98 protein-coding genes, 1 tRNA gene and 1 pseudogene (2 of these 100 running past the window's edge) are annotated in these 114,128 nt (G+C 72.7%); 48 read left to right on the top strand and 52 right to left on the bottom strand.

What is annotated here, in order from left to right:
- Positions 1 to 417: the 3' portion of an AraC family transcriptional regulator gene (locus tag OG435_RS35555; RefSeq protein ID WP_266883333.1), read on the top strand. It extends 639 nt beyond the left edge of the window; only the last 417 of its 1,056 coding nucleotides appear in the window; its start codon lies beyond the left edge, outside the window; the stop codon is at positions 415 to 417.
- On the opposite strand, the gene OG435_RS35560 is transcribed toward OG435_RS35555, so the two are convergent.
- A complete protein-coding gene (locus OG435_RS35560; protein WP_266883335.1) occupies positions 402 to 1,367 on the bottom strand; it encodes a LysR substrate-binding domain-containing protein in 966 nt (321 codons plus the stop codon). The genes OG435_RS35555 and OG435_RS35560 overlap by 16 nt on opposite strands.
- A gap of 123 nt (positions 1,368 to 1,490) precedes the next feature.
- Between OG435_RS35560 and OG435_RS35565 the strand changes: the two genes are divergently transcribed.
- Positions 1,491 to 2,090: a carbonic anhydrase gene (locus tag OG435_RS35565; protein ID WP_266883337.1), complete on the top strand. Its 600-nt coding sequence runs from the start codon at positions 1,491 to 1,493 to the stop codon at positions 2,088 to 2,090.
- A gap of 97 nt (positions 2,091 to 2,187) precedes the next feature.
- Positions 2,188 to 2,658, top strand: a complete 471-nt coding sequence (cynS, locus tag OG435_RS35570; protein WP_266883339.1) for a cyanase — start codon at positions 2,188 to 2,190, stop codon at positions 2,656 to 2,658.
- Here cynS and OG435_RS35575 read toward each other — a convergent pair whose 3' ends face one another.
- From OG435_RS35575 to OG435_RS35585, 3 genes are read right to left on the bottom strand one after another with little or no spacing between them, the layout of a single operon-like run.
- The gene (locus OG435_RS35575) at positions 2,659 to 3,012 is read right to left on the bottom strand and encodes a UBP-type zinc finger domain-containing protein (protein ID WP_266883341.1); all 354 of its coding nucleotides are present in this window, start codon (positions 3,010 to 3,012) and stop codon (positions 2,659 to 2,661) included.
- Entirely contained in the window at positions 3,009 to 4,463 is a 1,455-nt protein-coding gene (locus tag OG435_RS35580; protein ID WP_430625840.1) for an ATP-binding protein, read from the bottom strand. The genes OG435_RS35575 and OG435_RS35580 overlap by 4 nt, the downstream gene beginning before the upstream one ends.
- Positions 4,464 to 4,474: 11 nt before the next feature.
- Positions 4,475 to 6,151 (bottom strand): FAD-dependent oxidoreductase, encoded by a 1,677-nt coding sequence (locus OG435_RS35585; protein ID WP_266883345.1) that lies wholly within the window; start codon positions 6,149 to 6,151, stop codon positions 4,475 to 4,477.
- 211 nt (positions 6,152 to 6,362) lie between these two features.
- On the opposite strand from OG435_RS35585, the gene OG435_RS35590 reads away from it, so the two are divergent.
- Entirely contained in the window at positions 6,363 to 7,016 is a 654-nt protein-coding gene (locus tag OG435_RS35590; protein ID WP_266883347.1) for a TOPRIM nucleotidyl transferase/hydrolase domain-containing protein, read from the top strand.
- Between the two features lie 149 nt (positions 7,017 to 7,165).
- Here OG435_RS35590 and OG435_RS35595 read toward each other — a convergent pair whose 3' ends face one another.
- The gene (locus tag OG435_RS35595) at positions 7,166 to 8,377 is read right to left on the bottom strand and encodes a serine hydrolase domain-containing protein (protein ID WP_266883349.1); all 1,212 of its coding nucleotides are present in this window, start codon (positions 8,375 to 8,377) and stop codon (positions 7,166 to 7,168) included.
- Between the two features lie 122 nt (positions 8,378 to 8,499).
- On the opposite strand from OG435_RS35595, the gene OG435_RS35600 reads away from it, so the two are divergent.
- Positions 8,500 to 9,078, top strand: coding sequence for an SDR family oxidoreductase (locus tag OG435_RS35600; protein ID WP_266883351.1), 579 nt, complete (start codon positions 8,500 to 8,502; stop codon positions 9,076 to 9,078).
- Positions 9,079 to 9,682: 604 nt separating this feature from the next.
- Positions 9,683 to 12,589 (top strand): collagenase, encoded by a 2,907-nt coding sequence (locus tag OG435_RS35605; protein ID WP_266883353.1) that lies wholly within the window; start codon positions 9,683 to 9,685, stop codon positions 12,587 to 12,589.
- A gap of 66 nt (positions 12,590 to 12,655) precedes the next feature.
- On the opposite strand, the gene OG435_RS35610 is transcribed toward OG435_RS35605, so the two are convergent.
- A complete protein-coding gene (locus tag OG435_RS35610; RefSeq protein ID WP_266886376.1) occupies positions 12,656 to 14,371 on the bottom strand; it encodes a discoidin domain-containing protein in 1,716 nt (571 codons plus the stop codon).
- Here OG435_RS35610 and OG435_RS35615 point away from each other — a divergent pair.
- Positions 14,304 to 14,465, top strand: coding sequence for a hypothetical protein (locus OG435_RS35615; protein ID WP_266886599.1), 162 nt, complete (start codon positions 14,304 to 14,306; stop codon positions 14,463 to 14,465). The genes OG435_RS35610 and OG435_RS35615 overlap by 68 nt on opposite strands.
- A 4-nt stretch (positions 14,466 to 14,469) precedes the next feature.
- On the opposite strand, the gene OG435_RS35620 is transcribed toward OG435_RS35615, so the two are convergent.
- The 3 genes from OG435_RS35620 to OG435_RS35630 form a co-directional block, all read right to left on the bottom strand.
- On the bottom strand, positions 14,470 to 16,053 hold the full coding sequence (locus OG435_RS35620; RefSeq protein WP_266883355.1) for an endo-alpha-N-acetylgalactosaminidase family protein: 1,584 nt from the start codon (positions 16,051 to 16,053) through the stop codon (positions 14,470 to 14,472).
- A 141-nt stretch (positions 16,054 to 16,194) separates the two neighbouring features.
- A complete protein-coding gene (locus OG435_RS35625; RefSeq protein ID WP_266883357.1) occupies positions 16,195 to 16,809 on the bottom strand; it encodes a hypothetical protein in 615 nt (204 codons plus the stop codon).
- Between the two features lie 14 nt (positions 16,810 to 16,823).
- Positions 16,824 to 17,582 carry a hypothetical protein gene (locus OG435_RS35630; RefSeq protein WP_266883359.1) on the bottom strand — a complete coding sequence of 253 codons (759 nt, stop codon included), beginning with the start codon at positions 17,580 to 17,582 and terminating at the stop codon, positions 16,824 to 16,826.
- 346 nt (positions 17,583 to 17,928) lie between these two features.
- Here OG435_RS35630 and OG435_RS35635 point away from each other — a divergent pair, with 346 nt between their 5' ends.
- Complete coding sequence (locus tag OG435_RS35635; RefSeq protein WP_266883361.1) at positions 17,929 to 18,276, top strand: hypothetical protein; 348 nt, start codon at positions 17,929 to 17,931, stop codon at positions 18,274 to 18,276.
- A 163-nt stretch (positions 18,277 to 18,439) separates the two neighbouring features.
- On the top strand, positions 18,440 to 19,774 hold the full coding sequence (locus OG435_RS35640) for an ROK family transcriptional regulator (RefSeq protein WP_266883363.1): 1,335 nt from the start codon (positions 18,440 to 18,442) through the stop codon (positions 19,772 to 19,774).
- Positions 19,775 to 19,897: 123 nt separating this feature from the next.
- Here the strand turns inward: OG435_RS35640 and OG435_RS35645 are convergent, their stop codons facing one another.
- Entirely contained in the window at positions 19,898 to 20,476 is a 579-nt protein-coding gene (locus tag OG435_RS35645) for a hypothetical protein (protein WP_266883365.1), read from the bottom strand.
- Between the two features lie 310 nt (positions 20,477 to 20,786).
- On the opposite strand from OG435_RS35645, the gene OG435_RS35650 reads away from it, so the two are divergent.
- Positions 20,787 to 22,511: a glycosyltransferase family 2 protein gene (locus OG435_RS35650; RefSeq protein ID WP_266883367.1), complete on the top strand. Its 1,725-nt coding sequence runs from the start codon at positions 20,787 to 20,789 to the stop codon at positions 22,509 to 22,511.
- A 17-nt stretch (positions 22,512 to 22,528) separates the two neighbouring features.
- The gene (locus OG435_RS35655) at positions 22,529 to 25,537 is read left to right on the top strand and encodes an SGNH hydrolase domain-containing protein (RefSeq protein ID WP_266886378.1); all 3,009 of its coding nucleotides are present in this window, start codon (positions 22,529 to 22,531) and stop codon (positions 25,535 to 25,537) included.
- 41 nt (positions 25,538 to 25,578) lie between these two features.
- Here the strand turns inward: OG435_RS35655 and OG435_RS50820 are convergent, their stop codons facing one another.
- Complete coding sequence (locus OG435_RS50820; protein ID WP_430625800.1) at positions 25,579 to 25,815, bottom strand: DUF6924 domain-containing protein; 237 nt, start codon at positions 25,813 to 25,815, stop codon at positions 25,579 to 25,581.
- A 30-nt stretch (positions 25,816 to 25,845) separates the two neighbouring features.
- Here OG435_RS50820 and OG435_RS35660 point away from each other — a divergent pair, with 30 nt between their 5' ends.
- The 3 genes from OG435_RS35660 to OG435_RS35670 all read left to right on the top strand — a co-directional run bounded on the left by OG435_RS35660 (position 25,846) and on the right by OG435_RS35670 (position 29,999).
- The gene (locus OG435_RS35660; RefSeq protein ID WP_266883369.1) at positions 25,846 to 26,574 is read left to right on the top strand and encodes an SOS response-associated peptidase; all 729 of its coding nucleotides are present in this window, start codon (positions 25,846 to 25,848) and stop codon (positions 26,572 to 26,574) included.
- A gap of 386 nt (positions 26,575 to 26,960) precedes the next feature.
- Complete coding sequence (locus OG435_RS35665; protein WP_266883371.1) at positions 26,961 to 28,730, top strand: IPT/TIG domain-containing protein; 1,770 nt, start codon at positions 26,961 to 26,963, stop codon at positions 28,728 to 28,730.
- Positions 28,731 to 29,135: 405 nt separating this feature from the next.
- Positions 29,136 to 29,999: an aminoglycoside phosphotransferase family protein gene (locus OG435_RS35670; protein ID WP_266886380.1), complete on the top strand. Its 864-nt coding sequence runs from the start codon at positions 29,136 to 29,138 to the stop codon at positions 29,997 to 29,999.
- A gap of 4 nt (positions 30,000 to 30,003) precedes the next feature.
- On the opposite strand, the gene OG435_RS35675 is transcribed toward OG435_RS35670, so the two are convergent.
- From OG435_RS35675 to OG435_RS35685, 3 genes are read right to left on the bottom strand one after another with little or no spacing between them, the layout of a single operon-like run.
- Complete coding sequence (locus tag OG435_RS35675) at positions 30,004 to 30,756, bottom strand: amino acid ABC transporter ATP-binding protein (protein WP_266886382.1); 753 nt, start codon at positions 30,754 to 30,756, stop codon at positions 30,004 to 30,006.
- 23 nt (positions 30,757 to 30,779) lie between these two features.
- Positions 30,780 to 31,742, bottom strand: a complete 963-nt coding sequence (locus OG435_RS35680) for an ABC transporter substrate-binding protein (RefSeq protein WP_266883373.1) — start codon at positions 31,740 to 31,742, stop codon at positions 30,780 to 30,782.
- Positions 31,739 to 32,932: an LLM class flavin-dependent oxidoreductase gene (locus tag OG435_RS35685; protein ID WP_266883375.1), complete on the bottom strand. Its 1,194-nt coding sequence runs from the start codon at positions 32,930 to 32,932 to the stop codon at positions 31,739 to 31,741. The genes OG435_RS35680 and OG435_RS35685 overlap by 4 nt, the downstream gene beginning before the upstream one ends.
- A gap of 646 nt (positions 32,933 to 33,578) precedes the next feature.
- On the opposite strand from OG435_RS35685, the gene OG435_RS35690 reads away from it, so the two are divergent.
- The 10 genes from OG435_RS35690 to OG435_RS35735 all read left to right on the top strand — a co-directional run bounded on the left by OG435_RS35690 (position 33,579) and on the right by OG435_RS35735 (position 45,429).
- Positions 33,579 to 34,565: an amino acid ABC transporter permease gene (locus OG435_RS35690; RefSeq protein WP_266883377.1), complete on the top strand. Its 987-nt coding sequence runs from the start codon at positions 33,579 to 33,581 to the stop codon at positions 34,563 to 34,565.
- A 200-nt stretch (positions 34,566 to 34,765) separates the two neighbouring features.
- Positions 34,766 to 35,728 (top strand): amino acid ABC transporter permease, encoded by a 963-nt coding sequence (locus tag OG435_RS35695; RefSeq protein WP_266883379.1) that lies wholly within the window; start codon positions 34,766 to 34,768, stop codon positions 35,726 to 35,728.
- Positions 35,725 to 36,519, top strand: a complete 795-nt coding sequence (locus OG435_RS35700) for an amino acid ABC transporter ATP-binding protein (RefSeq protein ID WP_266883381.1) — start codon at positions 35,725 to 35,727, stop codon at positions 36,517 to 36,519. The genes OG435_RS35695 and OG435_RS35700 overlap by 4 nt, the downstream gene beginning before the upstream one ends.
- 83 nt (positions 36,520 to 36,602) lie before the next feature.
- A complete protein-coding gene (locus OG435_RS35705) occupies positions 36,603 to 37,631 on the top strand; it encodes a transporter substrate-binding domain-containing protein (RefSeq protein ID WP_266883383.1) in 1,029 nt (342 codons plus the stop codon).
- 61 nt (positions 37,632 to 37,692) lie between these two features.
- On the top strand, positions 37,693 to 38,475 hold the full coding sequence (locus tag OG435_RS35710) for a GNAT family N-acetyltransferase (protein ID WP_266883385.1): 783 nt from the start codon (positions 37,693 to 37,695) through the stop codon (positions 38,473 to 38,475).
- A 79-nt stretch (positions 38,476 to 38,554) separates the two neighbouring features.
- Positions 38,555 to 39,595 carry an LLM class flavin-dependent oxidoreductase gene (locus OG435_RS35715; RefSeq protein WP_266883387.1) on the top strand — a complete coding sequence of 347 codons (1,041 nt, stop codon included), beginning with the start codon at positions 38,555 to 38,557 and terminating at the stop codon, positions 39,593 to 39,595.
- A gap of 78 nt (positions 39,596 to 39,673) precedes the next feature.
- Positions 39,674 to 40,063, top strand: coding sequence for a GntR family transcriptional regulator (locus OG435_RS35720; protein ID WP_266883389.1), 390 nt, complete (start codon positions 39,674 to 39,676; stop codon positions 40,061 to 40,063).
- Entirely contained in the window at positions 40,060 to 40,944 is an 885-nt protein-coding gene (locus tag OG435_RS35725; protein ID WP_266883391.1) for an ABC transporter ATP-binding protein, read from the top strand. Before OG435_RS35720 ends, OG435_RS35725 begins: the two co-directional genes overlap by 4 nt.
- On the top strand, positions 40,941 to 41,870 hold the full coding sequence (locus OG435_RS35730) for an ABC transporter permease (RefSeq protein WP_266883393.1): 930 nt from the start codon (positions 40,941 to 40,943) through the stop codon (positions 41,868 to 41,870). Before OG435_RS35725 ends, OG435_RS35730 begins: the two co-directional genes overlap by 4 nt.
- A gap of 142 nt (positions 41,871 to 42,012) precedes the next feature.
- On the top strand, positions 42,013 to 45,429 hold the full coding sequence (locus OG435_RS35735) for a molybdopterin-dependent oxidoreductase (protein ID WP_266883395.1): 3,417 nt from the start codon (positions 42,013 to 42,015) through the stop codon (positions 45,427 to 45,429).
- A gap of 22 nt (positions 45,430 to 45,451) precedes the next feature.
- Here OG435_RS35735 and OG435_RS35740 read toward each other — a convergent pair whose 3' ends face one another.
- The 6 genes and pseudogenes from OG435_RS35740 to OG435_RS35765 form a co-directional block, all read right to left on the bottom strand.
- Positions 45,452 to 46,795 (bottom strand): radical SAM protein, encoded by a 1,344-nt coding sequence (locus tag OG435_RS35740; RefSeq protein WP_266883397.1) that lies wholly within the window; start codon positions 46,793 to 46,795, stop codon positions 45,452 to 45,454.
- Positions 46,796 to 46,966: 171 nt separating this feature from the next.
- Positions 46,967 to 48,486 (bottom strand): annotated as a pseudogene (locus tag OG435_RS35745) (aldehyde dehydrogenase family protein).
- Between the two features lie 242 nt (positions 48,487 to 48,728).
- The gene (locus OG435_RS35750; protein ID WP_266883399.1) at positions 48,729 to 49,205 is read right to left on the bottom strand and encodes a hypothetical protein; all 477 of its coding nucleotides are present in this window, start codon (positions 49,203 to 49,205) and stop codon (positions 48,729 to 48,731) included.
- Between the two features lie 6 nt (positions 49,206 to 49,211).
- A complete protein-coding gene (locus tag OG435_RS35755; RefSeq protein WP_266883401.1) occupies positions 49,212 to 50,240 on the bottom strand; it encodes an SCO0930 family lipoprotein in 1,029 nt (342 codons plus the stop codon).
- Positions 50,241 to 50,354: 114 nt separating this feature from the next.
- Positions 50,355 to 51,806: an NADH-quinone oxidoreductase subunit NuoF family protein gene (locus tag OG435_RS35760; protein WP_266883403.1), complete on the bottom strand. Its 1,452-nt coding sequence runs from the start codon at positions 51,804 to 51,806 to the stop codon at positions 50,355 to 50,357.
- Positions 51,803 to 52,804, bottom strand: coding sequence for a hypothetical protein (locus tag OG435_RS35765; protein ID WP_266883405.1), 1,002 nt, complete (start codon positions 52,802 to 52,804; stop codon positions 51,803 to 51,805). Before OG435_RS35765 ends, OG435_RS35760 begins: the two co-directional genes overlap by 4 nt.
- A 548-nt stretch (positions 52,805 to 53,352) precedes the next feature.
- Here OG435_RS35765 and OG435_RS35770 point away from each other — a divergent pair.
- Positions 53,353 to 54,639 (top strand): PucR family transcriptional regulator, encoded by a 1,287-nt coding sequence (locus OG435_RS35770; RefSeq protein WP_266883407.1) that lies wholly within the window; start codon positions 53,353 to 53,355, stop codon positions 54,637 to 54,639.
- Positions 54,640 to 54,714: 75 nt separating this feature from the next.
- On the opposite strand, the gene OG435_RS35775 is transcribed toward OG435_RS35770, so the two are convergent.
- Together OG435_RS35775 and OG435_RS35780 are read right to left on the bottom strand one after the other, a co-directional pair.
- The gene (locus OG435_RS35775; RefSeq protein WP_266883409.1) at positions 54,715 to 56,109 is read right to left on the bottom strand and encodes a DUF1996 domain-containing protein; all 1,395 of its coding nucleotides are present in this window, start codon (positions 56,107 to 56,109) and stop codon (positions 54,715 to 54,717) included.
- Positions 56,110 to 56,118: 9 nt separating this feature from the next.
- Positions 56,119 to 56,910 carry a DUF4142 domain-containing protein gene (locus tag OG435_RS35780; protein ID WP_266883411.1) on the bottom strand — a complete coding sequence of 264 codons (792 nt, stop codon included), beginning with the start codon at positions 56,908 to 56,910 and terminating at the stop codon, positions 56,119 to 56,121.
- A gap of 323 nt (positions 56,911 to 57,233) precedes the next feature.
- Between OG435_RS35780 and OG435_RS35785 the strand changes: the two genes are divergently transcribed.
- Positions 57,234 to 58,853, top strand: a complete 1,620-nt coding sequence (locus OG435_RS35785) for an alpha/beta hydrolase (RefSeq protein ID WP_266883413.1) — start codon at positions 57,234 to 57,236, stop codon at positions 58,851 to 58,853.
- A 64-nt stretch (positions 58,854 to 58,917) separates the two neighbouring features.
- Here the strand turns inward: OG435_RS35785 and OG435_RS35790 are convergent, their stop codons facing one another.
- Both OG435_RS35790 and OG435_RS35795 read right to left on the bottom strand, forming a co-directional pair.
- On the bottom strand, positions 58,918 to 59,373 hold the full coding sequence (locus OG435_RS35790; RefSeq protein WP_266883415.1) for an SRPBCC family protein: 456 nt from the start codon (positions 59,371 to 59,373) through the stop codon (positions 58,918 to 58,920).
- A 90-nt stretch (positions 59,374 to 59,463) separates the two neighbouring features.
- On the bottom strand, positions 59,464 to 61,620 hold the full coding sequence (locus tag OG435_RS35795) for an FUSC family protein (RefSeq protein WP_266883417.1): 2,157 nt from the start codon (positions 61,618 to 61,620) through the stop codon (positions 59,464 to 59,466).
- A gap of 182 nt (positions 61,621 to 61,802) precedes the next feature.
- Between OG435_RS35795 and OG435_RS35800 the strand changes: the two genes are divergently transcribed.
- The 3 genes from OG435_RS35800 (at position 61,803) to OG435_RS35810 (ending at position 64,692) form a co-directional block, all read left to right on the top strand.
- Positions 61,803 to 62,465 (top strand): TetR/AcrR family transcriptional regulator, encoded by a 663-nt coding sequence (locus tag OG435_RS35800; RefSeq protein WP_266883419.1) that lies wholly within the window; start codon positions 61,803 to 61,805, stop codon positions 62,463 to 62,465.
- A gap of 102 nt (positions 62,466 to 62,567) precedes the next feature.
- The gene (locus OG435_RS35805; protein ID WP_266883421.1) at positions 62,568 to 63,785 is read left to right on the top strand and encodes a cytochrome P450; all 1,218 of its coding nucleotides are present in this window, start codon (positions 62,568 to 62,570) and stop codon (positions 63,783 to 63,785) included.
- Positions 63,786 to 64,107: 322 nt separating this feature from the next.
- Positions 64,108 to 64,692 carry a TMEM165/GDT1 family protein gene (locus OG435_RS35810; RefSeq protein WP_266883423.1) on the top strand — a complete coding sequence of 195 codons (585 nt, stop codon included), beginning with the start codon at positions 64,108 to 64,110 and terminating at the stop codon, positions 64,690 to 64,692.
- A gap of 21 nt (positions 64,693 to 64,713) precedes the next feature.
- Here OG435_RS35810 and OG435_RS35815 read toward each other — a convergent pair whose 3' ends face one another.
- From OG435_RS35815 to OG435_RS35830, 4 genes are all read right to left on the bottom strand, one after another.
- A complete protein-coding gene (locus OG435_RS35815; RefSeq protein WP_266883425.1) occupies positions 64,714 to 65,493 on the bottom strand; it encodes a VOC family protein in 780 nt (259 codons plus the stop codon).
- Positions 65,494 to 65,659: 166 nt separating this feature from the next.
- A complete protein-coding gene (locus OG435_RS35820) occupies positions 65,660 to 66,298 on the bottom strand; it encodes a hypothetical protein (RefSeq protein ID WP_266883427.1) in 639 nt (212 codons plus the stop codon).
- A gap of 50 nt (positions 66,299 to 66,348) precedes the next feature.
- Positions 66,349 to 67,260, bottom strand: a complete 912-nt coding sequence (locus OG435_RS35825) for an RNA polymerase sigma-70 factor (RefSeq protein ID WP_266883429.1) — start codon at positions 67,258 to 67,260, stop codon at positions 66,349 to 66,351.
- Between the two features lie 118 nt (positions 67,261 to 67,378).
- A complete protein-coding gene (locus tag OG435_RS35830) occupies positions 67,379 to 67,744 on the bottom strand; it encodes an iron chaperone (protein ID WP_266883430.1) in 366 nt (121 codons plus the stop codon).
- A gap of 126 nt (positions 67,745 to 67,870) precedes the next feature.
- Here OG435_RS35830 and OG435_RS35835 point away from each other — a divergent pair, with 126 nt between their 5' ends.
- The 3 genes from OG435_RS35835 to OG435_RS35845 are packed head-to-tail and all read left to right on the top strand — an operon-like array spanning position 67,871 to position 69,526.
- Complete coding sequence (locus OG435_RS35835) at positions 67,871 to 68,317, top strand: SRPBCC domain-containing protein (RefSeq protein ID WP_266883432.1); 447 nt, start codon at positions 67,871 to 67,873, stop codon at positions 68,315 to 68,317.
- Entirely contained in the window at positions 68,314 to 68,667 is a 354-nt protein-coding gene (locus OG435_RS35840) for an ArsR/SmtB family transcription factor (protein ID WP_266883434.1), read from the top strand. Before OG435_RS35835 ends, OG435_RS35840 begins: the two co-directional genes overlap by 4 nt.
- A 16-nt stretch (positions 68,668 to 68,683) precedes the next feature.
- Positions 68,684 to 69,526, top strand: coding sequence for a class I SAM-dependent methyltransferase (locus OG435_RS35845; RefSeq protein WP_266883436.1), 843 nt, complete (start codon positions 68,684 to 68,686; stop codon positions 69,524 to 69,526).
- 45 nt (positions 69,527 to 69,571) lie between these two features.
- On the opposite strand, the gene OG435_RS35850 is transcribed toward OG435_RS35845, so the two are convergent.
- Both OG435_RS35850 and OG435_RS35855 read right to left on the bottom strand, forming a co-directional pair.
- On the bottom strand, positions 69,572 to 70,096 hold the full coding sequence (locus OG435_RS35850; RefSeq protein WP_266883438.1) for a rhodanese-like domain-containing protein: 525 nt from the start codon (positions 70,094 to 70,096) through the stop codon (positions 69,572 to 69,574).
- 122 nt (positions 70,097 to 70,218) lie between these two features.
- Positions 70,219 to 71,250: a helix-turn-helix domain-containing protein gene (locus OG435_RS35855; protein WP_266883440.1), complete on the bottom strand. Its 1,032-nt coding sequence runs from the start codon at positions 71,248 to 71,250 to the stop codon at positions 70,219 to 70,221.
- A 243-nt stretch (positions 71,251 to 71,493) separates the two neighbouring features.
- Here OG435_RS35855 and helR point away from each other — a divergent pair, with 243 nt between their 5' ends.
- Entirely contained in the window at positions 71,494 to 73,695 is a 2,202-nt protein-coding gene (gene helR / locus OG435_RS35860) for an RNA polymerase recycling motor ATPase HelR (RefSeq protein WP_430625801.1), read from the top strand.
- A gap of 110 nt (positions 73,696 to 73,805) precedes the next feature.
- Here the strand turns inward: helR and OG435_RS35865 are convergent, their stop codons facing one another.
- Complete coding sequence (locus OG435_RS35865) at positions 73,806 to 74,372, bottom strand: cellulose binding domain-containing protein (protein WP_430625802.1); 567 nt, start codon at positions 74,370 to 74,372, stop codon at positions 73,806 to 73,808.
- Positions 74,373 to 74,665: 293 nt separating this feature from the next.
- On the opposite strand from OG435_RS35865, the gene OG435_RS35870 reads away from it, so the two are divergent.
- The 7 genes from OG435_RS35870 (at position 74,666) to OG435_RS35900 (ending at position 82,420) form a co-directional block, all read left to right on the top strand.
- Positions 74,666 to 75,265 (top strand): acyltransferase, encoded by a 600-nt coding sequence (locus tag OG435_RS35870; protein WP_266883444.1) that lies wholly within the window; start codon positions 74,666 to 74,668, stop codon positions 75,263 to 75,265.
- A gap of 438 nt (positions 75,266 to 75,703) precedes the next feature.
- The gene (locus OG435_RS35875; protein ID WP_266883446.1) at positions 75,704 to 76,873 is read left to right on the top strand and encodes a hypothetical protein; all 1,170 of its coding nucleotides are present in this window, start codon (positions 75,704 to 75,706) and stop codon (positions 76,871 to 76,873) included.
- Positions 76,870 to 77,649 carry a WecB/TagA/CpsF family glycosyltransferase gene (locus tag OG435_RS35880; protein ID WP_266883448.1) on the top strand — a complete coding sequence of 260 codons (780 nt, stop codon included), beginning with the start codon at positions 76,870 to 76,872 and terminating at the stop codon, positions 77,647 to 77,649. The genes OG435_RS35875 and OG435_RS35880 overlap by 4 nt, the downstream gene beginning before the upstream one ends.
- A complete protein-coding gene (locus tag OG435_RS35885; protein WP_266883450.1) occupies positions 77,649 to 78,905 on the top strand; it encodes a nucleotide sugar dehydrogenase in 1,257 nt (418 codons plus the stop codon). The genes OG435_RS35880 and OG435_RS35885 overlap by 1 nt, the downstream gene beginning before the upstream one ends.
- Positions 78,906 to 78,909: 4 nt before the next feature.
- Complete coding sequence (gene wecB / locus OG435_RS35890) at positions 78,910 to 80,037, top strand: non-hydrolyzing UDP-N-acetylglucosamine 2-epimerase (RefSeq protein ID WP_266883452.1); 1,128 nt, start codon at positions 78,910 to 78,912, stop codon at positions 80,035 to 80,037.
- 92 nt (positions 80,038 to 80,129) lie between these two features.
- A complete protein-coding gene (locus OG435_RS35895) occupies positions 80,130 to 80,885 on the top strand; it encodes a chain length determinant protein (RefSeq protein WP_266883454.1) in 756 nt (251 codons plus the stop codon).
- A complete protein-coding gene (locus tag OG435_RS35900) occupies positions 80,882 to 82,420 on the top strand; it encodes an oligosaccharide flippase family protein (RefSeq protein WP_266883456.1) in 1,539 nt (512 codons plus the stop codon). Before OG435_RS35895 ends, OG435_RS35900 begins: the two co-directional genes overlap by 4 nt.
- Positions 82,421 to 82,496: 76 nt before the next feature.
- Here the strand turns inward: OG435_RS35900 and OG435_RS35905 are convergent, their stop codons facing one another.
- Positions 82,497 to 82,817 carry a hypothetical protein gene (locus OG435_RS35905; protein WP_266883458.1) on the bottom strand — a complete coding sequence of 107 codons (321 nt, stop codon included), beginning with the start codon at positions 82,815 to 82,817 and terminating at the stop codon, positions 82,497 to 82,499.
- On the opposite strand from OG435_RS35905, the gene OG435_RS35910 reads away from it, so the two are divergent.
- A complete protein-coding gene (locus tag OG435_RS35910) occupies positions 82,816 to 83,550 on the top strand; it encodes a hypothetical protein (protein WP_266883460.1) in 735 nt (244 codons plus the stop codon). The two genes, OG435_RS35905 and OG435_RS35910, sit on opposite strands and share 2 nt — an antisense overlap.
- 18 nt (positions 83,551 to 83,568) lie before the next feature.
- Entirely contained in the window at positions 83,569 to 84,390 is an 822-nt protein-coding gene (locus OG435_RS35915; RefSeq protein ID WP_266883462.1) for a glycosyltransferase family 2 protein, read from the top strand.
- 10 nt (positions 84,391 to 84,400) lie between these two features.
- On the opposite strand, the gene OG435_RS35920 is transcribed toward OG435_RS35915, so the two are convergent.
- Both OG435_RS35920 and OG435_RS35925 read right to left on the bottom strand, forming a co-directional pair.
- Entirely contained in the window at positions 84,401 to 85,393 is a 993-nt protein-coding gene (locus OG435_RS35920) for a glycosyltransferase (RefSeq protein ID WP_266883464.1), read from the bottom strand.
- Entirely contained in the window at positions 85,318 to 87,372 is a 2,055-nt protein-coding gene (locus tag OG435_RS35925; protein WP_266883466.1) for an O-antigen ligase family protein, read from the bottom strand. Before OG435_RS35925 ends, OG435_RS35920 begins: the two co-directional genes overlap by 76 nt.
- An 82-nt stretch (positions 87,373 to 87,454) precedes the next feature.
- On the opposite strand from OG435_RS35925, the gene OG435_RS35930 reads away from it, so the two are divergent.
- The gene (locus tag OG435_RS35930; RefSeq protein WP_266883468.1) at positions 87,455 to 88,150 is read left to right on the top strand and encodes a hypothetical protein; all 696 of its coding nucleotides are present in this window, start codon (positions 87,455 to 87,457) and stop codon (positions 88,148 to 88,150) included.
- A gap of 56 nt (positions 88,151 to 88,206) precedes the next feature.
- Here OG435_RS35930 and OG435_RS35935 read toward each other — a convergent pair whose 3' ends face one another.
- From OG435_RS35935 to OG435_RS35965, 7 genes are all read right to left on the bottom strand, one after another.
- Positions 88,207 to 89,253: a glycosyltransferase family 2 protein gene (locus OG435_RS35935; protein ID WP_266883470.1), complete on the bottom strand. Its 1,047-nt coding sequence runs from the start codon at positions 89,251 to 89,253 to the stop codon at positions 88,207 to 88,209.
- Positions 89,250 to 92,549 carry a DUF4082 domain-containing protein gene (locus OG435_RS35940; protein ID WP_266883472.1) on the bottom strand — a complete coding sequence of 1,100 codons (3,300 nt, stop codon included), beginning with the start codon at positions 92,547 to 92,549 and terminating at the stop codon, positions 89,250 to 89,252. The genes OG435_RS35935 and OG435_RS35940 overlap by 4 nt, the downstream gene beginning before the upstream one ends.
- Before the next feature lie 44 nt (positions 92,550 to 92,593).
- Positions 92,594 to 93,709 (bottom strand): DegT/DnrJ/EryC1/StrS family aminotransferase, encoded by a 1,116-nt coding sequence (locus tag OG435_RS35945; protein ID WP_266883474.1) that lies wholly within the window; start codon positions 93,707 to 93,709, stop codon positions 92,594 to 92,596.
- A complete protein-coding gene (locus OG435_RS35950; protein ID WP_266883476.1) occupies positions 93,706 to 94,485 on the bottom strand; it encodes a NeuD/PglB/VioB family sugar acetyltransferase in 780 nt (259 codons plus the stop codon). The genes OG435_RS35945 and OG435_RS35950 overlap by 4 nt, the downstream gene beginning before the upstream one ends.
- Entirely contained in the window at positions 94,482 to 95,657 is a 1,176-nt protein-coding gene (locus OG435_RS35955) for a DegT/DnrJ/EryC1/StrS family aminotransferase (RefSeq protein ID WP_266883478.1), read from the bottom strand. The genes OG435_RS35950 and OG435_RS35955 overlap by 4 nt, the downstream gene beginning before the upstream one ends.
- Entirely contained in the window at positions 95,654 to 96,658 is a 1,005-nt protein-coding gene (locus OG435_RS35960; RefSeq protein ID WP_266883480.1) for an NAD-dependent epimerase/dehydratase family protein, read from the bottom strand. The genes OG435_RS35955 and OG435_RS35960 overlap by 4 nt, the downstream gene beginning before the upstream one ends.
- 82 nt (positions 96,659 to 96,740) lie before the next feature.
- A complete protein-coding gene (locus OG435_RS35965) occupies positions 96,741 to 97,847 on the bottom strand; it encodes a Gfo/Idh/MocA family protein (RefSeq protein WP_266883482.1) in 1,107 nt (368 codons plus the stop codon).
- Between the two features lie 418 nt (positions 97,848 to 98,265).
- On the opposite strand from OG435_RS35965, the gene OG435_RS35970 reads away from it, so the two are divergent.
- The 4 genes from OG435_RS35970 to OG435_RS35985 all read left to right on the top strand — a co-directional run bounded on the left by OG435_RS35970 (position 98,266) and on the right by OG435_RS35985 (position 102,021).
- Positions 98,266 to 99,141, top strand: coding sequence for a glycosyltransferase (locus tag OG435_RS35970; protein ID WP_266883484.1), 876 nt, complete (start codon positions 98,266 to 98,268; stop codon positions 99,139 to 99,141).
- Positions 99,142 to 99,268: 127 nt separating this feature from the next.
- Complete coding sequence (locus tag OG435_RS35975) at positions 99,269 to 100,633, top strand: MFS transporter (protein ID WP_266883486.1); 1,365 nt, start codon at positions 99,269 to 99,271, stop codon at positions 100,631 to 100,633.
- Positions 100,630 to 101,643 carry a TolB family protein gene (locus OG435_RS35980; RefSeq protein ID WP_266883488.1) on the top strand — a complete coding sequence of 338 codons (1,014 nt, stop codon included), beginning with the start codon at positions 100,630 to 100,632 and terminating at the stop codon, positions 101,641 to 101,643. The genes OG435_RS35975 and OG435_RS35980 overlap by 4 nt, the downstream gene beginning before the upstream one ends.
- Before the next feature lie 48 nt (positions 101,644 to 101,691).
- A complete protein-coding gene (locus OG435_RS35985) occupies positions 101,692 to 102,021 on the top strand; it encodes a hypothetical protein (protein WP_266883490.1) in 330 nt (109 codons plus the stop codon).
- Positions 102,022 to 102,132: 111 nt separating this feature from the next.
- Here OG435_RS35985 and OG435_RS35990 read toward each other — a convergent pair whose 3' ends face one another.
- The 3 genes from OG435_RS35990 to OG435_RS36000 all read right to left on the bottom strand — a co-directional run bounded on the left by OG435_RS35990 (position 102,133) and on the right by OG435_RS36000 (position 104,626).
- Entirely contained in the window at positions 102,133 to 102,444 is a 312-nt protein-coding gene (locus OG435_RS35990; RefSeq protein ID WP_266883492.1) for an SCO5918 family protein, read from the bottom strand.
- 62 nt (positions 102,445 to 102,506) lie between these two features.
- Positions 102,507 to 104,078: a DEAD/DEAH box helicase gene (locus OG435_RS35995; RefSeq protein WP_266883494.1), complete on the bottom strand. Its 1,572-nt coding sequence runs from the start codon at positions 104,076 to 104,078 to the stop codon at positions 102,507 to 102,509.
- Positions 104,079 to 104,422: 344 nt separating this feature from the next.
- Positions 104,423 to 104,626 carry a cold-shock protein gene (locus OG435_RS36000; RefSeq protein ID WP_053678014.1) on the bottom strand — a complete coding sequence of 68 codons (204 nt, stop codon included), beginning with the start codon at positions 104,624 to 104,626 and terminating at the stop codon, positions 104,423 to 104,425.
- Between the two features lie 337 nt (positions 104,627 to 104,963).
- Between OG435_RS36000 and OG435_RS36005 the strand changes: the two genes are divergently transcribed.
- Positions 104,964 to 105,037: transfer RNA gene (locus tag OG435_RS36005), tRNA-Met, on the top strand.
- A gap of 58 nt (positions 105,038 to 105,095) precedes the next feature.
- Here the strand turns inward: OG435_RS36005 and OG435_RS36010 are convergent.
- The 8 genes from OG435_RS36010 to OG435_RS36045 form a co-directional block, all read right to left on the bottom strand.
- The gene (locus OG435_RS36010) at positions 105,096 to 105,860 is read right to left on the bottom strand and encodes an SDR family NAD(P)-dependent oxidoreductase (protein WP_266883498.1); all 765 of its coding nucleotides are present in this window, start codon (positions 105,858 to 105,860) and stop codon (positions 105,096 to 105,098) included.
- 36 nt (positions 105,861 to 105,896) lie between these two features.
- The gene (locus OG435_RS36015; RefSeq protein WP_266883500.1) at positions 105,897 to 107,276 is read right to left on the bottom strand and encodes an MFS transporter; all 1,380 of its coding nucleotides are present in this window, start codon (positions 107,274 to 107,276) and stop codon (positions 105,897 to 105,899) included.
- Positions 107,277 to 107,366: 90 nt separating this feature from the next.
- On the bottom strand, positions 107,367 to 107,951 hold the full coding sequence (locus OG435_RS36020; protein WP_266883502.1) for a TetR/AcrR family transcriptional regulator: 585 nt from the start codon (positions 107,949 to 107,951) through the stop codon (positions 107,367 to 107,369).
- A 54-nt stretch (positions 107,952 to 108,005) separates the two neighbouring features.
- Complete coding sequence (locus tag OG435_RS36025) at positions 108,006 to 108,305, bottom strand: hypothetical protein (RefSeq protein ID WP_266883504.1); 300 nt, start codon at positions 108,303 to 108,305, stop codon at positions 108,006 to 108,008.
- Between the two features lie 244 nt (positions 108,306 to 108,549).
- Positions 108,550 to 110,247 carry a glycoside hydrolase family 13 protein gene (locus tag OG435_RS36030; protein WP_266883506.1) on the bottom strand — a complete coding sequence of 566 codons (1,698 nt, stop codon included), beginning with the start codon at positions 110,245 to 110,247 and terminating at the stop codon, positions 108,550 to 108,552.
- Between the two features lie 168 nt (positions 110,248 to 110,415).
- Positions 110,416 to 112,941: a right-handed parallel beta-helix repeat-containing protein gene (locus OG435_RS36035; RefSeq protein WP_266883508.1), complete on the bottom strand. Its 2,526-nt coding sequence runs from the start codon at positions 112,939 to 112,941 to the stop codon at positions 110,416 to 110,418.
- Between the two features lie 109 nt (positions 112,942 to 113,050).
- The gene (locus OG435_RS36040) at positions 113,051 to 113,941 is read right to left on the bottom strand and encodes a carbohydrate ABC transporter permease (protein WP_266883510.1); all 891 of its coding nucleotides are present in this window, start codon (positions 113,939 to 113,941) and stop codon (positions 113,051 to 113,053) included.
- 10 nt (positions 113,942 to 113,951) lie between these two features.
- Positions 113,952 to 114,128 carry the final stretch of a carbohydrate ABC transporter permease gene (locus OG435_RS36045; protein WP_266883512.1) on the bottom strand. It continues 879 nt past the right edge of the window, so the window shows 177 of its 1,056 coding nt (coding positions 880-1,056); its start codon lies beyond the right edge, outside the window — the gene reads right to left on this strand; its stop codon occupies positions 113,952 to 113,954.

A 114,128-nucleotide genomic window follows, 5' to 3' on the forward strand; every position in this document is an offset into this window, starting at 1 on the left:
CCGCACGCCCAGCCCGGGCTGTCGGCCGTACTCCGCCGGCACGCCGAGCAGAGCCTCGCGAGCGCGGTCCCGCTGCACGACTGGCCGGCCCTCTTCCGTACCGCCCTGGGCTCCGCCCACGACGAGGGGGCGCCGACGCTGTCCTCGGTCGCCCGGCGGATGAGCATCAGCGCGCGCACCCTCCAGCGCCGCCTCGAGGAGCACGGCACGACCTGGAGCGAGGAGGTCGAAACCGTACGGCGGGACCTCATCGCCCGACTGCTCCACGACACCGACCTCAGTGTCGACTCGGTCGCCGCCCGGAGCGGTTACGCGGACGCCCGTGCCCTGCGCCGGGCCGTCAGGCGCTGGTACGGCACGACGCCCGCCGCCCTGCGCCGCGCCGGGCGCGGCGCCAACACTCAGGCCGGGGTGTAGCCGCGGGCCAGGACGTGGTCGTGCGCGAGCCGGATGAAGGCGCGTCCGGCGGCGCTCCGGTAGGCGTTCTCGCGCCCGAGGAGGGCGACGGTGCGAGTGGGCAGGGGCGGTTCGAGGGGGATCCGGGCGAGGTGGGGGTGGTCCTCGGTCACCGCGTCGGGCAGGACGGTCGCGAGGTCGGTGCGCCGGACGATCTCGGTGAGGGTCTGGACCGAGTTGGCCTCCACCACGATGCGCGGCCGTACCCGGTGGGCGGCCAGGTAGCTGTCGATGTGGCCGCGGGTGGCGAAATCGCCACTGAGCAGCGCCAGCTGGCGTTCCGCCAGATCTTCGACGGAGACGACGGGCACGACGACCGGCACGACCGGCACGACGACCGGCACGACGGGCAAGGGCCGGGCCGCCCGTGACCCCTCGGGGACGGGGTGGGCGGCCGTAACGAGACCGAGGGTCTCGGCGTACAGCGGGGTCGCGGTGATGCCGGGCAGGTGCGGGCCGTCGAAGCCGATCCCCAGGTCGAGTTCGTCGGCGAGCAGGGCGGCTTCGATGCGGTCCTGGGCCATGTCCTTGACGTCCAGGGTGATGCCGGGGTGGCGGGCGTGGAGCTCCGCCGCCAGCGGCCCGACGAGGTAGGCGGTGAACGTCGGCGTCACGGCCAGCCGGAGGTGCCCCCGGGAAAGATCGGCGACGTCGTGGACGGCACGTTCGGCGGCGGCGAGGTCGCGCAGGGCCCGGCGGGCGTGGTGGACGTAGGTTTCGCCGGCGTCGGTGAGGCGGACGCCGCCGCGGCCGGTGCGGTCCAGGAGCTGCACGCCGATGGTGCTTTCGAGCTGCTTGACCTGCTGGGACAGGGTCGGCTGGGAGATCCGCAGCTCTTCGGCGGCGCGGGTGAAGCTGGCGTGTTCGGCGACGGCGAGCAGGTAGCGCAGATGACGGAGTTCCAGGGCCATGAGATCGAGTATAGATCGCATCTATAGGAGACATGGGTCATGCGTCTTGGACGCTATAGGTGCAGCTCGTGCATGGTGGATCTCGTCGGCCCCACGGGTCGGCAGTCATCGAAGGGAGTGACCATGCACGACCTCATCGAGGGCGTCGCCCAGTTCCGGCGTGAGGTCTACCCGGGCAAGGCGGAGCTCTTCGCCCGGCTCGCGACGGACCACCGCCCGCGCACCCTGTTCATCAGCTGCTCCGATGCCCGTGTGGTGCCGGAGCTGATCACCCAGAGCGAGCCGGGCGAGCTGTTCGTCATCCGCACCGCGGGCAACCTCGTCCCCGCCCACGCCCCCGGCACGGACGGGGTGGCGGCCAGCATCGAGTACGCCGTCACGGTCCTGGGCGTGAGCGACATCGTGGTGTGCGGGCACTCCGCCTGCGGCGCGATGACCGCCCTGGCCGAACGCCACGATCTCAGCGCCGCACCCGCGGTCGCCGGCTGGCTGCGCCACGCGGACGCCTCGCTCGCCCGTACCGGCGACGGGGAGGACCCGCGAAGGGTCGAGGCCCTGGTACGGGAGAACGTGCGCGCACAGCTGGCGAACCTGGCCACCCATCCCTCGGTGGCCCGCGCCCTGGCCGCGGGGTCGGTGACCCTGCGCGGCTGGGTCTACGACATCCGGGCCGGAGGGGTCGAGGAACTCGGCTCCTCCCGGCCGGCCTCCCCCACGGTCTGACCGCCGCCACCGCTCGGGTCCCCGACCCTCATCCCCCACCCCATGCGCCGCTCACCCCTCCCCCCGGTGAGCGGTACACCCGAAAGGAAGCCCTCTCATGGTGCACGCCCAGTTCGACAACACCGCCCGGCAGGCCCTGGCCGTCAAGGCCGTGGACGCCAAGATCCGCGAGGACCTGACCTGGCAGCGGATCGCCGACGCCGCGGGCCTCTCGGTCGCCTTCGTCACCGCGGCCGTGCTCGGCCAGCACCCGCTGCCCCGGGCCTCGGCCGAGGCCGTGGCCGCCCTGCTGGGCCTGGACGCCGACGACGCGGTGCTGCTGCAGACCATCCCGACCCGCGGCTCGGTGCCCGGCGGCGCCCCCACCGACCCGACGATCTACCGCTTCTACGAGATGCTCCAGGTCTACGGCACCACACTGAAGGCCCTGGTCCACGAGCAGCTCGGCGACGGGATCGTCTCCGCGATCAACTTCAGGCTCGACGTGAAGAAGGTCGCCGACCCCGACGGCGGCGAGCGCGCGGTCATCACCCTGGACGGCAAGTACCTGCCGACGAAGCCCTTCTGATCAGCGGTGGAGCCGTCGGCTCCAGTCCTCGGGGAGCCGGTCCGCCGGACCCGGGGCCGGCTGGTCGGACGGGTGGCCGGACGGCGGGGTCAGCTCGGGGCCGGACTCGTACAGCTCGTTCGCCGCGTAGTCCCAGAACCAGTCCTCACCCGGCTCGTAGCTCTGCACCAGGGGATGGCCGGTGGACTTCCAGTGGGCGGTGGCGTGCTGGGCCGGCGAGGAGTCGCAGCAGCCGATGTGACCGCACTGGGCGCAGCGCCGCAGGTGGAACCACCAGCCGCCCGCCTCATCGCATTCGACGCAGCCACTGCCGCTGGGCGGGACGTTCGGGTCGACTCCGTCGATGGCGGTCATGCGGGCTCCTCGGAGGGCTCGGGCTCGGTCTCGGGTTCCGGTGCGGTCAGCGGGAGCAGCACCTGGAAGCGGGTGTCCCCTGGTACGGACTCGACCTGGAGGCTTCCGTGGTGCTTGTTGACGACGATCCGCCAGGAGATGTCCAGGCCGAGACCGGTGCCCTCGCCGACGGGCTTGGTGGTGAAGAAGGGGTCGAAGATACGGCTGCGGATCTCGGCCGGGATGCCGGGCCCCGTGTCGCGGAACTCCACGAGCAGGCGGTCGCCCGACCCTGCCGTGCGGACCGTCAGCGTGCCCTCGCGGCCGGTGCTCGCGATGGCGAAGACGGCGTTGTCGATGAGGTTGGTCCACACCTGGTTGAGTTCCGCCGGGTAGGCCGGTACGTCCGGCACGGAGCGGTCGTACTCCTTGACCACCCGGATCCGGGGGCCGATCTTGCCGGAGAGCATCAGCAGGGTGCTGTCGAGGAGTTCGTGGACGTCGACGACCCGGTACGGGGCGCGGTCGAGCTGCGAGTACTGCTTGGCGGCGTCCACGAGGTGGGAGATGCGGGTGGTGGAGTCGTCGATCTCGTCCATCAACAGCTCTGTCTCCACCGTGTAGTTGAGCCAGCCGATGGCGCTCGGCAGGAGATCCTCGGCCACGCTCGCCGCGACCTGCTCCAGCCAGTCCATGTCCAGGCCGGCCTGGACGAAGACCGGCGCGATCCGCCAGCCCTCGGGGATTCCGTGGTCCTCCAGCCAGTCGGCGAGTTCGTCCTCCCGGTCGGATGCCTCCAGGGGGCTCAGCACCGGGGCCTTGGCCACCCGTTCGACGGTGCGTTCCTGGATCTCGATGAGTTCGGCGATCGCCTCGCGCGGATAGTTGCCCTGGGAGATGTGGGCCAGCTTGTGCCGCATCTTGCCCACGCGTTCGCGCAGGGTGGCGGTGGCGCGGACGGCCGCCGCGGCCGGGTTGTTGAGCTCGTGGGTGAGACCGGCGGACAAGGAGCCCAGGGCGAGGAGGCGTTCGCGCTGGCCGATGACCTGCTGGGTGCTCCTGGCGCCGAAGAAGAGCCCCTCCAGCAGGTGCGCGGCCATCGGGAACCATTCCCGCATGACGTCCGAGAAGGACTGCGCGGGCAGGACGAAGAACCGCGTCGGCTCGGTCACCCGCATCGAGTTGTTGTACGTCTGCGGGACCTGGTCGCCCAGGTAGGCCTGCATGGCTCCCGCGTACACCCCGCGCTGGGAGGTCCGGCCGACCTCCACCTCGTCGCCGCCGACCCGGCGGGACAGGACGACGGTGCCCTCGATCATCACGTAGAAGCAGGTCGCGGGGGCGCCCTCGGTGTACACGGGGCCGGTGTCGAACCGCTCCACGCGCCCTTCGGCGCACAACCGCCCGAGCTGCTCCGGGGTGAGCTTCTCGAACAGGAAGAGCGAGGCGATCTCCTGCGGGGAACACGGCATCGTCTGCCCGCTCACGACTCCTCCAGGTACCGGTGTACGAGCATCACGGCCATGGCTCCCTCTCCGACGGCGGACGCGACCCGCTTCGCCGACCGGGCGCGCGCGTCGCCCGCCACGAACACGCCGGGCACGCTGGTCTCCAGGTGGTAGGGCGGCCGGTCCAGCTCCCACTCGGCGGGCGGCCTGCCGTCCGGGGTGAGGTCCGGCCCGGCCAGGATGAAGCCGTGGTCGTCGCGCAGCACCGTACCGCCCAGCCAGTCGGTGAGCGGGGCCGCGCCGATGAAGACGAACATCCACTGCGTGTCGACGAGTTCGGTCGCTCCGGTGTCCACGTCGCGCAGCGTGAGCTGCTCCAGGTGGCCTTCGCCGTGCGCCGATTCGACGGTGGTGCGGGTGCGCACCGTGATGTTGGGCATCTCCTCGATCTGCTGTATCAGGTAGTACGACATGGAGGCGGCGAGAGACGCCCCGCGCACCAGGAGCGTCACCGATTTCGCGCCGCGGGCGAGGTACATGGCCGCCTGTCCGGCGGAGTTGGCGCCGCCCACGATGTACACGTCCTGTTCCAGGCAGGAGGTGGCCTCGGTGAGCGAGGAGCCGTAGTACACCCCGCGGCCGGTGAGGCCGTCACAGCCCGGAGCAAGGAGCTGGCGGTAGGAGACGCCGGTCGCCAGGATGATGCTCCGCGCGCCGATCGCCGAGCCGTCGGAGAAGCGGACGACGCGCGCCGCGCCGTTCACTTCCAGTCCGGTGACCTCGCGTGCGGTGAGGATCTCGGCTCCGAAGCGGCCCGCCTGTCGGCGGGCCCGTTCGGTGAGCTGTGCGCCGGACACCCCGTCCGGGAAGCCGAGGTAGTTCTCGATGCGCGAGCTCTGCCCGGCCTGTCCGCCGGTCGCCGACCGCTCGATCAGTACGGTGCGCAGCCCCTCGGAGGCCCCGTACAGCGCGGAGCCGAGGCCGGCCGGTCCGCCGCCGATCACGACGAGGTCGTAGAAGTCGGCGGTCGGCGTGGTCGCGAGCCCCACGTGGGCGGCGAGGTCGGGCGCGTCCGGCTCGATCAGTACGGTGCCCCCGGGGGTGATCACCACGGGCAGCCGCTGTCCGTCGGCCCCGGCCGCCCGCAGGAGGCGCTGCCCCTCGGGCTCCTCGCAGGAGTACCAGCGGTACGGCACCTGGTTGCGGGCCAGGAACTCCCGCACGCTCGACGAGGGGGCTGACCAGCGGTGTCCGACCACCTTGGTGGCGGGCACGGGCCGGTGGTCCCCGGTGCGCCAGGCGGTGATGAGGTCGTCGACGACCGGGTACAGCTTCTCCTCGGGCGGGTCCCAGGGTTTGAGGAGGTAGTGGTCGAGGTCGACGACGTTGATCGCGTCGATCGCCGCGTTGGTGTCGGCGTAGGCGGTCAGCAGGACGCGGCGCGCGCCCGGATACACGGTGAGGGCCTGTTCGAGGAACTCGATGCCGTTCATCTGCGGCATGCGGTAATCGGCGAGGATCACCGCCACCAGGTCGCCCCGGAGCTTCAGCTCGCGCAGCGCCTCCAGGGCGGATCCGCCGGACTCGGCGCGCACGATCCGGTACCCGGAACCGTAGCGCCGCCGCAGGTCGCGGGCGATGGCACGGGACACTCCCGGATCGTCGTCCACGGTCAGGATGACGGTCCTCGCCGACTCGGCGGCCTCTGTCATGGCTCTCCCACCCCGAGCGGCCTGGACTGGCGGCGTCGCGGCGAGCCGCCCCCACCCGGTTCCCGTCCATCCTAGGGTCGATCGTCCGGGTCCGCGCGGACGGGAGTCCGGGGCCGTACCGACGGGAGCGGTACCCACGGGAATCCGGGGCCGCCCGGACCCGGGCGGAAATTCCGTACCCCCGCGGCGGGAAGTGGATCAGACTCCTCCCATGGCTGACATGGCGGCGTTCGGGAATACGGTGACCGAGTGGGCGGCCGGTGACGCCGCCGGCACGGGTGGCACGGGGAAGGCGGCGGGCGCGGCGGACGCGGCGCGCGAGCTCGCCGCGCGGCTGCCCGTACGGACCGTCGTACTGCTCGAAGGAGCGAGCGACGCGGAAGCCGTCGACGCCCTGGCCGCGATGCGGGGCCGGAACCTGGCCGCCGAAGGGATCTGCGTCCTGCCCATGGGCGGAGCGATGAGCGTCGCCCGGTTCGCGGGGTTCCTCGGACCGCGGGGGCTGGGGCTGCGCCTCACGGGCCTGTGCGACGAGAGGGAGCGAGACTTCTTCGCGCGCGGCTGGGTACGGGCCGGCGCCGAGCCCCAGGGGTTCTTCGTCTGCGCGGCGGACCTGGAGGACGAGCTCATCCGCGCGCTGGGCGTGCCCAGGGTGGAGGAGCTCGTCCGGGAGGAGGGGGACCACCGCGCCCTGCGGACCTTCCTGCGCCAGCCCGCGCAGCAGGGCCGCACGGCGCAGCAGCAGGTGCGGCGCTTCCTGGGCACGAAGAAGGGGCGCAAGATCCGCTACGGCCGGGTCCTCGTCGAAGCCCTCGGCACCGGCCGGGTACCGGAGCCGCTCGACGACCTGTTCGCGAGCCTGTGACCCCGCGCCGCCCGCGGGCGGCGCGGGCGGGTCAGCGCAGCTGCTCCAGGAGGAACGCGGCGGCGTCCTCGCAGGACACGTTTCAGCGGCTCGGGCGTGGAGGCGATCACGGCGGGATCGTACAGAGGCAGGTGCCGCCGAGGCCGGGGTCAGCGCATCTTGAGCACGTGTTCGGGGGCGAGGGCGGCGGAGATGCGTTCGGCTATGGTCTGGGCCGAGTTGCCGGCGGGGCTCTTGGGGCCCTGGGTCACGGTCACGGAGATGGCGAGCTTCTCCGCCGGCAGGTAGGCCTGGATGGCGGCGTAGCCGGAGAAGGACGGGTTCGTCAGGATCCAGTCGTCGACGACGATCACGCCCAGGCCGAAGTGGTGGGCCTGCGTGTTGGTCAGGAGACAGACGGTGTCCGGGCAGGAGGCCGTGGGGTGGCCGAGGCCGATGGTGCCGGGGTCGAGCTGGGTCTTGAAGGACTGCGCGGACAGCAGCTTCCCGGTGCCGACGCCGCGCGCGGACCGGTCGAGGTCGCAGATGTTCTGGACGAGGACCGCACCGGGAGTGGTGGTCCACGAGGGGTTCCAGAAGGTGGACTCCTCGTAGGTGCCGCGCTCGGAGGTGAAGGCGTGCAGGACCGGTTCCGGGATCTGCGGGGTGGACTGGTTGCTGGTCCCGCTCAGCCCGAGCGGTCCGTAGACACGCTCCTTGAGCAGCTGGTCCAGCGGGAGGCCGCTGATCTTCTCCAGTGCCTCGCCGAGCAGGTTGAAGTTGGCGTGCGAGTAGCTCCAGTTGGTGCCCGGCTCGTAGAGCAGCGGTTTGTCCGTCGCGATGCCGATGACCTCGGCCGGGGTCCAGTCGCGGAACGGCTTGGCCTCCAACTCGGCCAGGAACGCGGGGTCGGTGACGTAGTCGTGCAGTCCGGAGGTGGAACTGCCCAGCATGCGCAGGGTGATCTCCGCACCGTGCGGCACGTGCGACAGCCAGCGTGACACCGGATCGTCGAGGGAGGCCTTGCCCTCGTCGACGAGTTGGAGCAGTACGACGCCCATGTAGACGATGGCGACGGAGCCGGTACGGAATTTCATGGACGGCTCTGCCGGTACGCCCGTCATCGACTCCCCGAGGGCGCTGGTGAGCACCTCGCGGCCGTCGGAGGAGACGCGCAGCACCACGGAGTTCAGGCCGAACTCCCGCTGGGCCTCCTGCGCGATGGTGAGCACCTTCAGCGCGTCGCCCCGGGCGGGGCCCGGAGAGTTGACGCAGGCCCCGGCGGGCGCGGCGACCGGCTCCAGGCCCGCGGCCGTCCCCGCCGGAAGGGCCGCGCCCATCAGACCGGCGATGCACAGCAAGACCGTACGAGTACGCCTCACGCTGCCCAGTATGGCGGCGGCCGGAGTGCGCCGCACGCGGTGCGACGCGGCGTGGCCGGGCGCAGGGGCTTGCACGGGGAGAGGGTCCGGGGGTGCTCTCCTGATACTCGGAAAACGTCAGAATGTGCCGGAAGGTCGACGTCACCGACCGGGTGGCGATCGAGGCCGCGGTCCGCGACGGCGAGGAACGGTTCGGCCCCGTGGACGGCCTGGTGAACAACGCCGGCTCCATGCTGCTCGGCCGGATCGCGGACCAGCCCGTGGAGGAGTGGGAGCGCATGATCGATCTGAACGTCAAGGGGGTGCTCTACGCCACCCGGGCCGTCCTGCCCGGCATGATCGCCCGGGGCGGGGGCACGATCGTCAACGTCAGCTCGGTGGCCGGACGCAAGACCTTTCCGCACCACGTCGCCTACGTGGGCACGAAATTCGCCGTGCACGCCATGTCGGAGAACCTCCGCGAGGAAGTGGCCTCCTCCGGCGTGCGCGTGGTCACCATCGCCCCGGGGGCCGTGGAGACCGAGCTGCTCTCCCACACCAGCGACGAGCGGATCAAGAGCGACTACGAGGCCTGGAAGAAGTCCGCGGGCGGGGCCCTGGATCCCCGCGCCGTGGCCGAGGCCGTCGCCTACGCCTACCGGCAGCCGCCGAACGTGACCATCCGCGAGATCGTCCTCGCCTCGACGGGCCAGGAGGCCTGACTCCAGCACGCGACAGCCGCGCGCGTACCGACTCCAGCACGCCCAGCCGGCCCAGCCCCGCCGGCACCACCCCGCCGGCCCCACTCGGCCTCCCCACCCGGCCTCCCCACCCGGCCGCCCCGACCGGCCGCCCCTTCCGCTCCCGCGCCCGCCCGCGCTCCGGCTCCGCCTCACGCTCTCTCGCGGCCGTGGCGGGAGCCGGGACGGCCCCCGCGGTCGGGGCGGCCCCGGCCCGCTCCGGACGCCGCGCAGCAGCGAACTCCCCTTCGCGCGGGTCCGGTTCGGCCCGGGTCCCGACCCGGCCGACCGCGTCGGGACTCCGCGCGATGAACCCCCGCGCCACCCGCCGGGCAACCTGGACGAGCTCGGACGAAGCGGGCGGACGTTCCCCCGCAGCCACGCATGACGGTCATTCAGATCGCGGTAAGTGCCCCCTGGGGACTTCCAGAGCCATGTGATGTGTGCCATGTTACATCGCACACTGCATAGCCGTGTACACGACAGAGTTGAAATCCCCACCAACTCCCGTCGACGTCACGGTCCGTCCACTCCTATCCGCCGCGTTGCCAGCGCGGCCGCAGACCGGCTCGGAGGCCCACCCCTCATGCGAAGTTCCCCCACCACGAAGGGCCGCGCCCGGCCCCTCATAGCCGCCCTGGCCTGCTGTCTGGGCGTGACGCTGCTCGCCCCCGCCGGGCAGGCCTTCGCGCGCGACCCGAAGCCCGCCGCGCCCGCTCCGGCCCTCAGGGCCGGCGCCGCCCCGCAGCCCTCGACCCCGGCCGCCGCGGCCGCCTCGCTCAGGGCCGAGCACGCCGCCCGGCCGGACGCGGACCTGTCCGAGCGCGCCCCGCTCCGGGCCACCAAGGACGCCGCACGCACCGAACAGAAGGCGTCCAAGGCCACGTTGGCCCCCGGCGCCGCTGCCGCCGCCGAGGCCGCGGCGGCCTGCAACGTCGCGGACTTCACCTCGAAGACCGGGGCCGCGCTGGTCCAGCAGATCAAGGCCTCCGAGATGGACTGCGTGAACTCGCTGTTCCTGCTCAAGGGCAACGACGCCCAGGCCGCCTTCCGCGAGGCCCAGATGGTCTCGGTGGCCGACGCCCTGCGCACCGTCTCCGCCACCTACCCGGGCGACAACAGCACCAAGACCGGTCAGCTCGTCCTCTTCCTGCGCGCCGGGTACTACGTGCAGTGGTACAACGAGTCCACCGTCGGCACCTACGGACCCGCTCTCAAGAGCTCGATCCGGGGCGCCCTGGACACCTTCTTCGCCGCCCCGCGCGCGGCCGACGTGACCGAGGCCAACGGCTCGACGCTGGCCGAGTCGGTCATCCTGATCGACAGCGCGCAGGAGAACGCCCGCTACCTCGGCGTGGCCAAGCGGATGCTGACCGGCTACAACTCCTCGTACAACAGCTCCTCTTCGATGGTCGCGGCCGTCAACAACGCCTACACGGTGCTGTTCCGCGGTCACCAGACCCCCGAGTTCCTGCCCGCCGTACAGGCGGACCCGAGCATCCTCACGGTGCTGCGCGACTTCGCCGTCACCCACGACGCCCTCCTGGGCACGGACAAGAGCTACCTGACGGCCAACGCCGGCCGGGAGCTGGGCCGTTTCCTCCAGCACTCGGCGCTCCAGGCGACCGTACGGCCGCTCGTCAAGCAGCTGCTGGACCGCACCTCGATCACCGGCCGGACCGCTTCCCTCTGGGTGCCGCTCGCCGAGATGACCGCCTCGTACGACGCGGCCAACTGCTCCTCCTACGGGACCTGCGACCTGCCGGCCCGGGTGCGTGCCGCCGTCCTGACGGTCAACCACACCTGCAGCCCCAGCCTGCGGATCGTCGCGCAGCAGATGACCGCCGCCGAGCTCGGCGCGAGCTGCACCAGCCTGGCCAACCAGGACGCCTTCTTCCACAACGTGGTCAAGGACGGCGGCCCCGTCGCCAACGACAGGAACACCGCGCTGGAGGTGGTGGCCTTCGACTCCAGCGCCGACTACCAGGCGTACGCGGGTGTCATCTTCGGGATCAGCACCGACAACGGCGGCATGTACCTGGAGGGTGACCCCTCGGCCACCGGGAACCAGCCGCGCTTCATCGCCTACGAGGCGGAGTGGGTCCGGCCGGAGTTCCAGATCTGGAACCTCAACCACGAGTACACCCACTACCTCGACGGCCGCTTCAACATGTTCGGCGACTTCGACGAGGGGATGACCACCCCCACCGTGATGTGGGTCGAGGGCTTCGCCGAGTACATCTCCTACTCGTACCGGGGCGTCACCTACGACCGCGCCGTCACCGAGGCGGGCAAGAACACGTACAAGCTCAGCACGCTGGTCGACACCACCTACGACAACTCCGACTCCACCCGCGTGTACCAGTGGGGCTACCTGGCCGTGCGCTACCTGCTCCAGTCGCATCCGCAGGACGTGGCGACGCTCCTCGGCCACTACCGCGCCGGCAACTGGGCGGCCGCCCGCACCCTGCTCACCTCCACCATCGGCACCCGCTACGACGCGGACTTCGCCGCCTGGCTGGTCAAGTGCGCGGCCGGGGACTGCGGCGGCGCCACCACCCCGCCGGTCAACCAGGCCCCGGTGGCCGGGTTCAGCGCCGCGGTGAACGCCCTGGCTGTCTCCTTCACCGACAGCTCCACGGACGCGGACGGCACCATCGCCTCCCGCGCCTGGAACTTCGGTGACGGCACCACCTCCACCTCCGCCAACCCGGCCAAGACCTACGCCGCCGCGGGTACGTACACCGTCCGGCTCACCGTCACCGACAACAAGGGCGCCACCGCCACCACCACCAAGGCGGTCACGGTCGGCAGCGCCGGGACCGGCGAATGCACCAACCCCGACGTACGGGTGCTGGGTGACAACTGCCGCCGCTCCAACGTCTCCGCCACCACCGGCAACTACGGCTACTTCTACCTGGACGTCCCGGCCGGCACCGGCTCCCTCAAGATCTCCGTCTCGGGCGGCACCGGCAACGCCGACCTCTACTACAGCCCCACCACCTGGGCCACCACCGGCAACCACACCGCCCGCTCGGCCCAGAGCGGCAACAGCGAGTCGCTGACCATCAACAACCCCGCGGCCGGCCGCGTCTACATCAGCCTGCACGCCGTCCAGGGCTTCGCGGGCGTCACCGTCTCGACCCAGTTCGGGACGGCCCAGGTCGAGTGCCCGGGCACCGACGTCCGGGTCCTGGGCGCCGACTGCAGTCGCTCCAACGTCTCCGCCACCGCCGGGAACTACCGCTACTTCTACGTGAACGTCCCGGCCGGCACCGGCTCCCTCAAGATCTCCGTCTCGGGCGGCACCGGCAACGCCGACCTCTACTACAGCCCCACCACCTGGGCCACCACCGGCAACCACACCGCCCGCTCGGCCCAGTCCGGCAACACCGAGACCCTCACCGTCAACAACCCCCCGGCCGGCTACCTCTACGTCAGCCTGCACGCCGCCCAGGACTTCGCCGGAGCCACCGTCTCCAGCCGCTTCTGAGCCCGTTCGGCACACCGGCCCCCGCCCCTCTCCGGAGGAGTGGGGGCCGGTTCGCGTGCCCGCCCGTCAGGAGTAGGCCTCGACCTCCCACAGCGAGTAGCCGTACCCCGTCGCCCGCTGGGTGCCGGTCACCCGCAGGTGGCGGCCGCTGCCGTTCAGTCCGGTCAGTTCGTCCGTACCGCCGTCGCTCGTGGTGGTGGAGTACAGGTCCCGCCAGGTGGTGCCGTCGTCCGACAACTGCACCTTGTACGCCCTGCCGTGGGCGACCTCCCAGTTCAGGACCACCCGGTTCACGTTCTTCACGGCCCCGAGGTCGATCTGGATCCACTGCGGGTCGGCGAAGGCCGAGGACCAGCGGCTGGTGGCGCTGCCGTCGGTGGCGGCCGTCGCCGGGTAGTCCGCCGATTGGACCGAGGAGGCCGTGGTCGGCTTGTTCAGGGCCAGGTTGGACGAGGTCTGGGCCCCGAGGTCGTCGACGGTGAGGTCGTCGAGGACCAGGTCCCGGTCGGCATGGGAGGTCTCCGCCGTGAGCTTGCGCATGCCGATCCAGGCGTCCACCCCGGCCGTGAACGTCTTGGTGAAGGTGTTCGTGGTCCGGGCCTGCGGCAGCGTGTCGGAGGAGACCTGGGCCGTGCCGGCGCCCAGGGTGAAGGCGTAGTCCCCGGCCACGGACTGCTGGTACGTGAAGGTCACCCGGTACTGGTGGCCGGGCTCGAGGCGCAGGGCCTGCGGGATGGTCTGGTAGAGCAGCCCGGGCCGTTCCTCGTGGGATTTCAGGGAGTTGCCGCCGGCGATCACGTCGTCGATCAGCTTGCCGTTCCACCCCGCCTGTGTGTACGGGGCGTTCAGCTGGGCCAGGTGCGTGCGGGGGTCTGCCGTACTGCCGCCCGCCGGGCCGACGACGAAGGGGTGCCAGCCGGAGTCGACGTTCTCGAAGTCCTCCGCGAAGGTGTGGCCGCCCTGCGGGCTGCGGGCCGTGCGCACGACGCGCACGTCGTCGAAGCCGGCCGTTCCCGCCGCCGCGTCGGCGCGCAGGGCCAGGGTGGCCGTGGACTGGCCCGCCGGGACGTCGAACAGCACCCGCATCCGCTGCATGGTGCTGCCGTTCTTCTCGTCCGCCCCGACGTTGTTCCGGTACGGGGAACTCGTGGCGTACGCGCTCTGCTCGGCGCCGCCCGCCGGGGTCACGGCCAGGGTGGCCCGGCGTCCGGTGGCGGTGGAGACGTACACGCTCGCCGCGTAGGTGCCCGGGTTCAGGCCCGTGAGCTGCTGCGAGACGGAGGTGGCGCCCTGTCCGACGGTCAGCTGCGACTGGCCCACCGCGTTGCGGGTGACGGACGCGGAACCGCTGACCGTCCACTTCGACAGGTCTCCGGAGGTGAAGCCGGGGTCCCGGACCGGGCCGCCCTCGCCGAATCCGGCGTCCGCCTGGGCGGGCGCGGCCGACGGGTAGACGACGTACGGGGTCTTCGCGGTGGCGGTGACGGTGACCTTTCCCGCGGTCACCGGGAGGTCGGAGACCAGGACCCGGCCCTGGTCGGTGAGCTTGTACAGCTTGGCCGTGCCGTTCTGGGCCCAGGAGGCGGGCACGTTCCAGGTGGAGGTGCCGCCCGATCCGCTCCAGTGGTAGAGCTTCGACTCCCCGCTCTGGTTCCAGGGCAGCAGGTAGCTGTCGCCGATCAGGACGGGGTGGCCGTCCTTGCTGATGGTGCGGGTGCTTCCGCTCAGGGTGGCGCTGACCCCGCCGTCGAAGTCGATGCGGTTCGCCGCCCACTTGCGGATGGTGAAGCCCTGGAGGTACTTGGTGGGCAGGTTCGTGGTGAAGGTGGTGGCGATGAAGTCGGCGAAGTCCTTCGTACCCTGCCAGCCCTCGTAGGCGGTCAGGTGCCGCCGCCGAGGAGCGGGTCTGCGGCGATCCAGTCGTCGCGCTGCTGGTTGCGGATGAAGCGCGCCACCTGGGAGTTGACCCCCTTGTAGTCGCTGCCCCCGTAGTTGAGGTCGTTGGCCCAGTGGGACCAGAGGGACTGGTCCTCGAACTTGTCGGGGAACTCGGTGGTGAGCTGGTAGCCGAGGCCGTTGATCTCGCGGGCCAGCGCCTGGGAGGTGTAGCCGTCTCCGTACCAGGTGTCCACGTAGAGGAACTTGAGGTCGGGGGTCACCGCCTTGAGCTGTTGCAGTCGGGCCAGGCGCTTGCCGCTGGTCCCGTCCAGGCGGTAGTTCAGGTGGTAGGACTGGTCGAGGTAGTCCCAGCCCTTGTCCGCGCCACCGTTGTTGAGGAGCGCCGGGTCGAAGGTGCGGGCGACCGGGTAGGCCTCGGTGTCGTTGATGTGCACGCCGATGTCGGCGTTGTAGCCGGCGCCGGCCGCGATGAGCGTGTTCAGGTCGGCGGCGCCGCCCTGCCGGGTGCCGACCAGGCCGTAGTCCGGGTGGGCCGAGTCGTGGCCCTCCGAGCCGTACCCCTTGAGCAGGACGAACTGGCCGAGCCCGTCCGTGGCCCGGGCCACGCGCTTGGTCTCGTCCAGGGTCTGGAGGAAGGGGTGCGTGGCCTGGGAGGCGAAGTTGTACGGGATGCGCTGAACGACCCGGCGGGCGGTGTCCTGCCAGCCCTCGGGGCTCGTCATGATCGAGCGGAACGCGATGGCCCCGTCCTGCCAGTCGACGGTGGAATCGGCGTTGCGGTCGCCGGTCACCACCACCTTGGCGTACGGCAGCGGTTCGGTGCCCGGTGCTCCGGCGGCCCGGTGCAGCCAGTCGCCGCTCCACAGACCGGCCCGCCGGTAGCCGGACTTGGCCACCGTCTGCTTCTGGATCCGGCCGCTGTCGGCCGCGTTCTGGCCGGACGGGCTGTCGTAGTACGAGTTGGTGGCGATCGACGCCGCGAGGGAACCGGTGTTGAGGATCGCGTACATGGCGCCCTGCGGGGCGGCGTCCGCCGTCGTACCGGAGGTGAGCGCGGTGAAGGTGTCCCCGGTGCCGGTGGTGCTGGTGTTCATGCGGGTGGTCTCGACGGCGGCGCCCGTCTGGGAGCTGCGCACCGAGACCAGGTTGTGCTGCGGGATCGAGAGCGAGGTCACGGGTACGGCGCTGTCGGCGATCGAGGTGACGGCGAAGGTGAGGGCGCTGCCGCTGACGGACAGGGTGGCCTTGACCGTGTCCCCGTTGGCGAAGGCCATCGTGTAGTCGACGTGGTCGGCGGCGACGCTGCTGGTCACGGTCGGGGTCTGCGCGGAGCCGTTGAGGTTGACCTGGGTGAGGGTGTCCTCGTTGCCGTGGAGGACGGCGCCGGTGGCCTGGTCGGTGTACTGGACGACCCGGGGGAAGGCGGTGTCGACCTGGACCGCGAGGGCGGGTGAGGCGATGGTGACGGTCCCGGCGGCGGTGGCCGGCGCGGCGCCGGCCACCAGCGTGGTGCCGAGGCCCAGGACTGCGGCGCAGAGCAGGGACGTGGGGCGGAGCGGTCTCATGGGGCTCCCTGGTGGTGGGTCCGGTACGGGGTCCTTGCGGGGAGAGGCGGTACGGGGCCTTGCGCGGGCGGGGTACGGGGCCTTGCACGGGGGTGACGCTGACCCCGGCCCCGTCCGGGTCCGGAGGGGCCACCCGATGGGTCACCAGCGCAGGACGGCCCAGCCTCGGTGCGGCAGTTCGGGGTCCAGACGCAGGGTGTCCCCCTGCCGGACGGTGTCCGCGGAGCGGGGCTCGGCGAGGGGTGTCAGGACCGTCGCCGCGACCGCGGCCGTGGCTGCGCCCGAGGCCTGGAGCCCGGGCAGGTCTGCCACGGGCCGGGCGGGGTCCTGGCAGCCGTTGGCCACGGTCAGCGTGGTGACGCCGGCGGCGTGCGAGAGGTGCGGGATCAGGTGGGGGCCACCGCTGACCAGCGGGAGGCGGGCGTCCGCCCCCTCCAGGAAGCGGACCGTGCGGTGCAGCAGCCGCTGCGCGTGGTCGTCGGCCGGAAGCGTGTGGGGCTCGGTCGCGGCGAGTACGGCGACGCGTCCGCCGAGGGTGTTGGTGAAGGCGGTGCGGCCCGCTCCCCAGGCGCGGCCGTCCGGGGTCCGGACCTCGCTCCACCGCTGCGCCCCGGGGGCCTCCCGGAGCCGGACCAGGGCGGGTTGGGTGTTGACGCTGAGGAGCAGGCCCGCCAGGTCCCCGCCCGCCGCGGCGCACACCTGCTCGGTGGCGTACGGGCCGGGCCCACCGGGGGTGGCCGGAGCCTCGCGGTCCACCGGGTCGGCCGCGGTCAGCCCGATGAGGGGCCGAAGCCGCGCCGGTGCAGGATCGCCGCGGCGGTCCCGTCGAGCAGCAGGCCCCCGGCCAGCAGGGCCCGTACGGCCGGATCGCCGAAGGCCCAGGCGGCCTGGCCGAACAGCGCCTGCACCGGGGCGGGTTCGGCCGTGACGGGCACTCCGAGGCGCAGCAGGAACTCGGCCGCCGGGCCCGGGTCGACCGCCAGCTCGGTCAGGTCTCCGCCGCGCGCCCTGACGTGGACCGCGGCGTCCTGCGCGAAGGGCAGGCCGACACCGAGGGTGCGCTGCCCGCGCGGATGCTGCCGGCTGACGAGGTCCAGGGCGGGGCGGGAGCGGCGCAGGAGTTCGGCGGTCCGGGGGTGACGGCCGGGGCGGGCGCCGTGCATGGGGTAGAGGTTGAGCAGGAGGGCGTCCGCGCCGGAGAGCTGGGCCGCGACCATCTCCGACCAGGTCTGCACATCGGATTTGGACCAGGCGGTGTGCGGCCAGTTCTCGATCTCGGGCTCGCTGTCCACGAACTCCGGCCGCAGGGAGCGCTGCAGTTCCGGCATCCACACCTGCCGGGCGAGCTCGCGTCCGGGGGCGTCCGCGTACGGGGCGAAGTGCGGGCGGTGCGCGGCGCCGCCCCCGGGGGCCAGGGCCTCGAAGAGCGCGCTCCAGTCCCGGCCCTCCACGGAGGCGGCGTCCAGGCCGGAGCTCATCAGCCCGGTGCGGGAGCGTCCGGCCGAGCGCCGGTGCACCTCGGCGGCCACCTGAGCGGCGACCTCCTGCTGCGCGGTCCGCCAGACTTGCTGCCACTGGGCGCGCAGCGGGTGCGGGGGGGCCGGGGGCGGTGAGTGCAGCTACCAGTTCGGGACGCGGGACCGGGCGTCCGGCGAGGGCGGCCAGCCGGTCCAGCATGAGGGGTTCGAAGCCGCCGCCCCAGTCCAGCGGGGCGTGGTTGTGGAAGCGGAAGTCGTCCTCCAGCCACAGCACCCGGAAGCCGAGCTCGGCGAAGCGCCCGTAGTGCCCGGTCAGCCACGCGCGCCAGCGCGGGCAGGCGAAGGAGGCCTGCGCCGCCGCGACGTGGCCGGTCGGGGACACCATGGGTGCGAAGCCGTGGGTGTCGGTGCGGCCCCGGTCGGCGTGGCCGGTGGTCACCCAGGGGTTGAGGCTCACGTCGAGGCCGGCGCCGAGGAGGACCTCCTGGGCGATGGCCGCGGCTTCGTACCAGAGGTCCTCGTGGGGTCCGGAGAGGTGGCCGGTGAAATGCTCCTCGGCCCCGAGGAGCAGCACCACTTCCGCGACGCCCGCGTCGGTGCAGGTCTTGGCCAGTTCGGCCGCCGTGGACGCGACCGCGTCCGGGCCTTCGTACGGATGGATCTGGAACCGCAGGTGGTACCGGGCACTCACGCCGTCGGCCTCCTCGCCGTCAGCTCGCGGGCGAACGCACCGTCGAGCAATTAGTTTGGTTAGGGTCTAAATTAATGAGGGCTCCGTCAACCCCGCGCACCGCGTCCGCTCCGGAACGTCCACTCCGAACGCTCCGGAAACGGGGAGGCGGGACGGGGCGGGCAGGTCCCGGACCCACGGGTGGCAGACTCTCGGGGGACGGCAGTGAGGAGTACCGGTGAGGACAGATCCGCGAAGCGTGCGGCGCAGCGGCGACGAGGACGGGCGGGGCGACGGGAGCGGCCGAGGCGATGCGGGCATCCGCCCCGTCGTGATCAACGGCCCGGCCAGACCCGCCGGCAGGGCCTCCATCCGCCGGGCCAACCTCGGTCTCCTGCTGCGCCTCCTGCGCGACGCCGGACCGCGTTCCCGCGCGCGGATCGCCGATGACGCGGGGCTGCCGAGGCCCACGGTCACCGGACTGGTCACCGAGCTCATCGAACTCGGCCTGGTCCGCGAGGGGGACGCCGAGCGGGACGGCTCGGTGGGCCGCCCCGGCCAGAACGTCCGGATCGACGGCCGCGCGCTGTGCGGGATCGGCCTGGAGATCAACGTCGACTACCTGGCCGTCGTGGCCCTGACCCTGGGCGGGGACACCGTCTTCGAGCGGCGGGTCGCCATGGACGTCCGCGCCGCAGGGCCCGAAGCGGTCCTGGACTGCGCCGCCGGGCTGGTCCGCGAAGCCCTCGCCACCCTGGACGCCGCCGCGATCGCCACGGCCGGGGTCACCGTCGCCGCCCCCGGGGTCGTCGACATCGCGGCGGGCACCGTCGTCTACGCCGCGAACATCGACTGGCGCGGCGTCCATGCGGTCAGCGGGATCCGCGCCCGCCTCGGGCGCGGAGCCCCCCCGCTACGCCTGGAGAACGACGCCAAACTCGGCGCGGTGGCCGAGTACTTGGAGGCCTCCGCGGCCGGCATCCACGACCTCATCTACGTCACCGGAGAGACCGGCGTGGGCGGCGGCATCATCAGCGGCGGCCGGCTCCACCGCGGAGCCGCCGGGTTCGCCGGGGAGATCGGCCACATGCCGCTCGACCCGGGCGGCGCGCTCTGCGCCTGCGGGCGCCGGGGCTGCTGGGAGACCATGGTCGGGCTCACGGCCCTGTTGCGGCACGCCGCCGCCCCGGAGGATCCCGTGCACGACCCCTCCCTGGACCTGGAGACCCGGCTGACGGACCTTCAGTCGCGGGCGGCCGCCGGGGACTCCCGCACGCTGGAGGCCCTGGACCGGATCGCCGACGGTCTCGGCCTGGGGCTGGCACTGCTGGCGGACGTGCTGAACCCGCGCGCCGTGGTGCTCGGCGGGTACTTCACCTACTTCGGCGACCGGCTGGCCCCACGGGTGGAGCAGCTGATGGCCGAACGCGTCATGGCACCGGACACGGGCGGCTGCCGCCTCCTGCTGTCCACGCTCGGCTTCACCGCTCCGGCGCGAGGCGGCGCGCTGCTCGCCCTCGACCCGGTGTACGAGGACCCGGCGCGGACGGTGGCGGCGGCTACGGGTTCCTGAGAACCCGGCACGCGGACGTCACGGCCATCACGGGCGACTCCTCAGGCCCCGCCGGTCCAAAACCGCCGGGGCCGGCGGCCCTCCTCGCCCCACCGGCCCCGAACGGCCGGGGCGGGCGAAGCCTCAGGCCCCGCCCGCCCCGCCGGCCCAGAACGGCCGGGCCAGGAGGGCCGCGGCACGCACCGCCGCCCCGTCCAGGACCAGGGCCGCGTCCCGCAGCCCCCGTTCCGGCCAGGCGCACGACACCGTGAGCGGGCCGGGCGGCGGCAGCGGCCAGGTCCACAGCGTCATGCGTACGTCCCCGCCGCCCTCCGGGCCGCCCCAGGAGCCCTCGTACCCGCTGACGACCATCGTCGGTCCCCGCCCGTCCCGCAGCCCGGTGTCGTCGTCCTGCACCACGACACCGCCGTCGCCGAGCCGGAGGCGGAAGGCCGGCCACGCGGGCCCGGCGGGTTCCGTGAGGTCGGGAGCCGGCCCGTCCGGGGCCGGGGGCCCGCCGGGGGGTGAGGACGCGCCGCGCGCGTGGGCCTCCACCTCGATCTCCAGCCCGGCCGGGTAGGCCAGGACGTGCCGGGCCACCACCACGACCCCGTCCGTCCGGCCGATCACCGCCGGCCCCGCGACGTGTCCACCCATCATCCGCGGCGGCGCGTGCCACTCGGGCGGATCGTACGCACTTCCCCTGTCCGGATCCTCAAGCACGGGCAGAGCGTAGCCGGTTGGGGGCCGCGCGGGTGGGGCGAAGGAGAAGGCGACCTCGGACCCTGCCCAGTCGGCCCGACCGGCCACGCAAGTCTTCGGTGTCTGTTCACTCCCCCGTGACCTGCATCTTCCCGGCGGGAGGCGGAGCGCCCGGTCGAATGATCGAAGCAAAGGTCTGGACCACTTGAGATGCGCCAATCCCGTGGCCGATTGAACGTGTTGGCCGCGCGGAAACAATTGGTCTATACCTCTGACGCTATGGTGGCCATGGCCATCTGAAACGGTCGCATAAACAGCCGTGGGGTGCTTTATGACCTTGTTTCATCTTCCGCAACCTCCTTCCGACGAAGAGCTCTACTGGTACTTCGGCCCGCAACGACGCTGGGTCCTGATCAGCACGAGCCTCGCCTTCGTCTTCACCGCGGCGACCATGTTCACCTTCGCGCTGCGCACTCCGGCCCTGTGGGCCTTCCTCGCCGTGCTCGGGCTCAACCTCGTCGCCCTCGTCCTGTCCTCGGTGAACAGCCTGCGCCAGCGCAGGCTGACCCGGCCCTCGCACGAGGTGCTCGTCCGCGCCTGGCAGCCCGCCCGACTGCCCGGCGTGGACCTCTACTTGCCGACCTGCGGCGAGCCGCTCCCCGTCCTGGACAACGCCTACCGCGCGGTCTCGGCCGTCGACTGGCCCGGGGCGCTGACCACTTGGGTCCTCGACGACGCCGACCGTCCCGAAGTCGCCTCGCTGGCGGCCTCGTACGGGTACGAATACGTCGTACGGCCCGACCGGGGGTACCTGAAGAAGGCCGGCAACCTCAATCACGCACTGACCCTGAGCGGCGCCGAGTTCATCGCCATCCTCGACGCCGACTTCGCGCCCCGGCCGGACTTCCTGCGCCACCTCGTGCCCTATCTGGCCGACCCGGCGGTCGGGATCGTCCAGAGCCCGCAGTGCTTCGACACCGACGGGTCCATGGGGTGGATCCAGCGGGCCGCGGGCTCCGCCCAGGAGTGGTTCTTCCGCTGGATCCAGCCGTCCCGGGACGCGAGCGACGCCGCCATCTGCTGCGGCAGCAACGCCGTCTACCGGCGCGCCGCCATCGACCTGGCCGGCGGCTTCGCCCGCCTCGACCACAGCGAGGACCTGTACACCGGCCTCGCCCTGCACGCCCAGGGGTTCCGCACCCTGTACGTGCCGGTTCTGGTCGCCAAGGGCACCTCCCCCGACGAGGTCACCTCCTTCGTCAACCAGCAGTACCGGTGGGCGATGGGCAACCTCCACCTCCTCACCACGCCCGTCTTGCGGGGCATGGGCGCGCCCTGGCGGATGCGGCTGTGCTTCTACGAGGGCGTCGTCGGCTACCTGGCCGCCGCCGTCAACACCTTCGCGGCGCCGCTGCCGCCCCTGGTGATGATGTTCTGGTACCCGGACGACATCCGGCCCTGGCACGTCCTGCCGCTGCTCGCCCCGCTCTGGCTCTGGCACGTGCTGCTCCCGCGGATCAGCAGGACCCGCTGGCGGGTGGAGGTGATCCGGGCGAACGTCCTGACGAGCGTCGCGGCCGCCACCGCCTTCCTGCACACGCTGCGCGGCCGCAGCGCCGACTGGGTGCCCACCGGCACCAGGGGCCCGGCCCGTTCCGGCGGGATGGCCCGCCGGGTGGTGGGCGTCTCGCTGCTCTGGCTGGTCCTGTCCAACGGCGCCGCCGCCGCGGGTCTGGCGCTGGCCGTGGCCCGCAACGGCTGGGAGCCCAACTGGGGGCTGCTTCTCTACTTCCTGGTGCAGTGCCAGATCAACGGGCCGCTGGTCCGGGACCTGTTCACCGAGCTTCGGCCGGCGGCGCTCGCCGGGAAGCCCGCCACGGCCGCCACTCCGGCCGGCGGCCGTCGCCCCGGTCTCGGACGGGCCCCCGCCAGCCGCTCCCGCACGGGCGTCCTGCCGCGCCGCTGGCCCGAGACCCTCGCCGCCTCGGCGGTGCTCCTGCTCACCGGCCTGCTGGCATCCGGGTGGGTCAACCCCATGCTTCCCTGGCTGAGTTGAAAGGCTTCACGACCACCATGCACTCCCCCGTCCCCGTCCCCTCTCCCCCGGCCTCCCCCGCACCACCTCCCGAACCGCCCGCCCCGGCCCGCTCCGGCGGGGAGTCCGGGCCCAGCCCGCACCGCTCCGCCTTCCGGCCCGACATCGAGGGGCTGCGCGCCGTCGCCGTCCTCGCGGTCCTCGCCTTCCACGCCGGGGTTCCGGGGCTCGCGGGCGGATTCGTCGGCGTGGACGTCTTCTTCGTCGTGTCCGGCTACCTCATCACCGGCCTGCTCGTCCGCGAGGCGATCACCACCGGCCGGATCCGGCTCCTGGACTTCTTCTCCCGGCGGGCCCGCCGGCTCCTGCCCTCCGCGGCCGTCGTGCTCGGTACGGTGGCGCTGGCCGGGGCCTGGCTGACCGTACCGCTGCGCCGCGCCGACCTGGAGCACGACGTGGTCGCGGCGGCGCTCTCCGTCGCCAACTGGCGGTTCGTCGCCCAGCGGACCGACTACCTCGCCGCCGGGCACGAGCAGAGCCCGCTGCTGCACTTCTGGTCCCTCGCCGTCGAGGAGCAGTTCTACCTCGTCTGGGCGCCGCTGCTCGCCCTGATCGTGCTCGGCGCGGCCCGGGCCGTACGCCGGGGCCGCGCCGTGCGCGCCGCCGTGGCGCTGGCCGCCGTACCGCTGGTGCTCGCGTCGTTCGCGCTGTCCCTTCGCTGGACGGACCACTCCGCCTCCCTCGCGTACCTCGCCACGCCCTCGCGGGTCTGGCAGTTCGGGGTCGGGGCGCTGGTGGCCCTGCTGCCCTGGCACCTGATGCGCGGGCCGCGCCCGCTGCGGCTGCTCTGCGGCTGGGCCGGGGGCGCGGCGATCGTCTGGAGCGCCGTCGCGTACGACGCGGCCACGCCCTATCCCGGCTACGCGGCCCTGGTGCCGACCCTCGGGGCGGCCGCCGTGATCCTCGCCGCGATACCCGGCCGGGGCGAGCGCAGCTCGCCGGGCGGCTACGGGATCGGCCTGCTCCTCGCGGGGCGGGCTCCCCGGGCGGTGGGTCGGCTCTCCTACACCCTGTACCTGTGGCACTGGCCGGTGCTCGTCCTCGCCGAGGCCCGCTTCGGGCCCCAGGACTGGCCGGTGAAGGCGGCGCTCACGCTGGCCGCCGCACTGCCCGCCTACGCCACCATGCGCTGGGTCGAGCAGCCGCTGCGCCGCAGCCGTACCGTCTCCGAACTCCCGCGCCGGGGGCTGTCGGTGGGCGTCACGGCGGTGGTCCTGCCGGTGGTCCTCGCGCTCGTGGTGGGGACCACCACGCTGAACCTGCTGGGTCCCGCCACGCCCGTCCAGCTGAGCGGCCTGCCCCCGGGCGCCGTCTCCGGCCCGAACCTGCTCGCCCGTACGGGTTCCGCACCGCTGGGGCCGGGCCCCGTGGTGCCCGGCCCCGCCCAGGCCCGGGCGGACTTCCCGCCGGACGGGGCCTGCGAGGTGGCGCCGGCCGTGACCCGCAGCCCGGACTGCCTGTTCGGGGCGGTGGACAGCCCGGACCGGATCGTGCTGCTCGGCGATTCGCACGCGGGCCAGTGGTTCTCCGCGATGCTCGCCGTGGCCGCTCAACGCGGCTGGTCGCTGCAGGAGTTGGTGAAGCAGGGCTGCCCCCTGCCGCAGCTCGCGGTGGACAGCCCCCAGCTCGGCCGCGCCTACCGGGAGTGCGACACCTGGCGCGCCGACACCCTGGACCGGCTGCGGCGGCAGCCGAAGCCGCGGCTCATCGTGATCTCCTCACTCAACCGCTACACCGCCGATTCCGAACTCCTCTCCCAAGCCTGGGAGAAGACCCTCGAACCCCTGCGGGCGATCGGTGCGCCGATCGTCTACATCGAGGACACGCCCGTACCGGGTACGGACGTCCCCGCGTGCGTGTCCGGCAGCCCCGGGGATCCCGCCGCCTGCGCGTTCAGCCGTACGGACTCCCGGCAGCCCGATCCGCTGGCCCGGCGGATCGCCTCCGGCGCCCTGCCCGGCGTACGCGCCGTGAGCGTGAACCCGGTGCTGTGCCCGGGCGACGGGCCGACCTGCCCGGCCGTGCTGGACCGCATCATGCTCTACCGGGACGACGCCCACCTGACCAACGTGGCGGTCGTCGTCCTGACCCCGCGGCTCGAGCGGCTGCTCACGGACTCCGGGGCGCTGCCCGCCGTGGGCGCATCCGCCACCTCACCCGGGGAGGCCCGGCCTGCGGGGTGGGCCGAGCTGTTCCGGGACGAGTTCGACGGTCCCGCCGGCAGCCCGCCGTCCTCCACGAACTGGCTGCACGACACGGGCACGTGCTATCCGGGATGCCCCGCGGCCCAGTGGGGCACGGGTGAGATCGAGACGATGACCGACTCGACCGACAACGTGCGTCTCGACGGCAAGGGCGCGCTGGAGATCGTCCCCACCCGTACGGACGGCGCGTGGAAGTCGGGCCGCATCGAGACCCGGCGCTCTGACTTCGCTCCCCCGGCCGGCGGGACCCTGCGGATCGAGGCCTCGATCGCGCTGCCCGAGGTGACCGGCGCGAAGGCCGCGGGCTACTGGCCGGCGTTCTGGACCCTCGGGGCGCCGCTGCGCGACGGGTACACGGGCTGGCCGGGCGTCGGGGAGCTCGACATCATGGAATCGGTCAACGGCCGGGACAGCGTCTTCGCGACCATGCACTGCGGAACCCTCGAAGGCGGCCCCTGCCGGGAGCCGGCGGGCCTGAGCTCGGGCCCGCGGCCGTGCGGGGACTGCCGTACGGGCTTCCACGCGTACGCCGTCGAGGTCGATCTCTCCCCGGGCGCCGAGGAGGTGCGCTGGTACCTGGACGGCCGCGTGCACCACCGGGTGGCCGCCTCCGGGATGGACCCGGACACCTGGAAGCGGGCGGTGGACCACGGCCTCTTCCTGATCCTCAACGTGGCCGTCGGCGGCAGCCTCCCCCTGGCCGACGGCGCGACCCCGGGCCCGGCCACCGAACCGGGCCACCCGATGCGGGTCGACCGGGTGACGGTGTCCACGCGGGGGTGAGGTGTCAGTCCGATCCGAAGCCCCGGAAGGTTCCTGACGCGTCAGCCGCCTCTGCGTGCTCCGCGAAGTACATGCTTCGCGAGGCCGAGGTTGGCCGAGGCGTCGGGAAACCAGCGGGCCGGGGCCCTGAACGTCCGCCCGGGTTCGATCCAGAGGTTCACGGCCAGGAGCGGGTGGGCGGGGTCGGCCGTCGCACGCCGCCCCGGAGCCGCCGGCGGGGTCTGCGCGCCGGCGGGGCTGGCCGCCGGGCGTGCCCCGTCCGGCGAGGTCTGGCCCACCCCGGCCGGGAAGGGTGGGACAGTGGAGGCATGTGTGGTCGATACGCCTCCTCCCGTGCGCCGGAAGACCTCGCCGGGCTCTTCGATGCCCGGCTCGATCCGGGCCTGGCTCTGGGGCCTTCCTGGAACGTCGCGCCCACCGACGACGTGTGGGCGGTCCTGGAGCGCGCCGACCGGGACACCGGGGAGCTCGGGCGGCAGCTGCGTCCGGTGCGGTGGGGGCTGGTGCCGTCCTGGGCCAAGGACCCGGCCGTGGGATCGCGGATGATCAACGCGCGGGTGGAGACCGTCCACGAGAAGCCCGCCTACCGGCGGGCCCTGGCCAAACGCCGCTGCCTGCTGCCCGCGGACGGCTTCTTCGAGTGGGTCGCCGTACCCGCCACCGGATCGGCCAAGGCCTACAAGCAGCCCTACTTCATCCGCCCCGAAACCGGCTCCGTCATGGCCATGGCCGGTCTGTACGAGTTCTGGCGCGACCCCTCCGCCGCCGACCGGGACGATCCGGACGCCTGGCTCACCACGGCCACGATCATCACCACCGAGGCCACCGACGCGGCCGGCCGCATCCATCCCCGGATGCCGCTCGCCCTCGACCCCGGCGACTACGAGGCCTGGCTCGACCCCTCGCACGAGGACACGTCGGATCTCCGTGCCCTGCTCCACACCCCCGCCGACGGGCGGCTCGCGGTGACCGCGGTCTCCACCGCCGTCAACAGCGTCCGCAACAACGGCCCCCACCTCATCGATCCCACCGGCTGACGGCGACGTCCGACCGCACCGGCCGACCTCACCAGAACCCCGCATTGTCTCGGAAATTCGTACGACTCCGGGGGCTGATTTCGGGGTTTCCAACGGTTTGGCGGGACGATCCGGCATTTGGTGCCCGCCGCGCCCCGGCCGCTGCGATGCTTCCGCCGGTATCACTGGGCCGTCGTCCTTCCAACGGGCCCTGGAATACCGGCGAACGGGCGGCATCGCCGGGCGAAGCCGCGTTCCGGTTCGTCGTGCGGCAGCGTCCGGCCGCGGCTTCCCAGGAGTATGCGACTCCGGCCGCTGCCGGGCGGAGGCGAGAGGGGGAGACTTCGATGTCTTCGACTGCTCTGTTACATGCTCCGCGTGCCCAGTGGCGGCGCCGCCTGCTGGCGGTGGCCGCGTCCTCGGCGCTGGCCGCGGGCGGCCTGACGGTTCTGGCGCCCCCGGCTGCGGCGGAGGGGGTGTGCGCCGCCCCGGTCCTGGTGGGTGCCACGACCACGATCACCTGCTCCGCGGGGGGTTCCGGAAGCGTCACCGTACCCGAGGGCGTCGTGAGCGGTGTGGTGACCCTGGACGGCGCCGGGGGCGGGAACGCCGCCGACGGGACCGCCGGAGGCAAGGGCGCGCACCTCGTCGCGACCGTCCCCGCCACTCCCGGGCAGGTCTTCAACGTGACCGTCGGCCGGCGCGGTGCCACCGGCACGCCGAGCGTGCAGTTCGGCGTACCGGGATCCGGAGGCGCCCTCGTCGCGGTGACCACGGACACCAACGCACCGCTGCTGACGGCCGGTTCGGGCGGTGGGGCGGGCGGAGCGGGCATCGGCTCGCCCGCCTTCCGGGGAGCCGCCGGAGGTGACAGCGGCAGGGCGGGAGCCCATGGCAACGGCCTGGCCTCCGACGCCGAGGGCGGTACGGGCGGTGGCCCGGGCACCGACACGGCCGGCGGGGCGGCGGGGATCGGCGGCCCCGGCGCGGACAACGAGGGCCCGAACGGCTCCCCGGGCGCCTTCCCGAACGGCTCCGGCGGGGCCGCCGCCCAGGGCGTGTTCAGCCCGACGGGCGCCGGCGGCCGCGGCGGCGCCGGGTACGGCGGCGGAGGCCGGGGCGGGGCCGGCGGCAGATACGGCTCCACCGGTGGTGGCGGAGGGGGCGGTGGCGGAGGGTCCAGCCTGGTCTCCGGGACGGTTCCCGGCTCCGCGGTCACCCTGACCGACGGCACCAACGCCGGTGACGGGCGGATCGTATTCGCCTTCACCCTCCCGCCCACGGTCACCTCCGTCGGCCCGGCCGCCGGGCCCACGGCCGGCGGCACAGCCGTGACGGTCACCGGCACCAACCTGACCGGCGCCGCCCTCACCTTCGGTGCGGGCAACCCGGCCACCGACGTCACGTGCACGGCGACCTCCTGCACCGCCACCGCGCCGTCCGGAACCGGCGCCGTGGACGTCCAGGCGACCACCGCCGGCGGCACCAGCGCCCCCTCCCCCGGCGGCAGGTACACCTACGTCCCCGTCCCCGTGGTGACCTCCCTCAGCCCGTCCACCGGCACGACGGCCGGCGGTACGGTCGTCACCGTCACCGGCACCGGCCTGGACGGCGCCACCGCGATCACCTTCGGCCCCGGCAGCCCGGGCACCGGCCTCTCCTGCACCTCCACGGCCTGCACCGCCGCCGCGCCCGCCCACGGCGCGGGCCCCGTTGACGTCCAGGTCACCACGCCCGGCGGCACCAGCGCCGTGACCGGCGCGGGCCGGTACACGTACCAGCTCCCGCCCGCCGACATCGACGTGGACCTGACGGCGCAGCCCGGCCTCGGGCTGCTGGTCCCCTACCTCACCTACACCCTGACGGCCCGCAACACCGGTCCCGGTACGGTCACTTCGGCCACGGTCACCGCGACCCTGCCGCCGGGCGCGTCCGCCAACACCCTGTCCCCGGGCTGCACGGCCGCCGGGTCCAGCGTGACCTGCTCCTACGGGACCATCGCCAACGGCGCCGCCGTCACCAGGACGTTCCGGGTACCGCTGGGGCTGCTCTCCCTGGGCCGCGTCTCGGTCTCCGCCACCCGTACGGCGTCCGCGCCGACCGACCCCAACCCGCTCAACGACAGCGCGACCGCGAGCTGCACGGTCGTCTCCGTCCTCCTGGCCACCTGCCCCTGACCCCACACCTACCTCTGACCCCGCACCTGCGTCGCCCCCGACGGGACGCCCCGCACCCATGAAGGCCGCCGGCCCGCCTCGTCCCGAGGCGGGCCGGCGGTGTGTCCGGGCCGAGGTCAGGCGGGGTCGGCCGCGGCGAGCAGCCGGGGCGGGTCCTGCGGGCGGAGGAGGCGGACGGCCCGGCCGCGTAGCCGTCGAGGGGCCGGAAACCCGGTCGACAGCCCGGCCCCGGCACGGTGGGATGGCTGCGAACGTCCGCCGTCCGGAGCGGGCCGGGCACGGGAGCCGTTCTTGACGAGCGAGACGACGGAGGCGGCGGACACGGCGGCGGCGAGGAGGCCGGCGGACACGGCGGCCACAGCGGCGGTCCAGTCGGCGGCGCCGGACCAGGAGGCCCGCCCTGTCATCGACGCGGCGCTGGTCAGGCGCCTGGTCGACGCCCAGTTCCCGCGCTGGGCGGGGCTCCCCCTCCGTCTCCTCGACCCGGCCGGGTCCGACCACGTGATCTACCGGCTGGGCCGGGAGCTGTCCGTCCGGCTGCCCCGCGGGCCCGGGGTCGCCGGGCAGGCCGCGAAGGAGGCCGAGTGGCTGCCCCGGCTCGCCCCGCACCTGCCGCTGGCCGTCCCCGTACCGGTGGCCGTGGGAAGGCCCGGCTTCAGCTATCCGTGGCCGTGGTCGGTGTCCCGCTGGCTGGACGGAGAGGTGGCGACCGCCGCGGCACTGGCCGACTCCCCCGCGGCCGCGGTGGCACTGGCCCGGTTCCTGACCGACCTGCAGCGGTTCGCGTCCCCGGACCTCCCGGCCGGGACCGTCCCCGCGGACCTGACCGGAACTCCGCTGGCCGACCGGGACCGCGCGACGCGGGCCGCCATCGCGGAGGTCTCCGGCGTCTTCGACGCGGCGGCCATGACCGCCCTGTGGGAAGCGGCTCTCGCCGCCCCCGGCTGGGGCCGGCCGCCGGTCTGGTTCCACGGGGACTTCCACACCGGCAACCTGCTGACCTCCGGCGGGAGCCTCAGCGCGGTCATCGACTTCGGCGGGCTCGGCATCGGGGACCCCGCCTGCGATCTGACCATCGCCTTCACCCTGTTGTCCGCCGCCGGCCGGGCCGTCTTCCGCGCCGCTCTGGACGTGGACGAGGCCACGTGGACGCGCGGCCGGGGCTGCGCCCTGGCCACCGGCCTGGGCGCCTACACCTTCCACGCCGCGACCGACCCCCGCGTCGCGGCGCAGACCACCCGGCAGATCACCGAGGCGCTCATCGGCTGATCCCTCACCACACCTTGGCGAGGAAGGCGCGGGTGCGGGGGTGCCGGGGGTCGTCCAGGACGGCCCCGGGCGCTCCCTGCTCCACGACGACCCCGCCGTCCATGAACACGACGGTGTCCGCCACCTCCCGGGCGAAGCCGAGCTCGTGGGTCACGACGAGCATGGTGGTTCCGGTGCGGGCCAGGTCCTTGATGACGTCCAGGACCTCACCGACCAGTTCCGGGTCGAGCGCCGAGGTCGGCTCGTCGAAGAGCAGTACCTTCGGCTCGAGCGCGAGCGCCCGGGCGATCGCCACCCGCTGCTGCTGTCCTCCGGACAGCTGGCGCGGGTAGGCGGCGGCCTTGTCGCTCAGCCCGACCCGCTCCAGCAGCCGGCGGGCCGTCGCCTCGGCCTCCTCCCGCGGCCTGCGCAGCGCGGAGACCGGGGCCTCGACGAGGTTCTCCAGGACGGTGAGGTGCGTGAAGAGGTTCAAGTCCTGGAAGACGAACCCGATGTGCGTGCGCTGTTTCAACACCTTCTTCTCCTTGAGTTCGTGCAGTTTGCCGCGGTGGCCCCGGTAGCCGATGAGTTCTCCGTCGACGCTGATCCAGCCGCGGTCCACCTTCTCCAGGTGGTTGATGGTGCGCAGGAGCGTGGACTTCCCCGAGCCCGAGGGGCCCAGGATCACGGTGACCTCCCCGGCGCGGACCCTCAGGTCGACCCCGCGCAGCACCTCCAGGGGTCCGAAGCTCTTGTGGACGCCGCGGACCTCCACCATGGCCGGTCCGGCTGCGGGCCCGCTCACGTGTGCTCGGCCGGGTTGATCTGCGAGGTGTCGATCGCGGAGGGCGTGGTGCCCCACTTCTTCAGGATCCGCGCGTAGGTGCCGTCCTTGATCAGCGCGTTGACGGCGGCCTGGAAGGCGGGGGTCAGCGCGGAGCCCTTCTTGAAGGCGAAGCCGACGTCGAGACGGTGGTACTCGCCGAGGAAGGTCGTCTGCGCGGCGGGCTGGGCCGCCTGGTGGCGCAGCCCGTTGATCGTCGACATGACGACGTCGATCCGGCCCTGCTGGAGGGCCGTGGTGACGGCCCCGCCGTCGGAGAAGACCTTGACCTCGTACGGCTTCTTCCCGGCGGCCGCGCAGACCTCCTTCTTGGCGGTGAGGGTCTTCTCGAACGTCGTGCCGGCGCCGGTGCCGATGGTCAGTCCGCACAGCTGGGTGAGGTCGGAGACCTGCCCGGTCAGTACGGTGCTGCCCGTCTTGACCGCGAAGCCCTGGCCGTCGTTGATGTAGGTGACGAAGTCGACGGACTTCAGGCGTTCGGTGGTGACGCCGAAGTTGCCCGTTCCGACGTCGTACTTGCCGCTGCCGAGGGCGGGGAGGATCGTCTCGAAGGAGGCGTCCTGCCGCTCCAGCTTCACGCCGAGGACCTTGCCCACCGCGGCTGCGATGTCGATGTCCTGCCCGGCGGGCGGCTTGTCCTGCCCGTTGGGGTAGTACGCCGACGGCGGCGCTCCGACGGAGCCGCCGATCCGCAGGCTGCCCGCCTTGCGGACCTCGGCGGGAAGCAGGGCCGCGATCGACTCCACGGTCCGTACGCCGGCGACCGGATCGTCGGCCGGAGCGGGAGAGGCGAGGGCGCCGGCCACCGGAGGCGAGGCGTCACCGGATCCGCAGGCCGTCAGGGTCGCCAGCAGGGCGAGGGGCAGGAGGGCGAGTGCGGTGCGCGGACGCACGCGGCGCACGCTCGCGCGCGGGCTCATCCGCGCACCGCCGTCAGGGTCTGGCGGGGAGATGCGGCTTCGGGGCGGGCGCCGCTCTCGGCGTCCCGTGCTGCGTCCCGTTCGACGTCGCGTGCCGCGTCCCGCTTCGCGACCTCCTCACGGACCAGCGGGATCACGTACCGGCCGAAGTCGACGGCGTCGCCGAGCAGGTCGTAGCCGCGGGCCGACAGGATGTCCACGCCGAGGTCGTAGTAGTCCAGCAGCGCCTGGGCCACCGTCTCCGGCGTGCCGACCAGGGCGTTGGAGTTGCCCGCGCCCCCGGTGGCGGCGGCGGTCGGGGTCCACAGGGCCCGGTCGTAGCGCTCCCCCGCCTCGGCGATGGCGATCAGCCGCTGCGATCCGGTGTTCTGCGGCGCCGCGGCCTCCGACACCCCGTTGCGGTGCCGCTGTACGGTACCCGCCCGCCTGCGCTGTCTGATGGCGCCCACCGTGCGGTGGGCCTTCTCCCAGGCCAGCTCCTCGGTCGGGGCGATGATCGGGCGGAACGCGACCTGGATGCGGGGCGCCTCGGTTCGGCCCGCGGCCCGCGCGGCGGCCCGTACGGCCTCGATCTGCTGGGCCGTCTGCTCCAGGGGTTCGCCCCACAGGCAGTAGATGTCGGCCTCCGCGCCGCCGGCCGCGTAGGCGGCGGGTGAGGAGCCGCCGAACGAGACGTTCGGGCGCGGCTGCTGGACGGGGAAGACGTCGCTGACGAAGTCGTGGAAGCGGTAGTGCTCGCCCTCGTGGTCGAAGGCCTCGTGGGTGGTCCAGATCTTCTTGACGATGCGGATGTACTCGAGGGTGCGGGCGTAGCGCTCGTCCTTGCCGAGGACGTCGCCCTCGCGGCCCTGTTCGTGGTCGTTGCCGCCGGTGATGAAGTGCACGGCCAGCCGGCCGCCGCTGATCTGGTCGAGGGTCGCGAAGGTCTTCGCGGCGAAGGTGGGGTACGAGACGTTGGGCCGGTGGGCCAGCAGGATCTGCAGCCGCTCCAGCTTGCTCGCGATGTACGCGGCGGCCGGTGCGGGGTCCGGAGTACCGGAGCCGTAGGCGAACAGCACCCGGTCCCAGCCGTGTTCCTCGTGCGCCCTGGCGAGGCGGAGCGTGTACTCCCTGTCGAAGGCGGAGCCGGATCGTGCGGTGGTTTCGGAGCCGTCGTTGGTGGCGGCTATGCCGAGGAACTCCACGGGCATGGGTGTGGCCTTTCGAAAACGTGCGGCGGATCGCCTCAGGGCAGGGTGAACCACCCCCGGAGCAGCAATGCGTGATGATCCGTCAGCCGCTCGGTCGCGGGACGGAACGGGGTGGGGGTGATCAGGAGGGCGCGACGGTGCGGGCGTGACGACGCCGGGTGTCGCAGACAGGGTGCGGCGGCAGCGCGCGTCCTGGTTCGCAGCAGCCCGGGCCGGCGGCGGTCGTGGCCCGCGGGACGGTTGCGCGAGGGGAGAACTCGGCCCGCGACGGGGTCACCGAGGGAGGGAAGGGCCGGTCGGACAGCCCGCTGCCGCGTCAGGCGCAACAGGCCGCGGACCACACCCGACCGAAGTCGATGTAGTCGCGCGAGACCAGGCGCTGATGGGCGTTCATGCGACTACTTGAACAGTACGGAGCGCCCTTCGTCAAGCAACGGCCCGGATGCCGGACGGTCCCGACCGCCCCTGAACGGCGCACTGTTGACACGTTCGTGTGGTGCGCGCATACGATCGGCGGCGTTCCGGCCCCGCCTTGCGCGCGGGCCGGTCCGGCCGTGTTGAGGGACACGGCGAGCGTGACGACGCCCGTACCCGCGTCCGGCGGCTTGCCGCGCCCGCGATCCCTCCCACTCCCCGGAGCACCTCCATGACCACCGTTTCCGACGTCTCCGACGCGCCCCGCGTGTCCGACGCCTTCCCGCCCTCCGCCCCCGGCGCCGAGCCGCCGCCGATCGTGCCGCGCCGGCGTCTCGGCCGTCAGGTGTCGGCTGCCGCCGCCCTGCTGGTCTTCGCGATGGTGCTGGTCTCCGTCGTGCGCAACGAGGCCTTCCAATGGGGCCTGGTGGGCCGGTACTTCACCACCACCGCCGTGCTCGACGGGCTCCTGCTGACCCTCTGGCTGACCGGCGTGGTGATGGTGCTGGGGTTCCTGTTCGGCACCGTCCTCGCCGTGATGCGGCTGTCGGGCAACCCGGTGCTGCGCACCCTGAGCTGGGGTTACGTGTGGGTGTTCCGGTCCACGCCGCTGCTGGTGCAGCTGCTGTTCTGGTTCAACATCGGCGCCCTGTACCCGACGCTCGGCCTGGGCATCCCCTACGGCCCCCAGCTCTTCAGCGTCAGTACGGTCAACCTGCTCGGCCCGACCCTGACCGCCGTCATCGGCCTGACCCTGCACGAGACAGCGTACGCCGCCGAGGTGGTGCGCGGCGGCATCCTCTCCGTGGACCCGGGCCAGACCGAGGCCGCTCAGGCGCTCGGGCTGAGCAGGCGCCGGACGCTGTACCGGATCGTGGTGCCCCAGGCCATGCGCTCGATCGTGCCGACCGCCGGGAACATGCTCATCGGCACGCTCAAGGGCACCAGCATCGTCAGCGTGCTGGCCGTGCACGACCTGCTGTACTCGGTGCAGTTGGTCTACAACCAGAACTACCAGGTCATCCCGCTGCTGATGGTGGCGACCCTCTGGTACGTCGCGGTCACCACCGTGCTGAGCGCGGGCCAGTACTACGTCGAGCGGCACTACGCGCGCGGGAGCTCGCGCGGCCTTCCGCCCACCCTGCTGCGGCTGCTGCGCCTCCGGCTCACCGCCCTGCGCGACCGCCCGAACCCGGTGACCGCACCCGGCGATCGCTGAGTTTCATTTCACGAACAGGCGTTGTGTGTACGGCGGATGAAATCGGAACACGATTTCACGCGTCCGGATATCCAGGCCGTTGACACCCCTTCTCCGGGCTGCCTAGCTTACGCCGCAGATAAAGAGATATCGGCGGCCTCTCCTGTTCTGCTTGACGGCTGCTTTTCGATTCTGCGCCTATTCGAAGCCGTGGAGTGTCCTTGACCGAATCACTGCTCCTCTCCGCGCCCGCCGGCCCCACCGGGCCGCCCGGGCCGGCCGAGCGGGTCCTCCCGCTGCGCCGGCCCGGGCGGTGGGTCGCCGGCATCGTCGTCCTGGTGCTGGTCTCGCAGGCCGCCCACGGGCTCATCACCAACCCCTTCTACCAATGGGACCGGTTCGCGTACTGGTTCGCCCGCCCGGTGATCCTGGACGGGCTGCTCATCACCCTCCAGGTGGCCGCGTACAGCGCGGTGCTCGGCCTGGCGGGCGGCGTCCTGCTGGCGCTCGGACGGCTCTCGGGCAGCCCGGTGCTGCGGTCGGTGAGCTGGACCTACATCTGGCTCCTGCGCTCCGTGCCGCTGATCGTCGTCCTGCTCTTCCTGTACAACCTCAGTGCCCTGTACCCCACCCTCAGCATCGGCGTGCCGTTCGGCCCCGCCTTCGTGACCTTCGACGAGTCGCGGCTCGCCACCGACATGGCGGTCGCGGTGGTCGGGCTGAGCCTGAGCGAGGCCGCGTACGCCGCCGAGATCGTCCGGGCCGGCGTGCTCTCCGTCGACCAGGGCCAGCACGAGGCGGCCGCGGCACTGGGCCTGCCCAAGCGCTACCAGTTCGCCAGGATCGTCTTCCCGCAGGCGCTCCGATCGATCGTGCCCTCCTACGTCAACCAGCTGATCGGCCTGCTCAAGGCCACCTCACTGGTCTTCTACGTGTCCCTGCTGGACCTGTTCGGCTCGGTGCAGAGCCTGGGCAGCACCTATCCCGGCGACGTGGTGCCGCTGCTGCTGGTGGCGACGGTCTGGTACGTGGTCCTCACCAGCCTGGTCTCCGTCGTCCAGTACTACGTCGAGCGCCACTACGCCCGCGGGGCGCTGCGCACCCCGGTGCCGACTCCCCTCCAGCGGGCCCGGGCGGGCCTGCGCGACCTGCGGATCCGCTACCGGAAGGAGACGGCCCGATGAGCGAGAACACCGGTACCGCCACGGCCGCGCGGCCCGCCGCCATCGAGGTGCACGACGTGCACAAGTGGTTCGGCGGCCGGCGGGTCCTCGACGGGGTGAGCCTGACGGTCGCGCCGGGCACGGTCACCGTGATCCTGGGGCGCTCCGGATCCGGCAAGTCGACGCTGCTGCGGGTGCTCAACCACCTGGAGCGACCCGAGGCCGGGCACGTCAGCATCGGCGGCGAGCTGATCGGCGTCCAGCGGCACGGGGGCCGGCTCAAGGAGCTGCGGGAGCGGGCGATCCTCGCCCAGCGCGGCCGGATCGGCTTCGTCTTCCAGAACTTCAACCTCTTCCCGCACCTGACGGTGCTGGACAACGTCGCCGCGGCCCCGGTGGCCACCGGCAGGCTGTCCCGGCCGCAGGCACAGGCCCTGGCGCAGGATCTGCTGCGCCGCGTAGGACTCGGGAACCGCGGCGGCACCTACCCGCGGCAGCTGTCCGGCGGGCAGCAGCAGCGGGTGGCCATCGCCCGGGCCCTGGCCCTGCGGCCGGGGGTCATCCTCTTCGACGAACCCACGTCGGCGCTCGACCCCGAGCTGGTCGGGGAGGTGCTCTCGGTGATCAAGGACCTGGCCACCGGGGGCACCACCCTGGTGATCGTGACCCACGAGATCGGCTTCGCCCGCGAGGTGGCCGACGAGGTCGTCTTCCTGCACGAGGGCCGGATCGTCGAACAGGGCCCGCCCTCGCAGGTGCTGGACCATCCCGCGCACCCGCGCACCCGGGAGTTCCTCAGCAAGGTGCTCTGAGCACCCCGCCCCACCCGTCCCACACCCTCGCCAACTCCCCTTCTTCGCATCACCGAACCTCCGAACCTCCGAAAGGCAACACCATGCAGCGCCCGTCCCTCCTGCGCAACAGACTCGTCCGCGGCCTCGGCGCCACGACCGCCGCCGTCGCCCTCGCCGCCGGACTCACCGCGTGCGGCGGTGACGCGAAGGCCTCCGGCACCGCCTCGGGCCCGGGCTCGGACAAGGTGATCGTCGGCGCCGTCTCCAACGGAGCCGCCCAGCAGGCGAAACTGTCCGTCCCGGTCGTCGAGTCCCTGCGCGCGAAGCTCCCGAAGGAGGTGCGCGACCGCGGTGAGCTGGTCATCGGCGTCGGCGCCCTGCCCGCCGGCTTCCCGCCGCTCGCCTACGTCGGCACCGACCAGAAGACCCTCACCGGCGCGGAGCCCGACCTCGGCCGCCTCGTCGCCGCGACCCTGGGTCTGAAGCCCGTGGTGAAGAACTCCACGTGGGAGAACCTCTTCGTCGGCATCGACAGCGGCAAGGTCGACGTGGCCTTCTCCAACGTCACGGTCACCGAGGAGCGCAAGAAGAAGTACGACTTCGCCTCCTACCGGCAGGACAACCTGGCCTTCGAAGCGCTGAAGGAGAACACCTGGGAGTTCGGCGGCGACTACCGCAAGCTGGCGGGCCTGACGGTGTCGGTCAGCAAGGGCACCAACCAGGAGAAGATCCTCCTGGAGTGGCAGAAGAAACTCCAGTCCGAGGGCAAGGACATCACGGTCAAGTACTTCCCCGACGCCAACAGCGTCTACCTCGCGCTGAGCGGCAAGAAGATCGACCTCAACTTCGGTCCGAACCCGTCGATCTCCTACCACATCACCCAGACCGCGAGCGGCAACGCCCCGACGCGGAACGCCGGTTCGTTCTCCGGTGCCGGTGAGACCCTCCAGGGGCTGATCGCCGCGACCGCGAAGAAGGACAGCGGGCTGGCCGCGCCGGTGGCCGAGGCCATCAACCACCTCGCCAAGAGCGGCCAGTACCCGAAGCTCCTGACCGCCTGGAACCTCTCCAACGAGGCCGTGCCCACCTCCCTGGTGAACCCGCCCGGCCTGCCCACGACCAACTCCTGACCCCGCGGGCCGGCCGTCCCCGGCCCGTTCAGGCATCCCACGGAAGGAGGGTTCCGCTCCCATGCCCACCACCAGCACCACCAGCCCCGGTCCGGCTCCCAGCCACGTGACCCCGGTGGCCCCGGCGATCCCGACGCCCCCGCACGTGCTCGACAACCCGGCCTGGGCCTCGCTGTCCGGCGCCCACGCGGCCTTCGCCGTGCGGGCCGGCGCCCACGCCGCGCGCTACGACCCGGAGGTGGCCGTCTTCTCCGCGATCGCGGATCCGGCCGACGCCCGCTCCTGGGACGGGCTGCGCTCCCTGGCCGGCCCCGGCGGGACCGTATCGCTCTCCGGGGTGCTGACCCCGCCCCCCGGCTGGGAGACCCTCTGGTCGGGGCGGGGGGTCCAGCTCGTCGACACCTCGCTGCGTGCCGAGCCCGCCCCCGAGGCCGTGCGGCTCGGGGCGGCGGACGTGCCCGAGGTCCTGGAGCTGATCGAGCTGACGAAGCCGGGGCCCTTCCTGCCCCGCACCATCGAGCTGGGCACGTACCTGGGCATCCGCCACCGGGGCCGGCTGGTCGCCATGGCCGGGGAGCGGCTGCGCCCGCCCGGCTGGACGGAGATCAGCGCGGTCTGCACCCATCCCGGCTTCCGGGGCAGGGGGCTGGCGACGCGTCTGGTCCGCGCCGTCGCCGCGGGCATCCGGGACCGGGGAGACGCGCCGTTCCTGCACACGGCGGCCGAGAACACCGATGCGGTCCGCCTTTACGAGTCGATCGGTTTCACCGTGCGCCACAGGCCCTTCTTCCTGGCCTTCCGGGCGCCCGGCGGCGCGGACGACACGGCCGCCACACGCATTTAACAGTGCCGCATTCTTTTTCATATTCCCGTCATTTCCACGGCCCTGATGTTCGGGCACGCACTTTCCGAGGAGCGCCGGCGTGAAATTCCTGGCCATCACCCTGATCACGGACGGCACGGACCCGGCGACGGGCGCCCCGACTCCCACGCGCGAGCGGTTCCGGCAGGTGGTCGCCGCCGCGCTGCAGGCCGAGGAGCTCGGCTTCGACGGGTTCGGGGTCGGCGAGCGGCACGAGCGGCCGTTCCTGTCGTCCTCGCCGCCCGTGGTGCTCTCCCACATCGCCGCGCTGACCCGGCGCATCCGGCTGTACACCGCGGTCACCACCCTGAGCCTGCTCGACCCGGTGCGGGCGTACGAGGACTACGCGACCCTCGACCATCTCAGCGACGGCCGACTGGAGCTGATGATCGGCAAGGGGAACGGCACCGCGCAGCGCGAGCTGTTCGACGTCACCCCCGAGGACCAGTGGGAGCGCAACTCCGAGGGCTACGAGCTGTTCCGCCAGATCTGGAGCGAGGACAAGGTGACGGCCAGTCCGCGCTTCCGGCCGGCCCTGACCGCCGCCGAGGTGCTGCCCCGGCCGTACCAGAGGACCCTGCGCGTGTGGCACGGCAGCGCCACGAGCAGGGAGTCCGTGGATCTCGCGGCGCGCTACGGCGACCCGCTCTTCTCCGCCAACGTCACCCACCCGATCGGCCCGTACGCCGAGCTGATCCGGCACTACCGCGAGCGCTGGGAGCACTACGGACACGATCCGGCCCACGCGGTCGTGGGCGCGGGCACGGCGGGCTTCCACACGGCGGCCACCTCGCAGGGCGCGGTGGCCGCGTTCCGGCCGGCCTTCGCGCGCTACCTCGCCGCCCATGCCGCTCAGGGCATCGAGCCGGTCTTTCCCACCCTGGAGGACTTCGTCGAGCGGAGCTCGGCCCTGATCGGCAGCCCCGAGCAGGTGATCGAGAAGGTGCACCGCTACCACGAGGAGTTCGGCCACACGGTCCTGCACCTCCAGGCCGAGCCGGGCGGGCTGACCGAGACCCAGCACCGGGACTCCCTGGCCCTGTTCCAGTCGCGGATCGCACCGGAGCTGCGCCGCTCGATTCCGGACCCCACCTTCGGCTGAGGCCGAGAGGGACAGTTGACAGAAGCACCCCCCTGCACCACCCTTTCACTACTTGCCTAGTGAAAGGGTGGTGTTGTCGTGCTGGAGTACCGCATCGATCGGCGCAGCGGCATCGCCACGTACCTGCAGATCGTCCAGCAGACCAAACAGGCCCTTCGCCTGGGGCTGTTGGAGCCCGGCGACAAGCTGCCGACCGCACGTGAGGTCGTCGAGGCCACTGCCATCAACCCGAACACCGTCCTCAAGGCCTACCGCGAACTGGAACGCGAGGGCCTCGTGGAGGCGAAGCGGGGACTGGGCACCTTCATCCGCAAGTCCTTGGGCGGCGCCCCGGCGGAATCCCCGCTGCGCGCCGAACTCGCGGACTGGGCGCGGCGGGCGCGGGAGGCGGGGATGGAGCGGGACGACGCGGCCGCGCTGTTCTCGGCCGTACTGGAAGAGCACTTCAAGGGGGACGAAGACGTATGACGCACATGGTGATCGAGGCGGAGGGCCTCGGCCTGCGCTACGGACGCCGGGGAAGGTGGGCGCTGCGCGACTGCGCCTTCCGGCTTCCCGAGGGCCGGGTCTGTGCACTCGTAGGACCCAACGGGGCGGGTAAGTCAACGCTGTTGACCATCGCGGCCGGGCTCGTGGCTCCGACGGAGGGCCACCTCCGCTCGGTCCCCCGCGAAGAACTGGCCTACGTGGCCCAGGAGAAGCCGCTCTACCCGCAGCTCACCGTCGGCGAGACGCTGCGCATGGGCAGCGAACTCAACCCCGGCCGCTGGGACGCGGGCAGGGCCGAGCAGATCGTGGAGGCGGGGGACCTCGACCCGGGCGCGAAGATCCGCACCCTCTCCGGCGGCCAGCGCACCCGGGTCGCCCTCGCCCTGGCCCTCGGCAAACGCCCGAGCCTGCTCCTGCTCGACGAGCCGATGGCCGATCTCGACCCGCTCGCCCGGCACCGCCTCATGGGCACGCTGATGGCCGACGCCGCCGAGAACGGCACCTCCGTGGTGATGTCCTCGCACATCCTCACCGAGCTGGAGGGCGCCTGCGACCACCTGCTCCTCGTCGACGGCGGCCGGATCCGCCTCGCCGGCCCCCTCGACGAGATCGGCGCGGCGCACCTGCTGCTCACCGGCCCCGCCGCCGCCCGCGAGGAACTCTCCGCGCACACCGTCGTCGAGGCCCGCACGACGGGCCGGCAGCTCACGGCGCTCGTACGGCCGCGGGGCCCGGTCGACAGCGGCACCTGGCAGACGACCCACCCGTCCCTGGAGGAACTCTTGCTCGCCCACCTGCGCGCGCCCGAAGCCCCGGCGTTCGCCGTGGACACCGATGCCACCGAGGGTGTGCCGGCATGAGCGCGCTGACGCTGAAGGGACCGTACTGGGTGGCGGTCCGGCAGCACCGGACGGTGCTGTGGGCGGTGTTCGCGCTGGTGGGTTTGGGCCTCGTAGCGGTGATCGCGCTGCGCGTGCTGAGCGGGGATCGAGACGCCGACCGGATGACCTCACCGTCCTCGTACTACGGGTGGGAGGCGCTCCGGCTCCTCATCGAGTACGCGGGCAACACCCTCCTCTTCCTCCCGCTGCTGGCGGGAGCCTTCGTCGCCGGCCCGATGGTGGCCCGCGAGCTGGAGAGCGGGACCTGGCGGCTCGCCCTCACCCAGTCGACGACGGCGAAGGCCTGGCTCGGCTCGAAGGTCCTGGTGGCGGCCGTGGTCGCTGTACTCGGCTCGGTCGCCCTGATCGGGGTGTACCGCCTGGGCTGGTCCAACGTGAGCGGATCCTCGGGGCTCCACTGGGCCGACCGGGGCCCGTACGAGGCCGCCGGCCCGGTGCTCGTCGGCTACTGCCTGCTCGGCGTGGCCCTCGGCGCCCTGGTCGGCCAGCTGGTCCGGCGGACGCTGCCCGCCATGGCGGTCACGGGTCTCCTCACGGGCCTCGTGCTGCTTGTCCTCGGTGTGCTGCGCTGGTCCCTCCTCCCCGTGGTGACGACGACCGCGCCCTACCCGGGCCCGGGGCCGCGGTGGTCCGGCTACGCCCTGATGATGGACACCGGATACCTCAGCTCCACGGGTGAGCGCCTTTCCGAGGACGCCTGCTTCAACCCGACGGACCCGGCGGCCGGCTGCCCGGCCGACCTGAACATCACCGCCCGGTACGCGGACTTCCACCCGGCCTCGCACCACTGGCCGACCCAGCTCATCGAGACCTCCATCCTCCTCGCCCTGGCCGCCGCCGTCCTCTACGCCGCCTTCCGCCTGGTGCGCGCCCGGCATCCCTAGTGCCGAACGACCCGGCCGGATCCGGGGCCGAAAGGCCCTGGCCGGCCGGGACATCCGCGTCCCCGGTCAAGACCATCGCCGCTGGTGAGCGCCCTGCCACGGACTGTCCAATGGAAGGAGGTCAACAAGGCAGGAGACGGCCATGTCCGAAGAGAAGAGGGGTTTCTGCACCCTCTGCAAGTCGCGCTGCGGCGCGATCTTCACCATCGAGGACGGCCGGCTCACCGGCATGCGACCGGACCCCGACCATCCCACCGGCACGGCGATGTGCCCCAAGGGCCGCTCCGCCCCCGAGCTCGCGCACAGCACCCGGCGGCTGACCACCCCGCTGCGCCGGACCAACCCCAAGTCCGACCCGGACCCGGGCTGGGTGCCCGTCTCCTGGGACGAGGCGATGACCGAGATAGCCGAGAAGGTCGGCACGATCGCCGCCGAGACCGGCCCCGAGTCGGTGGCCTTCGCGGTGGCCACGCCCTCCGGAACGATGGTCTCGGACGCCACCGAGTGGATCGAGCGCTTCGTACGCCTCTTCGGCAGCCCGAACACGGTGTACAGCGCGGAGATCTGCAACTGGCACAAGGACTTCGCGCACGCCTTCACCTTCGGCTCGCCGATCCCGCCGCCCGACTACGCGAACGCCGACCTCGCCCTGCTGTGGGGCTTCAACCCGGCCAAGACCTGGCTCGCCCAGTCCGCCGCCCTCTCCGCCGCCCAGGCGAACGGCACCAAGCTCGCCGTCGTGGACCCGCGCCGCTCCACCAGCGCGCTGCGGGCCGACCACTGGCTCCGGGTCCGGCCCGGCACCGACGCCGCGCTCGCCCTGGGCCTGGCCCACCTGCTCATCGCCGACGAGGGCTACGACGCGGCCTTCGTCCGCGCCTGGACCAACGGTCCCCTCCTCGTCCGCGCCGACACCGGCCGCTTCCTGCGCGCGGACGAGCTCCCCGGTACCACCCCGGACCTCCCGGGCTTCGCCGTCTTCGACGAGGAGACCGGCCGGGCCGAGGCCTACGACACCGCGCGCGCCGCCGACCGCCCCGAGCGCTTCGCGCTGCGCGGCACCCGCCCGATCGCGCTGCGCGACGGCTCCGTCGTCGACTGCGCGCCCGCCTTCGAGCGGTACGCCGCCGCCTGCGCGGCCTGGACTCCGGACCGGGTCGCGGCCACCACCTGGATCCCCGAGCGGGAGATCCGCGCCCTCGCCGCGGAGATCGCCGCCGCGCCCTCGGTCACGTACTACGGGTGGACCGGAGTGGGGCAGAGCGCGAACGCCGCCCAGACCGAGCGGGCCCTGGCCACCCTGTACGCCCTGACCGGTTCCTACGACGCCCCGGGCGGCAACCACGTGGTCCCCGCCCCTCCCTACAACCCGGCAGCGAACTTCGGGCAGTTCGCCCCCGAGCAGCGGGCCAAGGCCCTCGGCCTCGACAAGCACCCGCTGGGCCCGCCGGCCTTCGGCTACATCAACTCCGGCGACCTGTGCACCGCCATCGAGACGGGCCGCCCCTACCCCGTCCGCGCCCTCATCGGCTTCGGGTCGAACCTCGTCGTCGCCCAGCCCGACTCCGACCGCACGGCGCGGGCGCTGGGCACGCTCGACTTCCAGGTCCACCTGGACCTCTTCCACAACCCGACCAGCAGCAGCGCCGACATCGTCCTGCCGGTCAACAGCTCCTACGAGCACGAGGCCCTGCGCTTCGGCTTCGAGGTCAGTCACCGGGCCCAGGAGCAGGTCCAGCTCCGGCCGCGGATGGTCGAGCCGCAGGGCGAGTCCCGCAGCGACACCGAGTTCGTCTTCGATCTGGCCTGCCGCCTGGGCATGGGCGGGCAGTTCTTCGACGGGGACATCGAGGCCGCCTGGAACTGGCAGCTCGAACCCCTCGGCCTCACCGTCGAGGAGCTGCGCGGGCGCCCCGGCGGCGTCCGGGTGCCCCGCGAGGAGTCCTACCGCAAGTACGCCGCCCCCGTACCGGGCGACGAGGGCGGCGGCGACGCCGTCACCGGCTTCGGCACGCCCACCCGGCGCGTGGAGCTGTACTCCGAGCGGCTGCTGGAGCACGGATACCCGGCGGTGCCCGAGCACCACGACCCCGCGCCCACGGACGCCGCGTATCCGCTCGTACTGACCTGCGCCAAGCACGGGTACTTCGTGCACAGCCAGCAGCGGTCCCTGACCTCGCTGCGCCGCCGGGCCACCGACCCCTCGGTCGACCTGCACCCGCGGACGGCCGCCGCCCACGGCATCGGCGAGGGCCAGTGGCTGGAACTCGGCACGCGTCTGGGCTCCATCCGGCTGCGCGCCCGCTTCGACGACTCGCTGCATCCCTCCGTCGTCGTCGGCGAGTACGGCTGGTGGCAGGACGCCCCCGACCTCGCCCTCCCGGGCGCCGACCCCACCGCCGCCACGGGCAGCAACTTCAACCGGCTCATCGACCACACCGACACCGACCCGCTCAGCGGCTCGGCACCGATGCGCGCGGCCGCCTGCCGGATCAGCCCCGTGCGGAGCGACGGCACCTGGACGGGGACCCGCCCCTTCACGGTCACGGCCCTCACCGAGGTGAGCACCGGTATCCGCGCCCTGCGCCTGGCCCCCGAGGACGGCGGGGCCCTCCCCGACTACCGGCCCGGCCAGCACCTGACCGTGCGCGCCGAGAACCCGGACGGCACCCTCCAGGACCCGGGCGACGGCCGCAGCTACTCCCTCACCGGCCCCGCCCTCGCGAGCGGGCGCACCGATTACGGGCTCGCCGTACGCCACATCCCCGGCGGAGCCTTCTCCACGCGGGTCCACGAGGAGCTCCGGGTCGGCGAGCGGCTGCACCTGGCGAGCCCGGGCGGCGTCTTCGCCATCCCGACGCACACCGACAACCCGGTCGTGCTGCTCGCGGGCGGCATCGGCATCACCCCGTTCCTCAGCTACCTCGAAACCCTCGCCGCCACCGGCGGTACGGTCCCCGAGGTCGTCCTGCACTACGGCAACAACAACGCGGCCGACCACCCCTTCCGGGACCGGCTGCGCGAACTGTCCTCCCGTATACCGGCGTTGACGGTCATCGACCACTACGCGGCGCCCGGTCCGGAGGACGTCCCCGGCCGCGACTACGACCGCACCGGGTTCATCACCGCCGACGACATCGACCCCGGGCTCATCGAGCGGCGGGCCCGCTTCTACATGTGCGGACCCCAGCCCATGCTCGACGCCCTCAGCGGCGCCCTCGTCGCGCGCGGTGTCCCGCGCTTCGAGGTGTTCAGCGAGAAGTTCCGCCCGGCCCGGCGGGAGGTGACCGTGCCCGACGACGCCGAGTACACCGTCACCTTCGCCCGGTCCGGACGCAGCGCCGTGTGGCGCAAGAACGACGGCCCGCTCCTCGCCCTCGGGGAGGCGGCCGGGGTCGCGATGCCGAGCGGCTGCCGGGTCGGGCAGTGCGAGAGCTGTGCGTGCGGCGTGCTCAAGGGCACGGCGGCGCACCTGGTGACCCCCTCGGAGGACCTGCCCGACACCGACGTCCTGACCTGTCAGTCCCTGCCGACCTCGGACCTGGTGCTCGACGTCTGAGCCGGACCGGGAACCGCAGCCGTCAGCAGGCGCTCTCCTCCTTCGCCTCCAGCCCCTCGAGGCTGTCCATGAAGGAGGAGACGGAGAACACCGCGCGCCCGGGGCCGGCCGGACCGTAACCGGGCGGGGAGCTCAGGCCGAACTCCTCCAGCGTCGCGCGGTAGGTCTCCAGCAGGCGGACGTGGTACTCGAGGGGCGCGCCCAACGGGTTGGCCTTGCCCAGCGGGGTCGTCGGCTCCGGGCACCAGGTGGTGAAGCGCGGGACGACTCCGTGCGACATGAAGAACCGCAGGCCCTCCTGGGTCGACGCGATCGCCTCGCTCACCTTGGTGAACCCGAAGGGCTCGGCCATCTCGATGCCCGCCACGAAGTTCGGGATCACGTTGCGCGGGCCGAACACCTCCGTGGAGTCCAGGATCCTGCGGTGCCATTCGTCGCGGCCGACGTAGCGCTCCTTGCCCGGGCAGTGGAGCTTGAACAGGTACTCGTCCCACACCTCGAAGTTGGGGTGGTAGATCTTGACGCCGTGGTCGTGGAAGCGCTGCACGGCGTCGCGGGGCAGGGCCTGCGCGACGACCTTGCCGGTCCAGCGGCCGGGGAAGCGCTCCTCGATGGCCTTGGCGTACTGGCCGTAGAAGTCGGCCTCGTCACGGCCGCCGACCTGGGAGGTGATCGAGCCGCCCGTGAGGGTGTAGGCCTTGGAGATGCCCGCCGTGTCGTACCGGTCGATGATCTCCAGCGCCTCGAGGATCTCCTCGACCGGCTTCACACCCGTGTAGGGGCGGCCGGCCGCCTTGTGCTGGCGCCAGTTGTGGTTGATGTCGCAGAACTGGCACTCCTCCTTGGCGCCGAAGTACTGGCACACCCGGAAGACCGTCAGGTAGATGAGGTAGCCCCACTGGATGGTCGGCGCGACCTCCATCACGGACTTGCCGTTCGACAGCTTGTGCCGGTAGTACTCCGGCATCGGCGGCAGGCCGACGTCCGAGATCCGTACGCCGTCCAGGTACAGGCCGAGCGTGCCGTCCTCCCCGCCGCGCACCACGTACGGGGAGTCCGGGTTGACCCGTACGGAGACCACGGTGCGGCGCAGCTCGTACGGGCCACCGGTGAGGACGATCTCCTCCGGGGGCCGGTTCAGCGCGGCGGCGCCGAGCTCCGGGAGGGTGCGGTGGTCGAAGGAGAAGATGAAGTACGACTTCGGCTTGACGTCGCCCGAGGCCCCGTCGGCGCCCCCGCTGAGCGCGGACTCGTCGAAGGCCATGCCGCCCCGCAGGAGGTCTTCCTTGATCACGGCTTCCCGGGGGACGTGCGGGAAGCGCCCCATCAGGTCCTCGATCAGCGCGGTACGGCTGGGACTCTCCATCTGCGGCTCCAATTCCAGGCTCTTGCCGGACCGCGGCGGCCCGCCCCCTTGGCGTTCCGCGCGGCACGGCGGTGATCTCACTGTAATCAGAGCGCGCGGGGCCCGGCGCATCGCCTCCTCGGAGCCACCTCGGAGCCTGCGCTGCCACCTCGGTACCCGCTCGGCGCCGCTTCAGGGCATAAGCTGGTACTCCGGGAAGTTGCCCGGGAGCCGTTCGCCGGCGGGTCCGAGGGTGACGGCGCGGACCAGGAGCTCGCCGCCGACGAAGGCGCCCCGCCAGGAGGCGCCGAACCCGCCGAAGAGCTCCTCCCGGTCCCCGCGCGAGCGGGGCCTGCCGTGGCCGGTCTTGAAGGCGCGGATCTGGGGTGCGAGGCGGTCGAAGACGGCCGGGTCGTCGGTGGAGAGGGTGGCGACCAGCCCTCCGTTGGAGGCGTTCATCGCCGCCAGCAGCTCGGCCTCGGTGTCGACGAGCACGATCGTGTCGACCGGGCCGAAGGGCTCCGCGTGGTAGAGGGGCGAGGAGGCCGGCGGGCTGAGGAGGGTCAGCGGGGCCAGGTAGGCGGAGGTGTCCTGGCCGGGCAGGAAGCGGGCCGGGTCCAGCGTGCCGCGGAAGAGGGGGACGGCGCCGTGGTCCACGGCCTCGGCGGCGTTGATGAGGGGGCCGAAATCGAGCTCGGGCAACGGGTCGTCCGGGTGCGCGACGGCGAGCGGGTGTCCGGTGCGGACGGCGGAGACGGCCGGGAGGTAGGCGGCGAGGAAGTCGGGGAAGGCGGTGCGCTGGACGACGAAGCGCGGGTAGGCGGTGCAGCGCTGCTTGCCGTAGTCGAAGAGTTTCGGGACGGCGGCGCCCAGGGCGGTCCAGTCGGTGTGCTCACAGACCCCCCCCAGGTGTTGAGGCCCTCCTGTTCGAGGACGTGGCGCTTGCCGAGGTCGGTGAGGGAGGTGGCGATGCGGGCCCCGGTGTCGCGGCCGCCGACGAAGGAGACGCAGCCGATCTCCGGGGAGCGGACGAGCGCCTCGGAGAGTTCGCCGCCGCTGCCGCTGACCAGGGTCACCGGGACGTTCTCGCGGTGGATGAGCGCGCAGGCGAGGGTGAGGCAGGCCAGGCCCCCGTCGGTGGGGGTCTTGGCGATGACGGCGTTGCCCGCGAGGGCCTGCACCAGCATCGCGTGGACCAGGACGGACATGGGGTAGTTCCAGCTGGCGATGTTGGACACCGGGCCGTCGAGCGGGGTCCGGCCCACCGACATGGCGTCGATGTGGTCCACGTACCAGCGCACGCCCTCGATGGCCCGGTCCACGTCCGCGCACGCGAGCCGCCAGGGCTTGCCGATCTCCCACACCAGGAGCAGGGCGAGCAGATCGCGATGCTCGGTGAGGGCGTCGAGGGCAGCGGTGACCCGGGCCCGGCGCTCCGCCGGCGGAACCTGCCGCCAGGCGCGGTGCTGGTCGAGGGAGGCCCGTACCGCCTTGGTCGCGGTGCCCGCGTCGAGCCGGGGCGGGCCCGCGATCGGACTGCTGTCCACGGGACTGGTGGCGGGCAGGGCGTGGCCGTCGCTCTGCCAGGCGCCGGCCCAGAGGTTCAGGACGCCGTCCTCGCGGAAGGCCTCCGGGGCCGCGGCGAGGGCGCGCCGCCAGGCATCGGACCAGGCCGTGCCGGGCTTGAGGGCGAGGGGGGTGGGCTGTGCCATCTGTGAGTCTCCGCTCAAGGACGGGCGGGGCGGGGGTGGCTCGCGCGTACGGCTCCGGACGCGGGGGCGGCCGGGCGCGCGGGGCGGGGCGGGACGGGGTGCTGCGGTGACGTGCGGGTGGCGGGCGTGGACGAGTGCTCCGACCGTACGTACCTTCCGCGCAGCATCCGTGTTCTCGGGCGTCGGCGGCGCGTCACGCCCCACGGCCCGCCCCGGGCGACGGCGACCGCGGACGGCACCCTCTACGAGGGCGCCGGGACCGGTGTGGTCAAGGTCGCCGAGGGATGAGCCCCGGCGCCGTGGGTGTGCACGGGGGCCGAGTCCAGGGTCCCGCCGAGGCGGGCCCGGGCCGGGGCCAGGGCGTCCGCCGAGGGCGCCGTGATGATCCAGCGCTCGCCGACGAGGTACGTGCCACCGTACTGCCGCGACTCCGACAGCCAGGCGGCACGGCCCTGCGCCGTACTGAAGGTGGCGAGCCGGAAGGCCTGCGCGCCCACCGCGCAGGCGCCCTCGCGGAGCTCCTGCGCATCGACCGTCACCTCGGGGCTGCAACCCACGGCGGCGGCGATCCGGTCCAGCGGCTCGGGGGCGGGGAGCGGGGGCGCTGCTCGGCCCCCGCCCGTGCCGCCCGCGCCGGCCGTGCAGCCGGCGCAGAGGAGAGCGGCGAGCAGGGCGATCGTGCGGGGCGCCCGGAGCGCCCCGACTCGCTTGTCGGTCACGGCCGTTCAGCCCTTCGCCGGGATCTTCTCACCCGCGTCGTCCACCGCGAACCAGAGGCCCTGGAGGCCGTGTCCGTTGGTCTGGCCCGGCGCGGTGTCTCCCGTGTAGAGGTAGACCGGCCAGCAGTCGATCGTCAATTGGCGGGTTCCGTCAGGGCGTTCCACGGATCCGACCAGACCGGTGGGAATTCCGACGGCCTTTTCCCGTTCCACGGGTGCGGCGGGTTTCCACGTGTTCAGGCAGGCGTCGAGGCAGCCGAATTTCATCGGCCAGGCGCTGTCCTTTCCGAACCGGTAGAGGGTGCGTCCCTGGCCGTCCACCATCAGTTTTCCGAGTTTCGCGTCATCCGTGACGGAGAGCTGCGCGGATTCCTTTCCGGCCTCTGCAGCCTCGCCGGCATCTGCGGCCTTTCCGTCGTCCGCGGCCTTTCCGGCATCCACGGCCTTCTTGCCGTCCGGAGCCAGCACGTGCCAGGTGCCGCCGACGCCCTCGCCCTTCGCCTCACCCGGCCGGGTGTCCTTCGCGTACCGGTAGACGGGCCATCCCGCGAGCGTGAGCTGACGGGTGCCGTCGGGCCGGTCGACCGAGCCGAGCAGCCCCGCGTCCGTGCCGGCCGGGGCCTGCGCCCCGTCCGCCGGTACCGCGGGCCAGAGGGTGGCGCAGGCGCCCTCGCAGTTCGAGCGGGGCGGCTGGGCGGTGTCCTTGTCGAACCGGTAGAGCGTGGACCCGGCCGCGTCCGTGGCCACACTGCCGATTCCGGGGATCTCCCGGACCGACAGCTTCCCGGCCGGAGTCAGGTCCGCATCCTCCTCCGCATCCGTTTCCTGCCCCGCGCCGTACTCCTCGCCGTAGCCCTCGCCCTCAGCCTTACCCTCGGCGTCTCCGGGGCCATGGCCCACCGCCCGTTCCGCTCCCGCCGGCCGGACCGTCACCGTACGGGCGCCGTCGTCACCGCTACCGCATCCCGACGCGAGCAGAATTACGGTCAGCACCGATCCCGCGGCGGCCGCGGTCGCCCGGCTCCTGTTGCCCATGGTTCTCTCCTTCGGTTTCCATCCGGAGCAATTCCGTCGGGACATTCATAAGGGCTACGGGAGCCTGCGCATTCAAAGGCGCGGGAATTTATCAGATCACGCCAAAGCGTGAACTCATTCCTGGATGCGGAGCGCGAGCGCCGGGCAACGCCGCACCGCGCGCAATGCTTTCGGCCGCAGGGGACCTGGGACGGGCATCACTCCGCGTGCCGGATAGCCGTCCTCGTCGAGCCGCACGACATCGGGCAGCAGGTCCACGCACAGGCCGTGGCCCTTGCACAACGTCCAGTCCACGACGAGCCGTTCGGGGCTCTCGTCCGCGGGCAGCGGCAGGGCGCCCAGGACGCGGCGTCCGCAGCCGCTGCCGAGCGCGTGGTCGCGGAACTCGTCGGGGAAGACCGCCAGCGCGGAGGCCACGAACGAGGACGTGCCGTCCGGGTGGGAGCAGGCTCCCCGGCCGCGCACCCCGCGCATCCGGGCCTGTACCGCGTCGAGGGCCGCCCCTCCCCCGCCCGCCACGAGCCGTTCCACGGCGTCGGCGAGCGAGGGCAGTCCCCGTACGCACGGGCCGCACTGGCCCGCCGACTCCTTCGCCAGCCAGCGCGCGACCCGGGCCACCTCGCCCGCCGGGCACGTCTCTTCGGGCAGCGGCAGCACCGCGCCCGCGCCCAGCACCGCGTCGTACGCCGCCAGGGACTTCCGCGAGATCAGCGCCTCGCGCGCCGCCCCCGGGTCCAGCCAGCGCCCGTGGAAGCCGCCGATCAGCACGCCCTGTCCGGGCAGCGTGCCGCACAGGTCCAGTACGTACGCCAGGGACGTGCCCAGCGGTACCTCGACGACGGTCCTCCCGGCGACGGTCAGCAGGGTCGTGCCGGGCTCGTCGGGCAGGCCGGCCGTGCCGTACTCGGGCGCGCCGAGGCGGGCGGCAACGGCGAGTTGGGCGTACGTCTCCGCGTTGGACAGCAGGGTGGGCAGGCCGCCGAGGCCCCGTTCGCTGGTGCGCGTCCGGTGCCCGGAGGGCAGGGCGGGTCCGCCGTCCAGGCCGTTCACGAGGGCGCTGCCTTCACCCGTGACGAACCGTTCGGGGAGCCTGACGACGCGCACCCGCCGCCCGGCCGGGCCCCGTTCGGCGACGGCCTCGACGAGCGAGCGCTCCACGTCCGGGCGGGTGACACCGACGACCACGTCCTCGGCGCCGAGCGCGGCGGCGGCCACCAGCGCGCCGTCGAGCACGAGGTGCGGAACGTAGAGGAGCAGGGCGGCGTCCTTGAGGCAACTCGGCTCGCCTTCCGTTCCGTTGACGACCACGGCGGTGCGCCCGTCCTGGCCCCGGGCGGACCGGATCACGGCCCGGAGTTTGCGGGCGAAGGGGAAGCCCGCTCCCCCGCGTCCGCCGAGGGCGATGCCCTCGGCGAGCTCGACGAGCCCTTCGGAGGGATACCGGGGCAGGGCGCCGTGCACGCCCAGATGGCCTGCCCGGTCGAGTCGCTCGGAGGTGTCGAGTCCGGCCAGCAGGCGCGGCCCTCCGACGCAGCCGAGCGCGGGCCGCGTCGCGGAATCGCTCATCGTCCGCTCCGCACGCCGTCGAGCGGCTCGGCAGACGGCCCGCCGGTGGGCTCCGCGGCCCGTCCCGGGCGGCCGGGGAACACCGTGGTGCCCGGCTGCCGGGTCAGGCGCGCGGTCAGCAGCTCCGCCGCCCATTCGGCCGGCCTGTGCACGAAGGGGGCCGGCCGGTGCGGGGGCGCCTGCCCGGGCGCCCGGGAGGGTACGGACGGCACGTGCGGCGGGGCCTGCGCCGGCGCCACCGGTGCGGCCGGCCCGCCGGAAGGCCGTACGGGGTCCGCGCGGAGCGGCGTACCGGGCCTCGTGCGCGGTCCCGCGGCGGCGAGCGTACGGAGCTTCGCGCGCAGCCGCAGCGCCAGCAGTGCGGCGACGGCGAGCAGGCACAGGACGTACCCCGCCGTCACCCAACCACTCGCGGGGCGACCGGACTTGAGCCCGTGGACGAGCGAGGCACCCCAGGCGGGGTACGCGCCCATGTGCAGGGCCCGCCACCACAGCGACCGCCCCCGGGTGGCGAAGGCGCCGCGGACGGCGCCGGAGACGGCCACGGCGACGAACCCGTATCCGGCCAGGCTGCCGAGGCCGATGAGGAGGGGCCGCTGACCGTCCGCGAAGGGCAGGACCACGGCGGCGGCGTCGGTCCGGGACCGCCCGACCTTGATCCACACGTGCAGCAGGAGGAAGCCGAGTCCGGCGACGGCCAGGCCCCGGTGCACGGCCTGGGCGACGAGCCGGTGCCCGGAGGCGAGCAGTCTGCGGTCGGTGGCCGCCAGGCCCCACAGCACGGCGCCGGTGAGGCAGACCAGCGAGAGCACACCGGCCCCGTAGTCGAGGAAGTCCCACAGCCGGGTCAGTGCGCCCGCGCGGGCCGCGACGAGCAGGGCGGCCGCGGCCGCGAGGGCCGCCGCACCCAGGGCCGCGGGGTGCGGTCCCCCGGCGGCGGACAGCAGCGGCGGACGCCGCAGCGCCCGCCGGCCGGAGGCGCCCGGTGTGGCCGGCATCGATGCCGTCGGGGACTGCGCCGCGGATACCTGAACCGGGCCGGACGGCACGGCGGACGGAGTTCCGGACGGAGTCGCGGAGGGCGCTCCGGCGTGGCGCCGGGTGCGGCCTCTCGTGCGGCGGGCCCGGTGCGAGCGACCGGACAGGCGGGGCTGGAGCAGGGGCATGTGGTCTCCCATACGTCCGGACCCGAGCACTTCCACCTCGCGCTCGGCGCCCGGGGGTCGACGTCGTAACCGCTCCTCGGCGGGCGGGAGATGGGCACCTGGCCCACCGGGCCGGCCGGGAGCGGGGGCCGGAGTGCAGAAGCATCGTGGAGGTATGCAAGCCGTCCACGAGATTTATCGAAACGTGATAATTTCTGGCCCTCGCACAGCCATCGCATCGAACATCCCCGGAAGATTCCCTTCCAGTGGTGCGGTTGCGACGGGGTTGACGCCTGATCCGCCGCCGCACCTCCCCGACGGCGATCGAGCCGATGCCGCGGGACTGCGGGCTTGCCACCGTCCCACGGTGCAGGCCATACCCCGGCTTGAACGAGGTAACAATGTGCGAACTTCTGAACCGCATCTGGTCCCGCCCACGCGGCGAGTGGACCCGGGTCCTGCGCAAGGAACTGCCCTCGGTGGCGGCGGGGATGGTGGACGAACTGCGGGAGACCGTCCCCGGATTCTCGGCGCTCGTCGAGGACATCGGCGACGAGGTGGTCAGACGGAGGATGGAAGGGGCCCTGCTCACCGTCCTCGGCTACCGCGAGGGAGCCGGCGGCGGGTGCACGGCGACCGACGGGGCCGGCGGGGCCGCCGTGAGCGGCGGAGCCGAAGGGGCCGGCACGGCTCACGCTCAGGAGCCTTCGGACCACCACACCCCACCCCGGTCCGGCCCCGGACCCGTCAATACGACGGCCGCCGACTTCGAGGCCGAGCACGCCCGGCCCCACCCGCACGCCCACGCACACCCGCACACCGTCTTCCGGAGCGGCGAGTCGCCACCGCTCCAAGCCGTCCCCTTACAGCGGTTCGGATCGGTCCGCGAGCACGCCCGGCGCGAGATCTTCGCCCTGCTCACGGCTGACGCCCCGCACCGCGAACCGGCCCTCGCCGAGCTGGCCGGCCCGGCCGGGTGGCCGCTCCCCGTCGCCGTACGGGCCGTCGCCCTGGCCTCGCCCGGCGAGACCCAGCAGCTCGCGGCCCTCCTCGACGACTGCCTCGGCGGGATGGTCGCGGGCCAGCCCTGCTTGCTCGTCCCCACCGCCGACCCGGAGGCCCGCACCGCCCTGGACGCCGCGCTGCGCGGCCGGCTGGCCGTGGTCGGCCACCCGGTGGCCCCCGGCGACACCGCTTCCTCCCTGCGCTGGGCGGTACGCCTGCTCGCGCTGGTCCCGGCGCAGGCCCGGACCGGCCCGGACGCCCGGACGGTCTTCGTGGACGACCACCTCTCGACCCTACTGCTGCTCCAGGACGAGCCGCTGGCACACGCGCTCGCCGCACGCTGGCTGCGTCCGCTCGCGGACCTCACCCCGCGTCAGAGCGAGCGGCTCGAAGTGACCCTGCTCGCCTGGCTGGAGGGCGGCGGGGCACCCGAGGCGGCCAAGGCTCTGAGCGTGCACCCGCAGACGGTCCGCTACCGGATGCGCCAGCTGGAGAAGCTCTTCGGGCCCGGCCTGCGGGATCCGCGCACTCGCTTCGAACTGGAACTCGCGCTGCGCAGCCGCCGGTTGATGGCCCAGGTCCGGCTGCGCCCGGTCCGGGGCGGCCGCCGGGCGCGCCTGGTGGCCGCCGATTTCCGCCCGAATCCGGGCGATGACCGCATCGCCCGCGTGAACGGCCTGTAGCGCGGGACGGGAGCGGACGTACGAGGCGGTGCCGGCCGGGAGCGTTCTCCCGGCCGGCACCGCCTCTCCGCGTGGTCAGCGGCAGGTGCGTCCGCCGTTGACGCACCGCACCGCGCGGGCCATCAGCTCGTCCGGCATGACGTTGATGAAGTCGCCGTGGTCGGTCACCGGTTTGTGGAGCTGCTCGGGGAAGCTGTCCACCGCGAAGCGTGCTCCGGGCGCAGTCGCGTAGACGATCCGCTGCACCAGTTGCGGCACGGCCTTGAAGCCCGCCGGGCAGGATCCGTCACGTCCGGCGAAGGCCACGTGCGTGCGGTGGTTGGCGCTGTCGGTGTTCTTTCCGTCCCAGCAGCTCTGGAAGGCGAAGGTCCGCACCACGTCCGTCCCCTTGGGACAGATCGGGTACTTGTCCTTCAGCTGCCGGTTCTCGAATCCGGTGCAGCTCCACGAGGCGTTGGCGTTGGCCGGGCCGTTGGTGAAGGCCTTCGCGTCGCCCGTGATGATCCGCAGGAAGCGGGGCATGGCGGTGACGCGGGAGACGGGGCTCCCCCGGAATTCGATGGTCACCTGCTTCGGTCGCAGGATCGTGCCCACGTTGGCGTCCTGGCCGCCGCCGGGGGCTCCCGCGTCCTGCTCGGCCTTTCCGTCGCGCAGCCTCAGCACCGGCCAGTAGTAGGTGGAGAGGTCACCGTTGGTGCAGGTGGTCCCCGAGGCGGCGAGGCTGTTGTTCGTGGAGAAGGCGTCCGTGGTCCTGTTGCCGACGTAATCGTGCATGTGGTGGGCGCCGTTGCTCACCCCGGGGGCGACGATCACGTTGTCGGGGTTAAGGTGGCGCTCCTCGTTGCGGCCGCACTGCACCGAGAGGGAGCCCTTGGAGGCACCGGACTTGGGGGCCGGGCGCCGCACGTTCGGCTTGACCGAGCCGATGGGGACGAAGTCGGAGCGGGCCGGGCCGCCCTTCAGGGCGACGTCGCCCGCGCCGCCCCGGGCGGTGTCCTCCTCGGCGGCCGGCGCCTCCCGCATCGTGCAGGTGCTCAGCTCCGCCAGCCCTTCGGGGCGGGTGGTGTTCCGCCCGATCGCCTCGGAGACCCGGCCGATCGAGGTGCCGCGGCGCTCCTTCAGCTCGCCGAGCAGCGCGTCCGCCGGAGCCTTGCCGGTGGCGAGCCGCTGGTAGGCCTCGGCGATCTGGGTGTCGAGCCCGGCGAGTTCCCGGTCCACCTCGCCGCGCGCCTGGTCGGGGACCTCGCGCAGCCGCTCGCCCACGTCGGGGCAGTCGATGGTGGCCGTCACCGGCGCCCGGCGCGCCGAGTCCTGGCCCGCGGAGGCGGCCTGGCTCGCGATCACGACCCCGCCGCCGCCCAGGATCAGTGCGGAGGCGGTGGCCAGCGCCTTGTACAGGGGGCGCGTCCTGCGTTTGTGTCCTGCCCCGTCCCGGCGCGCCGGGTCTTGCGTGGAGTCGTTGTCGCGCATGTGATCACTTCACTTCCTCGGTCGGGTGTCCGTGGGAGAGGGGTCCGTGGGAGAGAGACCGGCGGGAGAGGGGGCGGCGGGACGGGCGGCCCCGGGAGGGGCGGCCGTCGGCGCGCTGTCCGCGAGGCCTTCGAAATCGACCAGGCCGCTCGCTTCGAGAACCGCGATGTGGTCCAGGACGGTGGTGTTGGCGTCCGTGGCGAGCTCGCGGACCACCGAGTTGCGGGTCTGCGCCCGCACTTGAGCGACGAGCGTGAAGACCTTCCCGTGGGCCCGCCGCAGCAGCTGCACGAACAGCCCTTCGTACGCGGGTCCTTGGGCCCGGTCGAGCTGGTCGAGCCAGGCCTGCTGCTGCCCGGACGGCCGGTCTGGGAGCTCGACGCCGAGCGCCTCGCCGACCTCCAGGACCCGCCGGTCCAGTTCGGTGTGCCCTTCCACGAGGTGCTCGCCGGCCGTCCGCACCGACCTGCGGGTCCCCCGCTCCTGGGCCTGCCGGCCCGCGGGCAGCTCCCACAGGCCGGCGAGTCGGACCTTGCGCACGAACTCGCGGTCCTGCGGGGTCAGCGGCCCGAAGGCCGTGTTCATCACCCCGGTGCCGTCGTCATCCGCCGGAGCGGAGGCGGAGCCGGGGGCCGGCGAGAGGGCCGGGGCGGCCGCGGCGCCGGCGCCGCCGAAGCTCCGTACCGGAATCAGCAGCGCGATCAGGGTCAGGGCGAGGGCGCCGATGACGATGCCCGTACCCATCACGTGCCGCGAAGCGACCGACATGCCGCCGAGGTTCGTCCGACGAATGGACAGCACTGTGCCTCCTTGACTCCCGGGACGGCCCGGGTGCCAAGGGACGCTAGTGCCGGCTCCGGCCCCTGCGCCGAAGGCCCATCCGGACCGGACAAACAACGGGGCGGACCCCCGAAAGACTGCTACGGTGCCGCGCCCGGCCCCCGTACGGCGCCCGCGCCGCCGGAGCCTGACACGAGGACAAAAACTGCGGCGCGTCGGCCAGTTGTCCGGATTTCCGGTCATTCGTGAGGAGTAGAGGGCGCGGCCCCTCAGGTGGATTCGCCCGGACCGCGGGGTGACCCAGGGTGGGGCTGACCACCGCCCACCCGAAAGGAACGGCCTCCGTGCGCAAGAAACGACTGGCATCCCTCCTGGCCGCCGCAGGGCTCCTCGCGAGTACCGTGCCGCTGCTCGCCGCCGCCCAGGCCTCCGCCGCCGACACCGACGGCACCACCACCACCGCCACCGTCCAGGCGGACTCCGCGTACCTGCGGCAGAAGCCCTCCTGGCACCGGTGCGACGCCGAGCAGCCGGCCTCGTTCGAGTGCGCCACCATCAAGGTGCCGCTCGACTACCGGCGGCCCGCGGGACGCACTCTCGACCTGGCGATATCCCGGGTGCGGAGCACCAACCCCGCCAAGCGGCACGGGGTCCTCCTGATGAATCCGGGCGGGCCGGGCGGGAGCGGGCTCGATCTGCCGGTGGCCTTCGGCGAGGTGGTCCCCCCGGCGGTGGCCGAACAGTACGACCTCATCGGCTTCGATCCGCGCGGGGTCGGCGCCAGCAGTCCCATCAGCTGCGGGCTGACCGACGCCGAGCAGGGCATCGACCGGCCGTACCACCCCGGGTCCTTCCCCTCCGACGTGGCCTGGGCGCGCACCATCGCCGAGAAGTGCCGGGCGAAGGCCGGCTCGGTGCTGCCGTACATCACGACCCGCAACACCGCCCGCGACATGGACACGATCCGGGCCGTGCTGGGCGAGCGGAAGCTCTCGTACCTGGGCTACTCCTACGGTACGTACCTCGGCTCGGTGTACACGCAGATGTTCCCCGGCCGGACCGACCGCTTCGTGCTCGACAGCGGCGTCGACCCGGACCTGATCTGGCGGAACATGTTCCGGAACTGGGCCACGGAGTCCGAGCCGGCTTTCGCCCGGTGGACGCGGTGGGCGGCGCAGCGCTCGGGCGAGTACCACCTCGGCGAGAGCCCGGCGGCCGTGTCGAAGACCTTCTGGGACCTGGTGGCGCGTGCCGACCGGGATCCGATCGTCTTCCAGGGGGAGAAGATCAACGGGGACGACATCCGGGGAGCCCGCGCGCTGTTCTTCTATCCGGCGCAGGTCACCCCGCTGATGGTGGCGCTGAAGGACGCCGCCGAGGGAAAGCCCGCCGTCACTCCGGGCGCCTCCGGGCCGGACTTCAGCATGAAGCGGGCGCTCGCCGGCCAAGCCGGGGCGCCGGCCGAGCCCGCCTCCGACAACGGGGTCGCCGTCCTGTGGAGCGTGGTGTGCGGGGACACCGACTCCTGGCCGCGCGATCCCGAGCGCTACCGGCGCGACGCGGTCCGTGACAAGGCCGCGTACCCGCTGTACGGGGACTTCGCCTCGAACATCAAGCCTTGCGCGTTCTGGCCGCGCCCCCTCGAGGCCGAGACGCCGATGAAGACGCCGGCCCGTGTGCTGACGGTGCAGAACGAGTGGGACTCGCAGACCCCGCTGGCGAGCGGCCAGGGCCTGCACCGGGCGTTGAAGGGCTCGCGGATGGTGCTGGCCCTGGGCGGTGAGGGCCACGGGGTGTACCTGGCCGACCCCTCCTCCTGCGCCTCCGCGCCGGTCACCGCGTACCTGACCACGGGACGGCTGCCCGCGCGGGACATCACCTGCCGTACGCCGTCACCCGGCGCGGACAGGCAGGGTGCGCCGGCGAAGCCGCTGCCGATTCCGTCCGGACCCGGGCGCTTCTGAGCCGGTGGCCGGGTGACCGGTTGACCGGGTGACCCGGCCCGGTCCGGGCACCCAGGCCCGGTCCTCACTCCGGCCGTGGGGACGCCTCCGCCGCCGCCTTGATCCGGCGGCCGAAGTCGGGGGCGTCCTTGCGCGCCGCGCTGAGGGCCAGGCCGACGAGGAGGCGGCCGAAGCCGTGCCCGGTCAGGGTGTTGAAGACGCGCAACCTCGTCCGCCCGCCGGGGAGTTCGGCCAGGGCGTAGCCGCCCTCGGCGGTCACCAGGTTGTGGCTCAGCTCCGTCCAGCGGATCCGCACCGGCGCGTCGAGTTCGGTGATCCGGAACTCCCTGGCGGTCTTCATCCCGGCGTCCTTCACCGTGCTGCGGAAGACCGTCCCGACGGCGGTCGGGCCGTCGGGCGTCCGGGTGATCCGCTGGACGCGCGGGCTGAACTCCGGGTCGTTGCGCCCGTCCGCGAGGTACGCGAACACCTCGGCGACGGGCCGGTCGATCTCGACGCTCGCCTCGAACAGTCCGGACATGTCCGCTCCTCACCACACGCCCCTGCCGGCGGAGCCGGTACCCCTGCTTCCACGATCGCAGAGCCTCGCCCCGGGCGCACCGCCGCGCGCTCAGGCCCGCCCGGAGGCCACGGGCCCGCCTCCTGGCCCGCCTCCGGGCCCGGCCGCGTCCCCCCGGTCGAGCAGCTCCAGGTCCGCGGCCAGCGCGTCCAGCCAGGCCATGGCGGTGTAGAACACCGGCGGCGCATCCTCGGGCCCGGGCCGGCGCGGGGCGGGGCCGGCGGGACCGGGGTCCGTGGCCCCGGCCTCGTGTACGGGATCGGCGGCCGCCGCCGCACGGCGCAGGCCGGCCGCCACCCAGGCCCCGTACTCCCGGACCACCGCCTCCTCGCGCGGGCCGGGCGGTGCGCCGGGCGGTCTGCGGCCGCCCCAGAGGACGTGGTGGCCGTTCATCATGGCGGCCTGCCAGTCCTTGCCCGTGGCGGCGTCCGGCTGCCGGCCCTCCGTCTGGTACTGGGCGTACGCGCTCTCCGCCAGGGCCAGCGCGTGCCGCACCCGCTGGTCGGGCTCCACCGCGCGGGCCCGCCCGAAGGCGGCCGTGGCCGCCTGGACGTCGTCGGCCGCGGCGTGCAGCAACACGGCGACGGCGCGGCCCAGTTCGTCGTGGGCGCCGCGCGGCCAGGCCAGCAGCCCGCACACCGTCCCGATCGCGCTGCCGACCAGTACGTCCAGGAACCGGACCTCGGCCAGCTGCCACGTCGTGGGGGCGAGCTGGGCGAAGGCCATGGCCACCACCAGGGTGAACATGGCCTGCGCCCAGCCCACGCCGCGCACGGGCCCGACGCAGAACGCGAACAGCATCAGCGGCGGCAGCACGATCGCGTACACCGTGCTCGCCTCCCCGGCCAGCGCGAGGACCCCGCCGGCGGCGACCGCGCCCACCAGGGTGCCGATCAGGGCCAGCCGGACGGTGGCCCGGGTCTGCTCGGCGTTGGTGCGGGTCAGGCTGAGGACGGCGAGCATCGCCCAGAAGCCGTGCGGCAGCGAGTCCAGTCCGGCGACGGCCCGGGCGAAGGCGAGGGCCACGCCGATCCGGACGGCGTTCTGGAAGTGCACGGACCGGGGCCCGGAGTTCCCGGCCAGCCGACGCCACCAGAGCAGCACCGGCCCCTCCCCGGCGTACCAGAACCGGTCGGCGGGCCCGGCGACGGACCCCACCCCCGGCCCGGCCGCGTCCACGGCCCCCGCACGCCCCCGTACGGCTATCCCGGCGGCGCCGCGCAGCACGAGCGCGGCGTCCGCCAGCTCGACCAGGGCGGCGTTGCGGAATCCGGGCCCGGGCCCCGTCACGGGGGTCCGGGCCAGGGAGACCTGCAGGTCCCGCAGCCGGGTGGAGTCCGTCGCGGGCGGGGTCCCCGACCCGAGCAGCCCGGCGGTCCCGGCGGCCGACTCGCGCACGGCCTGTACGAGGTCCAGCCCGCCCCGCGCTCCGCCCTGGCTGCCCGGCTCCGGCGGGGGCAGGGACCGGAGCCGGGCCAGCAGGGTGCGGGCCGCCAGTCCGGTGTGGGCCAGCGCGCGTTCCCGTACGCCGGGCCCCGCGGGCCGGTGCGCCTCATCGACCCGCGACGGCCGCAGGGCCTGCGACCGCTCCGCGGCGCGGGCGATATCCGCGGCGGGGAGCGCGTGCGGCGGCCGCTCCAGCACCTCGGCGCACCGGGCCGCCTCGGAGGCGGCCGCCGCGGCCAGGTCACGGTAGCCGGGGACGGCCGGGTCGGGCAGCACGGTGGCCTCGGCGACGATCAGCAGCAGGACCCCGACGACGGTGCCCGTCAGGCGCTGCCCCAGGGTGTCGGGGGCGTACGGCGGGAAGCTGGGCAGGATGTACAGCAATTGGAGCCCCGGCGCGGCGCCCCCCAGGCGGGGTCCCGCCGCCGAGGAGAAGGCCACGCAGAAGCCGATGACGAGCATGCCCGCCACGGCCGCCCAGGTCCGCACGGACAGGTAGGTGCCCAGGACCACCAGCGCGCAGGCGGCGGGGAGCACGCGGGCGACCACCCGGGCCCGGAGCCTTCCGCTGCCCGGTATCCGGGAGAGTCCGGCCAGCGCGACGGCGGCGAAGAGCGCGTAGGTGGCCTCGACGGGCCGGTCCAGCCCGTACAGGAACGCGTAGAAGCCGAGGCCGGCGGCGAGGGTGACCCGGACGGCCCGCCGGGCGGCCGTCGGCAGGGGGCCGGTGCCGGTACGGAGCTCCTTCAGGGCGGCGCGCACCCTCTCAGCGTCCCACCGGGCGCCCGTACGGTCCTGCGGAATCCCTTGACACTTCATCAGGGAGGGCGCAACTTATATCGGCGGCCCGATATAACTCGGGCACCCGATACAGCTCGGCACCCGGCACGGCTCGGCACCCGATGCTTCCCGGCCACCCGATACGACCCACCCCCGGAGGCCCGGTGGAACCGTCCCGCACGCGAGAACAACCCCGGCGTCGCACCCCGCAGGCGCAGCGCACCCCGCAGGCCCAGCGCAAGTCCGAGAGCCGCGCGCGCCTCATCGACGCGGCGGCCGACCTCTTCGCCCGCAAGGGGTTCCACGCCGTCTCCGCCGAAGCCGTCGCCGAGGCGGCCGGGCGCACCACGGGCGCGCTCTACAGCCACTTCGGCGGCAAGGCGGGCCTGCTGCTGGCGCTCCTGGAGGTCTGGAAGGAGCGCACCAGCGAGGAGCTGGCCGCCGAGATCGCGGCCGGGGACCCGGCCGACCCCTCCGTGCACTTCTCCGCGATGTGGGGCAGCCTCACCCGCCCGCACCCCGAGCACGGTGACTCCTGGCTGCTCCTGGAGACGGAGCTGTGGCTGCACGCCGCCCGCGGCCCCCTCATCGGAGACCGCCTCGCGCAGCGGTACACCGAGATCCGTGCCCAGCTCGGCGAGGGACTGGCCGACTGGGCCGAGGCGACCGGCACCCCCTTGACCCGTACGCCGGAGGAGACCGGAGCCCTCGTCCTCGGCCTCCTCCTGGGGCTCGCCATGCAGCACCGCCTCGAACCGGCCGCCGTCCCCGACGGGCTCGTCGTCGAGGCCCTCGGCGCCGTACTGGGCCTCGGCGGAGCCCACTGACGCGTACGGGACTCCGCCCCGTACCGCCCCGATCCGTCGATCCGTCGATCCGTCGATCCTCGACCCGTGCCACCCCGATCCGTCCGACGAAGGGAACGCCCCGTGCCGCCCACCGGCGAGATAGACCTCCTTGAGGACACCTGGGCCCGTGAGGTCCCGCACGCCCAGTTCACCCGGCTGCGCCGGGAGGACCCGGTCCACTGGCACGAGGTGCCGGGCCCGCACGCCGGCTTCTACGCCGTCACCCGCCACGCCGACGTCAAGGCCGTCAGCCGCGACCCCGAGCTGTGGTCCACCGAACTCGGCTCGTTCATGATCCGCGACCAGAACCCGGAGTCCCTGGAGACCCTGCGCCTGGTCCTGCTGGGCATGGACGCCCCGCGCCACTCCCGGTACCGCTCGCTGGTCAGCACGGGTTTCACGCCCCGGGTCGTACGGAGGCTCGCGGCCCGGATCCAGGAGCGGGCGGTCACCCTGGTGGAGCGCGCGGTCACCCCGGGCCGGGACATGGACTTCGTCGCGGAGGTCGCGGCCTGGCTGCCGATCCAGACGATCTGCGAGATGGTCGGCGTACCCGAGGGGGACGAACGGCTGATCTTCGAGTGGAGCAACCGGATGGCCGGCTCCCAGGACCCCGAGCTCTCGGCCGGCAAGCACGACAGCGACCTCGCGGCCGCCGAGATCTACGCCTACTGCGACGCGCTGGCCGAGGAGCGGCGGGCCCGCCCCCGGGAGGACATCCTCTCGACGCTGGTGCACGCCGAGGTCGACGGGGACCGGCTGTCGCCGGACGAGATCAACATGTTCTTCGTCCTGCTCTGCGTCGCCGGGAACGAGACCACCCGCAATCTCCTCTCCGGCGCCCTGATCGCCCTGATCGACCACCCCGCGGCGCGCGCGGAACTGGCCGCGGCCCCCGGGGACGAAGCCCTGTGGACCACCGCGACGGAGGAGTTCCTGCGCTGGGGCGGCTCGATCCACAACTTCCGGCGCACCGCCACCCGCGACACCGTGCTGCACGGGCGGCCCGTGGCCGAGGGACAGAAGGTGGTCACCTACTACACCTCCGCCAACCGCGACGAGGAGGTCTTCGCCGACCCCTTCGCCTTCGACATCCGCCGCGCCCCGAACGAGCACCTCACCTTCGGGGGCGGCGGCCCCCACTTCTGCCTGGGGGCCGGGCTCGCCCGCACCCAGATCAAGGCCCTGGTCCGGGAGCTCCTGCGCCACCATCCGGAGGTCTCCCTCGCGGGGGAGGTCCGCCGCCTGCGCTCGGACTTCATCAACGGGATCAAGTACCTCCCGGTGCGGTTCGGGTAGCCACCGGCCGACAGCCCCCGGCGCCCCCGGGACCTTCGCCCCCTGCAGGAGCACCCGCCGCCGCTGTTACAGTTGTCTGCAGCGAAGGGGAGTAGTCCCGAAAACCGCTGGTCGACATACTGGACGCCCCCACGGGTCCCGGCCACCGGGCCAGCGCGCTTCAGGCGCGGGGCGGACGAGACCTTCGGCCAAGGCATGACCCGTCCCACATCACCGTGTGGGCCGCTTCGTCGTGCCGGGCCGAGTGGTTCTTCCCGTCGCCTCCCGCTGGGTGCCGATCCGAGCCATCAGAGCCCGGCTCCAGCAGAAAGCAGCACCCGGAATGGCTCTCGACCCCGTGGCGATCTTCACCGCCTTCGGTCTGATCTTCCTTGCCGAGCTCCCCGACAAGACCATGTTCGCCTCACTGGCCATGGGCACCCGGATGCGTCCGCTGTACGTGTGGTTCGGCACCTCCACCGCGTTCATCGTGCACGTGGCCATCGCGGTCGGCGCCGGAAGTCTGCTGAGCATGCTGCCGAACATGGCCGTCAAGCTCACCTCCGCCGCCCTGTTCGCCTTCGGCGCCGTCGTCATGATGCGCTCCGGCGCCGACGACGACGAGGCGGACTCGGCGGCCAAGGCCGTCACCGGCTTCTGGCCCGTCTTCACCACCGCGTTCATGGCCGTCTTCATCGGCGAATGGGGCGACCTGACGCAGATCACCACCGCCAACCTCGCCGCCACCAACGGCTGGCTGCCCACCGCCATCGGCTCCGCGGCAGCCCTGATGTCGGTGTCCGCCCTCGCCCTGATCGTGGGCCGGTTCATCGCCAAGCGGGTCCCCCTCAAGACCGTTCAGCGCTTCGGCGCCCTGTGCATGGCCGCACTGGCCGTCTGGACGCTCGTCGAAGCCTTCACCGGCTGACCCCGACCGTCCGGGTCGGGGTCACTCCGCCCGCGGCGCGGCCGCGAGCAGGGCGAACACCGCCCCGCTCGGGTCCGCCAGCCAGGCAATCCGGCCGACGTCGGGCACGTCCGCGCCCGGCAGGAGCACCGCGGCGCCGCTGGTGCGCGCGGTGCTCACCACGGCGTCCACGTCCGCGACCGCGAAGTACGGCACCCAGCGCGCGTCGCTCTCGCCCTCCGTCAGGGGCGCCACCCCTCCGAAGGCGGCGTCCTCCTGGTCCCCGTCGGCGGTGCTGAGCACCTGGTAGGTCATGCCGGGCGCGTCCATCTCCCGTGAGCGCGTCCCGAAGAGGGTTCCGTAGAAGGCCAGCGCCGCCATCGGGTCCGGCACGTGCAATTCGACCCAGCACAGCGCGTTGTCGGCGGAGGTCAGCTCCAGTCCCGGTGTCCGGCCCGGCTTCCAGATGGCGAAGTCGGCGCCCTGCTGGTCGGTGCACTGCGCGAGCCATCCCTCCCCCATGACGTCCATCGGCTCGACGCGGACGGCGCCCCCGCCGTCGCGGACGCCGCGGGTGGTGGCCTCCGCGTCGTCGGTCCGGAAGTACACGGTCCACGCCGAGGAGGCCCCGGGGTCCAACTGCCCCACGGCGGCGACGGTCTTCCCGTCCGCCTGGAAGAACCCGTACCCGCCGGTCTCGGGTCCGAGCAGGTGGAACTCCCAGCCGAAGACGGCCCGGTAGAAGGCCGCGGCCCGGGGGATGTCGGGGCTCCCGAGGTCGATCCAGTTGGGCGAGCCGGGGCGGTAGTCGGTACCGAGCACGGGTTCCTCCTGCGTTGGGGTTTCGCATGCGAGGTACCCGCGTAGCGGCCCGGCACCCCGGTTTCCCCTCCCACCGCCACACGTACGGTCCCCCGGCACACCGCATTCGGCCGGTGCGCGCACCCGACCGCCGGGCCGCCGCCCCCGCCCCGCCGGCCGTGCGGTCCTAGTAGGGACCCCCGCGGAACAGCACGCTGCCCTGGTGGCGCGGGCGGTCGCCCCGTTCGTGGGCCGCGTCGGAGCGGTCGGCGGGGGCCGAGAGCCGGGCGAGGCTCCGCAGGTTCTCCAGGCCGGCCAAGACCTCGTCACGGCGTGCCGCGGACTTCATCCAGGCAGGCAGCCGGGCGAACATCGACAGCGTCGGGGAGGCGTGCCGCTCGCGCAGCCGGGCGCCCACGTAGGCGGCGAGGGCTTCGACGTGCTCCTCGTCGTAGGCCCACAGGATCCGTCCCGCACATCGGGTCTGCAGCCACAGCGGGCGCCGGAAGAACGGGTCCTCGGTGCCGCCGACCGAGACCCCCACGAGGGCGCCGTCCCGCTCCTGCGCCGACCAGTCGACCACCGCCCCGCAGCTCCCGCAGGTGAGACGGCGGGGCTGGAAGAGCAGAAAGCTGGAGGGCTCCGACTCCGCGAGGCCGGGCCGCGGCACCACCAGCGCGCGGCCGCCGCACCGCGAGCAGACCACGAGCACCCGGCCGGTGAACCGGGCCAGCCACATGCCGTGGTCCCGGTGCCGGACGGGTTCGGCGGGTGCGGGCCGGGCGGGCTCGGCGGGCCCGGAACTCATGGAGGGGAGGGACGACATGGACGCCATGCTGCCAGCCCCTCCCCCGCCCGGCACGTGCCACCCGGGACTCACCTCAGGGTGGGCGTGGTCTCCGTGTCGACGTGGGACAGTTTCTCCGGGTTGCGGACGAAGTAGAGGCCCGTGATCCGGGTGTCCTCGACGCGGACGGCGATGACTCCGTCGAACTCCCCGTCCACGTGGACGGCCAGGGCCGGGGTGCCGTTGACCATGGTGGCACCGAAGGAGAGCGCGTTGCCGGCCTTGCCCGCCTTCTCCGTCATGCCGGCGAAGAGGCGGGCCACGTGGAGGGCGCCCACGATCGGCCGCAGTGCGGCGTGCTTGATGCCGCCGCCGTCGCCCATGTACACGACCTCGGGGGCGAGCACGTCGAGGAGGCCCTGCAGGTCCCCGGTCTCGAACGCCCGCTGGAACAGCTCCACGGCCACCCGCGCCTCGCTCGCGGAGACCGCCTGACGGGGGCGGCGGGCGTCGACGTGCTTGCGGGACCGGTGCGCGATCTGCCGGACGGCCGCCGGCGTCTTGTCGACGGCGGAAGCGATCTCCTCGTAGTCGAGGCCGAACACCTCACGGAGCACGAAGACCGCCCGCTCGGTCGGCCCGAGCGTCTCCAGGACCAGCATCATCGCCATCGACATGCTCTCGGCCAGTTCCACGTCCTCGGCCACGTCCGGGGTGGTGAGCAGCGGTTCCGGCAGCCACTGGCCGACGTAGGACTCCTTGCGGCGGCTCATGGTGCGCAGCCGGTTCAGCGCCTGGCGGGTGGTGATCCGTACCAGGTAGGCGCGCCGGTCGCTGACCGTGTCGAGGTCGACGCCCGCCCAGCGCAGCCAGGTCTCCTGCAGCACGTCCTCGGCGTCGGCCGCCGAGCCGAGCATCTCGTAGGCGACGGTGAAGAGCAGGTTGCGGTGGGCGACGAAGGTCTCGGTCGCCGCGTCGGGGCCCTGCGGGGGTGTGTCCACAGCTGGTTCTCTTCCGTCGGGTTCTGTAGGTCGTCTCAGACACAAGACACCCGACGGCTATGAGGGGTTGTACCGGGAACTGCCTTCCGCTGCCGCGGCGGCCTGGACCCTCGGCGGGTCAGCCGGCCTTCCCGGGAGCGGCGGCCGTGGCCCGCAGCAGGTCCTTCAGGAGTACGAAGTCGATCTTCTCCGGTGTGCGGAAGCGAAGGCAGACCTTGCCCATGTCGTGGTCCGCGAGCCGTTCCTCGAAGGCCTCGCGGACCTCCTCGCGCATCAGGTAGAAGGAGACGTACTGCTTCTGGCTCGCGAAGGCGATCTCCCCGACGCCGTCCCGTTCGAACACGGGCATCCCGTACGCCATCGCTTCGGTGAATCCGGGCAGCTCGCTACGGCACAGCTCACGCAGTCGGGCCAGTGCCTCCCTGCGCCCCTCGGGCACCTCCGCGAGGTACGCGTCCACGTCTTCCGCCCGGCTCTGCACCATGGGTCCGAGCCTAGGCGAACCCGCGCGACCCGTCCTCGCGCAACCTCACGGTTGCGGGATGGAGACGCACGTGCAACTCTGGAGTTGCACCGAATCGCTCAATGGCTTGCGACGAAGGAGTCCCTGATGAACGCGGACCGGATCGAACGCGACACCTTGATCGAAGCTTCCCTGGAGCGGGTCTGGTCCCTGGTGGCCGAGCCGGGCTTCTGGGTGGCCGACGAGGGGAGCCTGGCCGGCACGGTGGCCCGGGAGGGCGAGTCGGTCGTGGCGAGGAACAGCGAGTACGGCGAGTTCCCGGTACGGGTGGAGAAGGTGGACCCCCCGACCTATCTCGCGTACCGGTGGGCCAGCGCCTTCCCCGGGCAGGAGCTGCGTGCGGACAACAGCACCCTGGTGGAGTTCACGCTGAGCCGCGAGGGCGACAAGACGCGGCTGCGCGTCGTGGAGAGCGGGTTCGCGGCCCTGGCCGGTTCCGAGGAGCTGCGCGACAAGGCGCTGAAGGACAACACCGGCGGCTGGCCGCAGGTGCTCGACGCCTTCAAGAAGCGCGTCGAACAACCGGCCGCGTGAGCGAGGAACACCCCGGCGCCGACGCGGCGGTCGATCAGGTCCTCGTCGCACTGGCCGACCCGACCCGCCGCAGACTGCTCGGCCTGCTCGCCGCACACGGCGAGGTCACCGCGACCACGCTCGCCGAGGGACTGCCCGTCTCCCGGCAGGCGGTGGTCAAGCACCTCGCCGTCCTGGACGCGGCCGGGCTGGTGTCCGGCAGCCGGGTCGGACGCGAGGTCCGCTACACCGTGCGGCCCGCGGCCCTCGACGCCACGGCCCGGTGGATGGCCACCCTCGCCGCCGACTGGGACCGGCGGCTGGCAGCCGTCAAACGGATCGCCGAGGCGGCGGAACGGGATGCGCCCTAGGCCCGATAGTGGAACTGTGAGCGACTGGCCAGAGGGAACCGGGCGGGCAGGACGGAACGAGCCGACCGGAACGGGCGGCGCGGACCACGGCGACGGGCAGGAGTCCGTCGCCTGGTCCGGTCCGGAGGGCGCGCGGGCCTTCGCCTCGGTGGAGGCGGCCACGGACTGGCTGCTCGGGTACCCGTTCGTCTTCCGGGCCCTGGGCCGCTGGGTCGGCAGCGGATCCGTCCTGGTGGACTACGGATGCGGGCCCGGCAAGGTCGCCGACCACGGGGCCCGGCTCCTCGGAGCGAAGGTGCTGGGCGTGGACACCTCCCCCGAGATGCTGGCGCTGGCCCGCGGCACGGGGACGGCCGTCGCCGAGTTCCACCTGGTCACGGACGGGCGTACGGCCTGCCTTGCGGACGGCAGCGCCGACGCCGTGATGTGCAACCACGTCCTGGCGTCGCTGCCCACCGGGGAAGCGGTGCTCGCGGTGTTCCGGGAGATCCGACGGATGCTGCGCCCCGGCGGCCCGTTCGTGCTGCTGGCCACCGATCCCGCGTGCAGCGGGACGGAGTACGCCTCGCTGCGCATCGGCGAGGCGGGTGCCGCGTACGGCCCGGGCGACGAGTTGCCCGTACGGCTCCGGCGTACCGACGGCACCTGGCAGGTGATGCCCAACCGCGCCTGGCCCGTGGACTTCTACCCGGCCCTGCTGGAGCGGGCCGGATTCACCCTCATCGTCCAGCACCGCCCGACGGTGGAGGAGGCCCTCGGCCTCCCCGGCCTCGTCGACCCGGACCTCGCCGCCGGCCGCGGCTGGGCGGCGGAGCGGGCCGCGCCCCCGTTGGTGATCACCACGGCGCTGGCGGTCTGAGGACGCGGGCCCTCTCCCTCGCGAGAACGCTGGACCGCTCGGCACTCAGCAGGCGCAGGAGATGCCCGAGCGCGGAGCGGTCAGATCGTCGATCGCGCGCTGGTCGGTGCCCTGGGCGGTCTCGAAGGCGAAGCCCTCGCGGACCCAGTACTCGAACCCGCCGAGCATCTCCTTCACCTGGTAGCCCAGGCGGGCGAAGGCCAGCGCCGCCCGCGTGGCGCCGTTGCAGCCGGGGCCCCAGCAGTACGTGACCACCGTCAGCGCCGGGTCGATCAGCGAAGGCGCCAGCTCCGCGATCCGCGCCGTCGGAAGGTGCAGCGCCCCCGGGATGTGCCCCTGGTCCCAGGCCGCCTCACTGCGGGAGTCGACCACCACCAGGCCGGGGACACCGGCGAGCAGGTCGGCCCGTACGTCCGAGACGTCCGCCTCGAAGGCGAGCCGGGCGGCGTAGTGGGCGGCCGCCACAGCCGGAGCGGCGGCCGGGACGGAGAGGACGGCACTGGCGGTCTCCGCGCCTGTGATCTCGGTGGAGACGGTGGACGGGACGGTGGACGGGACGGTCACGGACATCGGGGAACTCCTCGTGCGGGGCGAAGGGCGGGACTCGCCGGCCGGGTGGACTCCCTTGCGGCGATGACCCCATCCTCTGTTCCCGTCACCCCCGCGACGAGTGGCGTATACGCCTCCACTCGTCAAGATCCCGCCAGGGGTGCGGTGACCCTGACGAACGCCTTCCGGTAGGCCGTCGGCGTCGTCCGCATCTGGCGGGTGAAGTGGTGGCGGTACGTCGCGGTGGAATCGAAGCCCACCGCCGCGGCCACCTCGTCCACCGTCCCCTCGCCCGACTCCAGCAGCGGCAGGCTCGCCGAGATCCGCTGGGAGACCACCCAGCGGATCGGGCTCACCCCGTTGCGACGGGTGAAGTGGCGCAGGAAGGATCGCTCGGACATGTTCGCCGCGCGGGCCAGGGCCGGGACGGAGAGCGGGCCGTACAGCCGCTGGAGGGCCCAGGCCATGCTCCGGGAGATCCCGTCGTCGGCGCCGTCGGGGCCCAACTCGCCGACCGCCGCCTCGATGAACTGGGCCTGCCCGCCCTCGCGATGGGGCGGGACGACGAAGCGGCGGGCCACGGTGTTGGCGACGGCCGCCCCATGGTCGGCGCGGACCAGGTAGAGGCAGAGGTCGATGCCGGCGGCGCTGCCCGCGCTGGTCAGTACGTCGCCGTTGTCGACGTAGAGGACGTCCGCGTCGACCTCGATCGCGGGATGCTGCTCGGCGAGGGTGCGGGCGTAGCGCCAGTGGGTGGTGGCCCGGCGGCCGTCGAGGAGGCCGGTCGCGGCGAGTGCGAAGGCGCCCGAGCAGATGGAGACCAGCCGCGCACCCCGGGCATGGGCCGCGAGCAGGGCCTCGACGAGCGCGGGCGCGATGGCGCCGCCCGCCGGGGAGACCCCGGGGATGATCACGGTGTCCGCGGTGGAGAGGGCGTCGAGCCCGTCTTCGGTGCGGAGCGTGAACCCGCCCACCACGCGCAGGTCCCGGCCGGGTTCCGCCGAACAGACCCGCAGTTCGTACCAGGGCAGGTCCCCCAGCTCGGGCCGGGCGAGGCCGAACACCTCGACCACCACGCCCAGTTCGAAGGGAGCCATGCCGTCGAAGGCGAGTACGGCCACCACATGGGACGGCGCCGGCTTCGAGAGGTGAAGGGATATGGCCTCGGACGTCATGACCGTACTGTAGCCAGCCGACCCGCAGGGCCTGATCGTGGCGGGCTCCGATCGCGCCTCGGCAAGCCGCTGGAGAAGGGGCCGGGAGCGAGGGGAGGGAGGCGCGGAGGAATACGCACTCCTTGCCACTTACAAGATATAGCGCACTGGGGGGCTTGCGGCAAGTCCCCCTGCCTGGGGCAAAATCGCGGCTCGAGGCCAGAACTTGCCGTAAAATGGGAGATTCACTCAGTGCGTTCCGATATGTCAGCTCTTGGATCACATGGTTCCGTCGAGGCGGTGGCGACCGCCACCAGCGCGTTCGAGCTTCCCGACCACCTCTCCCCCAAGGCCGACCCGGCTCTCATCGAGGGCGACGAACGGCATTTCGCAGCCATCTCGCACTGCCTGGAGCAGACGATCGCCGAACTGTCCGACCGCCTGGAGGCCACGCGCAGGGCGCCCGGCGGCGTCGGCCGGGAGGCGATGGACCGCGACACGGAGATCCACCGGCTGACCAGCCGGCTGCGCACCCTGCGCCGCTTCGGGCTGGACCTGTGCCTGGGGCACATCGTCCCCGCCGACGGCTCCGAGCCCGTGTACATCGGGCGCCTCGGTCTCACCGACAGCGAGGGCAACCGGCTGCTGCTCGACTGGCGCTCCCCCGCCGCCGAACCCTTCTTCGCGGCGACCCACGCCGTCCCGATGGGGCTGGCGAGCCGCCGTAGGTACCGCTGGACCCGCGGGCGGATCAGCGACTACTGGGACGAGGTCTTCTCCGCGGAGGGACGGGAGGGGCGCGCCGCGCTCGACGACCAGTCCGCGTTCATCGCCAGCCTGGGCGGCAACCGGTCCGACCGGATGCGCGACGTGCTCGCCACCATCCAGACCGACCAGGACGCGATCATCCGGGCCGGATCCCGGGGCGCCCTCGTCGTCGACGGCGGTCCCGGCACGGGCAAGACCGTCGTCGCCCTGCACCGCACCGCCCACCTGCTCTACTCCGACCCCCGGCTGGGGCACCGTCGCGGCGGCGTGCTGTTCGTCGGCCCGAGCCGCCCCTACCTGGCCTACGTCTCGGACGTGCTGCCGAGCCTCGGCGAGGAGGGCGTACAGACCTGCGTCCTGCGCGACCTCGTCACCGAGGGAGCCGCCGCGACGGTCGAGGCCGACCCGCGCGTCGCCCCACTCAAGTCGTCCGCCGGCCTGGTGGGGGCGATCGAGGCGGCGGTGCGCATCTACGAGGAGCCCCCCACCCAGGGGATCACCGTCTCCAGCCACTGGTCCGACCTCTGGCTGAGCCCCGACGACTGGGCGGCCGCGTTCGCGGCGGTGGAACCGGGCACCCCGCACAACGAGGCGCGCGACCAGATCCTGGAGGAGCTGCTGACGATCCTGATGGACCAGGACGACAGCGACGTCTCGCCCCAGCTGCTGCGCCGTTCGCTGCTCCAGGACCGGGACCTGATCACCACCCTCAACCGTGCGTGGCCGATGCTCGACGCGGGCGAGCTCGTCGGAGACCTCTGGTCGGTGCCCGCCTACCTGCGCAAGTGCGCTCCGTGGCTCGGGCCCGATGACGTCTCCCTCCTCCAGCGCGCCGAAGCCCAGGCCTGGACCGTGTCCGACCTGCCCCTGCTGGACGCGGCCCGGCAGCGGCTCGGCGACGCCGAGGCCTCCGTGCGCAAGCGCCGGCACGAGGCCGCCGTCGCCGCCGAGCGTGCGCGCCGGTCCGACGTCATCGACCGGCTGCTCCAGGACACCGAGATCGACGAGAGCCAGGGCGCGGTGGGGATGCTGCGGGGACGGGACCTGCAGGACGCCCTGATCGACGGGGACGCGCTGCCCGGCGCCGAACCCGACCTGCTGGCGGGCCCGTTCGCGCACATCGTCGTGGACGAGGCGCAGGAACTGACCGACGCCGAATGGCAGATGCTGCTGAGCCGCTGCCCGTCGCGGAGCTTCACGATCGTCGGCGACCGCGCGCAGGCCCGGCACGGGTTCACCGAGTCCTGGCGCGAGCGGCTCGAACGGGCCGGGCTCGACCGGATCACCATGGCCTCGCTCAGCGTCAACTACCGCACCCCGGAAGAGGTCATGGCCGAGGCCGAGCCGGCCATCCGCGCCGCGCTGCCCGACGCGAACGTGCCCACCTCCGTCCGCAGCAGCGGCATCCCCGTCACGCACGGCAGCGTCGCGGACCTGTCCGCGGTCCTCGACGACTGGCTCGGCGCGCAGTCCGACGGCGTCGCCTGCGTCATCGCCGCCGATGGCGTCGACGCCGGCACGTACGCGGAGGCGTCCCGGGTCCGCGTGCTGACGCCCACCCTGTCGAAGGGCCTCGAATTCGACCTGGTCGTCCTCCTCGACCCGGACACCTTCGGCGAGGGCATCGAGGGCGCCGTCGACCGCTACGTCGCGATGACCCGGGCGACCCAGCGCCTCGTCATCCTCACGAGCTCCTGAACCGGCGCCGGCCGTGGGGGGCCACCCGCCGTTCTAGCGCAGGGCCCCGAAGGCCCTGGTGAAGGCCAGCGGCTGCTGGAGGATCGAACTGCACGTCGCGTCAGCGTAGTTCACGACCCCGGCCAGGCACTGCTGGTCGCGGGTCGCGGACCACATCGCGAGCCTGCCGATTCCGCGAGGGTGGGGGCGCCCGTGGGGGCGGTGGTGGGGCGGCCGCCCGGCGGGGGTGTGGGGCCCGGGTCCGCCGAGCACTTCGCTCCGTTGATCCGGCAGGCCGTCGGGTTGCCCGGGGTGCCGCTCGCGCTCGTGACGAAGCCGATCGTGACGGAGGCTCCCGCGGCCAGTTCCTTGTTCCATGCGGCCGGCTTCACGGTGACGTGGCGGCCGCTGACCGTGTGGGAGCCGTTCCACAGGGAGGCGATCGTCGTGCCCGCGGGCAGGTCGAACTCCAGGGTCCAACCGGTCTGCGCCCGGCTCTTGTTGTTGGTGATCACGTACGTTCCGGTGTAACCGCCGCTCCAGGAGCTCGACTTCGTGTACACCGCGCCGACCGAGGAGGCCTGGGCCGTTCCCGTGAAGGAGAAGGCGGCGGCCGCGATCAGTACGGCCACCGCCGTCCCGCCCGCGGCCTTCGCCTTCTTGCTCGTCCTGCGCCGGTGACCGGTCGTGCTGCCCATGGCGTGCCTGCCTCTGAATTGCTGGGGAGTTCGGGGTGCGGCAGCACGCCAGCCGTCCGGAAACGGACATTTGATCGATTCTGGGTGGTGGCGGCGAACCTTAGGTTCCACTTAAGGAAGCGATCGGGCGACCTTAAGACAGCGGGCTCCGCTCCGCCCGAGGCCGCCTCAAGTCCACTTCGTGAACAGTCGATTGATCTTCGGGGCACGCACGGCCGATGCCGCATATGCTCCCCCGGTACCTCAATGCGACAAACATCCGCACGCCTCGCGAGCCGTAAGGGGACCGCCCCGTGAGTGTCCGAATTCAACCCTCCTCCCAGGTCGACGAGACGGCCGAACTCGGCGAGGGGACCACGATCTGGGATCTGGCGCAGGTGCGGGAGGACGCGACGCTCGGCCGCGACTGCATCGTGGGTCGTGGGGCGTACGTCGGTCCCGGCGTGCGGATCGGGGACAACGTCAAACTGCAGAACTACGCGCTGGTGTACGAGCCCGCCGTACTCGGCGACGGGGTGTTCATCGGCCCGGCCGTGGTGCTCACCAACGACTTCTACCCGCGGGCCGTCGATCCCGACGGCCGCCAGAAGCGCGGCGGCGACTGGGAGGCGGCCGGGGTCGTCGTGGCCGAGGGGGCCTCCCTGGGCGCCCGGTCGGTGTGCGTCGCGGGGGTCCGGATCGGGCGGTGGGCCCTGGTCGCGGCCGGCGCGGTCGTGTCCCGGGACGTACCGGATTTCGCGCTCGTGGCCGGGGTGCCGGCCCGGCGCATCGGCTGGGTGGGCCGGGCGGGGGTGCGCCTTGTGGAACGTGACGGCGAGCCGGGCATCTGGGAGTGCCCGCGCACCGGCGCTCTGCACGACGAGACCGACGGAACCCTGGCCGAGCGCATCTGACGCAACGTCGGCAATTTGGGTCAATGGCATTTCCTCAAAACCACAATCAACGAACATCCTTGGGCATACCTTGTCCCTGTACACGGGATCTGAGCAGGCAACAGGCTGTGTTCAGTGGGGGGTTGTACACGACGAGGGCAACCACGGACCAGGTGACGGAACGGCGCAGGACCATGCGCCCGTCCGCCGCCGCCGTCCGCGCGCGCCCCCATCCGGAATATCGCTGGAGGGGGATCCAGCGGTCCCGGACCGCTCGTGCCATCGGGGGGATCACACCGTAGGCACGCGCAGCGTCATGCGCAGTCCCCTCGCCGGACGACGACCGCCGGGTCTGTCCTAGGAGCGATTTTCAGAGGGGGTAGGTGTGTTGGAGCAGTACGGCTACAGCTCGGACATACAGGGCGAGCAGGGCATGCGGGAAACCGAGGTGGGGACCCGGTGACCGCCAGACGATTAGCAGCACTGGCCCAGGAAGACCCGTCGCTGCACGCCCTCGCCGAGCGGCTGCTCGCACTGGCCGAGGCGGGGCTGCCCGAGATGTACCTGCCGGGCGCGGAGACCTTCGTCTTCACCCGGGTGGGGACCGTCTCCCCCGAAGGCGCGAGGCGCGTGGAGCGGCGCGGGACCAGCACCCGGTACGCGGCCATCACCGCGCTGGGCGCACGGTTCCTCCCCGAGGAGCGGCAGCGCGCCCTCTTCGACGGCCGCACGGCCGGGGAGTTCACGGCGCTCCTGGTGGAGCGGCTGCCCGCGGTGACCAACCTCGGCGACGCCGCGCTCATCGCCTGGGCCGCGGCCGAGACCGGCCACCCCAAGCTCGCGGACGCCGTGGCCAGGGTGGCCGAACTGGACGTCCCCGGGCGTCCGCAGTACACGGTGGAGGCCGCCTGGGTGCTGTCCGCCCTCACCGCGGCCCGCGCCGCGGTGGACGTCGAGTACCGGCTCGTCGCCGCCCGCGACCGCCTGCTGGCGGCCAGGGTCGGGGACGGTCCGCTGTTCCCCCACGCCACCGGACCCGGGCTGGTCCCCGGGTACCGCTCCCACGTGGCCTGCTTCGCCGACCAGACCTATCCGCTCCAGGCACTGGCCCGGCTGCACGCCAGTGCCCCGGATCCCCGCGCCCTCGCGGCCGCCGACGCCTGCGCCGCCCGGATCTGCGCCCTGCAGGGGGACGGCGGACAGTGGTGGTGGCACTACGACGCCCGCACGGGCGGCGTGGTGGAGGGCTACCCCGTCTACAGCGTGCACCAGCACGCCATGGCCCCCACCGCCCTCTTCGACCTGGCCGAAGCGGGCGGCACCGACTTCGGCGCGGAGATCCGCCGGGGTCTGCGCTGGATGACGGAGGTGCCCGAGATCAGCGGGCCCGACGGGACCCCGCGCGAGTCCATGATCCGCGAGGAGTTCGGGGTCACCTGGCGCAAGGTCTACCGCGGCGATCCCGCCAAGGCCGTGCGCGCCGCCCGCGGACTCACCACCCGGGTCGCACCGCGGGCCCGGCTGGCCCCGCTCGACCGGATCTTCCGCCCCCTGGCGGTGGACCGCGAGTGCAGGCCCTACGAGTTCGGCTGGCTGCTCCACGCCTGGCTCGGGGGGCTCGGAGGATGAAGCACAGACAGTCCCTCTTCGGGGTGTCGCTCGACCCCCTGACCATGGACGAGACGGTCCAGCGCTGCCTCGACGCCGTCCAGCGCGGCGAACAGATCGAGATCGGCATGGTCAACGCCGCCAAACTGGTCAACATGCGCCGCGACCCCCGCCTCGCCGCGGCGGTCGCCGGCTGCGACCTGGTCCTGGCCGACGGCCAGGCCGTGGTCTGGGCCGGCCGCGTCCTGGGGGTCCGCCTGCCCGAACGGGTCGCGGGAATCGACCTGTTCATGCGGCTGCTGGCCGCGGCGGAGACCGCCGGGATCCCCGTCTACCTGCTCGGCGCCCGGCAGGACGTACTGGACCTCATGCTCGGCCGGATCGCCGAGCGGTTCCCCGCGCTGCGCGTGGCGGGCAGCCGCAACGGCTACTTCGAGGACTCCGAACAGGGCGGGATCGCCGACGCGGTGGCCTCGAGCGGGGCCCGGATGCTGTTCCTCGGCATGACCTCGCCCAAGAAGGAGATCTTCACCGCCGGCTACGGCAAGCGCACCGGCTCCCACGTGGTGCACGGCGTCGGCGGCTCCTTCGACATCCTGGCCGGCATCACCAAGCGCGCCCCCCTGGTCTGGCAGCGGATGGGGCTCGAATGGTTCTACCGGACCCTCCAGGAACCGCGCCGCCTGGGCAAGCGCTACCTCACCACCAATGCTGCCTTCCTCCTCATGACGGTCCGGGAACTCATCCGCCGCACACCGTCCACACCTCCTTCCGGTTCCGCGAACAGGAGTCACTGATGCGCGTCGTCGTCGTGGGACAGGGATACGTCGGCCTTCCGCTGGCCATCAGGGCCGCCGAGGTCGGACACCAGGTGGTCGGCTACGACGTGGACGCCCGGCGGGTCAAGAGCCTCGCCGCCGGCGAGTCGTACGTGGAGGACGTCTCCTCCGCGCGGCTGGGCAAGGCGCTGGAACTGGGCACGTACCAGGCCAGTGACCAGGCCCGGGACTGCGGCGGCTTCGACGTCGCGGTCGTCACCGTCCCGACCCCCCTGCAGGACGGTGCCCCCGACCTGCGCTACATCGAGGAGTCCGCGCACACGCTGGCCCGGTTCCTGCGGCCGGGAGCCACCGTCGTCCTGGAGTCGACCACCTACCCCGGTACCACCGAGGAGCTGTTCGGCCCGATCCTGGAGGACGGCTCGGGCCTCACGGCCGGCGTGGACTTCCACCTCGGCTACAGCCCCGAACGCATCGACCCCGGCAACAAGGTGTGGGGCTTCCAGCAGACGCCGAAGGTGGTCTCCGGCGTCAACGCCCTCTCGCTCAAGGCCGTGGAGACCTTCTACGCGGGCCTCGTCGACACCACGGTGCCGGTGCGCTCCCCCAAGGAGGCCGAGCTGGCGAAGCTGCTGGAGAACACCTTCCGGCACGTGAACATCGCCCTGGTCAACGAGATAGCGATGTTCGCCCGGCACCTCGACATAGACGTGTGGCAGACCATCGAGGCCGCCTCCAGCAAGCCGTTCGGCTTCATGAAGTTCACCCCGGGCCCCGGCGTCGGCGGGCACTGCCTGCCCATCGACCCCTCGTACCTGTCGTGGCGGGTGCAGCGCGAACTCGGCCAGAACTTCCGGTTCGTGGAACTGGCCAACGACATCAACAGCCACATGCCCGAGTACGTGGCGCGCCGCGTCATGGACGCGCTCAACGCCAAGCGCCGCTCGGTCAACGGCTCCCGGATCCTGCTGCTGGGGCTGGCGTACAAGAAGAACACCGGCGACGCCCGGGAGTCTCCTGCCGTACGCGTGTCCCAGCTGCTCCTGGACATGGGCGCCAAGGTGCGCGCGGCCGATCCCCACGTCGTGGAGAGCATCAAGGTCGACGCGCGCCTCTCGCGGGTGGAGCCGACCCGCAAGGAGCTGGCCGCCGCCGACGTGGTCGTCCTGCTCACGGACCACGACTCCTTCGACTACCCGATGATCACCGAGCACGCCTCGCTGATCCTCGACTGCCGCAACCGGCTGTCGGGACCCACCGTGGAGGTGCTCTGACTCCATGCCCAGAATCATCTGCGTGGCCGGAGCCCGGCCCAACTACATGAAGATCAAGCCGGTGATGGACGCGCTGGAGGCGCGCGGCGCGGAGGTCGTCCTCGTCCACACCGGCCAGCACTACGACGAGTCCATGAACGACGTCTTCTTCCGCGACCTCGGCATCCGCTCCCCCGACCGCCATCTGGGAGCCGGGTCCGGCAGCCACGCCGTCCAGACCGGCCGGGTGATGGAGGCCTTCGAACCGCTGCTCGAAGAGCTGGTCCCGGACGCGGTCGTGGTGGTCGGGGACATCAACTCCACCCTGGCCTGCGCCCTGGTCACCGCCAAGGCCGGTCCGCTGCTGGCCCATGTGGAGGCGGGTCTGCGCAGCCGGGACTGGAGCATGCCCGAGGAGGTCAACCGGGTCGCCACCGACCGGATCAGCGACTACCTGCTGGCCCCCTCCCCCGACGCCGCCGCGAACCTGCGGTCGGAGGGGTACCGGGAGGACCAGATCCACGTCGTCGGCAACGTCATGATCGACACCCTGTTCGCCAACCTGGACCGGGCCCGGCGCTCCGACGTCCTCGACCGCTACGGGCTCACCCGCGGCGGGTACGGCCTGGTCACCCTGCACCGGCCGGCCAACGTGGACGACCCGGACGCCCTGCGCGGCCTGCTGAAGGCACTGGGCGAGATCGCGGGCCGCTGCCCGCTGCTGCTGCCGGTGCACCCCCGCGCGGCCGAACGGCTGTCCGAGATCGGCGTCCCCGGCGGCATCCGGCTGGTGCCGGCCGCCGGATACCTCGATTTCATCGCCCTGCAGGACTCCGCCCGCGTGGTGCTCACCGACTCCGGGGGCATCCAGGAGGAGACCACCGCGCTCGGCGTGCCCTGCGTGACCCTCCGGGAGAACACCGAGCGCCCGATCACCGTCGAGCAGGGCACCAACGTCCTGGCGGGCACCGACCCGGACCGCATCACGGCCACGGTGCACCGGGTGCTCGACGATCCGCCCGCGCCCCGCTGCCCCGAGCTGTGGGACGGCCGCGCGAGCGAGCGCATCGCGCAGGTGCTCCTCGAGGGCGGGAGCGCGGCGACCCGGCCGCGGCCCACCGACCTCGTCGCGGGCACCGTGCCCGTCGTCTGACGCTGTGGCCGAAGGGGTGCGCCGGAGTACGGCGGCCCTTCCGGCCACAGCACCGTTTCCACCCCCGTTCCACCTGGATCGAAAGAAGGCTGATGGACCTCGCGGAGATCTGGCGGGTCATGCGCAGGCGCTGGTACGTGCTGCTGCCCGGGCTGCTGCTCACGGCCGCGCTCATCACCGGCGTGTACCTGCTGGTCCCGGTGGAGTACCGGTCGCAGAGCACCGTGTCGCTCCTGAACTCGAAGAAGGCCACGGTCGCCTTCGACGGCAACCCCTTCCTGAGCACGCAGGCCTCGCTCACCGGCATGGCCGACGGGCTGGCCCGCAACCTGAACTCCGATGATTCCAAGGCCGACCTCAAGGCCCAGGGAGTCACCGGCGTGTACGAGGCGAAGATCGCCGACAACGCCCAGGGACCCTTCATGTGGCTGAGCGTCACCGGCACCGACCCGGCCTCCGTCCTGGAGTCCTGCAAGGTCTTCACCGCGTACACCGAGAAGCGGCTGCGGGAGTTCCAGGCCCAGCAGTCGGTGACTCCCGACGCGATGATCCGCATGACGACGCTCGTACCGCCGCAGAAGCCCGAGCCGCAGACGAAGACCCGGCTCCAGTACCTGGTGATGGCGGCGGCGCTGGGCTTCGTCCTCAGCATGGTGGCCACCTTCTTCGTCGAGGCCCGGCGCCGCAAGGCCGACAAGCCCGGGCGGCGCAAGCCCGTGGAAGGCGATCAGGGTCCGCCCGAGGACCCCGACTCCGCCGACGTCAACATCGGCGCCGCCGACCCGACGGCGACCATGGCGCTCAAGGTCCTGCCCTCGTCGGCCTTCCCCTCCAAGGCGCCCCGGTGACCGCGCCCACCACCGACGCGGGCCCCCAGGAGCCGTCCGACGGCCCGTCCGAGGTCGAGCCCGGGGCGCCGTCCCTGGGGCGCAAGGTGGGATCCGCCGCCCGGTGGAGCCTGGTCAACACCATGGTGATGCGGCTGGGCAACTTCGTCACCGGCATCATCCTCGCCCGCTTCTTCCTCGGCCCCGAGGCCTGGGGCGTCTACGGGATCGCCCAGACGGTCCTGCTGGTCCTGCTCTCCGCGAACGAGCTCGGGGTCTCCCTGGCCATCGTGCGCTGGGAGGGCGACCCCCGCCGCTTCGCCCCCACGGTCCTCACCCTGAGCGCCGCCTCCAGTCTGCTGCTGTACGCGGGCCTGTTCGCGGCGGCCCCCTTGGTGGCCCGGGTGCTCGGCTCCCCCGAGGCCTCCGGCGTGCTGCGCGTGATGTGCGTGTGCGTGGTGCTCGACGGGCTCTCGCAGGTGCCCGCCGGCTTCCTCACCCGGGAGTTCCAGCAGGGCCGGCGGATGGCCATCGACGCGGTCAACTTCGTCCTCAGCACCGCGGTGACCCTGCTCCTGGCCGTCCAGGGCTGGGGGGCGATGAGCTTCGCCTGGGGCTCCGTCGCGGGCAACGTGGCCGCGCTCATCGGCTGCTGCCTGGCCGCGCCCGGCACCCTGAAGTTCGGCTGGGACCGGGAGCAGGCCCGGGCCCTGCTCCGCTTCGGACTCCCCCTCGCCGGGGCCAGCATGCTGGCGCTCTGCGTCGTCAACGTGGACACCATGGTGGTGGGTTCCTCCCTCGACCAACTGGCCCTCGGCTTCTACGTGCTCGCCTTCAACATCTCCGGCTGGCCCGTACGGATCATCTCCGAGGCGGCCCGCCGGGTCTCCTTCGCCGGCTTCTCCCGGCTGGCGGACAGCGAGAGCGGAGGGGGGCCCGGAGCCCTGGCCGCCGGCTTCGGCCGCGCCCTCGGCGTGGTGATGACGGGCACGGTCCCGCTCTGCGTGCTGCTGGCCGCCCTCGCCGGGCCCATCGTGGAACTCGTCTACGGGGAGCGCTGGCTGCCCGCCGCCGCCGCCCTGCCTTGGCTGATGGGGCTCGGGCTGGTCCGCATCGGCTGCGAACTGGCCTACGACTGCCTGGTCGCCATCGGCCGCCGCCGCTCCCTCATCGGGGTCCAGGGGCTGTGGCTCGCCGTCCTGGTCCCGGTACTGGTGGTCGGCGCCGGAGCGGGCGGGATCGAGGGGGTGGCCCAGGGGCACGTCCTGGTCGCCGGGGGCGTCGTGGTGCCGGTGTTCCTCTTCGCCCTGCACCGGGGCGGCGTCGGGCTCGGTACCGTGGTGCGCGCCTGTGCCTGGCCCTTCCTCGGCGGGGCCGTGATGACGGGCGTGGTCCTCGGTCTGGAGCGGCTCCTCGGCGACGGCGTCCTCGCCCTCCTCGCGACCGGGGCCGCCGCCACCCTGGCCTACGCGGCCTGCGTCCTGCCGAGCTTCGGCTTCCTCCGCGGCACCGCACCGGCCGCCGCGGCCGCTCCGAAAACGACGATGAAGGACTGACACCCATGGCACGCCTTCGCAGACGCTTGTGGGCCTGGCTGCTGGCCGGGTTCTTAACGGTCGCCGCCCTGACGCTCTACCAGGCCGAGCGGACGGGCCGCAGCGAGCCGACGGCCGGTTCCTGCCCGGAGAGCGCCCTCGAATGCCCCGGCGAGGAGAAACCACTCCCCCTGCCCGTGCCCGTCGAGCCCTCCGCCTCGCCTTCCTCGTCCGGTAGCCCGACCCCCTCCGCGACCCCGGCCTCGCCCTCGCCCACGCCCCCGCCGGGCAGCAGCGCACCGCCCTCGTCCGCACCGGGCCCCGCCTGCAACGCCACCTCGCCCGGGGCCTGCGGCTTCCCCGACGCCCGCTCGACCGGTCCCCGGATCGCCCTGAAGCGGCACGACACGGGGAACATGTCCATCAAGACCGACGGCACCGTCATCAAGGGCTGGGACATCTACGGTTCGCTCGACGTGTACGCCGACAACGTCACGATCATCGACAGCCGGATCACCTCCACCAACTGGTGGGGCGTCAACCTGCGTCCGGGCTTCAAGGGTCTGCGGGTCCTGCACACCACGATCACCGCCGTGCCGGGCAAGGGACCCGACAACGGAGGCGTCAACTACGCGGTGTCCAACATGGGCGTGAGCTCCGTCGAGGTCGGCTGGTGCGACGTCTCGGTGTTCGGCAACGCCCTGTCCATGGGCCAGGGCGATCTGCACGACAACTACGTGCACGACATCGTCGCCTTCCGGAACCTGGGCGGTGAGTGGCAGCACACCGATGCCGTGATCAGCGGCGGCGGCAACAAGGGCCGGCTGACGGTCCGCCACAACACGCTGCTGAACTCCGTCCCCGTGGACAAGGGCGCCAGCGCCGCGCTCGGGCTCTTCGCGGACACCGGCGTGGTCTCCAACGTGGTCGTCGACAACAACTGGCTGGCCGGGGGGGCGTACGCGCTCTACGGCGGCGGCCCGGGAGCCACCGGGATCCAGGTCACGGACAACGTGTTCTCCACCCAGTACCACCCCAAGAGCGGGCTCTACGGTGCGGTCGCCGCGTGGAACGCGGGCGGCGCGGGGAACGTGTGGCGCGGCAACCGCATGTCGGACGGGCGCCCCGTCGTACCCGAGCCCTCCCCCTGACCACCGAGAGGACATGACATGCGCCGCATCGCCCGGGCCCCCTGGGAGCTGCTCAAGCGGGCCTTCGGCTGGCTGGTGCTCTTCGAGGCCAGGAACAAGCTCGTGCTGGCCCCCTCCGCCCTGCGGCTGCGCCGGTTCGAGAACGCCGAGACCACTCGGCTCGGATCGCTCCTGGAGCGGCCGCCGTCCGCCCTGGTGGCCACCGTGATCGCCACCCACCGGCGTCCCGAGGCCCTGCGCGAGGCCGTGCGCTCGGCCCTGGCGCAGACCGTGTTCGACCAGGTGGTCCTCGTCGTGGACGACGGCGCCGGGCTGCCCGAACTCCCCGCGGATCCACGGCTCTTCGCGGTGTCGCTGGCCCGCAACACGGCCACCGCCGGAGTGGTGCGCAACGTAGGGATACGGCTGAGCCGCTCGCGGTACGTGGCCTTCCTGGACGACGACAACCTCTGGGAGCCCGACCATCTGGAGCAGGCCCTGACGGTCCTGGAGTCCCCGGGCGGACCGGACGCGGTGTACACGGCGCTGCGCAGGGTGCTGCCCGACGGGACCCAGCGGGACGTGCTGTCGGTGCCCTTCGACCGGCGCCGCTCCGCGCACGAGGCCTTCCTGGACACCAATGCCTTCGTGGCGCGCCGCACCCCGGCCCTGCACTTCAGCCGCCTGCGGCGGACCCCCGAGGTGCTGCCCCGGGAGGACTGGGAGCTCGTACGCCGCTACAGCCGGCGCCACGAGGTCCGCCACCTGCCCCGTCCCACCGTCCGCTACCTGGTCAACCCGGAGAGCTTCTGGACCGCGTGGGACGGGTCGGCACCGGCCGGCCCGTCCCCCGCCTCCTAGACCCGCCCGCTCAGGGCCCCGGCGTCGCGTGCAGCGCGGTCCGGCTGACCAGGGCCCGCGCCGCGGCCCGGTTGGCCGGCCGGCCGAGCGCCGCCCGGGAGGTCTCCCGTAGCAGCACGGCAGCGCGGAAGGCCGCGGTGGCCGGGGCCGAGTTCCGGCGGCCGTAGAGGCGTACGCGGTTGAGGGTCAGCAGGGTCCACAGCCGCGGGGAGACCTGCGACTCCCCGCCGAGGTGGACGGCCGAGGCGGCCGGTTCGAGCCGCGTGACGAAGCCGTGGTCCCCGGCCCGCAGGCAGTACTCGGTCTCCTCCGAGTACAGGAAGAACGATTCGTCCCAGGCTCCGCAGGCGTCCAGGCACTCCCGGGAGAGCGCCATCATGGCGCCGGACGCCCAGTCGGCGACCGTACGGCTCCGGTACGCGGCCGGATCGGTGACCAGCTCGCTCCATCGCGGGAAGCGTCCCGCGCGGCGGTTGCCGATCACGGCCTCGCCCAGGGCGCGGGTCACGCGCGACTCCCGGCGCAGCGAGTAGTGCAGCGTCCCGTCCTCCTCGTACAGCAGTGGGACGCTGATCCCGACCCGGCCCGCCCCGCCGTCGACGGGAGAGCCGAGCGCGCCGACGAGGTGCCGCGCGCAGCCCTCCCGCATCCGCAGGTCCGGGTTGCAGACCAGGCCGACGCTGAAGCCGCCGTCCCATCCGGCGGCGGCCTCCAGGGCCGCGTTCACCCCGGCGGCGTAGCCGGCGTTGCGGCCCGTCTGGACGATCGTGGCCTCCGGTGCCAGCGACCGGATCATCTCGACGGTGTCGTCGGCGGAGTCGTTGTCGGCGACGACCAGCCGCCAGTCGACCCCGGCCATGCCCTGCGGCAGGGAGGCGAGGAACCCGGGTATCACCTTGGCACTGTTCCAGGTGACGACGAGGACGGCTACGGGGCCGGCTGCATCCGGCCGGTCCGGGCGGCGGTCGGCTGCGGGGCTGGAAGCTGTGCTGTCGGAGGGCACGGGTTCTCCAAGGTTCGGGGCTCGGGCGCGGCGCGCCGTATGAAGCCGAGGTAGCTGCCGCCGGCGGCGATCGTGAGGAAGAACATCCCGGCGAACATCGGGAAGCTGAGGGCGTCGAAGGTGGCCGCGCTGACCAGGGCGACGAGGGCCGAGGCGAAGAAGGCCTGGCCCAGCTCCCGGTCGGACTCGCCGGCGGCGAGACGGCGGATCGCGCCGCCCTGGTGGATTCCGGTGAAGAAGAGCGCCAGGAGCGCGAGCAGACCCAGCAGGCCCATCTCGGCCAGGGTCAGCATGTACTGGTTGTCGGTGAAGAAGTAGAGGTCCGGGGTGAAGGTGCCCAGCCCCCGGCCGAACAGCGGGCGCTCCTCCAGGTAGGGCACGATCGCGCTGTACTTGACGGTGCGGGCCTGGGTGCTGCTGTCGGAGTTCGACACGAAGGACGCGAAGAGCGTGGTGATCGTGCCGATCAGTCCGGGGACCATGACCTTGAAGACGGCCACCGAGCCGAGCAGCAGCCCGAAGGTGGTCCAGCGGCGCTGCGGCTTCCACCGCGGGACCATCACCAGGACCACGATGAGGGCGCCGATGATGGAGGTCCGCGACACCGTCAGCGGCAGGGCGCCGCCCATCAGCGCCACCGGCGCCCAGCGGCGCCAGCGTTTCAGGTGCGCCCGGACCGGATCGAAGGCCTGCTGGATCGCGAAGGGCAGCAGCAGGGCGAGCATGCCGCCGAACTCCAGGGGCTGCGCGGTGGTCGAGCGGGGCCTGGTGAACGCCCCGCGGTCCAGGGTGGTGATCTGCGCGACGCTCGACTGGAGACCCGGGATGCTGATCTTCTCGGCGATGTTCGTCGCGGTGAAGAAGTCGTAGTAGCCGATGGCGGCGACCACCGCCCCCATCACGACGGCCCGCCGCAGCAGCACGTCCAGGCGGGCCCGGTCCTGGATCCCCGCGGTGATCAGCACCACCAGCGACACCCAGACCAGCAGTCCGATCAGCCCGCGGTCGGCGCCCAGCACCTCCTTGTGCGAGCTGCCCCGGGAGGCGTTCGCCAGGTACGAGGCCAGGACGGAGACGGCCAGCAGCCACATGGCGACCCGGGGCAGCCGGGTGCCGGGGGTCGGTCTGATCCGGCCGGTCAGCCAGGTCGCCAGGTACCAGAACAGGGCCAGGAGCGCGAAGACGTTGGCCGGGGTGCCCACGCCCCCGAGGCCCGGCAGGGTCAGGTTCGAGGGGATGAAGAAGGCCATCCCCAGATAGCCGGTGAGCAGCGCGGTGGCGTCCAGCTCGCGGTGGCGCGTCCGCTTGCGCACGCGCGGCGTGTTCTTGCCGGCCTGGCCGGCCGCCGCCTCTGCGGCCTCACGCCTCCGCCGGCGGCTCGCCAGCAGGCTCTCGAGGACGAAGGAGGCGGTGAATCCGGCGACCAGGCCGGCGATGAGCACGGCGAGGACCTGCTGATAGCGGGCCTTGAGCTGCGGTTTCGGGGTCTGCGGCAGCACCACGGGGGCGGCCTGCACGTAGTACTGGCGCTTGACCTTCGCCGCCGACTGGAGGGCATCGAGCTGCTCCCCGGCGAAGTCGGTGAGCGTGGTGGTCTCCTTGAGCACCTTCGCCCGGTTGGTGCCCGTGACGGTCAGCGTGAGCATCGGTCCCGAGGCGTTCGCGGCGAAGCCGACCGTGTAGGGGTCGGTCACCCCGAGCCCTTGCAGGGCCCGGGCCGCGTCCGCGCCCGATAGGGTCCTGATCAGCACGTCGGCGGTCACCACGAGCGAACCGCCCGCGTTCGCGATGGGGTTGCCGAAGGTGGGGGCCAGTTCGGCCACGGCCGTGGAGTCGAGCAGCGCCACCGAGCTCTGGGACTGGTAGGCCACCGGAACCGACTGGTAGAGCTGCACTCCCGCGAGGACTCCGCACAGGGTCAGGGGCGCCATGACGTACCAGCGACGCCGCAGTACGGCTCCTATCTCACCGATGTTCACGAACGCTCCCTCGCAACTGCCCGGGAACCGTTGGCGTGTTGGCCGGCGTCCTGGGAAGATCGAACACGACGGAAGGAATCCTGTGTCGCCTGGTGAGCTGTTCCGCACGTTGCGCCGCCGCTGGTACGTGCTGGTCCTGGCGGCAGCGCTCGCGGCCGTCGGGGCCCTCCAGGTGCTCCGGCCCACCACGACCTACGTGAGCACCGCGATCGTCGTCCTCAAGCCGCCGGTGACCAGCAACCAGCCGAACCAGCTGGCCAATCTGCAGCCGCCGCTGGCCGCCGTGTCCCTCGCCGTGGTGGAGCAGTTGGACTCCGCCGACGGGGAGGCCGAACTGCGCGCCGCCGGGGTGGCGGGCACCTACCGGCTGATCCCGCGCAACAGCGGTACGAGCGTCACCCCGCGCTATCTGATCCCCTCCCTCCAGGTCCAGGCGGAGCACACGGACCCGGCCACGGCCGACCGCTCGGTGCGAGCGGTCGTCGAGGTCTACGGGAAGCACCTCTCGGACATGCAGGCCGAGCAGAAGATCCCGGCGGCGGGGCGGATGAGCGTCACGCTGCTCGTCGCGCCGTCCGCGGTGGCACAGCTCGGGACCAAGAGCCGCGGACTGGCCGGGACGGCGCTCCTGGCCCTGGTCGCCGGGGTGGCCTGCGCGGTGTGGACCGATCGGTTCCTGGCGGGCCGCGCCCGGCGCCGGCGCGTTCGCGCCGGCGCCGGGGACGGCGGGCAGGAGCGGGACGCGAGTCCCGTGCCGGCGACCGCGGCGGCCCGCTGATACAGCGGGCCGCCCGGCCGCCAACGCCCCTGGTTCGGGGCGGTGGTGCGTTGTCATCAGATCCCTCGGCGCTTCCAGGACTGCCACCAGAGCCATTCGCGTCCCCGGTCGGCGACGGCCGAGAGCACCAGTGGCTGGAGGTACGGCATCACGCGGGCCCCGATCCGCCGCCGCCGGCGCAGGGCCCCGTACTCGGCGAGCGAGGTGTACCGAGGCAGGCACTCGGCGGCGAAAGCCTCCAACTCCTCGACCGGGACCACCCCGGTGCGCCCGCGGTCGTACGCCCGGTAGGCGCGCCGCAGCGCGTACCGGGCGAGCCGGGTGCGGGCCGCCGTGGACAGCCGGCCCGCCTCCGGGAGCAGGCCGCCGCACTTCTCCAGCACCGAGTCGAAGGCGACGAGGCGCTGGCGCAGGTCGTCGAGCTGACCGCCGAAGTCCGTGGTGGACATGTTGTTGCCGTGAACCCGGTAGAAGGCCTGGTCGGCGCCGCGGACGTAGCCCACGTCGGCGTGGGCCGCGAGCCGCATCCACATTTCGATGTCCCCGGCGTGCGGAAGGTCCGGGTCGTAGCCCCCGACCTTCCGCTGGAGGCTGGTGCGCACGACCACCTCGGGTGAGGTGATGCACCCGGTGCCTTCCCGGAAGCGCCGCTCCAGCCACCACCGGCCCGGATAGACCACCGAGCCGGTGGACCGGGTACGGGCCGCGGGCAGCGGCCCGCCGTGCTGGAACCGCAGCGGCCTGCCGTAGGCGAAACCGGCCTGCGGGTGGGCGTCGAGCAGGGCCGCGGCGCGCACCAGGGCGCCGGGGACCAGCCGGTCGTCGGCGGAGAGCAGGGCGACGTAGTCCCCGTCCGCCCACTCCAGCAGGCCCTCGTTGTAGGTGGCGATGTGGCCCTGGTTCTTCTCGTGGACCCGGACCTCGATCCGGGGGTCGGCCGCCGCGAGGGCGCGCGCGACCTCCGCGGAGTCGTCGGGGGAGGCGTCGTCGATGATCAGTACCCGTACGTCGACGCCTTCCTGTTCGTCCAGGACGCTCTTGACGCAGTCGGCCAGGAAGTGGCCGTACTTGTAGCAGGGGATCACCACGCTGACGGTGCTCACTGGCCGGGCACCTCCGTGGATCCCTCCGTGAGCGGGGCGGGGGGCGTGGTGGTGAAGACCGGGCCGACCCAGTAGTTCACCGATCCGAAGGTGTTGTTCGGGAAGACCGTGGCCGACCCGTACTTGTAGAGGCCGTTGCCGTTGCCCGCGCCGCCGCCGTCGGCCGGGGCCACCAGCGGGTAGGAACGGTGCGCGGCGCCGAAGTAGCCGCCGTCCACGGCGTACTTGCCGTTCGGCGCGTGGTACGAGGCCACGTACTCGGTGTTCGCGGTGACGGCCACCGGGGTGGTGAAGTGCAGCTGCTGCCAGCCGGACAGGGTCTCGCTGCCGAAGGTTCCGGTGGCCAGGAGCGTGCCGTTGGCGGACCACAGGCTGCCGGTGTGCGTTCCGGTGTTCCCCGGGCCCTTGTAGAAGGTGATGCCGGTGACGTAGCCGCCGACCGTGGACTGGAAACGGGTGCCCAGTTCCACGGAGTTGGTGTCGTCGTTGACGTTGGCGGTGGTCGGGGTGGCGTTCGGACCCCACAGGGTGCAGGGGCAGTTCACCGCCGGCGGGCTCGTGCTGGTGGTGAAGGTCCAGGTGACCGGCGCGGCCATGGCGTTGCCCCACAGATCGGCCACCTGGACCGACGCCGTGTAGGTGGTGCCCAGTGCCAGTTCGCTGGAGGGGGTGAAGGTGGCGCTGTTGGACACGTCGAGGACCTTGCTGCCCGGGACGGTGGCGCCGCCGGGGTCCTTGACGGTGAACACCAGGGTGTCGGCGTCCACGGCCGCGTTGAAGGTGGCCTTCACCGTCGCGGTGATCGCGGTACCGGTCGCCGCGGACTGCGGGCTGGTCGAGGTGACGGTGGGGGGCGTCGTGCTGGCGGTTGCCGTGTCCAGGACCGCGTCCACCCAGTAGTTGCTGCCGGAGGAGGCGGTGGAGGGGAAGCCGCCGGTGCCGCTGTAGCGGTAGACGCCGTTGCCGCCGTCGGTGCCGCTCTTGAGCGCGGTGAACGGGGCCAGCCCGGCGTCGGCCGAGGCGAAGGTGGTGTCGTAGGAGTATCCGCCGTTGGGGGCGAAGTAGGAGGCGATGTAGGTGGTGTTGGCCTTGACGGGGATCGGCGAGGAGAAGTTGAGCTGCTGCCAGCCCGAGGCCGTCTCGTTGGTGAAGGTGCCCGTGGCCAGGCGCTGGCCGGAGTTGCTCCACAGGCTGCCCGTGTGGGTGCCGGTGTTGGCCGGGGACTTGTAGAAGCGGACGCCCGTGATCGAACCGGGCACCGAGGAGCGGATCTTGACGCCGAGTTCCACGGCGCTGCCGTCTCCGGCGTTCACCGTGCCCGGCACGGCCGCTGCGGGCCAGACGGTGCAGGGGCACTGCTGGGGGCCCACGGTCAGCGGAACGGTGGTGGTGGCACCGATGTTGACGCTGTCGTCCACCGCGCGGACCTTGATCGACGCGGAACCGGGGGTGGTCGGGGTCCACTTGTAGCTCCAGGACCCGACGCCCGTGGTGGCCTTCCAGGTGGTTCCGCCGTCGGTGGAGACCTCCACGCGGGCGACGACTCCGCCGCCGCTGTCGGAGGCGGTGCCCGTGATGGTGACGGGCCTCAGGGCGGGCACCGTGGCGTTCGCCGCGGGGCTGGTCACGGTGATGACCGGGCCGGTGTGGTCCGCGGAGGCGGTGGCCGTGAGCAGGTTGCTCTGCAGGGACTTGGGCTGGACCCCCATGTCGGCGAAGATGTTGACCGTCGCCTGCTGCATCCGCTTGTCCTCGGTGACCACCGCGTCGTCCGGGTTCCCGGTCGGCATGTTGGTCAGGCCCCAGGACCACTGCACGGTGCCGGAGCCGAAGACCAGGGCGCCCGAGGTCTGGTCCCGGAACGCGACCAGGCTGTGCGTCGCGGTCCCGTTGCCGTACGTGTTCCCGTAGTCGAGGCGGTACTTGCCGTCGGTGATGTCCACCGTGGTGGACGACATCGCGATCTGCCCGGCCGGGCGCGCCGCGTCCTCCACGTCACTGTCCCACTCGTAGCCGAGCGTGCCGACGGGGAAGGTGGCGGTCTGGGAGGGGGTCAGGTTCGCGACGGTGGTGTTCCGCCACAGCCGCATCTTGGCGTACGCGCCGGGGACGGTGATCGCGTCGCTGCGGTAGCCGTTCACGCTGAACAGGGAGCCGGTGACCTGGTTCTGCGGCTGGTAGGGGCGGCCGTTCGTGGCGCTGGCCGGGTCCATGAAGGTGCCGGTCCAGATGCCGCTCGGGTCGGGGATGCCGTTGGGCTGCGGGAAGGAGAGCTTGGTCTCCTTGTAGCAGACCAGGGTCCGGTTGGCCGTGTTGGCCCCGTCGATGCTGGGGGCCAGACGGGTCTTCCAGAAGACCTCGTTGCCGGCGAAGTAGGTCTGGTTGACGCCCGCGTGGCGAGCGTTCAGGGCGTTGGTGAACTGGTCCTGGGTCCAGTACTCGTCGTGCCCCGAGGACATGAACACCTTGTGGTTCTGCAGCTGGGTCGCGCCCTTGGTCGACATGTCGATGCCCGACATGTAGCTGACGTCGTACCCGTTGCGCTCCAGCCAGGCGACCATCTGGTACTCGGACCCGTAGATGCCGTTCTCACCGCCGATGTCCATCGGCCGGTTGTAACTGACCTCGTAGGCACGGCCGTCGGGGGCGGGGCCGGCGCCGTCGTACAGGTCCTGGCCGCCGTAGTTGTTGTACGCCTGCCAGGTCTGGTCACTGGTCTGCACGACGATGTCGGAGTGACTGGAGTCGTTGCGGACCACGAACGGGTAGGGCATGACCCCGTTGCCGTCCGCCTGGTCGAAGTTGACGATGTAGAGGCCGGAGACGGCGTCGGAGGGCACCGTCCAGTTGGCGGTGACCGGCCAGTTGCCGCAGTCGACCAGCCCGGTGGAGGCCTTCTTCGTGCAGGCCGCCGGATTGCCGCTCTGCGGGAAGTTGGCCGGGTAGGTCTGGGCGGCCTGGGCCGCGGTCGACATCAGCCGGGCCCCGTCACCTCCGTAGTGGCCGAGCCGGTAGACCGAGACCTTGTAGGCGGTCGGCGACTGGACCTTGAACTGCAGGGTCTCGCCCGCCTGCACGCTCTCCTTGGCCGGGAAGCCCTTGATGTCGCCGTAGGCGCTGGGTGCGAACCAGTCGGACATCGGTGTGCCCGCCTTCGAGTTCTCGCACACGATCGCATTGGAGCCGGGGCCGCACGGGTCCGCCGCGACCGCCACCGATGGCGGCAGCGCCGCCGCCATCAGGGCCGCCACCACGGTGAAGAGCCCGTACCGCAGCAGCCTTGTCCGTCTGTTCATCCGAACCTCATTTGGGAGTGCCTGGGGTGATGCGACGCCTGGCGTCAGCGCAGCGCTGCTGAGAGCGCGACCACGACCCGCTGCTGTTGGGCGGCGGTGATCTGCGGGAAGAGAGGGAGGGAGAGCATCCGGTCGGCCGCCAGCTCCGCGTGCGGGAAGGCCCCGCGGCCGCGGCCGAGGTGGGCGAAGGCCGGAGTGAGGTGGACCGGGGCCGGATAGTGCACGCCCGCGCCGATGCCCTCGGCGTTGAGCTTGCCGACGACCGCGTCGCGGTCCGCTCCGCTGACCCGGATGACGTACAGGTGCCAGACGTGCACGTTGCCCGGAGCCGTGACCGGCAGGGTGAGGCGGCCGGTGGCCGCCAGGTCCGCGAGCAGCGCGTCGTAGCGGGCGGCGGCGGCCCGGCGGGCCTCGTTCCCCCCGGCGAGCCGGGCCAGTTTGGCCCGCAGCACGACGGCCTGCAGACCGTCGAGCCTGCTGTTGAAACCGGCCACGTCGTGCCGGTACTTGGCGACGCCGCCGTGGTTGGCCAGCGCCCGGACCAGGTCGGCGGCCTCCTCGTCGTCGGTCACCACCGCGCCGGCGTCCCCGTAGGCGCCGAGGTTCTTGCCCGGGTAGAAGCTGGTCGCGGCGATCCCGCCGCTGCCGGGGGTGCGGCCCTCGCGGGAGGCGCCCTGGCTCTGCGCGGCGTCCTCGACGATCTTCGCGTACGAGGGCAGGCCCGCGGCCAGCGCGCCGGTGTCGGCGCACTGCCCGTACAGGTGGACCGGGACCACCGCGCGGGTGGCCGGGGTCACCGCGTCGAGCGCGGCCTGCGGGTCCAGCAGCAGGGTGTCGGGGAGGCAGTCGGCCAGCACCGGCTTGGCGCCGATCCGGGCGACGGCTCCGGCGGTGGCGATGAAGGTGTTCGCGGGCAGGACGACCTCGTCGCCGACGCCCACTCCGCTCGCCCGCAGGGCCAGTTCCAGGGCGTCGGTGCCGTTGGCCACGCCGACGCAGTGTCCGACCCCGGCGAAGGCCGCGTACTCGCGCTCGAAGGCCCGGACCTCCTCGCCGCCGATGAAGGCGGTGTCGGCCAGGACCCGGTCGAATCCCGCACGTAATTCGTCCGCGACCTCGGCGTGCGCTGCCTTCAGGTCGACGAGCGGTATCTGGTTCATGCGGCTGTGCTCCCCATCCGTGTCTCCGGCCCGCGGCCGGTCTCCAACTCATCGGCCCGCAGCTCGTCGAGCGCCGGGCCCCCCGCCTCGCGCAGCCGGCGGGCGGGGCTTCCGGCCCACACCTCGCCGGCCGGTACGTCGGCCAGGACCGTGCTTCCCATCCCGGTCAGCGACCAGGCGCCGACCTCGGTGTACTCCCGGACCAGCGCGCCGGCGCCCACGTAGGCCCCGCGCCCCAGCCGGACCCCGCCCCCGAGGCGGACCCCGGAGGCCAGGGTGGCGAAGTCCCCGACCTCGTCGTCGTGGGTGAGGACCACGTGCGGCATGACCGCCACATGGGCCCCGACCCGTACCGCGGCCGTCAGTACGCAGTGCGCGAGGAGCACCGTGCCCGGCCCGAGGACCGAGGAACCGGAGAGCGCCGCCGTGGGGTGGACCACGGTGGCGTACCGGCTCTCGGGCAGGGCCAGGCGCCGCACCAGGCGGGCCCGTACCCCGTAGTCGCGGGGGCTGCCGACGCAGACCACCGCGCGGGCGTCCGGGCGTTCGTGCACCAGCGCGCTGCCGCCCAGCACGGGAACCCCGTCGACCTCCCGCCCGTGCAGGGCCGGATCGTCGTCGAGGTGCCCGGCGAGCCGCCAGCGCGGGACCCGGTCCGCCGCCAGGTCGGCGGCGGCCGCGTCCCGTACGGCCTGGGCCGTCTCCCGGGCGAAACCGCCCGCGCCGACGATCAGCAGGTCCTCGGTCGCCGCGGCCCCGGTGACGGCGGCGGTCATCCGTCGGCCTGTTCGCGCAGCACCGCCACCACCCGGTCCTGCTGCTCCTCGGTCATGGTGTGGAACAGCGGCAGGATCAGCGAGTCGCGGGTGATCCGCTCGGTCACCGGCAGCGCCGCCGCACCGTGACCGGCGTACGCCGGCTCCAGGTGGGAGGCCATGATCCCGCGCCGGGCCGAGATCCCGGCCTCGGCGAGCACCGCGAGCAACTCGTCGCGGCCGACGGGGAAGTCCTCGGCCAGGAGCACCCAGTACGACTGGAAGTTTCCCTCGCCGTGACCGGGGTCCCGGACCGGGGTCAGACCACGGACACCGGCGAGGAGCCGCGCGTAGCGGGCGGCGAGGAACCGCCTGCGGGCCACGATCTCGTCCAGTTTGCCCAGTTGCACCAGGCCCACCGCGGCCTGGATGTCGGTCATCCGGTAGTTGTAGCCGACCTCGAGGTAGCTCTCGGCGATCGGCTTGCTGCTCGCGTGCCGCTGCGCGGCGGACACGTTCATGCCGTGCTCGCGCAGCCGGCGCAGCCGCTCGGCCCAGGCGGCGTCGTCCGTGGTCACCATGCCGCCCTCGCCGGTGGTGATCACCTTGCGGGGGTGGAAGGACCAGGCGGCCAGCAGCGCCCCCTGGCCGACCGACTTGCCGCCCACGGTGGCGCCGATGCCGCAGGCGGCGTCCTCCACCAGGGCGATGCCCCAGTCGGCGCAGGCGGCGCGCAGGGCGTGCACGTCGGCCGGGACCCCGCCCTGGTGGACGGCGATGACCGCCTTGGTGCGCGGGGTGCGGACGGCGTCCACGGTGGCTGCGGTCAGGTTGCCGGTGGCCTCCTCGACGTCCGCGAACACCGGGTGGGCGCCCACGTAGCGCACGGCGTTCGCCGTGGCGATGAAGGACAGGGAGGGGATGACGACCTCGTCGCCCGGGGCGAGGTCGAGCGCGATCAGCGAGAGGTGCAGGGCGGTGGTGCACGAGCTCACCGCGATGCCGTGCTCGGCGCCCACGCGCTCGGCGAAGGCCCGTTCGAACGCGGCGACCCGGGGTCCCTGGGCCACCCAGCCGGACAGGACCGCGTCGGCGGCGGCCCGCGCCTCTTCCTCACCGAGCCACGGGATCATGACGGGGATCCGGGCGGGGGTGGCGGGAGCGGCCCCGGCCCCGGCGTCCTGGGCGCTCATCGGCCGGCTCCGGCGGCCGTCGCGGCCTCCGCGTCCGCGGCGCGCTCGGCCCGCCACCAGTCGACCAGGTCCCGCAGCCCGCTGCGCAGGTCGATCCCGGCCGTGAAGCCGAGGCGCTCGGCGGCCTGCGAGGTGTCGGCGAGCCGGCGGGTCACCCCGTTCACGGCGCGGGCCGGCCCGTGCTCCGGCGTCAGGCCCTCGGCGCCCATGGCCTCCAGGAGCCCGTTGGCCAGCTCGAGCAGGCTGGTCTCGGATCCGCTCGCGACGTTGAACACCTCGTCGGTCAGGTCCGATTCGGCGGCCAGGAGGTTGGCCCTGGCGATGTCCCGGACGTCGACGAAGTCCATGGTCTGGGTGCCGTCGCCGAGGATCAGCGGCGGTTCGCCCGCGGCGATCCGCTCCATCCACCGGATCAGCACCTCGGTGTAGAGCCCGTGGATGTCCATCCGGGGGCCGTACACGTTGAAGTAGCGCAGTGCGACGTAGTCCAGCCCGTACATGGCGTGGAAACTGCGCAGCACGCCTTCGTTGAAGGCCTTCGCGGCCCCGTAGAAGGTGTCGTTGTTGTACGCGTGGTGGCGCTCGGTGGTCGGGAAGGACTCGGCCATCCCGTAGACCGAGGCCGAGGACGAGGCGATGACCTTGCCCACACCGGCGGCCGCGGCGGCCTCCAGCACGTTGAACGTCCCGTCGACCATCACCTCGTTGGCCAGCCGCGGCTCCTCGGCGCACTGGGTGATCCGGATCGCCGCCAGGTGGAAGACGAAGTCGGCTCCCTCGGTCGCCTTGCGCACCGCGGATATGTCCCGGATATCGCCCTCGACGAGGTCCACGACCCCGCTCGGCAGGGCGCGGGCCAGGTTGGCGGTGCGTCCCCGTACGAAGTTGTCGAGCACGACGATCTCGCGCGCCCCGTTGTCCACCAGCAGGTCCACCAGGTGCGAGCCGATCGTGCCCGCTCCGCCGGTGACCAGAATCCTCTTGCCTCGTACGCTGCTCAACGCCCTGCCCCTACTGAGTCGGTCATGGTGTTCCCTGCTGTGCCCGGCGCGCCGCACGCGGCCCGGACGGCGTTCGGGGCGCTCAACGGCCGGTGCGCAGTCCGACGACGGCGCCCTTGAACTCCAGGCTGCGGGAGGCCGCTTCGAGGATGTCGAGGACCTGGAGCCCGGCCCGCCCGTCGGTGAGCGGCGCCCGTCCCGTCCTGATCGACGCGGCGAACTCCTCGACCATGCTGCGCAGGGCCTCCTTCTCGCCGAGCGCGGGTGCCACCATGTCGCCGGTCCGGTAGGAGACGAGCATGTCGCGGCGCTCGTCCGCGCCGATCTCCTGCGGGGCCGTGAGGTCGACGCCCCGGTCGAACACCGCGACGCGCTGGGTGGGGTTGAGGTCGTCCCACACCAGGGTGCGCTTGGAGCCGCCGACCATCGTGGTGCGGACCTTCACCGGGGAGAGCCAGTTGACGTGGACGTGCGCGATGGCGCCCGTGTTCAGCTGGAGCGTCAGATAGGCCACGCAGGACTGGCCGGCGCCTATCGGGTCGGCCCCGTGGGCGGCGACCGCGACCGGGTGGACGTTGTCCGGGAGGATGAAGTCGAGCACCGAGAGGTCGTGGGGGGCCAGGTCCCACAGGACGTCGATGTCCTTCTGGACCAGTCCGAGGTTGATCCTGACCGAGTCCACGAACTGGATGTCGCCGAGTTCGCCGGAGCGGACCATGTCCCGGATGCGGGCCACGGCCGGGGTGTAGCAGTAGGTGTGGTCGCACATCAGGGTGAGACCGCGTTCCTCGGCCTCGTTCACCAGCCGCAGCCCGTCCTCGTAGGTGGCGGCGAGCGGCTTCTCCACGAGGACGTGCTTGCCGGCGCGCAGGGCGGCCAGCGCCACGTCCAGGTGGGTACCGGCCGGGGTCGCCACGGCGACGGCCTTCACCTCGGGGTCGGCCAGCACCGCCGCGTAGTCCGCGGTCGCCTGGACCGTCGAGTAACCGCCGAGCACCTGCCGGGCCCGGTCCACGTTCAGATCACAGAGCCAGCGGAGCCTGAACTCCGGACTGGACTGGAAGTTGCGGACGAGATTGGGGCCCCAGTAGCCCGCTCCGACGACGGCGACCCCTAACGGCTCGGTCCGTCCGCCACCCGCACCTGCGCCCGCGGCGTCCCGCCCGGCGTCCTTCGCGGTGTCCTTCACAGCATTCCCTTTCCTTCCGCGCACGCCCGCGGGCGTGTCGACGACCCATGGCCGGGACGCGTGCGAAGGAAGGGAGTGCCGCCGAGGGCATGCCGGGCGCCTGTGCGACCCGCGCGTGACCCGCCGACGGTGATGGCCCCCACGACCGATGCCGTACGTGTTCCACGTACTTCCGCCCCCCGGCCGGCCGGCACCCCTCGCGCCGGCCGGCCACGGACAGGCGGCCTGTTCCCCCAAGCCGCCGAACCCGTAAACCTGCCCCAACTACCCTGTGCCGACTGGACTGCAGCGTGGATCACGGCATTGCCGAAGCATGCCGAATCCGGTCGGCTGCGTTCAATCTAGACCACGGGGCGTACGGCCGGGGAGAGTTGGAGGAAACGGTCGGTACGGGCGTTCGGCCGTGCATACTTCCGGGGTGACCAGCATCGTGATCCCGGCCCACAACGAGGGGCGGGTCATCGGCCGGCTCCTCGACGCGCTCCTGTCCGACCCGTCCGCGGCCCCGGCCACCGGGCCCGACATCGTCGTGGTGTGCAACGGCTGTACGGACGACACCGCCGCAGTGGCCGCCGCCCGTGGCTCCCGCGTACGGGTGGTCGAGATCCCGACTCCTTCCAAACACACGGCACTTCGGGTGGGGGACAAGCACGCGCACGGTTTCCCCCGCCTCTACGTGGACGCCGACGTGGTGGTCGGCGCGGCCGACGTACGGGCCCTGGCCGACGCCCTCGCCGGCAGCCCGGCCCTCCTGGCCACGGCCCCCGGGCGGGACATTCCGCTTACCGGCTGCGCCTGGCCCGTCCGGGCGTACTACCGGGTCTGGCAGCTGCTCCCGGCCGTTCGCGAGGGGCTGTTCGGGCGCGGGGTCATCGCCGTGTCCGAGGCGGGGCACGCCCGGCTCGCCGCCCTGCCTCCGCTGATGGCCGACGATCTGGCCGCGTCCCTGGCCTTCGCGCCGGGAGAGCGGCAGGTGGTGGAGTCGGCCAGGGTCGTGGTCCTGCCACCGCGCACCTGGGGCGACCTGATCAAACGCCGGGTGCGGGCGGCGACTTCCTCCGCCGAACTGGAGCGGTTCCAGGCGTCACGGCCCTCCGGACCGGAGGCGGCCGCACCGTCCGCGCGCACCGGCACGGGGGACCTGCGGGCACTGCTCCGGGCCCAACCACGGCTGCTCCCGGGGATGGTGGTGTTCGTCGTCGCCGCCCTCGCGGCCCGCCGCGGCTCCCGCAAGGCCATCCGGAGCGGGGACTTCTCCACCTGGCTGCGCGACGAGAGCAGCCGCCAGGGCTGAGCGTGCCGCGGGGCCGAGCGGCCGGATCGCGCCGTATGCGGCCCAGTTGGCCCGTACAACCACTAGGGTGCCATTCACACGTACGACTGGCTCGCCGTTCAGCCGCCCGACCGGGAGTTCGAAAGACATGTACCTCGCGGACCGCTCCGCGCCCGAGGACGCGAAGACCACCGCCGACGGATCCTCCGTCCGCGCACCCGCGGTCGCCTCGACCGTCCTCGCACTGGGCACGGTCAGCCTGATCACCGATGTCTCCTCCGAGATGGTCACCGCCGTCCTGCCGCTCTACCTCGTCGCCGGACTGGGCCTGAGCCCGCTCGGCTTCGGCGCGCTCGACGGCCTGTACAACGGGGTCAGCGCGCTGGTGCAGCTGACCGGCGGCCACCTCGCCGACCGCATCCGCAACCACAAGCTCATCGCCGGCATCGGCTACGGCCTCTCCGCCCTGTGCAAGCCGCTGCTCCTGCTCGCCCACAGCCTCGGCCCGGTGGCACTGATCCTGGCCCTGGAACGCACCGGAAAGGGCCTGCGCACCGCCCCGCGCGACGCGCTCATCTCCCTGTCCACGCCTCCGGAGTTGCAGGGGCGGGCCTTCGGGGTCCACCGCACCATGGACACCACCGGGGCCCTGCTCGGGCCGCTCGCCGCGTTCTTCATCCTGAGCCTGACCGTCGACGGGTACGACGCCGTCTTCGGGGTCAGCGCCTGTGTGGCCGCCCTCGGTGTCGTGGTGCTCCTGCTGTTCGTCCCGTCCGGCGCGCAGCCGCGGCCCGCCCGCCCGGCCCGCCGGAAGCCCGCCGCTCCCCCGGTACCCGTACCGGCTTCGCGGCGGCCCTCCGCCCCGAAGCCGGACGCGGTGAACCTGCGCGACGCCCTGGGCCTGCTGCGGCTGCCCCGGTTGCGCGCCCTGGCGGGCTGCGCGGCCCTGCTCGGGCTCACCACCGTCAGCGACGCCTTCCTGTACCTGCTGCTCCAGGACCGCACCGGCATCGGCGAGCGCTGGTTCCCGCTGCTCCCCCTGGGCACCGCGGCCGTGTTCCTGCTGCTGGCCGTCCCGGCGGGCGCCCTCGCGGACCGCGTCGGACGCCGCACCGTGTTCCTCGCCGGGCACGCCCTCCTGCTGGCCGGGTACGGGCTGCTCCTGTGGGCCCCCGGCCTGCCCGCGCTCCCCTACCTGGTCCTCGCCCTGCACGGCATGTTCTACGCCGCCACCGACGGGGTGCTGCCCGCCGCCGTGGCCGCGACCGTCCCCGCGAAGCTGCGGGCCACCGGCATCGCGCTCGTGGGCACCGGCCAGGCCCTGTCCCGTTTCGGCTGCTCCCTGGCCTTCGGCGCCGCGTGGACGGTCCTGGGCTCGGGACAGGCGCTCGCCGCCGCCGCGGCCGGCCTGTGCTGCTGCGCGGCCGTCGCCGGATTCGTACTCCGCCCCACGGCCCAGGACGGCGACACCGCCGGGGCCCCGCAATCCCGACGCCCCCGAGGACACCGATGACGCGCTCACGCCGGCTGCTCCTACTCGCCCTGGCCGTGCTGCTCCTCGGGGGCTTGGCCGGCGTGCTGGTGGTGCGCGCCGCCGCCCGCTCGGAGCAGACCCGCGCGGGCGACCCGACGGCCGCCCCGGGCAAGGTCATGCTCGACCGGCGCGGCGCTCTGGCCTTCCTCAACGGCGCGCAGGGGCCGCACCGCGGAGCCCTGGTTTCCGTACCGGACAGCTCACCGCAGGAGGCACGGACCGCCTCGGGCCTCACCTGCCTGCGGTTCCACGCCGCGGGCGGCACCGGCGTCTGTCTGAGCTCCGCCCCGGGCGCACTCGCCCAGGACAACCGGGCGCTGATCGTCGACTCCGAACTGCGCACGCGGCGCGAGTTCCCGCTCGCGGGCACCCCCTCGCGGGCCCGGGTCTCCCCGAGCGGCCGCTTCGCCGCCTGGACCGTCTTCGTCACCGGGGAGTCCTACGGCTCCGCGTTCTTCTCCACCCGGACCTCGATCGTGGACACCCGTACGGGAACGCTCGAACCGGACCTGGAGAAGTTCGCCATCGAGCTGGAGGGCCGCCCCTACAGCGCGAGCGACGCCAACTTCTGGGGCGTCACCTTCTCCAAGGACGACGACACCTTCTACGCCACGCTCGCCACCGGCAACCAGACGTACCTGGTGAAGGGTTCGATCGCGCGGCGCAGCGTCACCACCCTCGCCTCGAACGTCGAGTGCCCGTCCCTCTCCCCCGACGAGACCCGGGTCGCGTACAAGAAGCGGGTACAGCGCGGCGCGTCCCTGTGGCGCGAACACGTACTGGACCTGCGGACGTTGCGGGAGCAGCCGCTGACGGAGAAGCGCAGCGTGGACGATCAGGCACTCTGGCTCGACGACAGGACGCTCGCCTACGCCCTGCCCGCCGAGGGTTCCGTGGACACCACGGACCTCTGGACGGTCCCGGCGGACGGCACCGGAGCCCCGCGCCTCCTGGCTCCGGCGGCCTCGTCGCCCACCCGGCTGGGCTGATCCGCCGGGAGGCGTACCCGGGGGGCCCGCAGAATCGTTGGGGCGGGCATGGGCACTCCACACGCCGTCTCCCCGTCCCCGGCCCGGCACCGGGCACCCGAGCGCGCCCCCGCCGCGATGGCACGGGGCATCCCCCGGCAGCAGTCGGGCAGCGCCGCCCCCTCGGGCGGGGCGGTCGTCTTCGAGCAGCTCGCCCGCGAGTGGGAGGCGCGCGGGGCCACCGTCCCGGGCCGTCCCGACCCGCTGTGGGAGCGGCTGATCACCTACGCGCACTTCCAGCGCGAGACGGAGGCCACCCTGCGCAGCCTGCGCCTGGACGGAGCCGAACCCCCGCCAGCCCCCGCGGCGACGGCGCACCCGCGCTGGACCCGGGCCTGAGCCGGGCCTGACCCCGGGCGCCTGAGCCGGTGGCACGCAAAGGCCCGGGGCCCCGGTCGGCTGCAGCCGACCGGGGCCCCGGGCTCCGTACGCGTCGTTCCCGCGGCTCCGCTACACGCCCGAGGGGGCGCCGAGCATGGCCGACGCCTTCTCGAGCGGGGTCAGGCCGACGGCGGGCGCCGGGACCGTCTCGAGCGGGCGACAGGTGAAGCCCAGCGCGGTCAGCGCCCGGATCACCTCGGCGGCGGTGAAGTCGCGGCGGTCCTGGCGGGTGATGACGGCGCCCACCTGCTTCACGGGGTAGGACCGACGCCCTATGACCACCGAGTCAGCGGTGATCGGTTCGGGCTTGACGCCCTTCATCGATTCCAGGACCCCGGCCTTGGTCAGGTCGAACGGAAAGCGGGCGATGACGAAGCGCATGCTGCCTCACAGGTAGAAGAGAACCGTCCGTGCCCGGTCCGGCAGGATCCGGGCGGGGCTACCTACGCCGCCGCGGCGGCCGGGGACTGACGCTGCGGGCCCCGGGCGGTCGTGCCGGTCCTGCTGCGCCGGTCCTGCGCGGGCCGGCTGCGGCGGCCGCGGGAGGTGGCGCCGGCGCCCCCCCTCGGGCGCTCGGTGACCGGGGCCGTGATGACGACCGGGACGCCGGACGGCGTCTGGGCGCCGGTGATCCGGCTCAGCTCGGCCTCGCCGGAGCGGACCTGGGCGGTCTGCGGGGTGATCCCCGCAGCCTGCATGAGACGGACCATGTCGCGGCGCTGGTTGGGCAGGACCAGGGTGACGACGCTGCCGGACTCACCGGCGCGGGCCGTACGGCCGCCGCGATGCAGGTAGTCCTTGGGGTCGGTCGGCGGGTCCACGTTGACGACGAGGTCCAGGTTGTCCACGTGGATGCCGCGGGCCGCGACGTTCGTGGCCACGAGAACGCTGACGTGCCCGGACTTGAACTGGGTGAGGGTACGGGTGCGCTGGGGCTGCGACTTTCCGCCGTGCAACGCCGCGGCGCGCACGCCGTTGCTCAGCAGGTGCTCGGTGAGCCTGTCCACGCCGTGCTTGGTGTCCAGGAACATGATCACGCGGCCCTCGCGGGCGGCGATCTCGGTCGTGGCGGCCTGCTTGTCGAAGTTCTGGACGTGCAGGACGTGGTGTTCCATCGTGGTGACGGCGCCCTGCGAGGGGTCCACGGAGTGCACGACGGGGTCCGTCAGGTAGCGGCGGACCAGCAGGTCGACGTTGCGGTCGAGGGTGGCGGAGAACAGCATCCGCTGGCCCTCGGGGCGCACCTGGTCGAGGAGCGCGGTGACCTGGGGCATGAACCCCATGTCGGCCATCTGGTCGGCCTCGTCCAGGACGGTGATCCCGACCTGGTTCAGCCGGCAGTCACCCCGCTGGATGAGGTCCTTCAGGCGGCCCGGGGTGGCGACGACCACTTCGGCCCCGGCGCGCAGCGCGCCGGCCTGGCGGTGGATCGGCATGCCGCCGACGACGGTGGCGATCCTCAGCTTCACGGCGCGGGCGTACGGCGTGAGAGCCGCCGTGACCTGCTGTGCGAGCTCACGGGTGGGTACGAGGACCAGCGCGAGCGGCTGGCCCGACTCGGCGCTCTGGCCGGCGGTACGGGCCAGCAGCGCGAGGCCGAAGGCCAGGGTCTTGCCGGAGCCGGTACGGCCGCGCCCCAGGACGTCCCGGCCCGCGAGGCCGTTCGGCAGTGTGGCCGCCTGGATCGGGAACGGGGTGGTCATGCCCTCACGGGTGAGCGTGGCAAGCAGCTGGGACGGCATCGCCAGGTCGGCGAACGCCTCGACGGCGGGCAGCGCGGGGACCACGGTGACCGGCAGGGCGAACTCGCCCTGCGGTGCGGCGGGACGGCGCCCGTAGCCGCCGCCACCCGAGCGCTTGGGACCGCTGGAGCGGCTGGGGGCGGACGAGCCGAATCGGCTGCCGAACGAGCGGCTGCCGGAGCCGGAGGAGCCGCCGTAGGAGCCGTAGGAGCTGTTGGATCCACCCGTACGGGAGGACGAAGACCGGTCATTCATGCGGGTCGTACGGTTCATGCAGAACCTTCCTCGATACGGCGCACATCGAGGAGTTCTCGGCGGCGAAAATCTGGCCGCACGAGGATTCACAAGAATGAGCCGGAGCATAAAAAATATGACGAAGTCGAATCGAACTTCGATCGACGTCAGATAAAGGATTATCACCCTATGTGTCGGCGGAAAATGCGCCGCATCCGGGTGGGGAGCCGTAGAGCGTGTCCATCGGCCGAACGGTGGGGCGCCGGTACAGGTTTCCCCTGCCGCGCCGCGCACACGGGCCGCGGCCCGCAGATCCAAAAAACGCAACGAGCTGGGGCCCGCACCCAAGGTGCGGGCCCCAGCTACGCGGTTACGCGTGAACGTCAGGCGGTGACGATGTTCTCGGCGGTCGGGCCCTTCTGGCCCTGCGCGATGTCAAAGCTGACCTTCTGGCCTTCCTGAAGCTCACGGAAGCCCTGCGAGGCGATGTTCGAGTAGTGGGCGAACACGTCAGGACCGCCACCCTCCTGCTCGATGAAACCGAAGCCCTTTTCCGCGTTGAACCACTTCACGGTGCCATTAGCCATGTTTTTTTAACTCCTTCGGGGCACAGCCCGGAGATCCGCACTGTGCGGATCTCAAGTCGCCGATGATTGCCCAGCCCGGAAAACGCCGGAAAAACAAGAACACTCGCCCTGCTCCTACGAGAGGAGTGGGCAGAGGTGCTCGAAATTTTGGGAACCACAACTGCAACTCAAACCACAGTAGCACGGCAGGGTCGGATCGGCGTGAAAATAAAACCCGCCCCTTCCACCGGTCCGGAAATTTCCGCCCCGCCCTGTTCATTTTCCGTCCGGGCCGGCCCGGATTTTCGGCCGTGGTCGGAGGCCGGCCCGGGATCCCGTACAGTGGTGTTCACAACGGCGCGGGGTGGAGCAGCTCGGTAGCTCGCTGGGCTCATAACCCAGAGGTCGCAGGTTCAAATCCTGTCCCCGCTACGAAAGGTCCGGCCCCCTCGACGCCCAGGCGTCGAGGGGGCCGGACCCATTTCCGGGGTCAGGCGGCGACGCCGCCGTCGATCACCAGGTCGGTGCCGACCACGGAGCCGGCGTCCGGCGATGCCAGGTAGAGCACGGCCGCCGCGACCTCGGCGGTGGAGGACACCCGGCCCAGCGGCGATTCGTCCTTCATCCTCACCGCACGCTCGGCGTCACCCTCCCCCGGCCGCAGGGACATCGTGGTGGCGGTCGCGCCGGGGCTGACGGCATTGATGCGGACACCATCGGCGATGTGGTCGAGGGCCGCGGCCCGGGTCAGGGCGGAGACGGCCGCCTTCGTCGTGAGGTAGCCGGCGACTCCCGGGATGCGGGTGTGCGCGCCGAGGTTCGAGGAGATGTTGACGATCGCCCCGCCCCCGGGCTGGTCACGCATGGCGGCGACCTCGGCCTGCAGGCTGAGCAGGACACCGGTGAGGTTGATGTCCAGCATGCCGCGCCAGTCCTCCTCCGCCAGGTCCGCCACGGGGCCGCCGCCCCGGAAGACGCCCGCGTTGTTCACGGCGACGTCGATGCCGCCGAAGTGTTCGACGGTGCGGCGCACCATGGCCCGTACGTCCTCGGAGCGGGTCACGTCCGCGGTCACCGCGATCGCCCTGCCGCCCTCCTTCTCGATCAGCTCGACCGTCTCGTCGAGCAGTGCCGCGGTGCGGCCGGCCACGGCGACCGCGGCTCCCTCGGCGGCGAAGGCGAGGGCGACGGTCCGGCCGATGCCGGAGCCCGCTCCGGTGACGAGGACGTTCTTGCCGGTGAAACGTGCGGACATGAGGGTGATTCCTTTGCTCGGTCGGGTGTCTGTCGGTTACTTGATGCGGGTGTTGAGGAAGGCGGCCGCGCCGAAGGCGAGCGCGGTGGCGGCCAGCGAGACCGTGTCGGAGCCCAGGGAGAGCACGGCGGCGAAGACGACCGTCGGGCCGAGCTCCATCGCGGTGTTCATGACCCCGCCGGCGAGTCCCGCCTGGTGCGGCTCCACCCCGTCGGTGGCGAGGACCGCGGCCCCCGCGAAGGCGGCCGCCGTGCCGACGGGCAGCAGGATCAGGCCGGGGAGCAGGCCGTAGGCGTACGGGATCTGCGCGGCCAGGCCGGTGAGCGCGAGGAGCCCCAGCCCGGCCGCGGCGACCGCGAGGCCGGTGGTGGTGACGCGGGGCGCTCCGTACCGGCCCACGAGGGGACCGGCCACCCGGCCGGCCACGAGCAGCACCACCGCGAAGGGGAGGAACGCGGCGGAGGTCCGCAGCTCCGACCAGCCCAGTTCCTGCTGGAGGTGGAGCGAGAGGAGGACGAAGGTCACGGTCGATCCGGCGGCGGTCAGGCCGATGGCGGCGAGGGCCAGGACCCGGCGGCGGTCGCGGAGGAACGTGAGCGGGAGGAGGGGGTCACGGATCCGGCGCTCGACGAGCGGGAAGGCCACCAGGAGCGCCGTCGCGGCGAGCAGGGCGACCAGGACGCCCGTCGATCCCCAGGGCCGGACGTCGGTGAGGACGAACCCGTAGCTGACGAGGCTGATCCCGGCGGTGGCCAGCAGGGCGCCCGGCAGGTCCAGGGAGCGGCCCTCGCCCGCCTCGGTGGCGGGCAGCAGCCGGGGTGCGAGGAGCAGTGCGGCGACGGCCACCACGACCGGGACGGCGAAGGAGAACCGCCAGCCGGCCACGGCCGAGATGACTCCGGAGAGCAGGTTGCCCGCGGTGGCGCCGAGTACGGACAGCCCGCCCCAGGTGGCCATCGCCCGTCCGAACGCGGCGGGTTCGGGGAAGACCGCCCGCAGGACGGCCATGGCGGCCGGTGCGGTGAGCGCGGCGGCCACCCCCTGGGCGAAGCGGGCGGCGAGCAGCGTGCCGGACCCCTGGGCGAACGGTGCGGCGAGGGAGGCCACGGCGAAGAGGAGCAGGCCGGCGGTGAGCACCCGGCGCCCGCCGAACCGGTCGGTGAGGCGGCCCCCGAAGAGCAGGAGCCCGGCGAAGCTCAGCCCGTAGGCGGCGCTGAGGAGCAGCAAGTCGTCGCGGCCCAGGGTGAGTTCGCGGCCGATCGTGGGCAGCGGCACGACGAGCGAGGTGAGCGCGAAGATCAACGTCATCTGTACGGTGCCGAGCAGCGCGAAGGCCGGGCCGGGCGCCGGTCGGGCCGCCCTGGATCCGGACGCGGTGAGCGTCTGCTGGGTGCGTGCGGTCTGCGTGACGGTCATGACTCCCCCTCGAAATATAAACTGGATCGTACATTCCAGAATGAGGCCCGAAAAGAACCTCCCCGGAGGGAGGCGCCCTCGTGCGTCCGGTCAGTCGAGCAGGCTCAGCGCCTGCTCCGCCGCGACCCGGACCCGGCCCGGGTCCTGCGAGGCCTTGCCCACGACGCGCATGCCCTGCATCAGCACCAGCAGCATGCTGGCGAGCGTGCGCGGATCGCGGTCCGCGGGCAGTTCGCCCTGGGCCTGGGCCCGGGTGAGCGCCGAGCGCAGCAGGGTCTCGATGTGGTTCCAGCTCGCTTCGACCCTGCGGGCCGCCGCCGGGTCGTGCGCTCCGAGTTCCGCGGCCGCGTTGGTCACGAAGCAGCCGTTCCGCCGCAGGTCGCCTGTGCTCGACTCGGCGGCGAAGCGGCGTACCACCGTGCGCACGGCCGGCAGCGCGGGTCCCGGCTGGGACAGTTCGCGCAGCAGGCCGGGGTCGAGGTGCTCGCTGTAGCGGTCCAGCGCCTTCAGGTAGAGCTCGCGCTTGTTCCCGAAGGTGGCGTACATGCTGGCTCGCCCGATGCCGAGCGCCTCGACGAGGTCCGCCATCGACGTCGCCTCGTAGCCGCGCCGCCAGAACAGCTCCAGAGCCGACTGCAGCGCGGCGTCCGGATCGAATTCCTTGGTCCTGGCCACGTCCCGAACTCTACGGATACTGGAACGGTCAGTCAAGTAATCCGCGCGGTTCGTTCAGATGGCCCGGGTCTCCCCCGCCGGGTGGGCGCTCAGCTCGACCACCTCGACGCAGCGCCGGAGCTTGGCCAAGGCGCGGGGCGAGTCGGCCACGGGCACCACGATCTCGCACACCGCGAGGTCCCCGCCGTCCGCTGCCCTGAAGGACAGTCTGCGGACGGACAGGTTGTTGAGGAGCGCGGAGATGCGGGTGAGGGCGTGACCACCGTCCCGGACGGTGACGGTCAGCGTGTGGCAGGCGGTGTCGCCGGTGCGCACGGCGTCGTCGACGGCGGGGAGAACATCGCTGCGGGTCATGAGGGGTGGGCTCCTGTCCTGGGGCGGAGGTGCGTGGTCCCGGAAAACAAGAAGACCCCTCGCGGATGCGAGAGGTCTGCGTGCGGGCGGTGGGCTGCTGGGGTGGTCTCGGTCAGCTCCGGGCCGGCACGCCGGCGCTAATCTTCTGCTGGCACATGCGGAAGAGTCTGGCACGCCGCCGCCGACATGTGACACCGCATCTCACGATACGGATTGCCCGCGCCGTGGGGCCCACGGATGCCGCCTACCCGGGCATGCGCAGCCAGACCGTGGTGTCCCGGGGCAGTACGGGTGCGCCGTCCGAGCCGGTGTCGAGGGGACCGCTGCCGAGCAGGACCCGGGCGCCCGCGGGAAGCGGGGCCGGGCTCGCGAAGGCGGTCAGGCAGCGCAGACCGCCGGGGCGGTCGAAGCACAGGGTGTCGGGTCCCGCGTCGACCCACTCCAGTGTCTCGGGCAGCCGCGTCAGTTCGGCGCCGCGCAGGGCGAGCGCCTCGCGGTAGAGGGTGAGGACGGAGTACGGGTCCTCCTGTTGAGCCGCCGCGCTGAGGGCGGCCCACCGCTCGGGCTGCGGCAGCCAGGGGGCCGCCGGTTCGGCCCGTTCGGCCGGATCGCCCGGGGCGCGCCCGGCCGCCGGGGCGGAGAAGCCGAGCGAGGGGCCGTCGGCCTCCCACGGCAGGGGGACGCGGCAGCCGTCGCGGCCCCGGTCCGTACCGCCGGAGCGCAGGAAGGTCGGGTCCTGGAGGACCTCGTCGGGCAGGTCCTGGACCTCGGGCAGGCCGAGCTCGTCGCCCTGGTAGATGTAGACCCCGCCGGGCAGGGCCAGGGAGACGAGGGCAGCGGCGCGGGCACGGCGGCGGCCGAGTTCGGCGTCGCTGGGGTCGAGGAGCCGCTTGTCACCCATGTCGAAGGAGGTGTCGGCGCGTCCGTAGCGGGTGACGTGGCGGATGGTGTCGTGGTTGGAGAGCACCCAGGTGGGCGGGGCGCCGACCGGTTCGTGCGAGGCGATCGTGGAGTCGACGACCTTCCGCAGGACGCCGGAGTCCCAGGGGGCGCACAGGTAGTCGAAGTTGAAGGCGGAGTGCAGTTCGTCGTGGCGCAGGTAGCGGGCGAACTGCTCGGCCTCCGGGAGCCAGACCTCGCCGATGAACACGCGGTCGCCCGGGTAGGTGTCGAGGATCTTGCGCCAGTCGCGGTAGACGGCGTGGACGGCGTCCACGTCCTGGTAGGGCAGGTCGGTCGGGTCCGGGTTCTCGCCCACGTCGGGGAGACCGGGCTTCTTGGCGAGGCCGTGCGCCACGTCGATGCGGAAGCCGTCGACCCCGCGGTCGAGCCAGAACTTGAGGACGTCCTCGAACTCGGCGGCGACGTCGGGGTGTTCCCAGTTCAGGTCCGGCTGTTCGGGGGCGAACATGTGCAGGTACCAGGGACCTTGGGTGCCGTCGGCCTCGGTGATCCGGGTCCAGGCGGGCCCGCCGAAGTAGGAGCCCCAGTCGTTGGGCGGGAGTTCGCCGTGCTCACCGCGTCCGGGGAGGAACCAGAAGCGTTCGCGCTCGGGGGACCCGGGGCCGGCCGCGAGGGCCCGGGCGAACCAGGGGTGCTGGTCGGAGCAGTGGTTGGGGACGAGGTCGACGATGACCCGCAGCCCGTGGCCGTGGGCCTCGGCGATGAGCTCCTCGGCCTCGGCGAGCGTTCCGAAGAGGGGGTCGATGTCGCGGTAGTCGGCCACGTCGTAGCCGGCGTCGGCCATGGGAGACACGTACCAGGGGTTGAACCAGAGGGCGTCCACACCGAGTTGCCGCAGGTAGGGCAGCCGGGCGCGGACTCCGGCGATGTCCCCCGTACCGTCGCCGTTGCCGTCGGCGAAGCTGCGTATGTAGATCTGGTAGATCGCCGCGTGCCGCCACCAGGGAGAGGCTGCGGGGTGCGGGGTGCGCTGGGTCACGGGATCTCCTGGTGGGGTGGGTGCGGGGGTGTACGTGTGCACGGGGCGCGGGGGTGGGCGGACGCGCCGGGGTACGGGGCCCGGTCGGGCGGCGGGGGGCTGGGGTGACCGGGCCCCGGGTTCCGGGGAGGTGCTGCGGTGCTGCGGTGCTGCGGTGCTGCGGCCGGGCTACCAGCCCGAGTTGCCGGCTCCGCGGTTGACGGCGAACCCGCCGGCGAGGCTCAGTCCGCCCGAGGCCGCGTCGGTGACCGTGACCCCGCTGAAGGTGCCCGCGCCCGCCGCGTTGATCTCGATGCCGTAGCCGCCGGCCTTGGCGATCCGGGTGTTCTTCACCGTCAGGTTCGCGACGTTCTTCTGCCAGGAGACGAGCAGGCCGCTGTAGGTACTGTCCAGGATGTCGTTGTCCTGGAGGAGTACCGGCGTGGTGATCTCCGAGGTGTCCGCGTACACCCACAGGGCGCCGAGCTTGCTCGCCCAGTTCGGCTCGTAGCCGCCGGCCCGCTCGATGGTGTTGCGCCGCACGGTCGCCGGTCCGCTGAAGGGGATGCCGAAGCGGGTGCTGACCACGATTCCGGCGGAGCCGGTGACGGTGTCGGAGACCAGGTTGTCCTCGATCCGGTTTCCGCTGCCGCCGTAGATCGCGGCCCCGTTGGCGAGCAGCGGGAGCTGGACGGTGTTGGAGCGGAGCACGCAGTCGGTGACGGCCTGGGCCTCCGACCACATCGCGAGGGCGTCGTCGCCGGTGTTGCGGATGCTGCTCTGGGAGACCTCGCTGCCCGAGGTGCCCTTGTGCAGGTTGACCCCGTCCGCGTACGTGTCCCGGATGCGCAGGCCGGTCGCGAGCAGGCCGCGGGTGGGTGCGTCGATCCAGAGACCGACCTTGCTGTGCTGGATCCAGAGGTTCTGCAGGGTGGAGCCGGAGCCGAAGTCCCCCTCGACGGCTGCGTCGCTGTTGGCGTCGTCGCGGTGGTCGGACTCTCCGGTGATCGCCAGGTCCTGCACGGTGCTGGTGCCGCCGCGTCCGAACAGCCCGCCCTTGCCGTTCTTGCCGCGCAGGGTGGTGTGCCATTCGCCCGCGCCGCGCAGAACGGCTCCGGTGAGGTTGACGGATCCCGAGAGGTCGTACGTACCGGCGGGGAGCCACAGGCCCTTGCCCTGGGCGGTGGCGGTGGACAGTGCGCTGTTCAGGGCGCCGGTGTCGTCGCTGCCGTTGTTCGGGGTGACGCCGAGGCCGGCGGCGGAGACGAATCCGGTGGCGGGCATGGGGGCGGCCGTCGGGGCGGTCTCGGTCTCGACGAGGTCGATGGCGTAGGAGGCGGCGGTGTCCCCGGCGTCCTTCTGGAACTTCAGCACGGTACCGGCGGGGAACTCGCCGGTGAGGGTGCGGGTCTCGTCGAAGAAGCGGTGGGCATCGCCCTGGGAGGGGTCGTTGCCGTAGGGGTAGGCGCCGTAGACCCAGCTGTACTTGGAGGTGAGGGCGAGGTCCTTGGTGTGGGCGCCGTTGGCGTAGAGGCTGAGGGTGGCGTTGTCGCCCGTGCCGGCCGCGTTGTCCGGGATCGAGTAGCGCACGGTCACCGCGTTGGCGGCCTTGGCCAGGGTGAACTGGACGTACTCCCCCGTCTGGTCGAGTACGACGGCCCGCCGGCCGGAGGCCTCGGAGGCCAGGGTCTTGTACGTGCGGTCCGGACCCGTGACGGAGGCGTTGGTCGCGCCGGCCTCGGCCTCGTAGGCGGTGAACGGGAGGCTCGCGCCGCGGGTGGCGTTCGCCTCCGAGCCGGTGACCTCCATGCCGTCCAGCTGGAGGTCGCCGCTGTCCCCTGCCTCCGTGCGCAGGGTGAGGGTGTTGAGGTGGGCCCGCAGGGGCGCGTCGGTGGTGAAGGCGGCCCAGGCTCCCGAGGTGGCGGGGAGGGTGAGCCTGCGTACGGGAGCTCCGTTGGCCGTCAGGGTGATGGTCGCGGGGTTGGCCCCCGGGGTGCGGTAGCGCACGGCCACCTGCCGGGTGGCGGCGGTGGGCGTGGAGACGGAGAAGACGGCGCGGGCGCCGGTGGTGGTGAAGCCCGTCAGGTACCCGGATCCGCTGAAGCCGGCGACGGCGGAGGCGGTGGCGGGGCCGCCCGAGGCGAAGGCGGTCTCGGCCTGGTGGCTGAGGGAGGTGGGCGGCGGGTCGGTGGGCGTGGTGCTGGGGCCGGTGGGGGTGATGCCGTCGAGGTTCACGTTGCCGGAGTCGGCGGTGGTGAAGGTCAACGCGACGGTGTTGGCGCCGGCGGCCAGGGGCAGCGGCTCCTCGCGGACGGCCCAGGTGTCCCAGTTCGCGGTGGCGGGGAGGGACACCTGACGGACCTTGACCCCGTTCGCGTAAAGGCTCAACGTCTGCGCGGAACCCGTGCCGTTGGCGTACCGGATCGCGACCGAACCCGTACCGGACGCGGCCGACTGCACCGCGAAGGAGACGGAAGCGGCCCCCTTGTTGCCGTCCGTGAAACCACCGACGTAGCCCGTGCCGGTGTAACCGGAATGCTCCGACTCGGCGCGGGCACCGCCCGACAGGGCGGCCGACTCCGCCTCCAGGGTGACGGCGGCGGCGTACGAGCCGGTGGCGAGGGTGCCGGTGAGGCCGGTGGTGGCCAAGGCGGTGAGGAGGAGTGGGGAGATGAGGCGTGCGGCTCTGGTGCGGGTTCCTCGGGGAGAAGACACGGCGGCGTGTCCTTTCTGAAGGCGCGTCCCGCGCGCGGGGGCGGGCGGGCGCGGTGGGGGACGCCGCGGCGGTCCGTCGCTGCGGCGGTGCCGGGGAGACCGGGAGTGGTCAGCCCTTGAGGCTTCCTGCGGTGAGGCCGGAGATGATGTGCCGCTGGAAGAGGAGGAAGAGGACCAGCAGCGGGACGCTGGCCATGACCATGCCGGCGAGGAGTTGGTTGGCCGGCATGAACTCCGCGAGGCGGTTGAGTGCGACGGTGATCGGCTGCTTGGTCTCGTCCGGCAGGACGAGCATCGGCCAGAGGAAGTCCTTCCAGACACCGACCACGGCGAAGATGGACACCACGGCGAGCACCGGGCGGGACAGCGGGAGGATCACCGAGACGAGGACGCGGACCGTGCCCGCGCCGTCGATCCGGGCGGCGTCGAGCAGTTCGGTGGGGATCTGGTCGAAGAAGCGTTTGAGGATGAAGACGTTGAAGGCGTTCGCCGCGGCCGGCAGCCAGATGGCGAACGGCGTGTTGATCAGGTTCACGTGGACGAGGGGAACGTCCACGACGGTGAGGTACACGGGCACGAGCAGCGCGGAGACCGGCAGCATCAGGGTGGCCAGCATCATCGCGAGCACCGCGTTGCCCAGCACGGGGCGGAGCTTGGACAGGGCGTAGGCGGCGCAGACGTCGATGACCAGCTGGAACAGCAGGGCTCCGAAGGCGAGCAGGACCGTGTTGAGGAAGTAGCCGGCGAGTCCCGTGTTCGTCCAGGCCTCGGAATAGCTCTCGGGGTGCCAGCTGCTCGGGAGCACGGTCGGGCGGGGCTCCGCCAGCTCCGCGGAGGTCTTGAGGGCGCCGGTGGTCATCCAGTAGAGCGGGAAGACGAAGGCCAGGGTGAAGCCGGTCAGGGTCGCGCCCAGGACGAAGCGGTGCAGGAACCGGCCTACGGGCCGGGTCAGTTCGGCGGGCGCGATGAGCGTGCGGGAGCGGGGTTCGGTGGCGGCCATGGCGGTCCTCCTAGTCCTTGGTCCGGGTCAGCCGCAGGTAGAGGCCGGCGAAGAGGCCCAGGACGACGAAGAGCAGGGTGCTCATGGCGCTGGCCAGGCCGAAGTCGTTGTAGACGAAGGCGTAGCGGTAGAGCAGCAGCAGGATGGTGACGGTGGCGTCGTCGGGGCCGCCGCCGGTGAGGACGAA

This window comes from Streptomyces sp. NBC_01264, from assembly GCF_026340675.1.
Classification (GTDB): domain Bacteria; phylum Actinomycetota; class Actinomycetes; order Streptomycetales; family Streptomycetaceae; genus Streptomyces.

Excerpts from the sequence above, each read along its gene's own strand:
- OG435_RS35675 (WP_266886382.1), bottom strand. The coding sequence starts at position 30,756 with ATGGTGGAGGTCCGCGGCGTCCACAAGAGCTTCGGACCCCTGGAGGTG.
- OG435_RS35590 (WP_266883347.1), top strand. The coding sequence starts at position 6,363 with ATGGCTGACATGGCGGCGTTCGGGAATACGGTGACCGAGTGGGCGGCC.
- OG435_RS35980 (WP_266883488.1), top strand. The coding sequence starts at position 100,630 with ATGACGCGCTCACGCCGGCTGCTCCTACTCGCCCTGGCCGTGCTGCTC.
- OG435_RS35855 (WP_266883440.1), bottom strand. The coding sequence starts at position 71,250 with ATGACGTCCGAGGCCATATCCCTTCACCTCTCGAAGCCGGCGCCGTCC.
- OG435_RS35940 (WP_266883472.1), bottom strand. The coding sequence starts at position 92,549 with ATGAACAGACGGACAAGGCTGCTGCGGTACGGGCTCTTCACCGTGGTG.
- OG435_RS35660 (WP_266883369.1), top strand. The coding sequence starts at position 25,846 with ATGTGTGGTCGATACGCCTCCTCCCGTGCGCCGGAAGACCTCGCCGGG.
- OG435_RS35565 (WP_266883337.1), top strand. The coding sequence starts at position 1,491 with ATGCACGACCTCATCGAGGGCGTCGCCCAGTTCCGGCGTGAGGTCTAC.
- OG435_RS35770 (WP_266883407.1), top strand. The coding sequence starts at position 53,353 with ATGTGCGAACTTCTGAACCGCATCTGGTCCCGCCCACGCGGCGAGTGG.
- OG435_RS35985 (WP_266883490.1), top strand. The coding sequence starts at position 101,692 with ATGGGCACTCCACACGCCGTCTCCCCGTCCCCGGCCCGGCACCGGGCA.
- OG435_RS35650 (WP_266883367.1), top strand. The coding sequence starts at position 20,787 with ATGACCTTGTTTCATCTTCCGCAACCTCCTTCCGACGAAGAGCTCTAC.
- OG435_RS35585 (WP_266883345.1), bottom strand. The coding sequence starts at position 6,151 with ATGACAGAGGCCGCCGAGTCGGCGAGGACCGTCATCCTGACCGTGGAC.
- OG435_RS35705 (WP_266883383.1), top strand. The coding sequence starts at position 36,603 with ATGCAGCGCCCGTCCCTCCTGCGCAACAGACTCGTCCGCGGCCTCGGC.
- OG435_RS35915 (WP_266883462.1), top strand. The coding sequence starts at position 83,569 with ATGCGCCGCATCGCCCGGGCCCCCTGGGAGCTGCTCAAGCGGGCCTTC.
- OG435_RS36025 (WP_266883504.1), bottom strand. The coding sequence starts at position 108,305 with ATGACCCGCAGCGATGTTCTCCCCGCCGTCGACGACGCCGTGCGCACC.
- OG435_RS35730 (WP_266883393.1), top strand. The coding sequence starts at position 40,941 with ATGAGCGCGCTGACGCTGAAGGGACCGTACTGGGTGGCGGTCCGGCAG.
- OG435_RS35700 (WP_266883381.1), top strand. The coding sequence starts at position 35,725 with ATGAGCGAGAACACCGGTACCGCCACGGCCGCGCGGCCCGCCGCCATC.
- OG435_RS35820 (WP_266883427.1), bottom strand. The coding sequence starts at position 66,298 with ATGTCGTCCCTCCCCTCCATGAGTTCCGGGCCCGCCGAGCCCGCCCGG.
- OG435_RS35975 (WP_266883486.1), top strand. The coding sequence starts at position 99,269 with ATGTACCTCGCGGACCGCTCCGCGCCCGAGGACGCGAAGACCACCGCC.
- OG435_RS35865 (WP_430625802.1), bottom strand. The coding sequence starts at position 74,372 with ATGGGCAGCACGACCGGTCACCGGCGCAGGACGAGCAAGAAGGCGAAG.
- OG435_RS35690 (WP_266883377.1), top strand. The coding sequence starts at position 33,579 with ATGACCACCGTTTCCGACGTCTCCGACGCGCCCCGCGTGTCCGACGCC.
- OG435_RS35560 (WP_266883335.1), bottom strand. The coding sequence starts at position 1,367 with ATGGCCCTGGAACTCCGTCATCTGCGCTACCTGCTCGCCGTCGCCGAA.
- OG435_RS36010 (WP_266883498.1), bottom strand. The coding sequence starts at position 105,860 with ATGTCCGCACGTTTCACCGGCAAGAACGTCCTCGTCACCGGAGCGGGC.
- OG435_RS35710 (WP_266883385.1), top strand. The coding sequence starts at position 37,693 with ATGCCCACCACCAGCACCACCAGCCCCGGTCCGGCTCCCAGCCACGTG.
- OG435_RS36000 (WP_053678014.1), bottom strand. The coding sequence starts at position 104,626 with ATGGCTAATGGCACCGTGAAGTGGTTCAACGCGGAAAAGGGCTTCGGT.
- OG435_RS35685 (WP_266883375.1), bottom strand. The coding sequence starts at position 32,932 with ATGCCCGTGGAGTTCCTCGGCATAGCCGCCACCAACGACGGCTCCGAA.
- OG435_RS35755 (WP_266883401.1), bottom strand. The coding sequence starts at position 50,240 with ATGGGCAACAGGAGCCGGGCGACCGCGGCCGCCGCGGGATCGGTGCTG.
- OG435_RS35790 (WP_266883415.1), bottom strand. The coding sequence starts at position 59,373 with ATGTCCGGACTGTTCGAGGCGAGCGTCGAGATCGACCGGCCCGTCGCC.
- OG435_RS35760 (WP_266883403.1), bottom strand. The coding sequence starts at position 51,806 with ATGAGCGATTCCGCGACGCGGCCCGCGCTCGGCTGCGTCGGAGGGCCG.
- OG435_RS35775 (WP_266883409.1), bottom strand. The coding sequence starts at position 56,109 with ATGCGCGACAACGACTCCACGCAAGACCCGGCGCGCCGGGACGGGGCA.
- OG435_RS35880 (WP_266883448.1), top strand. The coding sequence starts at position 76,870 with ATGAAGCACAGACAGTCCCTCTTCGGGGTGTCGCTCGACCCCCTGACC.
- OG435_RS35605 (WP_266883353.1), top strand. The coding sequence starts at position 9,683 with ATGCGAAGTTCCCCCACCACGAAGGGCCGCGCCCGGCCCCTCATAGCC.
- OG435_RS35655 (WP_266886378.1), top strand. The coding sequence starts at position 22,529 with ATGCACTCCCCCGTCCCCGTCCCCTCTCCCCCGGCCTCCCCCGCACCA.
- wecB (WP_266883452.1), top strand. The coding sequence starts at position 78,910 with ATGCCCAGAATCATCTGCGTGGCCGGAGCCCGGCCCAACTACATGAAG.
- OG435_RS35850 (WP_266883438.1), bottom strand. The coding sequence starts at position 70,096 with ATGTCCGTGACCGTCCCGTCCACCGTCCCGTCCACCGTCTCCACCGAG.
- OG435_RS35990 (WP_266883492.1), bottom strand. The coding sequence starts at position 102,444 with ATGCGCTTCGTCATCGCCCGCTTTCCGTTCGACCTGACCAAGGCCGGG.
- OG435_RS35620 (WP_266883355.1), bottom strand. The coding sequence starts at position 16,053 with ATGAGACCGCTCCGCCCCACGTCCCTGCTCTGCGCCGCAGTCCTGGGC.
- OG435_RS35740 (WP_266883397.1), bottom strand. The coding sequence starts at position 46,795 with ATGGAGAGTCCCAGCCGTACCGCGCTGATCGAGGACCTGATGGGGCGC.
- helR (WP_430625801.1), top strand. The coding sequence starts at position 71,494 with ATGTCAGCTCTTGGATCACATGGTTCCGTCGAGGCGGTGGCGACCGCC.
- OG435_RS35580 (WP_430625840.1), bottom strand. The coding sequence starts at position 4,463 with ATGCCGTGTTCCCCGCAGGAGATCGCCTCGCTCTTCCTGTTCGAGAAG.
- OG435_RS35885 (WP_266883450.1), top strand. The coding sequence starts at position 77,649 with ATGCGCGTCGTCGTCGTGGGACAGGGATACGTCGGCCTTCCGCTGGCC.
- OG435_RS35575 (WP_266883341.1), bottom strand. The coding sequence starts at position 3,012 with ATGACCGCCATCGACGGAGTCGACCCGAACGTCCCGCCCAGCGGCAGT.
- OG435_RS35995 (WP_266883494.1), bottom strand. The coding sequence starts at position 104,078 with ATGAACCGTACGACCCGCATGAATGACCGGTCTTCGTCCTCCCGTACG.
- OG435_RS35680 (WP_266883373.1), bottom strand. The coding sequence starts at position 31,742 with ATGAGCCCGCGCGCGAGCGTGCGCCGCGTGCGTCCGCGCACCGCACTC.
- OG435_RS35950 (WP_266883476.1), bottom strand. The coding sequence starts at position 94,485 with ATGACCGCCGCCGTCACCGGGGCCGCGGCGACCGAGGACCTGCTGATC.
- OG435_RS35945 (WP_266883474.1), bottom strand. The coding sequence starts at position 93,709 with ATGAACCAGATACCGCTCGTCGACCTGAAGGCAGCGCACGCCGAGGTC.
- OG435_RS35830 (WP_266883430.1), bottom strand. The coding sequence starts at position 67,744 with ATGGTGCAGAGCCGGGCGGAAGACGTGGACGCGTACCTCGCGGAGGTG.
- OG435_RS35765 (WP_266883405.1), bottom strand. The coding sequence starts at position 52,804 with ATGCCGGCCACACCGGGCGCCTCCGGCCGGCGGGCGCTGCGGCGTCCG.
- OG435_RS35835 (WP_266883432.1), top strand. The coding sequence starts at position 67,871 with ATGAACGCGGACCGGATCGAACGCGACACCTTGATCGAAGCTTCCCTG.
- OG435_RS35600 (WP_266883351.1), top strand. The coding sequence starts at position 8,500 with ATGTGCCGGAAGGTCGACGTCACCGACCGGGTGGCGATCGAGGCCGCG.
- OG435_RS35955 (WP_266883478.1), bottom strand. The coding sequence starts at position 95,657 with ATGAGCGCCCAGGACGCCGGGGCCGGGGCCGCTCCCGCCACCCCCGCC.
- OG435_RS35810 (WP_266883423.1), top strand. The coding sequence starts at position 64,108 with ATGGCTCTCGACCCCGTGGCGATCTTCACCGCCTTCGGTCTGATCTTC.
- OG435_RS35910 (WP_266883460.1), top strand. The coding sequence starts at position 82,816 with ATGTCCATCAAGACCGACGGCACCGTCATCAAGGGCTGGGACATCTAC.
- OG435_RS35725 (WP_266883391.1), top strand. The coding sequence starts at position 40,060 with ATGACGCACATGGTGATCGAGGCGGAGGGCCTCGGCCTGCGCTACGGA.
- OG435_RS35895 (WP_266883454.1), top strand. The coding sequence starts at position 80,130 with ATGGACCTCGCGGAGATCTGGCGGGTCATGCGCAGGCGCTGGTACGTG.
- cynS (WP_266883339.1), top strand. The coding sequence starts at position 2,188 with ATGGTGCACGCCCAGTTCGACAACACCGCCCGGCAGGCCCTGGCCGTC.
- OG435_RS36015 (WP_266883500.1), bottom strand. The coding sequence starts at position 107,276 with ATGACCGTCACGCAGACCGCACGCACCCAGCAGACGCTCACCGCGTCC.
- OG435_RS36040 (WP_266883510.1), bottom strand. The coding sequence starts at position 113,941 with ATGGCCGCCACCGAACCCCGCTCCCGCACGCTCATCGCGCCCGCCGAA.
- OG435_RS35905 (WP_266883458.1), bottom strand. The coding sequence starts at position 82,817 with ATGTTCCCCGTGTCGTGCCGCTTCAGGGCGATCCGGGGACCGGTCGAG.
- OG435_RS35735 (WP_266883395.1), top strand. The coding sequence starts at position 42,013 with ATGTCCGAAGAGAAGAGGGGTTTCTGCACCCTCTGCAAGTCGCGCTGC.